99 protein-coding genes, 5 tRNA genes and 1 riboswitch (1 of these 105 cut by a window edge) are annotated in these 113,862 nt (G+C 65.9%); of the genes, 48 read left to right on the plus strand and 56 right to left on the minus strand.

Translation table 11 applies throughout. The features are described 5' to 3' along the window. Positions 1-117 precede the first annotated feature (117 nt). From BMW87_RS01410 to BMW87_RS01420, 3 genes are read right to left on the minus strand one after another with little or no spacing between them, the layout of a single operon-like run. On the minus strand, positions 118-1,725 hold the full coding sequence (locus tag BMW87_RS01410; RefSeq protein WP_093073639.1) for a sensor histidine kinase: 1,608 nt from the start codon (positions 1,723-1,725) through the stop codon (positions 118-120). Beyond that, entirely contained in the window at positions 1,676-2,392 is a 717-nt protein-coding gene (locus BMW87_RS01415; RefSeq protein ID WP_093073641.1) for a response regulator, read from the minus strand. The genes BMW87_RS01410 and BMW87_RS01415 overlap by 50 nt, the downstream gene beginning before the upstream one ends. A gap of 32 nt (positions 2,393-2,424) precedes the next feature. Further along, positions 2,425-3,210 carry a sulfurtransferase gene (locus BMW87_RS01420; RefSeq protein ID WP_093073643.1) on the minus strand — a complete coding sequence of 262 codons (786 nt, stop codon included), beginning with the start codon at positions 3,208-3,210 and terminating at the stop codon, positions 2,425-2,427. A 61-nt stretch (positions 3,211-3,271) separates the two neighbouring features. On the opposite strand from BMW87_RS01420, the gene dnaE reads away from it, so the two are divergent. Both dnaE and BMW87_RS01430 read left to right on the plus strand, forming a co-directional pair. Then, the gene (dnaE, locus tag BMW87_RS01425; RefSeq protein WP_093055922.1) at positions 3,272-6,790 is read left to right on the plus strand and encodes a DNA polymerase III subunit alpha; all 3,519 of its coding nucleotides are present in this window, start codon (positions 3,272-3,274) and stop codon (positions 6,788-6,790) included. 113 nt (positions 6,791-6,903) lie between these two features. Further along, positions 6,904-7,257: a YgiW/YdeI family stress tolerance OB fold protein gene (locus tag BMW87_RS01430; RefSeq protein WP_093055924.1), complete on the plus strand. Its 354-nt coding sequence runs from the start codon at positions 6,904-6,906 to the stop codon at positions 7,255-7,257. Between the two features lie 15 nt (positions 7,258-7,272). Here BMW87_RS01430 and BMW87_RS01435 read toward each other — a convergent pair whose 3' ends face one another. The 11 genes from BMW87_RS01435 to ribD all read right to left on the minus strand — a co-directional run bounded on the left by BMW87_RS01435 (position 7,273) and on the right by ribD (position 16,854). Next, positions 7,273-9,003, minus strand: coding sequence for a peptidoglycan D,D-transpeptidase FtsI family protein (locus BMW87_RS01435; RefSeq protein WP_093055926.1), 1,731 nt, complete (start codon positions 9,001-9,003; stop codon positions 7,273-7,275). A 118-nt stretch (positions 9,004-9,121) separates the two neighbouring features. Continuing rightward, positions 9,122-10,039, minus strand: a complete 918-nt coding sequence (tolA, locus tag BMW87_RS01440; RefSeq protein WP_093073645.1) for a cell envelope integrity protein TolA — start codon at positions 10,037-10,039, stop codon at positions 9,122-9,124. A gap of 3 nt (positions 10,040-10,042) precedes the next feature. Continuing rightward, positions 10,043-10,480, minus strand: coding sequence for an ExbD/TolR family protein (locus tag BMW87_RS01445; protein ID WP_093055930.1), 438 nt, complete (start codon positions 10,478-10,480; stop codon positions 10,043-10,045). A gap of 15 nt (positions 10,481-10,495) precedes the next feature. Continuing rightward, a complete protein-coding gene (gene tolQ, locus BMW87_RS01450) occupies positions 10,496-11,218 on the minus strand; it encodes a protein TolQ (RefSeq protein WP_093055932.1) in 723 nt (240 codons plus the stop codon). Beyond that, positions 11,215-11,673, minus strand: coding sequence for a tol-pal system-associated acyl-CoA thioesterase (gene ybgC / locus BMW87_RS01455; protein ID WP_093055934.1), 459 nt, complete (start codon positions 11,671-11,673; stop codon positions 11,215-11,217). Before ybgC ends, tolQ begins: the two co-directional genes overlap by 4 nt. Continuing rightward, positions 11,670-12,866: a pyridoxal phosphate-dependent aminotransferase gene (locus BMW87_RS01460; RefSeq protein ID WP_093073647.1), complete on the minus strand. Its 1,197-nt coding sequence runs from the start codon at positions 12,864-12,866 to the stop codon at positions 11,670-11,672. The genes ybgC and BMW87_RS01460 overlap by 4 nt, the downstream gene beginning before the upstream one ends. Beyond that, a complete protein-coding gene (gene nusB / locus BMW87_RS01465; RefSeq protein ID WP_007837974.1) occupies positions 12,863-13,408 on the minus strand; it encodes a transcription antitermination factor NusB in 546 nt (181 codons plus the stop codon). The genes BMW87_RS01460 and nusB overlap by 4 nt, the downstream gene beginning before the upstream one ends. Next, positions 13,405-13,866 (minus strand): 6,7-dimethyl-8-ribityllumazine synthase, encoded by a 462-nt coding sequence (ribH, locus tag BMW87_RS01470; protein ID WP_093055938.1) that lies wholly within the window; start codon positions 13,864-13,866, stop codon positions 13,405-13,407. Before ribH ends, nusB begins: the two co-directional genes overlap by 4 nt. A 6-nt stretch (positions 13,867-13,872) precedes the next feature. Beyond that, positions 13,873-15,027, minus strand: coding sequence for a bifunctional 3,4-dihydroxy-2-butanone-4-phosphate synthase/GTP cyclohydrolase II (ribBA, locus tag BMW87_RS01475; protein WP_093073649.1), 1,155 nt, complete (start codon positions 15,025-15,027; stop codon positions 13,873-13,875). Further along, the gene (locus BMW87_RS01480; RefSeq protein WP_093073651.1) at positions 15,024-15,689 is read right to left on the minus strand and encodes a riboflavin synthase; all 666 of its coding nucleotides are present in this window, start codon (positions 15,687-15,689) and stop codon (positions 15,024-15,026) included. The genes ribBA and BMW87_RS01480 overlap by 4 nt, the downstream gene beginning before the upstream one ends. Before the next feature lie 43 nt (positions 15,690-15,732). Further along, positions 15,733-16,854: a bifunctional diaminohydroxyphosphoribosylaminopyrimidine deaminase/5-amino-6-(5-phosphoribosylamino)uracil reductase RibD gene (gene ribD / locus BMW87_RS01485; RefSeq protein ID WP_093073653.1), complete on the minus strand. Its 1,122-nt coding sequence runs from the start codon at positions 16,852-16,854 to the stop codon at positions 15,733-15,735. Between the two features lie 207 nt (positions 16,855-17,061). Between ribD and BMW87_RS01490 the strand changes: the two genes are divergently transcribed. Genes BMW87_RS01490 through BMW87_RS01515 form a run of 6 tightly spaced genes read left to right on the plus strand, consistent with a single transcriptional unit; the run spans position 17,062 to position 23,287 of the window. After that, complete coding sequence (locus tag BMW87_RS01490) at positions 17,062-17,562, plus strand: GspH/FimT family pseudopilin (protein WP_093073655.1); 501 nt, start codon at positions 17,062-17,064, stop codon at positions 17,560-17,562. Further along, a complete protein-coding gene (pilV, locus tag BMW87_RS01495; RefSeq protein WP_177192732.1) occupies positions 17,562-18,104 on the plus strand; it encodes a type IV pilus modification protein PilV in 543 nt (180 codons plus the stop codon). Before BMW87_RS01490 ends, pilV begins: the two co-directional genes overlap by 1 nt. Continuing rightward, a complete protein-coding gene (locus BMW87_RS01500) occupies positions 18,101-18,910 on the plus strand; it encodes a PilW family protein (protein WP_093073659.1) in 810 nt (269 codons plus the stop codon). The genes pilV and BMW87_RS01500 overlap by 4 nt, the downstream gene beginning before the upstream one ends. Then, complete coding sequence (locus tag BMW87_RS01505) at positions 18,907-19,614, plus strand: pilus assembly PilX family protein (RefSeq protein ID WP_093073661.1); 708 nt, start codon at positions 18,907-18,909, stop codon at positions 19,612-19,614. The genes BMW87_RS01500 and BMW87_RS01505 overlap by 4 nt, the downstream gene beginning before the upstream one ends. 18 nt (positions 19,615-19,632) lie before the next feature. Continuing rightward, positions 19,633-22,812, plus strand: coding sequence for a PilC/PilY family type IV pilus protein (locus tag BMW87_RS01510; protein ID WP_093073663.1), 3,180 nt, complete (start codon positions 19,633-19,635; stop codon positions 22,810-22,812). A 13-nt stretch (positions 22,813-22,825) separates the two neighbouring features. Beyond that, positions 22,826-23,287, plus strand: a complete 462-nt coding sequence (locus BMW87_RS01515; RefSeq protein WP_093073665.1) for a type IV pilin protein — start codon at positions 22,826-22,828, stop codon at positions 23,285-23,287. A 35-nt stretch (positions 23,288-23,322) separates the two neighbouring features. Here BMW87_RS01515 and nrdR read toward each other — a convergent pair whose 3' ends face one another. The 3 genes from nrdR to BMW87_RS01530 form a co-directional block, all read right to left on the minus strand. Then, positions 23,323-23,766, minus strand: a complete 444-nt coding sequence (gene nrdR / locus BMW87_RS01520; protein WP_007836918.1) for a transcriptional regulator NrdR — start codon at positions 23,764-23,766, stop codon at positions 23,323-23,325. Between the two features lie 24 nt (positions 23,767-23,790). Next, positions 23,791-25,035, minus strand: coding sequence for a serine hydroxymethyltransferase (gene glyA, locus BMW87_RS01525; protein WP_093073667.1), 1,245 nt, complete (start codon positions 25,033-25,035; stop codon positions 23,791-23,793). Positions 25,036-25,076: 41 nt separating this feature from the next. Continuing rightward, positions 25,077-25,202: riboswitch (ZMP/ZTP riboswitch) on the minus strand. Positions 25,203-25,232: 30 nt separating this feature from the next. Further along, positions 25,233-26,072: a lytic transglycosylase domain-containing protein gene (locus BMW87_RS01530; protein ID WP_093055958.1), complete on the minus strand. Its 840-nt coding sequence runs from the start codon at positions 26,070-26,072 to the stop codon at positions 25,233-25,235. 736 nt (positions 26,073-26,808) lie between these two features. Here BMW87_RS01530 and BMW87_RS01535 point away from each other — a divergent pair. Both BMW87_RS01535 and BMW87_RS01540 read left to right on the plus strand, forming a co-directional pair. Continuing rightward, positions 26,809-30,624 (plus strand): DUF748 domain-containing protein, encoded by a 3,816-nt coding sequence (locus BMW87_RS01535; protein ID WP_093073669.1) that lies wholly within the window; start codon positions 26,809-26,811, stop codon positions 30,622-30,624. Between the two features lie 214 nt (positions 30,625-30,838). Further along, positions 30,839-33,709 (plus strand): DUF349 domain-containing protein, encoded by a 2,871-nt coding sequence (locus BMW87_RS01540; RefSeq protein WP_093055964.1) that lies wholly within the window; start codon positions 30,839-30,841, stop codon positions 33,707-33,709. 113 nt (positions 33,710-33,822) lie between these two features. Here the strand turns inward: BMW87_RS01540 and BMW87_RS01545 are convergent, their stop codons facing one another. From BMW87_RS01545 to BMW87_RS01565, 5 genes are all read right to left on the minus strand, one after another. Then, positions 33,823-34,614 (minus strand): M90 family metallopeptidase, encoded by a 792-nt coding sequence (locus BMW87_RS01545; RefSeq protein ID WP_093056401.1) that lies wholly within the window; start codon positions 34,612-34,614, stop codon positions 33,823-33,825. Between the two features lie 17 nt (positions 34,615-34,631). Beyond that, entirely contained in the window at positions 34,632-35,408 is a 777-nt protein-coding gene (locus BMW87_RS01550) for a UDP-2,3-diacylglucosamine diphosphatase (protein WP_093073671.1), read from the minus strand. A 19-nt stretch (positions 35,409-35,427) separates the two neighbouring features. Continuing rightward, complete coding sequence (locus BMW87_RS01555; RefSeq protein WP_093056403.1) at positions 35,428-35,940, minus strand: peptidylprolyl isomerase; 513 nt, start codon at positions 35,938-35,940, stop codon at positions 35,428-35,430. Positions 35,941-35,972: 32 nt separating this feature from the next. Beyond that, a complete protein-coding gene (locus BMW87_RS01560; RefSeq protein WP_093073673.1) occupies positions 35,973-36,581 on the minus strand; it encodes a peptidylprolyl isomerase in 609 nt (202 codons plus the stop codon). A gap of 61 nt (positions 36,582-36,642) precedes the next feature. Further along, positions 36,643-37,233: a tetratricopeptide repeat protein gene (locus BMW87_RS01565; RefSeq protein ID WP_093056405.1), complete on the minus strand. Its 591-nt coding sequence runs from the start codon at positions 37,231-37,233 to the stop codon at positions 36,643-36,645. Positions 37,234-37,437: 204 nt separating this feature from the next. Here BMW87_RS01565 and cysS point away from each other — a divergent pair, with 204 nt between their 5' ends. From cysS to BMW87_RS01595, 6 genes are all read left to right on the plus strand, one after another. Next, positions 37,438-38,814 (plus strand): cysteine--tRNA ligase, encoded by a 1,377-nt coding sequence (gene cysS, locus BMW87_RS01570; protein ID WP_093073675.1) that lies wholly within the window; start codon positions 37,438-37,440, stop codon positions 38,812-38,814. Between the two features lie 17 nt (positions 38,815-38,831). Beyond that, complete coding sequence (locus BMW87_RS01575; RefSeq protein ID WP_093056579.1) at positions 38,832-39,482, plus strand: DNA-3-methyladenine glycosylase family protein; 651 nt, start codon at positions 38,832-38,834, stop codon at positions 39,480-39,482. Between the two features lie 16 nt (positions 39,483-39,498). Next, positions 39,499-40,479: an acetyl-CoA carboxylase carboxyltransferase subunit alpha gene (locus BMW87_RS01580; RefSeq protein WP_093056407.1), complete on the plus strand. Its 981-nt coding sequence runs from the start codon at positions 39,499-39,501 to the stop codon at positions 40,477-40,479. A 15-nt stretch (positions 40,480-40,494) separates the two neighbouring features. Then, positions 40,495-41,472, plus strand: coding sequence for a tRNA lysidine(34) synthetase TilS (gene tilS, locus BMW87_RS01585; protein WP_093073677.1), 978 nt, complete (start codon positions 40,495-40,497; stop codon positions 41,470-41,472). Between the two features lie 55 nt (positions 41,473-41,527). Then, the gene (locus BMW87_RS01590) at positions 41,528-42,796 is read left to right on the plus strand and encodes an aspartate kinase (protein WP_093056409.1); all 1,269 of its coding nucleotides are present in this window, start codon (positions 41,528-41,530) and stop codon (positions 42,794-42,796) included. Positions 42,797-42,823: 27 nt separating this feature from the next. After that, a tRNA-Ser gene (locus tag BMW87_RS01595) sits at positions 42,824-42,916 on the plus strand. Between the two features lie 76 nt (positions 42,917-42,992). On the opposite strand, the gene BMW87_RS01600 is transcribed toward BMW87_RS01595, so the two are convergent. The 10 genes from BMW87_RS01600 to BMW87_RS01645 all read right to left on the minus strand — a co-directional run bounded on the left by BMW87_RS01600 (position 42,993) and on the right by BMW87_RS01645 (position 52,529). After that, the gene (locus BMW87_RS01600) at positions 42,993-44,324 is read right to left on the minus strand and encodes an MFS transporter (protein ID WP_093073679.1); all 1,332 of its coding nucleotides are present in this window, start codon (positions 44,322-44,324) and stop codon (positions 42,993-42,995) included. Beyond that, entirely contained in the window at positions 44,321-45,460 is a 1,140-nt protein-coding gene (gene argE / locus BMW87_RS01605) for an acetylornithine deacetylase (RefSeq protein WP_093073681.1), read from the minus strand. The genes BMW87_RS01600 and argE overlap by 4 nt, the downstream gene beginning before the upstream one ends. Continuing rightward, complete coding sequence (locus BMW87_RS01610; protein WP_093073683.1) at positions 45,457-46,560, minus strand: Leu/Phe/Val dehydrogenase; 1,104 nt, start codon at positions 46,558-46,560, stop codon at positions 45,457-45,459. The genes argE and BMW87_RS01610 overlap by 4 nt, the downstream gene beginning before the upstream one ends. A gap of 280 nt (positions 46,561-46,840) precedes the next feature. Further along, positions 46,841-47,518 (minus strand): Rieske 2Fe-2S domain-containing protein, encoded by a 678-nt coding sequence (locus BMW87_RS01615; RefSeq protein ID WP_093073685.1) that lies wholly within the window; start codon positions 47,516-47,518, stop codon positions 46,841-46,843. Between the two features lie 12 nt (positions 47,519-47,530). Further along, entirely contained in the window at positions 47,531-48,256 is a 726-nt protein-coding gene (locus tag BMW87_RS01620; RefSeq protein ID WP_093073687.1) for an alanyl-tRNA editing protein, read from the minus strand. Positions 48,257-48,279: 23 nt separating this feature from the next. Next, a complete protein-coding gene (locus tag BMW87_RS01625; protein WP_093073689.1) occupies positions 48,280-49,194 on the minus strand; it encodes a DMT family transporter in 915 nt (304 codons plus the stop codon). A gap of 88 nt (positions 49,195-49,282) precedes the next feature. Next, the gene (locus BMW87_RS01630) at positions 49,283-49,576 is read right to left on the minus strand and encodes a DUF1330 domain-containing protein (protein WP_093073691.1); all 294 of its coding nucleotides are present in this window, start codon (positions 49,574-49,576) and stop codon (positions 49,283-49,285) included. A 25-nt stretch (positions 49,577-49,601) separates the two neighbouring features. Continuing rightward, positions 49,602-50,420, minus strand: a complete 819-nt coding sequence (locus BMW87_RS01635) for a hypothetical protein (RefSeq protein WP_093056417.1) — start codon at positions 50,418-50,420, stop codon at positions 49,602-49,604. Between the two features lie 47 nt (positions 50,421-50,467). Next, positions 50,468-51,460, minus strand: a complete 993-nt coding sequence (locus tag BMW87_RS01640) for a class I SAM-dependent methyltransferase (protein WP_093073693.1) — start codon at positions 51,458-51,460, stop codon at positions 50,468-50,470. A gap of 229 nt (positions 51,461-51,689) precedes the next feature. After that, positions 51,690-52,529: an AraC family transcriptional regulator gene (locus tag BMW87_RS01645; RefSeq protein ID WP_093073695.1), complete on the minus strand. Its 840-nt coding sequence runs from the start codon at positions 52,527-52,529 to the stop codon at positions 51,690-51,692. Between the two features lie 279 nt (positions 52,530-52,808). On the opposite strand from BMW87_RS01645, the gene BMW87_RS01650 reads away from it, so the two are divergent. Continuing rightward, the gene (locus tag BMW87_RS01650; protein ID WP_177192733.1) at positions 52,809-54,521 is read left to right on the plus strand and encodes an acyl-CoA dehydrogenase family protein; all 1,713 of its coding nucleotides are present in this window, start codon (positions 52,809-52,811) and stop codon (positions 54,519-54,521) included. 9 nt (positions 54,522-54,530) lie between these two features. On the opposite strand, the gene BMW87_RS01655 is transcribed toward BMW87_RS01650, so the two are convergent. Beyond that, the gene (locus tag BMW87_RS01655; protein ID WP_177192709.1) at positions 54,531-56,474 is read right to left on the minus strand and encodes a sensor histidine kinase; all 1,944 of its coding nucleotides are present in this window, start codon (positions 56,472-56,474) and stop codon (positions 54,531-54,533) included. A 220-nt stretch (positions 56,475-56,694) separates the two neighbouring features. On the opposite strand from BMW87_RS01655, the gene BMW87_RS01660 reads away from it, so the two are divergent. Next, positions 56,695-57,363: a hypothetical protein gene (locus BMW87_RS01660; protein ID WP_093073697.1), complete on the plus strand. Its 669-nt coding sequence runs from the start codon at positions 56,695-56,697 to the stop codon at positions 57,361-57,363. A 42-nt stretch (positions 57,364-57,405) separates the two neighbouring features. On the opposite strand, the gene BMW87_RS01665 is transcribed toward BMW87_RS01660, so the two are convergent. The 4 genes from BMW87_RS01665 to BMW87_RS01680 form a co-directional block, all read right to left on the minus strand. Beyond that, positions 57,406-58,212, minus strand: coding sequence for a PPK2 family polyphosphate kinase (locus tag BMW87_RS01665; protein WP_093073699.1), 807 nt, complete (start codon positions 58,210-58,212; stop codon positions 57,406-57,408). Between the two features lie 64 nt (positions 58,213-58,276). Beyond that, positions 58,277-58,714, minus strand: a complete 438-nt coding sequence (locus BMW87_RS01670; RefSeq protein WP_093056422.1) for an RNA-binding S4 domain-containing protein — start codon at positions 58,712-58,714, stop codon at positions 58,277-58,279. 19 nt (positions 58,715-58,733) lie between these two features. Beyond that, positions 58,734-60,179 (minus strand): sensor histidine kinase, encoded by a 1,446-nt coding sequence (locus tag BMW87_RS01675; protein WP_093073701.1) that lies wholly within the window; start codon positions 60,177-60,179, stop codon positions 58,734-58,736. Next, positions 60,176-60,859, minus strand: coding sequence for a response regulator transcription factor (locus tag BMW87_RS01680; RefSeq protein WP_093056424.1), 684 nt, complete (start codon positions 60,857-60,859; stop codon positions 60,176-60,178). Before BMW87_RS01680 ends, BMW87_RS01675 begins: the two co-directional genes overlap by 4 nt. A gap of 136 nt (positions 60,860-60,995) precedes the next feature. On the opposite strand from BMW87_RS01680, the gene BMW87_RS01685 reads away from it, so the two are divergent. The 3 genes from BMW87_RS01685 to BMW87_RS01695 all read left to right on the plus strand — a co-directional run bounded on the left by BMW87_RS01685 (position 60,996) and on the right by BMW87_RS01695 (position 64,156). Then, positions 60,996-61,955: a tripartite tricarboxylate transporter substrate binding protein gene (locus tag BMW87_RS01685; protein WP_093073703.1), complete on the plus strand. Its 960-nt coding sequence runs from the start codon at positions 60,996-60,998 to the stop codon at positions 61,953-61,955. 139 nt (positions 61,956-62,094) lie between these two features. Then, positions 62,095-62,631 (plus strand): tripartite tricarboxylate transporter TctB family protein, encoded by a 537-nt coding sequence (locus BMW87_RS01690; protein ID WP_093073705.1) that lies wholly within the window; start codon positions 62,095-62,097, stop codon positions 62,629-62,631. A 1-nt stretch (position 62,632) separates the two neighbouring features. After that, positions 62,633-64,156 carry a tripartite tricarboxylate transporter permease gene (locus tag BMW87_RS01695; RefSeq protein ID WP_093056426.1) on the plus strand — a complete coding sequence of 508 codons (1,524 nt, stop codon included), beginning with the start codon at positions 62,633-62,635 and terminating at the stop codon, positions 64,154-64,156. 67 nt (positions 64,157-64,223) lie between these two features. Here BMW87_RS01695 and BMW87_RS01700 read toward each other — a convergent pair whose 3' ends face one another. The 4 genes from BMW87_RS01700 to BMW87_RS01715 are packed head-to-tail and all read right to left on the minus strand — an operon-like array spanning position 64,224 to position 70,761. After that, on the minus strand, positions 64,224-67,340 hold the full coding sequence (locus BMW87_RS01700) for an efflux RND transporter permease subunit (RefSeq protein WP_093073707.1): 3,117 nt from the start codon (positions 67,338-67,340) through the stop codon (positions 64,224-64,226). Positions 67,341-67,361: 21 nt separating this feature from the next. Next, complete coding sequence (locus tag BMW87_RS01705; protein ID WP_093073709.1) at positions 67,362-68,564, minus strand: efflux RND transporter periplasmic adaptor subunit; 1,203 nt, start codon at positions 68,562-68,564, stop codon at positions 67,362-67,364. Further along, complete coding sequence (locus tag BMW87_RS01710) at positions 68,561-70,057, minus strand: efflux transporter outer membrane subunit (RefSeq protein WP_093073711.1); 1,497 nt, start codon at positions 70,055-70,057, stop codon at positions 68,561-68,563. Before BMW87_RS01710 ends, BMW87_RS01705 begins: the two co-directional genes overlap by 4 nt. Further along, positions 70,057-70,761: a TetR/AcrR family transcriptional regulator gene (locus tag BMW87_RS01715; RefSeq protein ID WP_093073713.1), complete on the minus strand. Its 705-nt coding sequence runs from the start codon at positions 70,759-70,761 to the stop codon at positions 70,057-70,059. Before BMW87_RS01715 ends, BMW87_RS01710 begins: the two co-directional genes overlap by 1 nt. A 138-nt stretch (positions 70,762-70,899) precedes the next feature. Between BMW87_RS01715 and BMW87_RS01720 the strand changes: the two genes are divergently transcribed. The 12 genes from BMW87_RS01720 (at position 70,900) to BMW87_RS01775 (ending at position 82,533) form a co-directional block, all read left to right on the plus strand. After that, positions 70,900-72,426, plus strand: coding sequence for a sigma-54 interaction domain-containing protein (locus tag BMW87_RS01720; protein WP_093075131.1), 1,527 nt, complete (start codon positions 70,900-70,902; stop codon positions 72,424-72,426). A gap of 118 nt (positions 72,427-72,544) precedes the next feature. Continuing rightward, positions 72,545-73,489: a dioxygenase family protein gene (locus BMW87_RS01725; RefSeq protein WP_093073715.1), complete on the plus strand. Its 945-nt coding sequence runs from the start codon at positions 72,545-72,547 to the stop codon at positions 73,487-73,489. 116 nt (positions 73,490-73,605) lie between these two features. After that, on the plus strand, positions 73,606-73,809 hold the full coding sequence (locus tag BMW87_RS01730; protein WP_256216622.1) for a hypothetical protein: 204 nt from the start codon (positions 73,606-73,608) through the stop codon (positions 73,807-73,809). A gap of 156 nt (positions 73,810-73,965) precedes the next feature. Next, positions 73,966-75,153: a substrate-binding domain-containing protein gene (locus BMW87_RS01735; RefSeq protein WP_093056432.1), complete on the plus strand. Its 1,188-nt coding sequence runs from the start codon at positions 73,966-73,968 to the stop codon at positions 75,151-75,153. Between the two features lie 179 nt (positions 75,154-75,332). Beyond that, complete coding sequence (locus tag BMW87_RS01740; protein ID WP_093073719.1) at positions 75,333-76,784, plus strand: extracellular catalytic domain type 2 short-chain-length polyhydroxyalkanoate depolymerase; 1,452 nt, start codon at positions 75,333-75,335, stop codon at positions 76,782-76,784. A 48-nt stretch (positions 76,785-76,832) separates the two neighbouring features. Further along, complete coding sequence (locus BMW87_RS01745) at positions 76,833-77,597, plus strand: ABC transporter ATP-binding protein (protein WP_093056434.1); 765 nt, start codon at positions 76,833-76,835, stop codon at positions 77,595-77,597. After that, the gene (locus BMW87_RS01750; RefSeq protein WP_093073721.1) at positions 77,594-78,322 is read left to right on the plus strand and encodes an ABC transporter ATP-binding protein; all 729 of its coding nucleotides are present in this window, start codon (positions 77,594-77,596) and stop codon (positions 78,320-78,322) included. Before BMW87_RS01745 ends, BMW87_RS01750 begins: the two co-directional genes overlap by 4 nt. Continuing rightward, entirely contained in the window at positions 78,319-79,302 is a 984-nt protein-coding gene (locus BMW87_RS01755) for a branched-chain amino acid ABC transporter permease (RefSeq protein ID WP_093073723.1), read from the plus strand. Before BMW87_RS01750 ends, BMW87_RS01755 begins: the two co-directional genes overlap by 4 nt. Positions 79,303-79,315: 13 nt before the next feature. After that, entirely contained in the window at positions 79,316-80,383 is a 1,068-nt protein-coding gene (locus tag BMW87_RS01760; protein ID WP_093073725.1) for a branched-chain amino acid ABC transporter permease, read from the plus strand. Continuing rightward, positions 80,380-81,264, plus strand: a complete 885-nt coding sequence (locus BMW87_RS01765) for an alpha/beta fold hydrolase (RefSeq protein ID WP_093073727.1) — start codon at positions 80,380-80,382, stop codon at positions 81,262-81,264. The genes BMW87_RS01760 and BMW87_RS01765 overlap by 4 nt, the downstream gene beginning before the upstream one ends. 57 nt (positions 81,265-81,321) lie before the next feature. Continuing rightward, entirely contained in the window at positions 81,322-81,828 is a 507-nt protein-coding gene (locus tag BMW87_RS01770) for a DUF1993 domain-containing protein (RefSeq protein ID WP_093075133.1), read from the plus strand. Between the two features lie 141 nt (positions 81,829-81,969). Then, complete coding sequence (locus tag BMW87_RS01775; RefSeq protein ID WP_093075136.1) at positions 81,970-82,533, plus strand: thioredoxin family protein; 564 nt, start codon at positions 81,970-81,972, stop codon at positions 82,531-82,533. 15 nt (positions 82,534-82,548) lie between these two features. Here BMW87_RS01775 and BMW87_RS01780 read toward each other — a convergent pair whose 3' ends face one another. Genes BMW87_RS01780 through hemH form a run of 3 tightly spaced genes read right to left on the minus strand, consistent with a single transcriptional unit; the run spans position 82,549 to position 85,462 of the window. After that, positions 82,549-83,649 carry a hypothetical protein gene (locus tag BMW87_RS01780; protein ID WP_093073729.1) on the minus strand — a complete coding sequence of 367 codons (1,101 nt, stop codon included), beginning with the start codon at positions 83,647-83,649 and terminating at the stop codon, positions 82,549-82,551. Continuing rightward, complete coding sequence (locus BMW87_RS01785; protein WP_093073731.1) at positions 83,646-84,419, minus strand: class I SAM-dependent methyltransferase; 774 nt, start codon at positions 84,417-84,419, stop codon at positions 83,646-83,648. The genes BMW87_RS01780 and BMW87_RS01785 overlap by 4 nt, the downstream gene beginning before the upstream one ends. After that, entirely contained in the window at positions 84,416-85,462 is a 1,047-nt protein-coding gene (gene hemH / locus BMW87_RS01790) for a ferrochelatase (protein ID WP_093073733.1), read from the minus strand. The genes BMW87_RS01785 and hemH overlap by 4 nt, the downstream gene beginning before the upstream one ends. A gap of 15 nt (positions 85,463-85,477) precedes the next feature. Here hemH and BMW87_RS01795 point away from each other — a divergent pair, with 15 nt between their 5' ends. Continuing rightward, positions 85,478-86,209 carry an HAD family hydrolase gene (locus BMW87_RS01795; protein ID WP_093073735.1) on the plus strand — a complete coding sequence of 244 codons (732 nt, stop codon included), beginning with the start codon at positions 85,478-85,480 and terminating at the stop codon, positions 86,207-86,209. 4 nt (positions 86,210-86,213) lie between these two features. Here the strand turns inward: BMW87_RS01795 and BMW87_RS01800 are convergent, their stop codons facing one another. Continuing rightward, positions 86,214-86,519 (minus strand): NIPSNAP family protein, encoded by a 306-nt coding sequence (locus tag BMW87_RS01800; protein WP_093073737.1) that lies wholly within the window; start codon positions 86,517-86,519, stop codon positions 86,214-86,216. Positions 86,520-86,647: 128 nt separating this feature from the next. Between BMW87_RS01800 and BMW87_RS01805 the strand changes: the two genes are divergently transcribed. Then, positions 86,648-87,289, plus strand: a complete 642-nt coding sequence (locus BMW87_RS01805; protein WP_093073739.1) for a LysE family translocator — start codon at positions 86,648-86,650, stop codon at positions 87,287-87,289. Positions 87,290-87,304: 15 nt separating this feature from the next. On the opposite strand, the gene BMW87_RS01810 is transcribed toward BMW87_RS01805, so the two are convergent. The 4 genes from BMW87_RS01810 to hpnC are packed head-to-tail and all read right to left on the minus strand — an operon-like array spanning position 87,305 to position 90,625. Beyond that, positions 87,305-87,613, minus strand: a complete 309-nt coding sequence (locus BMW87_RS01810; RefSeq protein WP_093073741.1) for a hypothetical protein — start codon at positions 87,611-87,613, stop codon at positions 87,305-87,307. After that, positions 87,610-88,872: a hydroxysqualene dehydroxylase HpnE gene (gene hpnE, locus BMW87_RS01815; RefSeq protein ID WP_093073743.1), complete on the minus strand. Its 1,263-nt coding sequence runs from the start codon at positions 88,870-88,872 to the stop codon at positions 87,610-87,612. The genes BMW87_RS01810 and hpnE overlap by 4 nt, the downstream gene beginning before the upstream one ends. 2 nt (positions 88,873-88,874) lie before the next feature. Continuing rightward, complete coding sequence (gene hpnD / locus BMW87_RS01820) at positions 88,875-89,714, minus strand: presqualene diphosphate synthase HpnD (RefSeq protein ID WP_093073745.1); 840 nt, start codon at positions 89,712-89,714, stop codon at positions 88,875-88,877. Next, positions 89,711-90,625 (minus strand): squalene synthase HpnC, encoded by a 915-nt coding sequence (gene hpnC / locus BMW87_RS01825; RefSeq protein ID WP_093075139.1) that lies wholly within the window; start codon positions 90,623-90,625, stop codon positions 89,711-89,713. The genes hpnD and hpnC overlap by 4 nt, the downstream gene beginning before the upstream one ends. Before the next feature lie 150 nt (positions 90,626-90,775). On the opposite strand from hpnC, the gene BMW87_RS01830 reads away from it, so the two are divergent. The 4 genes from BMW87_RS01830 (at position 90,776) to BMW87_RS01845 (ending at position 97,256) form a co-directional block, all read left to right on the plus strand. Further along, a complete protein-coding gene (locus BMW87_RS01830; protein ID WP_093073747.1) occupies positions 90,776-92,620 on the plus strand; it encodes a potassium transporter Kup in 1,845 nt (614 codons plus the stop codon). A gap of 93 nt (positions 92,621-92,713) precedes the next feature. Then, entirely contained in the window at positions 92,714-93,913 is a 1,200-nt protein-coding gene (locus BMW87_RS01835; RefSeq protein WP_093073749.1) for an efflux RND transporter periplasmic adaptor subunit, read from the plus strand. Then, positions 93,910-97,068, plus strand: a complete 3,159-nt coding sequence (locus tag BMW87_RS01840; protein WP_093073751.1) for an efflux RND transporter permease subunit — start codon at positions 93,910-93,912, stop codon at positions 97,066-97,068. Before BMW87_RS01835 ends, BMW87_RS01840 begins: the two co-directional genes overlap by 4 nt. A gap of 101 nt (positions 97,069-97,169) precedes the next feature. Beyond that, a tRNA-Leu gene (locus BMW87_RS01845) sits at positions 97,170-97,256 on the plus strand. Between the two features lie 78 nt (positions 97,257-97,334). On the opposite strand, the gene BMW87_RS01850 is transcribed toward BMW87_RS01845, so the two are convergent. Further along, complete coding sequence (locus tag BMW87_RS01850) at positions 97,335-98,351, minus strand: tetratricopeptide repeat protein (protein ID WP_093073753.1); 1,017 nt, start codon at positions 98,349-98,351, stop codon at positions 97,335-97,337. Positions 98,352-98,596: 245 nt separating this feature from the next. Here BMW87_RS01850 and tig point away from each other — a divergent pair, with 245 nt between their 5' ends. The 9 genes from tig (at position 98,597) to BMW87_RS01895 (ending at position 106,937) form a co-directional block, all read left to right on the plus strand. Continuing rightward, complete coding sequence (tig, locus tag BMW87_RS01855) at positions 98,597-99,913, plus strand: trigger factor (RefSeq protein WP_093056453.1); 1,317 nt, start codon at positions 98,597-98,599, stop codon at positions 99,911-99,913. Positions 99,914-100,029: 116 nt separating this feature from the next. Next, the gene (gene clpP, locus BMW87_RS01860) at positions 100,030-100,638 is read left to right on the plus strand and encodes an ATP-dependent Clp endopeptidase proteolytic subunit ClpP (protein WP_093056454.1); all 609 of its coding nucleotides are present in this window, start codon (positions 100,030-100,032) and stop codon (positions 100,636-100,638) included. A gap of 110 nt (positions 100,639-100,748) precedes the next feature. Further along, on the plus strand, positions 100,749-102,014 hold the full coding sequence (gene clpX / locus BMW87_RS01865) for an ATP-dependent Clp protease ATP-binding subunit ClpX (RefSeq protein ID WP_007829783.1): 1,266 nt from the start codon (positions 100,749-100,751) through the stop codon (positions 102,012-102,014). A gap of 23 nt (positions 102,015-102,037) precedes the next feature. After that, complete coding sequence (gene lon / locus BMW87_RS01870; RefSeq protein WP_093056455.1) at positions 102,038-104,479, plus strand: endopeptidase La; 2,442 nt, start codon at positions 102,038-102,040, stop codon at positions 104,477-104,479. Positions 104,480-104,540: 61 nt separating this feature from the next. Beyond that, a tRNA-Gly gene (locus tag BMW87_RS01875) sits at positions 104,541-104,616 on the plus strand. Positions 104,617-104,679: 63 nt separating this feature from the next. Beyond that, positions 104,680-104,753, plus strand: a tRNA-Cys gene (locus tag BMW87_RS01880). A 100-nt stretch (positions 104,754-104,853) separates the two neighbouring features. Next, positions 104,854-104,945 (plus strand) — tRNA-Leu (locus BMW87_RS01885). 20 nt (positions 104,946-104,965) lie between these two features. Continuing rightward, positions 104,966-105,607: a DUF6806 family protein gene (locus tag BMW87_RS01890; protein WP_093056456.1), complete on the plus strand. Its 642-nt coding sequence runs from the start codon at positions 104,966-104,968 to the stop codon at positions 105,605-105,607. 28 nt (positions 105,608-105,635) lie between these two features. After that, a complete protein-coding gene (locus tag BMW87_RS01895) occupies positions 105,636-106,937 on the plus strand; it encodes an MFS transporter (RefSeq protein WP_093073755.1) in 1,302 nt (433 codons plus the stop codon). Between the two features lie 7 nt (positions 106,938-106,944). Here the strand turns inward: BMW87_RS01895 and BMW87_RS01900 are convergent, their stop codons facing one another. From BMW87_RS01900 to proW, 6 genes are all read right to left on the minus strand, one after another. Continuing rightward, positions 106,945-109,140: an Ig-like domain-containing domain gene (locus BMW87_RS01900; RefSeq protein WP_093073757.1), complete on the minus strand. Its 2,196-nt coding sequence runs from the start codon at positions 109,138-109,140 to the stop codon at positions 106,945-106,947. An 89-nt stretch (positions 109,141-109,229) separates the two neighbouring features. After that, entirely contained in the window at positions 109,230-110,009 is a 780-nt protein-coding gene (locus BMW87_RS01905) for a PA3715 family protein (protein ID WP_093073758.1), read from the minus strand. A 13-nt stretch (positions 110,010-110,022) separates the two neighbouring features. Next, on the minus strand, positions 110,023-110,814 hold the full coding sequence (gene murI, locus BMW87_RS01910) for a glutamate racemase (protein ID WP_093073760.1): 792 nt from the start codon (positions 110,812-110,814) through the stop codon (positions 110,023-110,025). After that, the gene (locus BMW87_RS01915; protein ID WP_093056461.1) at positions 110,811-112,364 is read right to left on the minus strand and encodes a fumarate hydratase; all 1,554 of its coding nucleotides are present in this window, start codon (positions 112,362-112,364) and stop codon (positions 110,811-110,813) included. Before BMW87_RS01915 ends, murI begins: the two co-directional genes overlap by 4 nt. 57 nt (positions 112,365-112,421) lie before the next feature. Then, the gene (gene proX, locus BMW87_RS01920; protein ID WP_093073762.1) at positions 112,422-113,438 is read right to left on the minus strand and encodes a glycine betaine/L-proline ABC transporter substrate-binding protein ProX; all 1,017 of its coding nucleotides are present in this window, start codon (positions 113,436-113,438) and stop codon (positions 112,422-112,424) included. A gap of 22 nt (positions 113,439-113,460) precedes the next feature. Beyond that, positions 113,461-113,862, minus strand: partial view of a glycine betaine/L-proline ABC transporter permease ProW gene (gene proW, locus BMW87_RS01925; RefSeq protein WP_093073764.1) — the 3' end only. 744 nt of this gene lie beyond the right edge of the window; only the last 402 of its 1,146 coding nucleotides appear in the window; the start codon falls outside the window, past its right edge; it ends in the stop codon at positions 113,461-113,463.

Below are 113,862 nucleotides of genomic sequence, written 5' to 3' on the forward strand. Positions count from 1 at the left end.
GTCTAGGAATCGAGGCTTTCAATCGCCTTTCGGAGCAGGCGCAAACGGCCCGGCGACCCGCAAAATACGTGTAATCACGTACCGGTGTATCGGGTGAAACCCTTGCAAAAAAGGGCCTCAGAAGGCGCGCAGCGGCAGCCTGAGGATCGCGCGCAGTCCGCCGCCGTTGGGGCTCTCGGGCATGTCGGCGTTGCCCAGTTCGATCTCGCCGCCGTTGCGCCGCGCATAGCTGCGCGCAATGGTGAGGCCGAGGCCCGCGCCCTGTGTTGCAACGGCAGCCACGGATGGGTCGCGATGGAAGCGCTCGAACACGCTGTCGCGCCTTTCGGGTGCGATGCCCGGTCCGCTGTCGCACACCTCGGCCAGCGCATATGAGGCCTCGCGCCGCACGGTCACGGTGATGTTGCCGCCGCGCGGCGTGTACTTGATGGCGTTGTGCACAAGGTTGGCAAGCACCTCGTGCAGCTCGGCGGCGTTGGCTGCCACGGGCAGCACGGGTGAGTCGTCTTCATCGCCGGCTTCGTCGGTGCCGTCCGTGTCTTCTCCGTCGTCGCCCGCGGTGGCGATGCGTTCGGCGGCGCCGTCGCCGCGCGCATCGACCCAGCCCAGGTCCTGGTCGTTCTCGCGCGCCAGCGGCAGGTATTGCAGCACCACCTCGCGCGCGATGGCGTTGAGGTCGACCACCGTGGGCTCGGCAGGGGCGACTTCGTCTTCGGTGGTGGCATGGGCCAGCGCCAGCAGTTGTTCGCTGAGGCGGCGCGTTCGCGCGAGCTGCCCGACGATGGCATGCAGCGACTCGCGCATGCGCGCCGGATCGGTCTCGCGCACCGCGTAGCCGGCCTGTATCGACAGGATGCTCAGCGGCGTGCGCAGCTGATGCGAGGCATCGGCCAGGAACTGCGATTGCTCGGCCACCATGCGCCGATGGCCCGCGATGTGGTGGTTCACCGCGTCCACCAGCGGCGCGACCTCCTGCGGCACGCCGCTGGCGTCGAGCGGCGTCAGGTCGTCGCGCGATCGCTCGCGCAGCGAGCTGCGCAGGCGCTCCAGCGGGCGCAGCGTCCACGCCACGCCGAGCCACACCAGCAGCGCCATCACCAGCACCATGCGCGTGTCGCGCAGCAGCTCCTGGCGCAGCGACTCGGCCTGGGCCTCGGTGCGCGGGCCGGTGCCCTCGGCCGCCTGGATCAGCACGCTGTAGGCCGCGCCGGGGTGGACGTTGTCGTACACCGTCTGCCGCAGCGCGGCCACGCGCACCGGGTGCTGCTCGTGCACCGCGTCGTAGAACACCGGCGTGCCGTCGGGCGGTTGCTGTGCCGGGCGGGGCAGGCCGGGCACGCCCATGAGCGTGGTCTCGGGCGAATTCACGTCGAGTGTTTCGCCCTTGGGAATGCGCTGCACGCCGACGTGCAGGTACTTGTAGCGCAGGTGCGTGGACTCGAACATCGCCTGAATCGAGAACGGCTCCTGCACGCGCACGCTGCCGTCGCTCGCCACCACGATGCCGTTGGCCAGCGCCTGCACGGGTTCGAGCAGGCTCTGGTCGTAGGCGACCACGAGCGAATCGGTCAGGGCCTTGTAGTCGTTCCAGCTGTCGAGCGCCAGCAGCGCGACGATGCCAGGCAGCAGCAGCGCGAGCAGCCGCGCGCGGATGCCGAAGCGCTGGGGCTGCGGCTCAGTCGTCTTCGCCGGGGAGTTCGGGTTGGGCTGGGGCTGAGGATCCATCGGCAATGCTCTCCAGCATGTAGCCCAGGCCGCGCACGGTGACGATGCGCACGTCGCTGTCCGCGAGCTTGCGCCGCAGCCGGTGCAGCACCACCTCGATGGCGTCGGGGCCGGCCGTGCTGTCGTTGGTGAACACCTTGGCGAAAAGCTGCGACTTGCCGACCGGCGCGCCGCTGCGCATCAGCAAGGCGGTGAGCGCGGCCTGCTCGCGCGGCGTGAGCGACAGCAGCGTGCCGCGCAGCGTGAAGGCGTGGCTCTGGCTGTCGTACGAGAGCGAGGCGCACTGCAGGCGCGGGTGCTGCTTGCCGCGGCTGCGGCGCACCAGGGCCGACAGGCGGGCTTCGAGTTCGACCAGTTCGAAAGGCTTGGTGAGGAAATCGTCGGCGCCGAGGTTCAGGCCGCGTACGCGGTCTTGCAGGGCGCCTTGCGCCGTGAGGATCAGCACCGGCGTGCGGTCGTCGGCATTGCGCATGTCGGCCAGCACGCTCAGGCCGTGCTTGTCGGGCAGGCGCAGGTCGAGCACGATGGCGTCGTATTCGGTGCCGGCCATGAAGGCTTCGGCGGTGCGCGCGTCGGGCGCGTGGTCGGCAACGAAGCCGCTTTGCGTGAGCGCGCGGATCAGCCACGAGGCCATGTCCAGTTCGTCTTCCACCAGGAGGATGCGCATGGGAGGCCTGTCGTGCGTGGGGCTTGTTGCCGTTACTGCTTGATAGCGAGGTCGGGGTCTTCCGAGGCGCGGGCGCTAGCGCGTGCCGAGCGCGCGCTCAGGTCGGGTGCCAGGGCCTCGCGGCCATCGAACACGAAGCAGTCGCCCTTGTAGTGCGCGCCGCCGACCTGCTCGAAATACTTGAGGATGCCGCCTTCGAGCTGGAGCACGTGCTCCACGCCTTCTTCGCGCATCAGGATCGCGGCCTTCTCGCAGCGGATGCCGCCGGTGCAGAAGCTCACGACCGTCTTGCCCTTGAACTCGTCGCGGTGCGCTTTCAGGGCGGGTGGGAATTCGGTGAACTTGCCGATGCGCCAGTCGATGGCGCCTTCGAAACTGCCGTGATCGACCTCGAAGGCATTGCGTGTGTCGAGCAGGGCGATTTCGCGGCCCTCGTCGTCGTGGCCCTGGTCGAGCCAGCGCTTGAGCGTGGGGGCGTCCACGCCGGGTGCCCGGCCCGCGGCGGGCTGGATGGCCGGATGGTCCATGCGGATGATCTCGCGCTTGAGCTTCACCAGCATGCGGCGAAAGGGCTGAGCGGCGGACCAGCTTTCCTTGGCCTCGAGGTCGGCAAAGCGGGCGTCGGCACGCAAATGGGCAAGAAAGGCCCGCACCCCGTCGGCGCTACCGGCCAGGAACAGGTTGATGCCCTCGGGCGCCAGCAGGATGGTGCCCATGAGGCCCAGGGCCTGCGTGCGGGCGCGCAGGTCTTCGCGCAGCACGGGGCTGTCGTCTATGGCCACGAACTTGTAGGCCGCGATATTCAGAATCTCTTGCACGGGGCGCGATTGTAGGGATTGCCAACCCACATCGTGGAGTGGCAGTTTCTACAATGGCCGGATGTTTGTTCACCTGCGCCTGCACACCGAATTTTCCGTCGTCGACGGCACCAACCGGATCGACGAAGTCATCAAGGCCGCCGCTGCCGACAAGCAGCCCGCGCTGGCCATCACCGACCTGAACAACCTGTTCGGGGCGGTCAAGTTCTACAAGCAGGGCCGCGGCAAGGGCGTCAAGCCCATCATCGGTGCGGAAGTCTTCGTGGAAGGGCTGGGCAAGGAGCCCGGCGTGCTCACCCGCATCGTGCTGCTGGTGCAGAACATTGAAGGCTATCTGCACCTATCCGAACTGCTGGCGCGGGCGTGGACGCAGAACGTGGGCCGGGGCCAGTCGCAGGCGGCCTGCAAGCTGGAATGGCTCGAAGAGCTCGCGGGCGGGCTGATTGCGCTCTCGGGCGCGCAGGCCGGGCCGCTGGGGCAGCCGCTGCTGCAGGGGCAGGGCGAGCGCGCGGCCGAGCTGGCATTGCGGCTGGCGGGGATTTTTCCGCACCGCTTCTACATCGAGCTGCAGCGCGCAGGCCGGCCCGAGGATGAGCCGCACGTCATCGCCGCTGTGCAGCTGGCGGCCCGGCTGCACCTGCCGGTGGTCGCCACGCATCCCGTGCAGTTCGCCGCCCGCGAAGACTACGAAGCGCACGAGGCGCGCGTGTGCATTTCCGAAGGCGAAATTCTCGGCAACCCGCGCCGGGTGCGCCGGTTCACCGAAGAGCAGTATTTCAAGTCGACCGCCGAAATGCAGGCGCTGTTCGCCGACGTGCCGAGCGCGCTGGCCAACACGGTCGAGATCGCCAAGCGTTGCAACCTGACGCTGGTGCTGGGCAAGCCGCAGCTGCCCGACTTTCCGACGCCCTTCGTCAGCGAAGGCGTGCGCATGCCGATCGATGACTTCTTCCGCCAGGAGTCGTTCGAAGGCCTGGAGGTGCGCCTGAAGCACCTCTACCCCGACGAGGCCAAGCGCGAGGCCGAGCGCCCGCGCTACGTGGAGCGGCTGGAGTTCGAGATCAACACGATCCTGAACATGGGGTTCCCCGGCTACTTCCTGATCGTGGGTGACTTCATCCAGTGGGCCAAAGCCAACGGCTGCCCGGTGGGCCCGGGCCGGGGCTCGGGCGCGGGCTCGCTGGTGGCCTATGCGCTGAAGATCACCGACCTGGACCCGCTCGAATACAAGCTGCTGTTCGAACGTTTCCTGAACCCCGAGCGTGTCTCGATGCCCGACTTCGACATCGACTTCTGCCAGGGCAACCGCGACCGCGTGATCGACTACGTGAAGGACAAGTACGGCCGCAACGCCGTGAGCCAGATCGCCACCTTCGGAACCATGGCCGCGCGCGCGGCCATCCGCGACGTGGGCCGCGTGCTGGACATGAGCTACATGTTCTGCGACGGCATCAGCAAGCTGATTCCGAACAAGCCCGGCATGTCGGTCACGCTGCAGTACCCGCCCGAGAAGAAGATCGAGGGCGACAAGAACAACTACGCCATCGAGATGGAGCCGCAGCTGGCGGAGCGCATCGAGAAGGAAGAAGAAGTTCGCATGCTGGTCGAGCTCGCGCAGAAGCTCGAGGGCATGACCCGAAACATCGGCATGCACGCCGGTGGTGTGCTCATCGCGCCGGGCAAGCTCACCGACTTCTGCCCGCTCTACCAGCAGCCCGGCAGCGAATCGGCCGTGAGCCAGTACGACAAGGACGACGTCGAAGCCATCGGCCTCGTGAAGTTCGACTTCTTGGGCCTCGCCACGCTCACCATCCTGGAGATTGCGCGCGAGTTCATCATGAAGCGCCACAAGGGCCAGGAGAACTTCGCGTTCGAGAACATCCCGCTGAACGACGCGGCCACCTACCGGCTGTTCTCCGACGGCAAGACGGAAGCCGTGTTCCAGTTTGAATCTCGCGGCATGCAGGGCATGCTGAAAGATGCGCGCCCGACGCGCCTGGAAGACCTGATTGCGCTGAACGCGCTGTATCGCCCGGGCCCGATGGACCTGATTCCCAGCTTCGTGGCGCGCAAGCACGGCCGCGAGACGGTGGAGTACCCACACCCGGCCGTGGCCGAGATGCTCTCCGAGACCTACGGGATCATGGTCTACCAGGAGCAGGTGATGCAGACCGCGCAGATCCTGGGCGGCTACTCGCTCGGCGGCGCCGACCTGCTGCGCCGTGCAATGGGCAAGAAGAAGCTCGAGGAGATGGCCGAGCACCGCGAGAAATTCCGCGCGGGCGCCCTTGCAACGCACGGCATCGTCCAGGACAAGGCCGACGAAATCTTCGACTTGATGGAGAAGTTCGCGGGCTACGGCTTCAACAAGTCGCACGCTGCCGCCTACTCGCTGCTGGCGTACCACACGGGCTGGCTCAAGGTCCACTACACGGCCGAGTTCTTCTGCGCCAATATGACCGTGGAAATGGACGACACGGACAAGCTCAAGCTGCTGTTCGAAGACGCCCAGAAAAACTTCGGCATCACCTTCGAGCCGCCGGACGTGAACCGCGGCAACTACCGTTTCGAGCCGGTCACCAACAAGATCATTCGCTACGGCCTGGGGGCAGTGAAGGGCACGGGCCAGCTCGCGGTCGAGGCCGTGGTGCGGGCGCGCGAAGAGGGCGGGCCGTTCAAGAGCCTGTTCGACTTCTGCGTACGCATCGACCGCCAGCGCATCAACAAGCGCACGGTCGAAGCGCTGATCAAGGCCGGCGCCTTTGACGCCATTCAGCAGAACCGCGCGTCGCTGATCGCCTCGCTCGACCGCGCCTTCGAATTTGCGAATGCCACCGCGGCCAATGCATCGCAGGTCGACATCTTCGGCGACGCCGAGCACGGCTCGGCCACCGCCGAGCCCGACCTCGTCGACGCCACGCCCTGGGGCGTGAAGGAGCGGCTGACGCTCGAGAAAACAGCCGTCGGCTTCTACCTCTCGGGCCACCTGTTCGACGAGGTTTCGCACGAGGTGCGGCGCTTCTGCAAGCGCGAGATCGGCGACCTGCTCGACAGCCGCGACCAGCAGGTCATTGCCGGCATCGTGAGCGACTTCCGCGTGATCAACGGCCAGCGCGGCCGGCTGGCGATCTTCAAGCTCGACGACAAGTCGGACTCGATCGACGCCACCGCCGACGAGGCGACCATCAACGCCAACCGCAACACGCTGAAAGACGACGAACTGGTCATCGTCAGCGGCCGGCTACAGCCCGCGCGCGGCGGCTTCGAGGCGCGCTTCCAGGTGCAGCAGGTGTGGGACCTTGCCACGGCGCGCTGCCGCTTCGGCAAGTTCCTGCGCGTGGCGGTGAACGGCAAGGCGCCCGACATCGCACGCCTGCTGAAAGACTTTCCGCCGCGCACCGAGCAGACCGAGGTCGGCGACCTGATCCAGGGCTTGCCGGTGCGTCTGTCGATGGCGCGCGGCGGCGCGCAGGTCGAGCTGCAACTGGGCGAGCGCGCCAAGTTCTTCCCGACCGATGCTGCGCTGGCCAGCTGGACCGCGCAGGCGGAAGCGGGCAAGGCGCTGATCGTCTACGACTGATCTGATCGCGCGCTGCAAGAGCGCGACAAGTGCTTGGGTGGCGTGGGCCCTTTGACGGGCCCGCTACGATCCTTTCTGCTTTTTCCAATCAGCAGTTCAAGGAGGAACTCGCCATGAAGAAATCATCCCTCGTCCTCGCATTGGCCCTGGCGTTGCCCTTTGCCGCATCCGCCCAGTACGCCGGCCCCAGCACCGTGCCGACGATGAGCGTCAAGCAACTGCTCGACACCGGAAAGGATGATCAGCACGCCACGCTGCGCGGCTTCATCGTGTCGCATGACGGCGGCGAGCACTACACCTTTGCCGACGACACCGGCCGCATGAAAGTGGAGATCGACGCCAAGCATTTCCCGGCCGGCGTGAAGATCGACGACAAGGTGCGCGTCGAGATATCCGGGGAGTTCGACAAGGACCTGGTCGGCAACAAGGCCGAGCTCGACGTGAAGCGGCTCAGCGTAGTGCGCTGAACCGGGTTCGCGGGCTCAGTGCGCCATTGGCGCCACGGCGAGGTCGGGCACCACATTCATGATGCGCAGCGTCTGCTGCACAACCTGGCTGAACACAGGTGCCGCCACCAGCCCGCCGAAGTACTTGCCCGCGCTGGGTTCGTCGACCATCACCGCGACGATGATGCGCGGCTTGTCGATGGGCGACATGCCGGTGTACCAGGCGCGGTACTTGTTGCTGGCGTAGCCCTTGCCGACCTGCTTGTGCGCGGTGCCGGTCTTGCCACCCACCGAATAGCCCACGGTCTGTGCCAGCGGCGCGGTGCCGCCGGGCGCGGCAGCCATGTGCATCATCTGGCGCACCTCGCTTGCGACCAGCGGCGAAAACACCTGCACGCCGGCCGGCTCCTCGCCCATGTTCTTCAGCAGGCTCACCGGGATCACCTCGCCGTTGTGCGCGAAGGCGGTGTACGCATGCGCGATCTGGAACAGCGAGGCCGAGAGGCCGTAGCCGTACGACATGGTGGCCTGCTCGATGGGGCGCCACGACTTCCACGGCCGCAGCCGGCCTGTTACCGCGCCGGGGAAGGGCGTCTGCGGCTTCTGCCCGAGGCCCACGGCCGTGAGCGAGTTCCACATCTCCTGCGCCGTCATGCGCTGCGAGATCTTGGTGGCGCCCACGTTGCTCGACTTCTGGATCACGCCCTCGACCGTCAGCACGCCGAAATTCTCGTCGTCGTGGATGGTCGCGCCCGACACGGTGATGCGCCCGGGGTTGGTGTCGATGATGGTCTTGGGGGTGACTCGGCCCAGCTGCAGCGCGGTGGCGATGGTGATCGGCTTCATCGTCGATCCCGGCTCGAACACGTCGGTCATCGCGCGGTTGCGCAGCTGCTCGCCGGTGAGGTTGCGGCGGTCGTTGGGGTCGTAGCTCGGGTAGTTGGCCATGGCCAGCAGCTCGCCCGTCTGCGCATCGACCACCACCACGCTGCCGGCACGCGCCTTGTTGGCGACGACGGCGTCGCGGATCTTCTCGTAGGCCACGAACTGCACGCGATCGTCGATGCTCAGCTGGATATCGTGGCCCTCGGTCGGCGGCACCTGGTCCTCGGTGTCCTCGACGATGTGGCCCAGCCGGTCCTTGAGGACGTGGCGCGAGCCGGACTTGCCAGCCAGCTCCTGGTTGAAGGCCAGCTCCACGCCTTCCTGCCCGATGTCTTCCACGTTGGTGAAGCCGGCCAGGTGCGCCGCCGCCTCGCCCTCGGGATACTGGCGACGGTAGTCGCGGCGCAGGTAGATGCCCTTGATGTTGAGCGCCGCAACCTCCTTGGCAACCGGCTGGTCGACCTGGCGCTTGAGCCATACGAAGGTCTTGTCCTCGTCCTCCAGCTTCTTGTCGAAGTCCTTCTGCGGCATGCCGAGCAGCTTGGCGGCCTGCTTGAGCTTGGCCTGTACCTCGGGGTCGTCGCGCTCGATGTCCTCGGGAATGGCCCAGATGCTGGGCGCCGGAATGTCGGAGGCCAGGATCAGCCCGTTGCGGTCGAGGATGCGGCCCCGGTTGGCCGGCAGCTCCAGTGTGCGCTGGTAGCGCACCTCGCCCTGATGTTGAAAGAAGTCGTTGTTGAAGATCTGGACATAGGCGGCCCGACCTGCCAGCAGCACGAAGCCGAAGGCGATGCTGGCCACGATGAATTTGCTGCGCCACACGGGGGTGGGGCTGGCGAGCAGCGGACTGCTGCCGTAGCGGATGCGGCCGTTGGGATTCATCTTGTGCGGGCGTGGCGCCCGGCTGTTGTTGTCCGCGTGTAGACAGCGCGGCATCGAACGAGTTCCGGGCGGTTGTTCATTGCCGCCCGGAATCGATGCACGAATCGACGTTGTGCCGTCAGCGTTTGGGCCGCAGCGACACGATCAGCGAGGGGAAGATGCGCCCGTCGGTGTCGCGCGGCAGCTTCTCGGTCTTGCGCAGGCCGCGTTCGGCGGCCTCGTCCCAGCCCTGCAGGCCGCTCGACTTGCTGAGCTTGACGCCGACGATGGTGCCGTCGGGCGCCAGGTTGACTTCGAACTCCGCGGCCGGGTTGCCGTTCACCATGTCGGCATCGGGGAAGGTGATGTTCGGGCGCACGGCCGCGGCGATGCGGCCGGCGTAGCCGCTCGAGGGGCCCGACGAACGCTGGGCTGTGCCCTTCGAATCGTCGGCACCGCTGGCGCCCGCAAGACCCTGCATGCGCTTGAGCGCGGCGGCACGATCGGCGGCTGCCTGCTTCGCAGCGGCGTCGGCCTTCTTGGCTTCAGCCTGCTTGGCCTCGGCTTCCTGCTGCTTTTTCTGGTCGGCGAGCTTCTGCTGCTGCTCTTTCTTGCGCTGGGCCTCGTCTTCGGCGCGCTGCTTGGCTTCGAGCTCTTTCTTCTTCTGCTGCTGTTGCTGCTCGAGTTCGCGCTCTTTCTGTTCCTTCTGCTCCTTGAGCTTCTTCTCGCGCTCCAGGGCAATGTCGGGCGCCTTCGGCGCGGGTGCGGGCTCGGGCGCCTTCGCCACCGGTGGGGGCGGCGGTGCGGGTGCGGGCGGCGGCGGCGCGGGGGCAGGTGTGGGGGCTTGCGGTGCTTGAAGACGGGGTGCCGCCTGCTGCACCGTGGACGACCACAGCTCCGCGTCGACCGCGCCTTCGTCGGGGTCGCTGCGCCAGCGCACGCCCCATGTCAGCGCGGCAATCAGCAGCGCATGCGCAATGAGGGCCAGCACGACGGCACGCGGCGTGCCGCGCTGCGGCGGCGGCGCGAACTCGGGGCGATCCAGTGCGAGCGACATGCCTTATTTGCCGCCCGTGGTCGTGACCGACAGGCCCACGCGCTCGATGCCGCTGCGCTTGAGCTGGTTCATCGCCTTCACGACGGTTTCGTACTTCACCGACTTGTCGGCGCTGATGACCACCGGGCGCTGGTCGTCGCCGCCCTGGGCCTGCTTGGCCGCGGAGCCGATCTGGGTCATGGGGATCGAGGTGCCGCCCGAGCCGGTGGACGGGTCTTTCTTGATCTGCACTTCGTCTTCGCTCTTGATGACGATCTCGATGGGCTTGTCGGGCTGCTTGTTGGCGCGGTCGACCGAAGGCAGGTTGATCACGCTCGGCGTGATGAGCGGTGCCGTGACCATGAAGATGATCAGCAGCACCAGCATCACGTCGATGAACGGGACCATGTTGATCTCGTTGATCGTCCGGCGGCCGCGGCCCCGGGATGAAACGGCGGGCATGCGCTGCGCCTCCGTTCAGCGGTTGGCCGGAGCCACCGACGATGCGGCGCCGCCAGCCGTCGGATTGGCCGACAGGTTGCGCTGCAGGATGTTGGAGAACTCCTCGATGTAGGTTTCGAGGGCAATGGCGATCTTGTCGATCTCGCGGGCGAAGCGGTTGTAGCCGACAACGGCAGGAATGGCAGCGAACAGGCCGATGGCCGTGGCCACCAGCGCCTCGGCGATGCCAGGCGCTACAGTGGCCAGCGTCACCTGCGCCAGCGCAGCCAGGCCGGTGAAGGCGTGCATGATGCCCCAGACCGTGCCGAACAGGCCGACGTAAGGCGAGACCGAGCCCACGGTGGCCAGGAACGAGAGGTTCTGCTCGGCCGCGTCCAGCTCGCGCTGGAAGCTGGCGCGCATCGCGCGGCGGGCGCCGTCGAGCAGCGTGGGAGCATCGGTCACGTGGCGTTCGCGCAGCTTTTGATATTCGCGCATGCCCGAAGCGAAGATGCGCTCCATGGGGCCGGCGAACTTGGCGTTCTGCGCGGCCGAGGCGAACAGTTCATTGAGGCTGGTGCCCGACCAGAACTCGCGTTCGAAGTCGTCGTTGAGGGCACGCATGCGCCGCAGCGCGAAGTACTTGCGGATGATCGCGGCCCAGCTGGCGATCGAGACGATCACCAGCAGCAGCACGACCAGTTGAACCACGAAGCTCGCATGGAGCAGGAGATTGATGATGGAGAGGTCTTGGTTCATGGCTTGAAAGGTTGTGTCATGGAGCCGCTGTAGCGCTCGAGGGTTCCCGTCACTTGCTTCGGAATGCGTGCGGGACGCAATGTGGCGGCGTCCACCCAGCCGATGCGGATCGTGCCTTCGCACAGCAAGACGGGTGCCGAGGCTCCCGTTCGCTCTTGCTCTGTTTTTGATAGCACTCGCTGACCGATTATCAACGACGCAGTGCCCAATTGTTGAAGATCGGCTGTAACGAGCAGTTCGTCGTCCAGCCGCGAGGGCCGATGGTATTTGAGCTGCGTTTCGCTCACCACGAACTGGCCGCCCGTTTCCTCGCGCAGCTTGCGCTGTTCGACGCCCAGGGAGCGCAGCCATTCGGTGCGACCGCGCTCCATGAACTTCAGGTAGTTGGCGTAGAACACGATGCCGCCGGCGTCGGTGTCTTCCCAGTAGACGCGGATCGGAAACGCGTAGCTCATTGCGCCTGGTTCTCTGCCATGGCCCGCAGGCGTTCGATGGATTCCTGCAGGTGCGCCATCGAACTGGCAGTGGAGAAGCGCACGAACTTGGCCGTCTCGGCTGTGCCGAAATCGCGACCGGGCGTGACGGCGACGTGGGCGCGCTTCATGGTCTCGAAGGCGAAGTCCCAGCTGCCCGAGATGCCGAGCTTTTCGGCGAAGCTCGTGCAGTCGGCCCAGGCGTAGAAGGCGCCGTCGGGCACCACGGGCACGTTCAGGCCCAACGCGTTGAGCTGCGGAATGAACCAGTCGCGGCGCGCCTTGAATTCGGCGCGGCGGCGTTCGTACTCGGCAATGCTCTCGTCCTCGAAGCAGGCCAGCGCCGCGTACTGCGACACCGTGCTCGCGCAGATGAAGAGGTTTTGCGCGAGGCGCTCGACCACCGGCACCAGCACTTCGGGCACCACCAGCCAGCCAAGGCGCCAGCCGGTCATGTTGAAGTACTTGCTGAAGCTGTTGATGCTGATGACGTTGTCGTCGATGGCCAGCGCCGTCTGTCCGAAGGCATCGTCGTACGAGAGGCCGAGGTAGATCTCGTCGATCAGCGTGATGCCGCCGCGCTGCGACACCACCTCGTGGATGCGGCGCAGCTCGTCGGGCGCGATCGAAGTGCCGGTCGGATTCGACGGCGAGGCGAGCAGCACGCCGCGCGTCTTGTCGGTCCAGGCGGCCTCGACCTTGGCGGCCGTGAGCTGGAAGCGCTCTTCGGCGGTGGTCGGCACCAGCACGGCCTTGCCGTCCGCCGCGCTCACGAAGTGGCGGTTGCACGGGTAGCTCGGGTCGGGCATCAGGATCTCGTCGCCGGATTCGATCAGCGCGAGGCAGGCAAGCTGCAGGGCGGCCGAGGCTCCGGCAGTGACGACGATGCGGCGGGCCGGCACGTCGACGTTGAAGCGCTGGCGGTACCAGGCACTGATGCGTTCGCGCAGGTGGTCGAGGCCGGTGGCCTGCGTGTACTGCGTGGCGCCGGCGCGCACGGCGCGGGCTGCGGCTTCCTGCACCAGAGGCGGAGCGGTGAAGTCGGGCTCGCCGATGTTCAGGAAGATCATCGGCCGGTCGGTGTGGGCCACCTGGCGCGCCAATGCACTGGCGGCCTTCGCCACTTCCATCACATAGAAGGGCTCGATGCGCTGCGCGCGCGTCGAAATCCTCATGCCTTTGCTTTCCCCGAAGCGCGGTCTGCTTCCACTTCAAGTGGACGCAACTGCGGCGCCAGGCCGTTGAGCACGGCGTTCACGTACTTGTGTCCGTCGGTGCCGCCGAACTCCTTGGCGAGTTCGATGCACTCGTTGAGCACCACGCGCCACGGCACGTCGGGGCAGTTCTGGAACTCGTACACGCCGATCCACATCACGGCGTGCTCGATGGGCGAGATCTCTTCGAACTTGCGATCGAGCAGGGGGCGGATCAGTGCGTCGAGCTGCTCGGCGCCTTCGATCGAACCGTGCAGCAGCGCGTCGTAGTGCAGCGCATCGGCCTTGTGGAAGCCTGCGAGGTCGCGCGTGAAATGGTCGATGTCGGTCGGGTCGTTGCGGCCCACCAGGTGCTGGTAGAGCGCCTGCAGCGCGAACTCGCGCGCGCGGCTGCGGTTCGACTTGGCCGAAGCCTTGCGCGCGCCCGTGCTGGTGAGGCCGACGCGCGACTGGCGCGGCTTGGCGCCAGCGGGCTTGAGGGGCTTGGAGGTGTCTTCGGTCATGAAAGGGTGGCCAGCAGTTGCGCCATCTCGACCGCCACGCGGGCCGCGTCGCGGCCCTTGTCGGTCTGGCGGGCGATGGCCTGCTCGAGGTTTTCGGTGGTGAGGATCGCGTTGGCGATGGGCAGGCGGTAGTCGAGCGCAATGCGGCTCACGCTCGCGCCCGATTCGTTGGCCACGAGTTCGAAGTGATAGGTTTCGCCGCGGATGATGCAGCCCAGCGCCACCAGCGCGTGGTAGCCGCCGCGTTCGGCGAGCGCCTGCAGCGCCACGGGCACTTCGAGCGCACCGGGAACCTGCAGGTGATGGATGTCGCTGGCAGCCACGCCCAGCGCCTCGAGCTCCGAGAGGCAGGCCGAAGCCAGCGCATCGGTGATGTCGGCGTTGAAGCGCGCCTGCACGATGCCGATGCGCAGGCCTTTGCCGTTGAGCGTTGTCTCGCCCTTGTTTGAACCTTGCATGGTCGTTCAGTCTTTCGTGAGGTAGCCGGCGATTTCGAGCCCGTAGCCCGCCGCCATGCTTGGCATGCGACGCGGCGTGCCCAGCAGATTCATCTTGTGCACGCCGCATTCGCGCAGGATCTGCGCGCCGATGCCGTAGCTGCGCAGGTCCATGCGGCCGCGCTCGGGCGCTTGCGCGGGTCGCGCGGTGCCGTCGAACTGCGCGAGCAGCTCACCGGCGGTTTCGCCGCAGTTCAGCAGCACGGCCACGCCCTTGCCCTCGTTCGCGATGTGCGAAAGGCTGGCGTCGAGGCTCCACGAGTGCAAGGAGCGGTTGATTTCGAGCGCGTCGAGCACCGACAGCGGCTCGTGCACGCGCACCGACACCGTGTCTTCGGGGGCCCACTTGCCGCGTACCAGCGCAAGGTGCACGCCGTGGCTGGGCTTGTCGCGGAAAGCGTGGGCGGTGAAGGCGCCCCAGTTGGTCTGGATCTCGCGGCAGCCGACTTTTTCGACCAGCGACTCGACGCGGCTGCGGTGCTCGATGAGCGCGGCGATGGTGCCGATCTTGAGGCCGTGCTCGGCCGCGAAGATCTGCAGGTCGGGCAAGCGGGCCATGGTGCCGTCTTCGTTCATCACCTCGCAGATCACCGAGGCGGGCGAGCAGCCGGCCATAGCGGCGAGGTCGCAGCCGGCTTCGGTATGGCCGGCGCGCATCAGCACGCCGCCGTCCACTGCCTGCAGCGGGAAGATGTGGCCGGGCTGCACCAGGTCGGCAGCTACGGCGTTGGGTGCCACGGCGGCCTGCACGGTGCGGGCGCGGTCAGCGGCGGAGATGCCGGTGGTCACGCCTTCGGCCGCTTCGATGGAAACGGTGAACGCGGTCGAATGCTTGGCGCCGTTGCGCTGCACCATCGGCGGCAGCTGCAGCCGCTCGCACATCTCGCGCGACAGCGTCAGGCAGATCAGGCCGCGGGCATGGCGCGCCATGAAGTTGATGGCCTCGGGCGTGATGTGGTCGGCCGCGACGACGATGTCGCCTTCGTTCTCTCGGTCTTCCTCGTCGACCAGGATCACCATGCGGCCGGCGGCAAGCTCGGCCACGATTTCCTCGACCGACGAGATCGGGGCTGGGGCGCGCGCGGCGCGGGGAGCGCCGATCGGCGTGACGGAGGCGTTCATTCGGCTGTGTCCTTGGAATACGTGGAAGAGGGGGGCACCAGCACGCCCGCCTGAAGCATGCGCTCCACGTAGCGCGCCACGGTATCGATTTCGAGGTTGACCTTCGAGCCGGCCTTCAGGCCGCCGAGGGAAGTGTTTTCGACGGTGTGCGGGATCAGGTTGATGCTGATCTCGGCGCCGCCTTCGATGTCGTTCACCTTGTTGACGGTGAGGCTCACGCCGTTGACGGTGATCGAGCCCTTGTAGGCGAGGAAGCGGGCCAGCGCGGGCGGTGCCACCACCCGCAGTTCCCAGCTTTCGCCGATGGGCTCGAAGAAGCTCACGGTGCCGATGCCGTCCACATGGCCCGACACGATGTGGCCGCCGAGACGGTCGCTGGCGCGCAGGGCCTTTTCGAGGTTGATGCGGCTGCCCTCGTCGGTCAGGCCCGCGGTCTTGTCGAGGGACTCGGCGGAAATGTCGATGGTGAACTGCTGTCGCTCGGGAGCGAGCGTGGTGACGGTCATGCAGGCGCCGTTGAGCGCGATGCTGTCGCCAAGGCCCACGTCATCGAGATACCCGTCGGGCACCGCAATGCTGAGTCTTTTGCCAAAGGAGGAGGAGGTGCCGAGGTCGTGGATGGCGGCGATGCGCCCCACGCCGGTGATGATTCCGGTGAACATCTCGGCATTTTCGCAGAGAACGAGAGGGGCTTCGGGCTAAACGTCAGAAGGTGTCCCTTCCGGCGACTCGGGCCACGATGCGCAGGTCGGGCCCGATCTGCTCGAAGCCGCGGAATTCGAGGGGAAGAGCGCCCGTCAATTCGGTCAATGCGCCGCCGACGTGGATGCCCGAGGCGATATCCAGCCCGTCGCCGATCAGCTTGGGCGCCAGGTAAATCAACAGCTCGTCGACCAGCCCTTCGCGCAGCAGCGAGCCATTGAGCTTGTGCCCGGCCTCGACATGCAATTCGTTGACTTCGCGGCGGGCGAGATCCTTCAGCATCGCAGCGAGGTCGACCTTGCCCTGCGCATTCGGCAAGTAGGTGACGGTTGCACCGCGCGCCTCCAGCGCGGCGGCCTTCTGTTCGTCCTGCCTGGCGGCGTAGATCCAGACCGCGCGGCCGGGCATGAAGAGCGTCGCAGCCGGGGGCGTCTGCAGCTGGCTGTCGATCACCACGACGCGCGGCTGGCGCGTGGTCTGCACCAGCCGCACGTCGAGGCGCGGGTCGTCTTCCAGCACCGTGCCCACGCCGGTCAGCACTGCGCTGGCGCGAGCCCGCCAGGCATGGCCATCGGCGCGTGCCGGCTCGGAGGTGATCCACTGGCTCACGCCGTTGCGCAGGCCGGTCTTGCCGTCGAGCGAGGCCGCCGCCTTGAGCCGCACCCACGGCGTCTTGCGGACCATCCGGCTGAAGAAGCCGAGGTTGAGCTCCCGAGCCTCATCGGCTCCAGGCCCGACCTCGACCGCCACGCCCGCGGCACGCAGCCGCTCGAAGCCCTGGCCCGAAACCAGCGGGTTGGGATCGGCCATCGCCGCCACGACCCGGCCGATGCCGGCCGCGACCAGGGCATCGCAGCACGGGCCTGTACGGCCGTGATGCGAACAGGGCTCCAGCGTGACCCAGGCCGTCGCGCCGGCGACCGAATTGCCGCGCGCCGCCGCATCGCGCAGCGCCATCACCTCCGCATGCGGACCGCCGACCTGCTGGGTGTGGCCCCTCCCGATCACCGTGCCGTCGGGCGCCACCAGCACGCAGCCGACGCGGGGGTTCGGATCGGTCTCCGGGCCGGCCTGGCGCGCGAGATCCAGGGCCTGAATCATGAAATTCGGATTTTCTTTTATCATTCTTTTGTTAAATCAATTGCCTTGCAAATGTCAATTTTGAAATCCATTGAAAACAATTCGCCGCCAATCCATTTGTTTTGACCGTCTGTCGCGCAATTGGCGTTATTGGCCGGCCAACGGGAAATCGGAAAAATAGAATTCGCACCCATCGAAATCAGGGAGGAGCGCCCGTCCGGCACACAGGTGCAAGGCGGCGGGCGGCACGACATGGACAACAACGGATTCTGCGCGTCCGAACGAGGCTTCACGCTCATCGAGATGATGGTCGTGATCGTACTGATGGCCGTGATGCTGGGAATGGCGCTGCCGAGTTTCAACGGCCTCGTCGAACGGTATCGGGTCGAAGCCATGGCCAAGGCGCTGATGGCGAGCATCGCCGATGCCCGCGCCGAGGCGGCTCGCCGAGGGGTGAAGGTGACCATGCAGCAGCGCACGGGGTGCCAGGGCCGGGACTGGAGCTGCGGCTGGGAGACGCTGGTCGGAAGCGGCGACGCCGCCGAAATCCTCAAGCGCCAGGACCCCGACGGCCGTGTCTCCATCGAGAAGGGCGCGGCTGGCGCCATGTCGTTCGACCCCATGGGCTACTCGACCGGCGCGGGCCGTTTTCGCCTTCGTCCGGCCGACAGCGCCGATTCATCCAACATCGTTGCGGTATGCCTCGCGCTCGGCGGGCGCGTACGGCTGGGGAAGGGAGACGGCTCGTGCTGATGCAGCGTCTTTGCGTTCGCCGGCGGCATCGGGTGCAGTCGGGCTTCTCGATGATCGAAGCGCTGGTCGCGCTGCTCGTGCTCTCGCTGGGCCTGCTGGCGCTGGCCGGTTTCCAGGTTCGCGTGCTGGTCGACAGCGTCGGCGCAAGCAACCAGAACTTCGCAATGCAGCTGGCCGGCGACATGGCCGATCGCATCCGTGCCAATCCCGCAGCAGCGGCGGCGAAGCCCAGCCGGTACGTGTCAGACTGGTCGGCTGCAGCAGCCGACCGGCCCAGCCCTTCTTGCGAGGGGGGCAGGGCGGCCTGCAACGCCGCCGAACTCGCGGCGCACGATCTGTGGAGCTGGAAGCGCGCGATAGCTGCCGCCTTGCCCGGCGGGGTGGCCGACGTGAGGGCCAGCGCGACGGCGGGCGGCATGCTGTTCATGCACGTTGCCTGGGACGAGCCGGCGGTGCTCAACCCCATCGCACCCGACCCGAACTGGCAGTGCCCCACGGGAAAGGCCTGCCTCGAAGTCGCCGTCGCGGTGCCGCAGCCATGAAGCGCCGAACGCCATCCGGCTTCACGCTGGTCGAGTTCCTCGTCGCGCTGGTCGTCGGCATGCTGATCGTGCTGGCCGCGATCGCGGCCATGCTCGGCACGCGCAGCGCCGCCATGACCGGCGACGACGTCAACACGCTCAACCAGTCCTCGGCGCTGGCCTTCAGGATGCTGGGCCAGCAGATACGGCAGGCCGGCTACATCCCCATCGATCCCACTGAGCCGCTCTACTACTTCAACGTCAGTGCCGACCGGGGCACCAACCTGAACGACGAGCGGGCTTTCTTCGCGATCAAGGGCGTGGAGTCTGCGGGAGGCTCCGCCAATGACAAGCTGAAGCTGGGCTATGCACCGAACCCCGACTATTTCAAGGACTGCCTGGGTCAGGAGCCAGGGCGGTCTTCGGGCGGCGAATACGACAGGGCCGCCCCCGAAGCGCAGGGCAACGCGCGGCTCATCACCAGCGAGTTCTCCGTGTCGGACGGCGTGCTCAGGTGCCGGGGCAGCGGCAATACGACCCCGCAGCCGGTCATCGACGGTGTGGAGCGTTTCGACGTCATGTATGGGGTCAGCGCCACATCCGGAAGCCGGCAGGTGGTGCGCTACGTGACGGCCGACGACGTCGATGAGGGCTTCCGCGACGTCCGCACGGTTCGCATCTGCATGCAACTCGCAGGCACCTCCAGGAGCAACCCTGCAGGCAGCCATGTCGACTGCGACGGGGTCTCGAAGACGAGCGGCGACGGCAGGCTGCGGCGCGTCTACACGGCAGTGTTCTCGCTGCGAAACGACCTGGGGGCGTTGTGAGCACGGCGAAGGCGACAGGTCCCGCCCGCAGGCTGGCCGGCGAACTGCCGGCGCAGCATGGCTTCACGCTGTTCATCGTGATGATCATGCTGCTGCTTTCGGCCCTGCTGCTGATCGGTGGCGCGCGCACCGCGGTGCTTCTCGAGTCGATGGCGGGCAACCAGCGCGAATACCAGCGCGCCTTCGAGGCTGCCGAGGCAGCGCTGCTGGATGCGGAGCGCGACATCCGGCAACTGGTCTTCGATTCCGCGAGCAAGACCTACGTGGCGTGTTCGGCACTTGCCGCGGCGCGCTGCCGCAAGGCAGAAGACGGCCGCGTCTTTCCCGACCGGGATACGGGCTGGGTCACCGCCTACATGAACGACGGCCCCAACAGCTGCGAGCGGGGCATCTGCTATTTCTCCGAACCCGATTCGGTCGCCGCCGCCGCCGGCAGCGAGGCCTACCGCTTCTGGCGCGGCGATGCCTACAAGGCCGAGTACGCCAGGTACGGCGAGTTCACCGGAGCGCCCAGTGCCGGCAGTCCGGCGCTGCGCGGCGCCAGGTACTGGATCGAGGTGATCGATCGAAGGAACAGCAAATACCCGCTGTATCGCATCACGGCGACTGCCACGGGAGCGCGCAGCGGCACCGGCAAAGGGGATGCGACGAAGGTCGAGCTGCAGGTGTCCTTCGATCCGGACCCGGTCTCCGGGGTGAACTGAATATAGGGAGAGAAAGAGATGAGGATCAGGAAGCTGCCGGGACGCGCCGTCGTGTCCGGCCTGGTGCTGGCACAGACCGTCGTGCACGCCGCGCAGTATCCGCTGGCGCAGGTGCCGCGAAATGCCGCGGTCGCGGAGCCGGCGCCGAACGTGATCGTTTCCGTCGACAACTCCGGAAGCATGTACGGCAGCGGTATGGCTGCCCTGCAGGCTGCTCTCAGGGAGAACTTCTCCGAGGCTAACATTCCCGATCACCGCATCCGCCTCGCTTGGCAGGCGCTGAACGACGATCGCAGTGATCGCAACTGCGCTGCATTCAGAAGCGCCGCGCTTCCTTGCAGGATCGGCGGACGTGTCAACGCGAACCTGATGCGTTCGCTGGACCGGACTCACCGCGCCAATTTCATGGCCTGGGTCAATGCCGTTCAGGCGACGGGGGGCACGCCTCTTCACGAAATGATGACCCGTGCCGGCGAGTACATGCAGATCACCGGCCAGCACAGCCCCTTCTCGGATGATCCGGGTGTGGCCGGAGCCCCGCAGTCGGGTTGCCGCAGGTCGTTCCACATCTTCATGACAGATGGCGACTACTGGCCTCCCTCGGGGTTGGAGAGCTTCATGCCCATCGTCGCCAACGAAGACGGCACGCACCGGCGGCTCCCGGACGGCACCCTCTACGCGCCGCACGCACCCTATGCCGACAACTTCGGGAGGATGAAGCGCCCGACGCTCGCTGACTTGACCTTCGAGTACTGGGCCCGCGATCTGCAACCAGGCGTGCCGAACAACCTGAAGAAGATCATTGCCGAACCGGGCGATGTGACAGTGGGGCGTGCCAAGGTTCCCGAGTACTGGAATCCCAAGAATGATCCGGCCACCTGGCAGCACCTGACGACCCACTTCATCGGGTTCGGTGCTGCGGGTGACTGGTGGTCGCGACCGAAAATCTCGACGACTGCATTGCACCCCACCTACAGCGGAGACTATGCCGGCGTGGTCGACGGCTCGATCCAATGGCTGGATCCGTTCAGTGGCAATGCACGCATGGACCTCTGGCATGCCGCCCTGAACAGCCGTGGCACGTTCACGCCGGCTTCCAATGCCAAAGCCCTGAGCAGCGCCTTCAAATCCATCCTTGGACAGGTCCTGGTCAACACCGGCACCCCGCTGACCTCCATTTCCGCCAGCGCTTCCCGAGTCTCGACAGGCACCTCCGTCTATCAGGCCGGCTACGACACGGCCGACTGGTCCGGCAGACTCAGCGCCACGAAGTTCGGCACCGACGGCAGGCTTGCTGCCAAAGCCGACTGGTCGGCGCGCGACCTGCTCGATACCCGCATGGCAAGCACTGGCGCACACGACCGGGACCGCGTTGTACTCAGCTTCTCCGGCACCACGGCTGCGTCGGCGGGCCGCGCAGCGACCACCGGCGCGGGCGTGCCGTTCAGGTGGGCCCACTTGGGCGACGCGCAGAGGGCCGCGCTCAAGGCCAGCACCGACACCGACGCCGAGAGCACCGCCCTCGGCCGGGCCGTGCTCGACTTCCTGCGCGGCGACCGCAGCAACGAGGGCGCCGGCCGCCAGTTCCGCAAGCGCGGCCATGTGCTCGGCGACATCGTGGGCTCCAGCGTCTGGTACGCGGGACAGCCGAAGAGTGGCTTCACTGGCAACGCCTATGCGGCGTTCGCGGCCATCCCCCGCGCGCCGATGGTCTATGTCGGCGCCAACGACGGCATGTTGCATGCTTTCAACGCGAGCACCGGCAAGGAGGCGTTCGCCTACGTGCCCGAAGGCCTCTACGGCACGGCGGCGGCGCCGAATCTCAAGCGGCTCAGCGAAGGCGGCTACACCCACCGGTACTACGTCGACGGCAGTGCCTTCGTCGCCGACATCTACATGGGGCCGACATCCTCGGCCAAGACGACCGACGAGCAGAAGGCGGCGAACTGGAAGTCTTTGCTCGTGGGCACGCTGGGCGCGGGTGGCAAAGGCTACTTCGTGCTCGACGCCACCAGGCCCGAGAGCGTCGACGAGGGCAAGGCCGCCAGCGTCGCGCTGATCGACACGACCGCGCTTGCGGACGACGACCTGGGCCATCAGTTCCAGCAGCCTGCGCTCGATTCCTTCTCGGGGCGGGCGCTGCAGGTCGCCCAGTTGAGCAACGACCGAAAGGCCCTGATCCTGGGCAACGGCTACAACAGCAAGAGCGAGAAGGCGGTGCTGTGGATCCAGTATCTCGATGGCGACAAGGCGGTGCTCAAGATTCCGGCGCCGGTCACGCAGGAGAAGGACACGGGCAACGGCCTGTCCGCGCCACGTCCGGTGGACCTCAATGGCGATGGCAAGGTCGACCTTGTCTACGCCGGAGACCTGCTCGGCAATCTCTGGAAGTTCGACCTCGGCGGCACCGACAGCCGTCAGTGGAAAGCCACGATGGGGCCTCTCAGCTCGAATCGTCCGGCCGCAACCGGGGCCGCGACCCCGTCCGGCCTCGACAACAAGCCGCTGTTCGCGGCCGGCGCCAGCCAGCCGATCACGACGGCGCCGGTGGTTGTGGGGCATCCGCGCGGTGGCTACATGGTGGTGTTCGGCACCGGTCGGCTGTTCGCCTCCGGCGACGAGCGCTCGACCGCCGACCAGTACCTGTACGGCATCTGGGACCCGGTCAACGGAAGCTCGAGCACCGCGACGAGGAACGACCTCGTGGTGCAGACCATCGGCGCCACACCGGTCGAGGAGGGCGATGCCGAGTTGCGCACCGTCTCCCACAACGCCGTGAGCTACACCGGCTCGGAGGCCAAGCGCGGCTGGCACCTGAAGCTGCCTGCGTCGGGAGAGCGTGTCGTCTATCCGGGTGATGTGCTGACCAGCGGCATCGGGCTGTTCTCGAGCACCATTCCCGGCTCAGTCAGCAATTCGGTCACCTGCACCGCCGGAACGGGCGACGACGGCTGGTCGCTGGTAATCGACTTCTTCAGCGGCTCGGCGCCCGAGGGCATTGCGTATTCCACTTCCGGCGCGGTGGGGGCCTATGCCGGCTTCCGGAATCGCTCCGGCAAGGACGACATGGTTCTTCAGCCGAAGAACAAGGAAAAGGGCAAAGACGTGATCTGCAATGCCGCCGGAGAGTGCAAGACGTTGACACGGCCCGACGTCGTGCGCCGCTTCGGCTGGCGCAGCCTGATGTCGACCGACTGAAGGGAGGAGAACCATGAAAAAGCAATCCAGGACACAGACTGGTAGACGGGGCCGCTCGCGCGGCTTCACGCTGATCGAACTCATGATCGTGACGACGGTGATCGGCATCCTCGCCGCCATCGCCTACCCGAACTACACGCGCTACGTGCTGCGGGCCAAGCGCGCCGATGCCAAACAACAGTTGTTGCAGGCGGCGCAGTGGACCGAGCGCTACATGACCGCCAACGGACGCTATCCGCCGACGACCGTCGCGCTGCCGGCCGGACTGGGGCAGTCGCCGTCGTCCGGCACGGCGAACTATTCCATCAGCTATGTCGCAAGAAACGAGACCAGCTACACCTTGCAAGCCGTTCCAGCGGGGGCTTCGCGCAATGACGAGTGCGGAACCCTCACGGTCAACCAGCTGGGCGTCAAGCTGGCGGGCAGCAGCACCGACGCTTCGAGTGCGCTGGTGCAGCTTTGCTGGAACCGTTGAGGTGCCTGTGAGAGTACGGCCGTTGCCGACGCGGCTCAGATGTCGCGCAGCAACTGCCTGAACTCGTCCACGTCCTCGAAGCTGCGGTACACCGAGGCAAAGCGCACGTAGGCGACCTTGTCGAGCTTCTTGAGTTCGCGCATGACGAGTTCGCCGACCTTGGTCGAGTCGATTTCGCGCAGGCCGCTGGCCAGCAGCTTCTGCTCGATGCGCAGCAGGGCGTTGTCGATCTGCTCGATGCTCACCGGGCGCTTGCGCAGCGCCAGCATCATGGAGGCGCGAACCTTGGTCGAGTCGAAGTCGGCGCGGCTGCCGTCCTTCTTCACGACCACGGGAAAGTTGACGTCGGGCCGCTCGTAGGTGGTGAAGCGCTTGTCGCAGGCGCTGCACTGGCGGCGCCTGCGGACAAAGTCGGCGTCTTCCGAAACGCGGGTCTCGACGACCTGCGTTTCAAGATGACCGCAAAAAGGGCATTTCATGCGGTCAGGTCTTCTTGCTCGGAATCAGCGGTAGACAGGGAAGCGGCTCGTCAGCGCGTGAACCTTGGCGCGCACGGCGTCGATGTTCGCCGCGTCGCGCGGGTTCTCGAGCACGTCGGCGATCAGGTTTGCGGTGATTCGGGCCTCTTCGTCCTTGAAGCCGCGGGTGGTCATGGCGGGGGTGCCGATGCGCACGCCGCTGGTGACCATCGGCTTTTCCGGGTCGTTGGGGATCGCGTTCTTGTTGATCGTCATGTGGGCGCTGCCCAGCACGGCTTCGGCTTCCTTGCCGGTGATGCCCTTGGCGCGCAGGTCGACCAGCATCACGTGGCTTTCGGTGCGTCCGCTCACGATGCGCAGGCCGCGCTGGGTGAGGGTGTCGGCCACGATCTGGGCGTTCTTGACCACCTGTTGCTGGTAAGCCTTGAACTCGGGCGCCATGGCTTCCTTGAACGCGACGGCCTTGGCGGCGATCACGTGCATCAGCGGGCCGCCTTGCAGGCCGGGGAAGATGGCGCTGTTGATTGCTTTCTCGTGCTGCGACTTCATCAGGATGATGCCGCCGCGCGGGCCGCGCAGGCTCTTGTGGGTGGTGGAGGTGACCACGTCGGCATGCGGCACCGGGTTGGGGTACACGCCCGCGGCCACGAGGCCTGCGTAGTGGGCGATGTCGACCATGAAGATCGCGCCGACGTCCTTGGCCACCTTGGCGAAGCGCTCGAAATCGATGCGCAGCGAATACGCCGAGGCGCCCGCGATGATGAGCTTGGGCATGTGCTCGTGCGCCTTGCGTTCCATCGCGTCGTAGTCGATGGCTTCGTTGGCGTCCAGGCCGTAGCTCACGACGTTGAACCACTTGCCGCTCATATTGAGAGGCATGCCGTGGGTCAGGTGGCCGCCTTCGGCCAGGCTCATGCCCATGATGGTGTCGCCGGGCTTCAGGAAGGCGAGCATCACGGCTTCGTTGGCCGAGGCGCCGCAATGCGGCTGCACGTTGGCGGCGTCGGCGCCGAAGATCTGCTTGACGCGGTCGATGGCCAGCTGCTCGGCCACGTCGACGTGCTCGCAGCCGCCGTAGTAGCGCTTGCCCGGATAGCCTTCGGCGTACTTATTAGTGAGCTGCGAGCCCTGGGCAGCCATGACGGCCGGCGAGGCGTAGTTCTCGCTGGCGATCAGCTCGATGTGATGTTCCTGGCGCGCGTTTTCGGCTTGAATCGCGGCCCAGATTTCGGGATCGGTCTGTTCGACCAGGATGTTGCGTTGGTACATGGCAGTCCTTTGAAGACGAGGTCCTTGTTCTTCAACCAAACAAGGGCTGCCCAGGCGAACGGCTGAACGCCTGTTGTGGTCAGGCGGTACGCTTCCCAGTGGTATTCCACGTCAGCGCGTGGCACCGTGTTCGGGTGCTGCGCCTATCGCCAGTCGCGTACCCGCCGAGTGTAGCTCACACCCGGCCCGAAACCTCTTCAGGAAACGGAGGAGAGCAGGGCCACCTTGGCCGGCTCAGTGCGTTCTTCGGCAGGCTTGGGCGGTGTTGCCACAGGGATCGGCTGCGGACGCACGGTTGGCGGCGTGACCGTCGACGGCGCGCGGCCGTTGGCCACCTGCAGCAGGCGTTCGTGCTCGGCCATCACCTTGGCGGCGTAGCCGCCGTCGTCCTCGAGGTTGGCCGCGCCCACGTAGTAGCGCAGGCCGCCTTCGAGGGAGCCGGCGCGCGAGATGCATTCCTGCAGCACCTTGACGCCGACGCGCATGTTGGTCACCGGGTCGAAGGCGGTGAGCGTGCCGCCCGCGCTTTCGTACTTGTCGCCGTGCACGCGGGTCATGACCTGCATGAGGCCTTGCGCGCCGACCTGGCTCTGGGCGAACGGGTTGAAGCTGGATTCGACGGCCATGATCGCGAGGATCAGGGTCGGGTCGATCTTCGTGCGCTTGCCGATGCCATAGGCCTCGGCCACGAGCACGCTCAGCGGCTCGGCGGCCACGCGGTACTTCTTGCTCAGCCAGTAAGCCACGGCGGCCTGCTGCTTGGGCAGGTCGGCGGGGCTCGCGGCCGTGGTGCGCTCGATGGCGGTGGGCTCGAGATCGGTGACTTCAGGCGCAGGCTTGCGCGACTGCAGCCAGCCCATCAGTTGTTCCTCGCCGGTCTTGCGCAGGTCGGGCCGCGCCACGAGGGCGAGGGCCGCGAACACAATGGCCAGGCCGACCAGTGCAAACCCGTTGTGGGTGATTTCAAAAAAGCCGTCTGCCACATCGGACACGAAGGTCCTTAGCCCGCGGGCCGTGACATCAAACGCCTTGTTCATCGCTCTTCCTTTCTGTGCGGCACCCGAGTCGCAACGCCACGGAAGGCGATGGATGAAGGCAGCGGCGCTTGGATTGGTACGAATCAGGCTCCGCGCATGGAGTGAAGGGGGTTAGGGGCGCGGCGACCTGATCAAGCCGGGGGAGTTCGGCAGCGGATTCAGGGTGGCTCTGCCGCGTCGGGCGATCAGAGCAGGGCGGATTCTAGCGTGGCTAAATACCCGGTCAAGCATAAGGACTTGCTTCGTTATGCTAATAGTTGTTTAAAAAAGTTGCCGTTTCGAGGCGTTTCGGCTTAGGGGAAATCCCTTTGTAAAACGCGTTTGCAATCCGAGGGTGCGACGCCTAATCTGGACGGGCCTGAGCTTTTCAGGTGTTTTTCCGAGGTCCGGCAGCCCGAGGTGCAAGTCAAGGGTTCAGCGTCCGAGGATCCACGGTGGCAATCTCTTGCTGCCAGCACGGCAGGAACCATTGACTTCCGGTCGCGCGAATCGATGGCATGGGTTTTGTGCCCGCCATCAAGCCCGGTGACTAGACACTCCGTCGAATCACCGGGCTTTCTTTTGGCTTGCCCCCAGGCCGCGCGCACTTCGTGTCGCTTCTCCTACCCCCTGCCGGGGGCAACACTTGAGGCCCGGCAAAGCCGGTTCCTCGGTGTTTCTGGCATTTCTTCCGGAGGTGGGCTTGCGTCCTTTTTGCGTACCTCGCGTTGCCGCTTGTTTGCGGCACACTCTGGCGATGGACGTAGCTTCGATCAAACAAAACAAATGGGTGCGACGTGGGATCGTCGCGGTGCTGGTTCTGTTGGCCTTCTGGGTCATTGCCTGGCTGGCGGTGCCGCCGATTGCCAAGAGCCAGCTTCAGAAGATCGCAAGCGAGAAGCTGGGGCGGCAGGTAACAGTCGGCAAGATCGATTTCAAGCCCTGGACGCTCGAACTCACGCTGAACGACCTGCGCATTGCCACCGCGGATGGCAGCAAGTCGCAGGTGGCCATCAACCGCATCTACGCCGACGCCGAACTGCAGTCGATCTTCCGGCTCGCACCAGTGATCGACGCGGTCACGGTCGACGGGCCTGCAATCCTGCTCACGCACCAGGCCGACGGCAAATACGACATCGACGACATCCTTGCCAAGCTCTCGGCTGGCCCGCCGCCCGACCCGAACGCCAAGCCGGCGCGCTTTGCCATCTACAACATCGCAATCAATGGCGGCTCGGTCGACTTCGACGACCAGACCGTCAAGCGCAAGCACGAGCTGCGCGACTTCGTGCTCAAGGTGCCCTTCCTGAGCAACCTCGATTCCAAGCGCGACATCAACACCGAGCCCAAGCTCGCCTTCGCGCTCAACGGCAGCAAATTCGACTCGGCGGCTTTCACCACACCCTTCTCCGACAACCGCAAGACCGACGCCCACGTGCAGTTCAAGGGGCTGGACCTCGTGCCGTACCTTGGCTACATCCCGGGCGGCCTGCCGGTGAAACTCCAGGCAGGCAGCCTCGATGCCGACCTGAAGATCGGCTTCGAGCAAGCCGCGACCACCGGGCTGAAGATCACCGGCACGGTCGAGGCGCATGCCACCAAGGTGGCCGATGCGCGTGGCCGCGACCTGCTGGCCTTCGATTCGCTCAAGCTGGCATTGGCCGACGTGCGCCCGTTGGAGTCGGTGTTTCATCTGAGCGAAGTCGCGCTGGTCAAGCCGCAACTGGCGGTGGCGCGCGACGCGGCCGGAAAGCTCAATCTGCTGGCCACCGACCCGGCCACCGGCGCGACCGAGAAGGTCGCGTCACCGCCCGCCGCGGCAGCGAGCGCACCGGCCGGCAAGCCGGCACCAAAGCCCGTTCTGAAGGTGCAGGTCGACAAGGTGGCCCTGAACGGCGGGCGCATCGGCTGGCGCGACGAAACCGTCAATCCCGCTGCCGCCGTCGACGTGACCGACCTCGGCATCGACGTCACCGGCGTCACCTGGCCGATGGAAAAGCCGGCAGAGTTCAATGGCAGCACGGCCATTGCCGGCGCCTCGCTCAAGTTCAAGGGCAGCGCTACAGACAAGGTGGCCGACGTGCAGACCGAGGTCGACGCGCTGCCGCTGTCGCTGGCCGCGCCTTACCTGGCGCAGAGCCTGGAGCCCACGCTGGATGGCAAGCTCAGCGGGCAGATCGACATCGCCTGGGCCCAGCCCGATCTCAAGTTCAAGGCGCGCCGCCTGGCCGCTGACGGGCTTGCGCTGACGCAGGCCAAGACCGCACTGGCCAGCGTCGGCCGCTTCGAACTGGTCGACGCCGAGGTCGATATGACGAAGCACACATTGAATGTGGCCTCGTTCACCGCGACCAACCCCAAGGTGCGCGTGGAGCGCGACAGCGAGAAACGCTGGATGTTCGAGCGCTGGCTCAAGACGCCGGCCGGCGGCGGCACCAAGGAAGCCGAAGCGAAGGTCGCTGCCCCCAAGCCTGCGGCTGCCGAAACGCCGCAGCCCGGCGCCAACACCAAGCCCTGGGCGCTGACCATCGGCACGCTGGCGGTCGACAACGGCGCGCTCTCCTATGCGGACAAGGCCGGCGCGAACCCGGTGACCGTGGAAGTCACTGCCTTCAAGCTCCACGCCCAGAAGATCGCGCCCGACACCAATACGACCTCGCCGCTCGAAGTTTCCGGCCGCATCGGTTCAGGGCGCTCCGACCCGGGGCGCTTCGACTACAAGGGCAATGTCGTGCTCAAGCCGCTCGCGGCCGAGGGCCGGCTGGAGGTGGTGTCGTTCCCCGCCCATACCTTCAAGGCCTACTACGCGGATGCGCTCAACGTCGACATCCGCCGCGCCTTCGCGAGCTATCGCGGCACGGTGCGCTATGCGACGTTGCCGGCGGGCATGAGCATCAAGCTGTCGGGCGACACCGCACTCGACGACTTCCGCGCCAACAGTGTCTCGCTCACCCAGTCGCCCGGCTTCGACCGCAACACCAACCAGCTGCTGAGCTGGAAGACGCTGAGCCTGCGCGGCCTGCAGGTCAGCATGGCGCCCAACGCGCCGCCGAACGTGGACGTGCGCGAGACCACGCTGACCGACTTCTTCGCCCGCGTGATCATCGACCCCACCGGCCGGCTCAACCTGCTGAACCTGACCAAGAAGGGCGAGGCACAAGCCAACGCCGCCACTGCGGCAGCGGGCGAAGCCTCCACCCGCAAGGGCCCGGGCGGCACGACCACCACGACACGAGCCGTGCCGGCGAGGCCTTCGGGCGGCGCACCGGTGTCGGCCGAAAACATGGTCGGGGGAGCGCCCGAGCCGGCCAAGCCGGTGGCAGCCGCCGCGCCAGTCGCCACCGCGCAGGCGGACAGCGGCCCCGCGCCCGTCATCAACTTCGGCCCGATGAGCCTGGTCAACGGCAAGATCGACTTCACTGACCTGTTCGTCAAGCCCAACTACTCGGCCGACCTCAGCGAGCTGACCGGCAAGCTCAGCTCGTTCTCGTCGAACCCGCCGAAGGGTGAGAGCGGCCGGCCCGCGCTGGCCGACCTCGAATTGCGCGGCAAGGCGCAGCAGACAGCCGCGCTGGAAATCACCGGCAAGCTCAACCCGCTGGCCAAACCGCTCGAACTCGACATCACCGCCAAGATGCGCGATCTCGACCTGGCCCCGCTGTCGCCGTACTCGGTGCGCTACGCTGGCCACGGCATCGAGCGCGGCAAGATGAGCATGGACGTCAACTACAAGGTCGCGCCCGATGGCCAGCTGACGGCCACCAACAAGCTGGTGCTCAACCAGCTGCAGTTCGGCGACGAGGTGGCGGGCGCGCCTGCCAGCCTCCCGGTGAAGCTGGCCGTGGCCCTGCTGGCCGACCGCAACGGCGTGATCGACGTCGACCTGCCGCTCAGCGGCTCGCTCAACGATCCACAGTTCAGCGTCGGCCCGCTGATCTGGAAGGCCGTGGTCAACCTGATCGTCAAGGCCGTGACGGCACCGTTCAGCCTGCTTACCGGTGGTTTGGGCGGCGGCAGCGGTGAATCGAGTGCCATCACCTTCGAGCCCGGCAGTTCCGAGCTGAGCGCCGCCGCGAAAGAAGGCCTGGACAAGGTCGCGAAGGCGCTGACCGACCGGACCACGCTGCAGATGACGGTGATCGGCACTTCCAGCCTCGAGAAGGAGCGCGACGCCTACCAGCGCCAGCGCGTGCGCCAGCTCGCCTACGCCGAGAAGCGCCGCGTTGCGGTGCGCGGCGGCCAGACCGGCACCGACGTGCCACCCGTCACCGACGCCGAATACCCCGAACTGCTGACCGCCGTGTACAAGCGCGCGGACATCACCAAGCCGCGCAACCTCGTCGGCCTGGCCAAAGACCTGCCCGTGCCGGACATGGAAAAACTGCTGTTCGCCAGCGTGCCGGTCGACGAGGAGTCGATGCGCCAGCTGGCGGTCGAGCGCGGCGCGGCCGTGCGCGACTACCTGCTCGCGAAGAAGCTGCCGAGCGAGCGCCTCTTCCTGGGAGCCGTGCGCACAAGTGCCAGCGGCAGCGACTGGAAGCCGGGCGCCGAGCTCAGCCTGACCATGAAGTGAGGCGCGACGACCCGATCAGGATCCGGTCCGCGGACTTGGTTTTTTTCTCCAGCTTGCTATATATGTAGTCCGTTAACCTCCACGCCCACAACCCCGCGTACGCCACCGTTTCTGGACGGAATTCAATGGCCAGCCGCAAGTGGGTGAAAATGTCGATGTGCGCCGGCCTTTGCCGGCGCCTTCGCTTTCTCTACCAAGACAACGATTTCGCGCAGTGACCTCTACTTCTTCCAAGCCACACGACCTTCAGGCCCTCGACACGCTCACCGGCGGCGCCTTCACCGCGCCGACTTCCGGCGAGCGCGCCGCGCGCATCCGCGACTGGCTCGCGGGCACTCCCACTGCCGAGCAGATGCAGGAGGTCTTCAAGGAGCTGAGCGGTCGTGACAAGGGCGCCGCGCGCCTGCTGCGCGAAAAGCTCGACGAACTCAAGCGCGCCAAGGGGCAGGAAGCCATTGCCGCCGAATGGGCACAAAAGGCCGAAGCCCTGCTGGGCCAGTCCAAGCTCAACATCGCCGATGCGCTGGCCTGGCAGCGCGACGCCGCCAAGGCCGGCGCGCCGCTGTCGCGCGAGCCGCTGGCCGGCCTGAAGCTCAAGCTGGCCGAACGCGTCAAGGGCATCGAAGACCTGCAGCACCGCGCCCAGGTGCACCGTGAAGCCGCCGTGCTGCTGGCGCAGCGCTTCGAAGTGCTGTCCACCAAGGGCTGGCAGGACGCCCAGGCCGCCGAAGAATCGCTGCGCGCCGACGTGACCCACTGGCAGCAGCAGGCGGCCGAAATCACGACCGACGCCAACTGGACCAGCCTCGACGCCAAGTTCGCGCCGCAGCTCGAATCGTCCAAGTCGCAACTGCTGGTGGTGTCCGATGCGTTCCACAGCGCATTGGCCCAGGCCCTTGCTGCTGCCGCCGATGCTGCTGCGCCGTTGCCGCCAGTGCCCGTGTGGGCCGACGAACTGCGCGCCGCGCGCGGTGAGGTCGTGGCACCTAAGCCCGCCGCGCCTGCTCGCCCCGCCGCACCCAAGGTCGATCCGGCCGTGCGCGCCGCCGCGCAAGACGCCGTGCAGGCTGCGCTCGCCAAGCTCGAACAGGAAACCGCCGAAGGCCATGGCAAGGCCAGCGCCGGCGCGGCTGCCGCGCTGCGCGCCGTGCTCAAGGAGCACGGCAAGCTGGTCGAAGCGCCGCTCGAAGCCCGCGTGCATGCCGCGCTGGTGGCAGCCGGCGAACTCGAAGGCTGGCAGCGCTGGAGCGCCGACAAGGTGCGCGAAGACCTCGTCGCCAAGGCCGAAGGCCTGCTCAAGCGCCCCGAAGGCCAGGCCCTTGGTGGTCGCAAGATGCAGGAAACGCTGCGCGCCCTGCGCGACCAGTGGAAGCAGGCCGACCAGGGCGGCGTGCCGAACCACGCGCTCTGGAAGCGCTTCGACGAAGCCTGCAACGAAGCCCACAAGGTGGTCGAGGCCTGGCTCGAAAAGGTTCGCGCCGATGCGGCCGAGCATCGCGCGCTCCGCGTCGCGCTGATCGAGGAAGTCAAGGCCTGGGCCGCCGAGCATGCCGGCGCCACCGACCTGAAGGCGCACAACCGCGCGCTGCACCAGTTTGCCGACCGCTGGCGCGATGCCGGCCACGTGGGCGAAAAGGTGTTCGCAGAGCTGCAGCCGCTGTGGAACGAAGCCTTCGGCGCGGCCCGCGCTCCGTTCGAGACGGCGCAGAAGGCCAGCGTCGAACGCCGCCAGGCCATGATCGCCGAGGCGGCTGAACTCGGCGCCCAGCCGATGCTGCGCATCGACGCCGTGAAGGCGCTGCAGCAGCGCTGGCAGGCCGAGGCGCAGAGCGTGCCGCTCGACCGCCGCCACGAACAGAAGCTGTGGGACGCGTTCCGCGCGCCCATCGACGAAGCTTTCAACCGCAAGACGGCAGAGCGCGAAAAGGCGTCGGCCGCGATGAGCGAGCACGACCGCTATGTGCTCGAGGCGTCCAAGGCGCTCGACGCAGCCAATGCCGGCGGTGACGTGCAGAAGATCCGTGCCGCCATTGCCCGCCTGGAAGGCGCGCTGCGCGGCGAGGCACCGCCGCCCGCGCCGAAGGCCGAGCAAGCCGCTGTCGCGACCGACGGCCCATCGGTCGGCGCGACCGAGGTCGTGGCCCCGGGGCAGGCGGCTGCCGAATTCGGCGAAAGCGCCGAGCAGGCACCGAGCCCGAGCGATGCGGAAGCCTCGCCCGGCACGACCGCCGATGCAGCGCCCGCCGCTTCGGCCGATCTCGTGGCTCCCGCCGACGGCGCCGATGCTTCGGCACGCACCGATGGCGAGGCGCATGACGCCGGCGAAGCCGCCGCTGCGGAAGCGCCAGCCGCGGCGCCGAAGCCCGCACCGAAGCCAGTCGTGGCCATGCGTGGCGACGACCGCCCGAGCAGCAAGAAAGCCGAAGCAGCGCCTGCAGCCCGCGGTGCCGGTGGCCGTTTCGGTGACCGTCGCGATGGCGGACGTCCTGGTGCCGGTGGCCCGGGTCGCCCTGGTGATCGCGGCGACCGTGGGGCGCCCCGTGGCGACGCGCGTGGCGATCGCGGTGCACCAGCCGGCCGCTTCGGCGATCGTCCGCCGCGCTTCGAAGATCGCGGTCCGCGCCTCGGCGACGCAGCCTTCCGTGCGCAGCGCGAAGCGCTCGAACGCGCCGACATGGCGCTGCGCAAGCTCGCAGCACAAGCGCATGGCGAAGCCCTGACGCAGGTGCTGGGCGCATGGGAACAGCGCGACGCCAGCCGCTTGCCGAGCATCCAGGAACTGGGCCGCGCGGTCACGCCCGCGGTGCGCACTGGATGGTCGCAGGCCATCGGCTCTGCGCCGACGGCCGCCGCGAACGATGCCGCCGAAGCGCTGCTGCGTCTCGAAATGGCCGCCGAAGTGCCGACGCCTGCCGAGCAACTCGACGCGCGCCGTGCACTGCAACTCAAGCTGCTGACGAAGCGTGGCGATCCGGCCCCGGCCCAGACCTGGGGCCAGGATGCCGGCAAGGTGCTGGCCGCGGCGCACGATGCTTCCAGTGCGCGCCGTCTGCAGAATGCGCTGAAGGCATTGCTGCGCAAGTAAGGGGCAACCTCCAAGGCCTCCGGCCAGATATCGATGGCCATGAAAAAGGCGCCCCGCGGGGCGCCTTTTTCTTTGGGGCAGCTGCTGCAAATCGACTGCCCCCTGTTCAGGTGTCAGGGCCTTCTGGGCAGAAAGAATTCATCGAAGAGCGCGAGCACGCCGGGGAAGTCGCGAGCGAAGTTGGGACGGCTCACGAAGTAGGCCTCACAGGCTACCGCGAAGAATTCGCTGATCGACGTGGCGCCATAGGCGTCGAGCCACGGCGGCTCGGTGCCGAAGCGCTCAGCCTTGATGGTCTGCTCGCGGAAGTCGTCGTAGGCGGACTGCAGCACGGCGAGCCAGGCTTTGCGGGCCGCGCGCGCGTTGCGCTGGCCCGCAAAGCCGGGCGGCAGCGGCGGGCAGCCGTTGGCGTCGCCGCTGCGCATGTCGATCTTGTGGGCGAACTCGTGGATCACGACGTTGTAGCCGCGCTCGCTGGTGACGCTGCTCGCCAGCACGTCGTCCCAGCTCAGCATGACGGGGCCACGCTCCATCGCTTCGCCAGCCACGACTTCGCCGTACTCGTGCACCACCTGGGCCTCGTCGACCACCTTGCGTCGCGCTACCACCTCGGAGCGGTGCACGACGATGCCGACGAAATCGTCGTACCAGTTCAGTCCGCCCTTGAGGTGCAGCACCGGCAGCACAGCCTGGGCCGCGATGGCCAGGGCCACTTCATTGGTGATGGTGAAGCCCTTGGCGCCGTGGAATTCCTTGTCGCGCAGGAACTCGGCCGTCAGCGTGCGAAGGCGTTGCCGGTCGGCGTCCGGCAGTGCGCCCAGGAAGGCGTAGCGCCTGAGCGCGGCCTGCCAGGCGGCTTCAGGAATCGGGGGCAGGGCGCGCAGGCGGCGCAGCCACTTGAACATTGCTGGCGGCGGCGCGGCTAGCGCAGATCGACGCGCTGCGCGCCGGCGGTGGAGAGGCACAGCAGCTGCGCGCGCGGCGGATGGGCAGCAGCATCCCAGTCGCTCAGCACGACGCGGCGCAGGCCGTTGCCCATGTCGTGATCGGCGGGGCGATGCGTGTGGCCGTGCACCAGCGTGCTGGCGTTTGCCTGTTGCAGCCACTCGCGTGCGGCGGCCGTGTCGACATCGGCCCAGACGGTCGACGGATTGCGCTTGCGGTCTTCGCTCTGCACGCGCATGGAGCGCGCGAGCGCGCGGCGCTCTTCCAGCGGCCTTGCGAGGAACGCGGCCTGCCACTCGGGCGTGCGAACCTGCGCGCGGAACTTGAGGTACTCGGTGTCTTCCAGGCAGAGGATGTCGCCGTGGCTCAGCAGCCAGCGCTGGCCGTGCAGCACGAGCACTGTCGGGTCGTCGAGCAGCGTGAGACCGCATTGCGCCGCGAACGCCGGGCCGACGAGGAAGTCACGGTTGCCGTGCATGAAGAACACCGGCAGCCGCTGAGCGGTGCGGCGCAGCAAGTCGGCACACTGCGCCTCGAAGCCGGGGAGGGTGGCCGAATCGTCGCCGACCCACACTTCGAACAGATCGCCGAGGATGATCAGTGCGTCGGCAGGCGTGGTCTGCAGATAGCCCTGCCAGGCCTCGAAGGTGGCGGGCTCGCCGGCCTGCAGGTGCAGGTCGGAAATCAGGTCGACGGTGCGCCACGCGGGCGGCGCCACCAGCTCGGTAAAAGCCGGGTTCGCCACAGTCGTCATGCCGCGTCGCGCCTGTTCGTCATTCAGCGGTGACAACGGCCTTTTCGATCACCACGTCTTCGAGCGGCACGTCGTCATGGAAACCCTTGCGGCCCGTCTTCACGGCCTTGATCTTGTCGACCACGTCGGTGCCGTTGATGACCTTGCCGAACACGGCATAGCCCCAGCCCTGGGCCGAAGGTGCGGTGTGGTTCAGGAAGCCGTTGTCGGACACGTTGATGAAGAACTGCGCGGTGGCCGAGTGGGGCGCGCTGGTGCGGGCCATTGCCACGGTGTAGTTGTCGTTCTTCAGGCCGTTGTTGGCTTCGTTCTGGATCTCGGCGTCGGTGGGCTTTTGTTTCATGCCGGGCTCGAAACCGCCGCCTTGCACCATGAAGCCGGGGATCACGCGGTGGAACACCGTGTTGTCGTAGTGCCCCTTCTTCACGTACGAGACGAAGTTCTCGACCGACTTCGGCGCCTTGGCGGCGTCGAGTTCGAGCGTGATCACGCCGTAGTTCTTGATATGCAGTTCGACTTGGGGGTTGCTCATGAGGGCTCCTGCTTGAGAAAGGGGGAAAGGGATTACTTCGCCAGCAGCGTGGCGGACTTGATGGTGACGGCTTCGAGCGGCACGTTCTGCATGCCGCCCTTGTTGCCGGTGGCCACCGCGCGGATCTTGTCGACCACGTCGGTGCCGGCAACGACCTTGCCGAACACGGTGTAGCCGTAGCCGTCGGGGTTGGGCGCGTTGAGCGAGTCGTTGTTCTTCACGTTGATGAAGAACTGCGAGGTCGCGGAATTCGGATTGCCGGTGCGGGCCATGGCGATCGTGTACTTGTCGTTCTTCAGGCCGTTGCTCGCTTCCAGCGGAATGGGCGCGCGCGTGGGCTTTTGCTGCAGGTCGGCCGTGAAGCCGCCGCCCTGGATCATGAAGCCGTCGATCACGCGGTGGAACACCGTGCCGTCGTAGTGCTTGTCCTTGACGTACTGCAGGAAGTTCTCGACCGACTTGGGCGCCTTGGCTGCATCGAGCTCGACCACGATGTCGCCGGCCGAGGTGGCGAGCTTGACGCGCGGTGCCGCGGCCGTTTGTGCATAGCCCGTGGCGGCGAACGTGAGTGCGGCGGCCAGGACGAGGGCGCTACGGCGGCTGAAACGGGACAGGGTGTGGATCGTCAAACGGGGCTCCATGTGCGGATGAAGGGACGGGGCTGCGCGGCTGGCACCCTGCGGGCGCCCATGCCGGCGGCGATTACTTGCTGGTGCGGCCGACCGGCTTGCGGATGACCACCGGCGGCGCGGGCAGGGCGGCCGCTTCGGCTTCGGCCTTCGAGCTGAAGATCTGGCGGATCAGCGCGAGCTTGGGCGCGACGCTGGCGTTGGTGCTGGCGAACTGCTGCGCGCGCACGTATTCCTGCGCCGCGAGGCGGGCGTACACGTCGCCGAGGTTCTCGTGTGCCGTGGCGTAGTTCGGATTGAGCTTGAGGGCTTGCTCGAGGGCGTTGCGCGCCTGGTCGAACTTGCTTTGCGAAGCGTACAGCGCGGCCAGGTTGTTGTAGGGCTCGGAGAGCTCGGGGAAATCTTGCGTGAGCTGCGTGAAGGCGGTGATGGCCTCGGCCTGCTTGTTCTGCTCGGTGAGGATCACGCCGCGCAGGAAGCGCATCTGTGGGTCGCGCGGCTTGCCGGCGATGTAGGTGTCGGCCTTGGCGAGCGCTTCGTTCGACTTGCCCTGGCGCAGCAGCGCGTTCACGTCGTCGTATTCGTTGGCGTGCACGGCGGAGCCCCACAGGCTGAACAGCAGTGCGAAGGCAATGGAGAGTCTGGAGAATGCGGCGTGCTTCATGAAGCCTCGGCGGAAATGGGGGGAGATGCAGGCTTGCGGGCTTGGGGAACACCCGAACGCTGCGCGGTGGCAGCCGTTTATACTTGGTTTCATTGTAGCCGAGGGGCCATGTCCAACCCCTCGCGACCACAGTCCCCGTCACCCCTGAAAAACACCGTCGTTCGCCCGTGCCGTACGTGCGCGAAGCGACGCTTTCCGAATCTCATGAGTCTGCGCATCTACAACACGCTGTCGCGTGAATTGGAGGAATTCTCCCCATTGCAACCGGGACAGGTGTGCATGTACGTTTGCGGCATGACGGTCTACGATTTCTGCCACATCGGCCATGCCCGCATGATGATGGCGTTCGATGTGGTGCAGCGCTGGCTGCGCGCCAGCGACTACGCCGTGACCTACGTGCGCAACATCACCGACATCGACGACAAGATCATTGCCCGCTCCGTGCAGCGCGGCATCACCATCCGCCAGCTGACCGACGAGGTGATCGCGGCCATGCACGAGGACATCGGCGCGCTCGGCATCGAGCCACCCACCATCGAGCCGCGCGCCACCGAATACGTGCCGCAGATGCTCGGCATCATCGAGAAGCTGGAGCAAAAAGGTCTGGCCTACCGCTCGGACAACGGCGACGTCAACTACGCGGTGCGCAAGTTCCCGGGCTACGGCAAGCTGTCGGGCAAGTCGCTCGACGAGCTGCATGCGGGCGAGCGCGTTGCCGTGCTCGACGGCAAGCAGGATCCACTCGACTTCGTGCTCTGGAAGGCCGCCAAGCCGACCGAGCCCGCCGACGCCAAGTGGGAAAGTGCCTACGGCACAGGCCGGCCGGGGTGGCACATCGAGTGCTCGGCCATGAGCTGCGCCACCCTGGGCGAGACCTTCGACATCCACGGCGGCGGGGCGGACCTCCAGTTCCCGCACCACGAGAACGAAATCGCCCAGAGCGAAGGCGCCAACGGCAAGCCGCTGTCGCGCTTCTGGGTGCACAACGGCTTCGTGCGCGTGGACAACGAGAAGATGTCCAAGAGCCTGGGCAACTTCTTCACCATCCGCGAAGTGCTGCAGAAGTACGACGCCGAGAGCCTGCGCTTCTTCCTGGTGCGCACGCATTACCGCAGCGCGCTCAACTACAGCGATGCGCACCTCGACGACGCGCGCAATTCGCTCAAGCGCCTGTACACCGCGCTCGACCTTGTTGCCCCGGCCGACGTGGCCGTCGACTGGGCCGATCCCCATGCGGCGCGCTTCAAGGCCGCCATGGACGAGGACTTCGGCACGCCCGAAGCCATCGCCGTGCTGTTCGAGCTGGCTGGCGAGGTCAACCGCACAAAGTCCGCCGAGATCGCCGGCTTGCTGAAGGCGCTGGCCGGCTCGCTGGGTCTGCTGCAGGGCGACCCGCGGGCCTTCCTGCAGGCCGGCAGCACGCTGGACGACGCGGCCATCCAGGCCCGTATCGCGGAGCGCGCCGCCGCCAAGGCCGCGAAGAACTTCGCCGAAGCCGATCGCATTCGCCAGGAACTCCTCGAGCAGGGCATCGTGCTCAAGGATTCGCCCACGGGCACGACCTGGGCGGCTGCGCAGTGAACGGAACGACGAACCCCATGCCCGCCAGCAAGAAGACCAGCGTTCAGATCTACACGCCGGACTATTGGGAAGAGGCATGCAAGCACCTCTCGCGGAAAGACCGCGTCATGAAGCGGCTGATTCCGAAGTTCGGCGACGCGTGTCTCGAATCGCGCGGTGATGCGTTCACCACGCTCGCTCGCAGCGTCGTGGGCCAGCAGATCTCGGTGAAGGCCGCGCAGTCGGTCTGGGACAAGTTTGCCGCGCTGCCGCGCAAGCTGACGCCGGCCAACGTGCTCAAGCTCAAGGTCGACGACATGCGCGGGGCGGGGCTGTCGGCGCGCAAGATCGAGTACCTGGTCGACCTAGCCCTGCATTTCGATTCGGGCATGGTCCACGTCGATGCGTGGAAGGACATGTCGGACGAGCTCATCATCGAAGAACTCGTGGCCATTCGCGGCATCGGCCGCTGGACGGCCGAGATGTTCCTCATCTTTCACCTGATGCGCCCGAACGTGCTGCCTGTAGACGACCTGGGGCTGCTCAACGGCATCAGCGTCAATTATTTTTCGGGCGATCCGGTCAGCCGAAGCGATGCCCGCGACGTCGCCGTGGCCTGGGCACCATATTGCAGCGTGGCGACTTGGTATATTTGGCGATCGCTGGACCCGGTTCCAGTCGCGTACTGAACAACAGGAGAAGACGTTGGCGAAACGAACCTTCCTCGACTTCGAGCAGCCCATTGCTGAACTCGAAACAAAGATCGAAGAATTGCGCTATGTGCAGACCGAATCCGCGGTCGACATCTCTGAAGAAATCGATCAGCTCGGCAAGAAAAGCCAGCAGCTCACCAAGGACATCTACAGCGACCTGACGCCCTGGCAGATCACCAAGATCGCACGGCATCCGGAGCGCCCCTACACGCTCGACTACGTCAACGAAATCTTCACCGATTTCGTCGAACTGCACGGCGACCGGCATTTCTCGGACGACCTGTCGATCGTGGGCGGCCTCGCGCGCTTCAACGGCGTGCCCTGCATGGTGCTCGGCCACCAGAAGGGCCGCGACACGAAGGAGCGTACCGCGCGCAACTTCGGCATGAGCAAGCCCGAGGGCTACCGCAAGGCCTTGCGCCTGATGAAGACGGCCGAGAAATTCAAGCTGCCGGTGTTCACCTTCGTGGACACCCCCGGCGCGTACCCCGGCATCGACGCCGAAGAGCGCGGCCAGTCGGAAGCCATCGGCCGCAACATCTTCGAGATGGCGCAGCTCGAAGTGCCGATCATCGTCACCATCATCGGCGAAGGTGGCTCCGGCGGCGCGCTGGCCATCTCGGTCGGCGACCAGCTGCTGATGCTGCAGTACTCGATCTATTCCGTGATCAGCCCCGAAGGCTGCGCTTCCATCCTGTGGAAGACCAGCGAAAAGGCGCAGGAAGCGGCCGATGCGCTGGGCATTACCGCGCACCGCCTGAAGGCGCTGGGTTTGGTCGACAAGATCGTGAACGAGCCCGTAGGCGGCGCGCATCGCGACCATCGCCAGATGGCTGCGTTTCTCAAGCGCGCGCTCAATGATGCCTTCCGCCAGGTCAGCGACCTGAAGCCGAAGGAGTTGCTGGAGCGCCGCTACGAGCGCCTGCAGAGCTACGGCCGCTTCAACGACACCAAGGCCGACACCGGCAGATAACGCGCAGGCGCTGTCATGAACTCCGCTTTCGAACGCGCCATTGCCGCGTTCGAGCCGGCGCATTGGCCGCTGGCGGTGGGGTTCAGCGGCGGTGCCGATTCAACCGCCTTGCTGGCCACCTGCGCGGCGCGCTGGCCGGGGCAGGTGCTTGCCTTTCATGTGCATCACGGGCTGCAGGCTGCGGCCGACGGCTTCGAGCAGCATTGCCGTGTGGTGTGCGAGCGCATGGCCGTGCCGCTGGTCGTTCATCGCGTCGATGCCCGGCATGGGCCCGGCGACAGCCCTGAAGACGCGGCCCGCCGTGCTCGCTATGGGGCGTTTGCCGAGATGGCGCGCGCTAATGGGGCGAGGGCGGCTATCAAATCCATAGCGCTGGGGCACCATGCCGACGACCAGGTCGAAACCCTGCTGCTGGCGCTGTCTCGCGGCGCGGGGCTGCCGGGGCTGGCGGCCATGCCAGTGCATGCGCAACGCCACGGGCTCGACATCTACCGGCCGCTGCTCGCGGTTGCCGGCGCCGATATCCGTGAATGGCTGGCCGGCCGCGATCTGCCGTGGATCGAAGACCCGACCAACGACGACGCGCGCTACACCCGCAACAAAATCCGCTCCGTGCTGCTGCCCGCGCTGGAGCAAGCATTTCCGCAGTTCCGCGCCACCTTTGCGCGAAGCGCCGGCCACGCCGCGCAGGCGCAGCAGTTGTTGAGCGAGCTGGCGGCGCAAGACCTGGACGCCGTGGGCGACCCGCCGCGCATTGCGACGCTGCAGACGCTGTCGCGTGCCCGCCAGGCCAACGTGCTGCGCCACTGGCTGATGCAATCGCATGGCTGCGCCCCCAGCGCTGCGCAGCTCGACCAGCTGCTGGACCAGGTCCGTGCCTGCACCACGCGGGGCCACCGCATCCACCTCAAGGTGGCCGCCGGTTTTGTCCAGCGGCAGGGCGATTTCCTGCATTGGTACAATGCCCCGCCCTCGCCAAAGACTTTGCTCTGACAGCTTGCAGGGCGCCGCCTTTCAAGCGGCCCTTTCCTTTTCTCTGATTTCACCCATGGCATTGATCGTTCACAAATACGGCGGTACGTCGATGGGCTCGACCGAGCGCATCAAGAATGTCGCCAAGCGCGTCGCCAAGTGGGCGCGCGCAGGCCACCAGATGATCGTGGTTCCGAGTGCCATGAGCGGCGAGACCAACCGCCTGCTCGGCCTGGCCAAGGAACTGGCGCCCAGCAAACCCGGCGTGGCCCACAACCGCGAGCTCGACATGCTGGCCTCGACCGGCGAGCAGGCGTCGTCGGCGCTGCTGGCTATTGCGCTGCAGGCCGAGGGCGTCGAGTCCGTGAGCTATGCGGGCTGGCAGGTGTCGGTTCGCACCGACAACTCGTACACCAAGGCCCGCATCGAAAGCATCGACGACGAGCGCGTGATGGCCGACCTGAACGCCGGCAAGGTGGTGGTCATTACCGGCTTCCAGGGCGTGGACGACGACGGCAACATCACCACGCTGGGCCGTGGCGGCAGTGACACCTCGGCCGTGGCCATCGCCGCGGCCATGAAGGCGCACGAATGCCTGATCTACACCGACGTCGACGGCGTCTACACGACCGACCCGCGCGTCGAGCCCGATGCGCGTCGCCTGACGACCGTGAGCTTCGAAGAGATGCTCGAAATGGCGAGCCTGGGCTCCAAGGTGCTGCAAATCCGCTCGGTGGAATTCGCCGGCAAGTACAAGGTGCCGCTGCGTGTGCTTTCGAGCTTCACGCCGTGGGACATCGACATCAATGAAGAGGCCAAGTCCGGCACGCTGATCACTTTCGAGGAAGACGAAAACATGGAACAAGCCGTCGTATCCGGCATCGCATTCAACCGCGACGAAGCCAAGATCTCGGTGCTCGGCGTGCCCGACAAGCCCGGCATCGCGTATCACATCCTCGGTGCTGTGGCAGACGCCAACATCGAAGTCGACGTGATCATCCAGAACCTCAGCAAGGACGGCAAGACCGATTTCAGCTTCACCGTGCATCGCAACGAGTACGCGAAGACGATCGACCTGCTGCAGTCGAAGGTCATGCCCTCGCTGGGCGCGACCGAAATCGTCGGCGACACGAAGATCTGCAAGGTCAGCATCGTCGGCATCGGCATGCGCAGCCACGTGGGCGTGGCGAGCAAGATGTTCCGCGTGCTGAGCGAAGAGGGCATCAACATCCAGATGATCTCGACCAGCGAAATCAAGACCTCGGTCGTGATCGACGAAAAATATATGGAACTGGCCGTGCGAGCGTTGCATAAAGCGTTCGATCTCGACCAACCGAGCGCTTAAGTGATGGCATAATCTCGGCTTCTTTCAGGAACTGTGACCGAGTGGCCGAAGGTGCTCCCCTGCTAAGGGAGTATGGGGTGTAGAGCCTCATCGAGGGTTCGAATCCCTCCGGTTCCGCCAAGACAAAAGCCCCTGTAGTTGTGAGACTACAGGGGCTTTTTTCTGTCCGAGCCCATGGCAGAAAAGAACTTTGGCACTAAGCCTTGCTGCGCAGAGCCGAACCTCCGACCAGGAGCGCCACCAGGCTGGCGGCCGCGGCGAACATCACGTACCACGCAGGGGCGAGCGGGCTCCCGGTCCGGGCGATCAGCGCCGTGGCAATGAACGGCGCGAAGCCGCCGAAGATCGTGACAGCAAAGTTGTACGCAATCGAAAGCCCCGTGGACCTCACCTGCGGTGGATAGAGCTCGGCCATGGCGGCGGGAGCGGGGCCGGTGAACCCGGCGATCAGCACGGCAAAGACGATCAGCATAGCCGTCAAGGTCGCGGCACTCGGAAAGGCCGTGAGCAGCCAGAGCGCCGGATAGGCCAGCACGAGGATCGCGGCAGCAAACCCGACCAGCAGCGGCCGGCGTCCGATCCGGTCCGACAGCCCGCCGAAAACCGGCGCCAGCACAACCAGCACCAGGAGCCCGGCGCCATTTGCCCACAGCGATGCGCTCTGCGGCAGCTTCAGCGTGCGCACGGCGTACGTCGGCATGTAGACCAGAAAGAAATACGTGCACACCGTCCACACGATGGTGACGCCGAACCCGGCGACGATTTCCTTGCGGTAGGAGCCCATCACCTGCCTCAGCGGAGACGCCTGTTGGTTGGCTGCCTTGGCCCGCTCGAAGGTTGCGGGTTCTCGCGTCTTGGCGCGGATGTACCAGCCCACCGGGCCGATGACCAGGCCGAACAGAAACGGAATCCGCCAGCCCCACGCTTCCAGTTGCTGGGGGCTCAGAACCCCCGTCAGCGTCGCGCCAAAGAGCGAACCGAGCAGGAGTGCACCGGCCTGGCTCGCCTGCTGCCAGCTTGCGAAGTAGCCCTTGCGATCTTTCGGCGCGTGCTCGACGAGAAACGCCGTCGCCCCTCCGACCTCGCCGCCGGCGGAGAAGCCCTGGATCAGCCTCGCCAGCACGATCCACGCGGGCGCCCAGAGGCCCGCATCGGCGTACGTCGGCGCCAGGCCGATCATTGCCGTTCCAAGCGCCATCAGCAGGATCGTTGTCGACAACGCGGCTTTGCGCCCATGTGTGTCGCCGAGCGCGCCAAGAATCACAGCACCGATCGGCCGCATCACGAAGCCCACGCCGAAGGTCGCCACGGTCAGCAACAGCGAAGAGGTTTCGTCGCCCGTGGGGAAGAACAGTTTGGAAATAGTGATCGCGAAGAAACCGTAGACGGCAAAGTCGAACCACTCGAGCGTGTTGCCGATGACCGCCGCGGGAATCATCCGGCGCGTTGCATCGTGGGGCTCGTTGGAGGTGAGGGTGCCGAAGGCGCTGGTGGCATCAGCCACCGTGGCTGCGTCGAGGTTTTTCATGCTGTCTTGAGAGAGGGGGCGGGTGAGACATCGGCTTCGGCGAGCGCCCATGCGCCGGCCGATTGCATGAAGCGATCGGCCGCCTGCAGCTGGGCTGCGGAGATCCATTCGTCCGGCTGATGGGCCTGCGCGATGGAGCCGGGGCCGCATACCACCGTTGAAATGCCGACCTGCTGGAAGAAGCCCGCTTCGGTGCCGAACGGCAGGTCTGCCTCCGGCCAGAGTGCGCCGAGTTCGCGCGCGACCGAGACCGCAGCGTCGTTGTCGTGTGCCGACAGCGCCGGCACGCCCGCTACCTGCACCGCCTCGACCGTGACGCCAAGGGGAAGGTCCATCAGCGCATCCCGGACCGTATCGCGCACGAGTTCCGCCGCCGCTTCATCTTGCGGACGAAACTCCCACAAGACCTCGCAGCACCCCGGCACGATGTTGATGGCGGTGCCCCCGTCGATCCGGCCGATGTTGATGGTGGCCTCGCCACCCCGGCTGGCAAAGCTGCGTCGCAGCCCGGCCAGGCAGGTGACCAGGTAGGCGGCGGGCTCGATCGCGCTGGCGCCGAGCGACGGGTCGCTCGAATGCGCGGGAAGCCCGCTGAAGAGCGCCCTGTGCCCGAAGAAACCCCGGTGCCTGACGCCGATCCGCATCTCGGTCGGCTCGCCGATGATGGCCAGCGCGGGGGCTTCCACTTGCGTCTTCAAGCGGTTCACGAGCTCCGGAACGCCGAGGCACCCGATCTCTTCGTCATAGGAGAAAGCAAGGTGGATCGGACGGCCCAAGGGGCGCCGCTGCCAGGCAGGCACGGCCGACAGGCAGGCGGCGATGAAGCCCTTCATGTCCGCCGCGCCGCGGCCGTGGAAGCGGCCGTCGCGTTCGACCAGCGTGAAGGGATTGGCGCTCCAGTTCTGGTCGGTCACGGGCACCACGTCGCTGTGCCCGGAGAGCACCATGCCGCCCGCCATGTCGGGGCCGATGCTGGCGAGCAGGTTCGCCTTCCGCTTGTCCTCGCTGTGCACCAGGTGCACTTTCACCCGGTGTCCCGCGAGGTAGTCGGCGATCCAGTGGATCAGGTCGAGGTTCGAGCGATGCGAGGTCGTATCGAATGCCACCAGGGTTCTGAGGATCTCGATGGTGGTCATGCGACACGCTCGGCCAGGGCATTGCTGGCGTTGTTGTTGCCGTTGCTCGAGCTTCTGCCGGAGTTGCCGCCGCCGAGCCGCTCCTGCACGAGTTGCATGGCCGCGGATTGGGTCGGTGTGCCGGTGCGCCCGGCGAGTTCGAAGATCCTCTGCAGGGTGGCGCCGATGGCTTTCACCTGCGAATCCACTTTTGTGGAATTGAAACCCTCGTGCTCCGACGCCACGCGGATCAGGCCGCCCGCGTTGATCACGAAGTCCGGCGCGTACAGGATTTCCTTGTCGCGCAACTGCCTGCCATGTTCGTCGCCGGCCAGCTGGTTGTTGGCGCCGCCGGCGATCACCCGGAACTTCATCTGCGGCAGGGTTCGATCGTTCACGACGGCGCCCATCGCGCAAGGAGAGAACACGTCGGCCTGAACGGCATAGATCTCGTCGGGCTCGACCGCCTGCGCATCGAACTCGGCGCAGGCCTTGCGCGCGAGCGCCGCATCGACGTCGGATACCGTGAGGCGTGCCCCCGCGCCGGCGAGCAACCGGCACAGGTTCCAGCCGACGTTGCCCAGGCCTTGCACCGCCACCGTCAGCCCACGCAGGTCGCGGTCCAGCCGATGCGCGACGCTGGCCACGATGCCGTGATAGACGCCCAGTGCCGTGGTCGGCGAAGGATCTCCGGTGCCTCCCAGTTCTTCCGGCAACCCGACCACGTGCCGGGTGTTTTGTCGCACCCAGGCGAAGTCGGCGACAGTGGTGCCCACGTCCTCGGCGGTGATGTAGCGGCCGCCCAGGCGGTTGACCGCCACGCCCAACGCCCGCAGCAGTTCGGGCGTCTTGCTCTTGCGCGGGTCGCCGAGGATCACCGACTTTCCACCGCCCAGGCCGAGTCCCGCGGCCGCGGCCTTGAAAGTCATTCCACGCGACAGGCGAAGCACGTCGCGCAGGGCGGAAGCTTCGTCAGCGTAGGGATACATGCGGCATCCGCCCAGGGCCGGCCCGAGCCGGGTGCTGTGAATGGCGATGATGGCCCGAAGCCCGACCCGATCGTCGGATACGAAGACCACCTGTTCATGGTCCGCAAAAGACTCGGTAGAGAAGACGGTCATTTACTTATCTGTTTTTTGAGTTTCGATGTGAACGAATGCGGACGCGGCCTGCTCCAGGGCCGCTGCCGCATCAATGCCCGGGAGTGCAGGCTAGAAACAGCAGCAAGCGGTGTAGATATAGCGATAGCTCTACTGGAGGAACGTCGAGCACCGCATCGGTGAGCGACAGAACTTCAGGGCTTGCTTGGCGGAATGATTGCGTCATGTGATGGCCTCGCTGTTGGGCACAGCATGACATCGGGAGACGCGGTGATATTGGTGAAAATTTGGCGCCGCAAGATCAGGCGCGGGACGGCTGCAATGCGGGCGCTGTCGTGATCAATCCCATCTCGCTGAACAGCCTTTGGTACTCGTTCAGCGCGAGATCCTGCAGCGACCGGTGATGCTCGGAGTCGATTGTTATTTCACCGCCGGAAAATTCGAATTTGGCCGAGCTCATCCAATCTTCATATTGAAGTTTGATTGGCGATGCCGGACGCTCCGGATCGGAGGCTTCGATCGTCGAATGAATATCCGGTATTCCCGGCTCGCCTTGGGGGATCAGGCAAGTCCAGACAAGGCCATGGCGTTCAACAGCAGGAAACATCGTGATCCTGAAGCATTCCACCGTCTTGAGTGCAAGCTTCTCCGGAGCCTTGCGGCATTGCCCATCGGACCCGTAGCGGAGGCCGTGGTAAGCGCAGACCAGTTCGTCGTCTTCGATGCGCCCCGTGCTCAATGGCAGTCCGCGGTGCGGGCACATGTCCCGGCCGATGCGAATGCCATCCGGCATGCGATAGATGGCCAACCGCAGATTCAGCAAGATCACCTGCCTCGGCTTTGCCGGCACCTCGTCGACACGTGAGACTGGAAACCATTGCCTGGCCAGAACCGGCCAGTCTTGCTCGGAGAACGTGCAGTTCGGAGGCAAAAAGCCCTCGGGCAGAGGGCGCGAGGGGGGCGGTTCAACGGGCGGCATGGCTCGCTCGTCTTATTTGACCAGGCCGATCCGGATCCTCCGGTTGTGCTGCCCCTTGTTCTCGATCTTCAGGATGCGCAACGGTGCCGATTGCGAAGTCTTCGAAAGATGCGTTCCACCGCAGGCTTGCCGGTCGAGTCCCACGATTTCGATGATGCGCGTGGTGCCGTCGTCCTGGCTCGGCGGTGCTACGGACCGGCTGCGTAGCACCCCAGGTTCGCGCGAGAGTCCGGCGGCGTCGAGGTACACCGCATTCACCTGCAGCCCGTCGGAGATGAGGGTGTTGAGCTCTGGCTCGAGCTTGCGCAACTCGTTGTTGTCGGCCGCGGGCAAGTCGAAGTCGATGCGGGCCGTGCCGTCGGCCGCCATTTGCACGCCCGTTACCAGCGAGCCCTCGAAGCGCTGATAGACGAGCGCATTGAGGATGTGCAGGCCCGTGTGCAATTGGCTCATCATGAAGCGGAAATCCTGATCCACTTTGGCGACGACCTTGTCGCCGGGAATGGAGGCGGTTTCAGCTTCGTCGAAGATGTGCCACGCATTGCGACCCTCCGTTTCGACCCGGCCGATCTTGATTTCGCCACCATTCCATTGCAGCGTGCCGCGATCCGCCAATTGCCCGCCACCGCCCGGATAGAAGAAAGACCGGTCGAGAAGAACCGCATTCGGGCGGCGCGCTATGACATTGGCTTCGAATTGAAAGCAATCGGGTTCGATATGGCAGAGATAAGGAGACATGAATTCCTCGGTTGGCGAAACACTTATGAAAATCGTCGTGCGGTAACGATGCCGATCAGAATGATCACGGCCCCCGCAAACTCGGTGGCGCTCAGATATTCGTGGAACAGATAGGCGCCGAGCACGGTTGCAATGACAGGCTGTATCAGCAGGGTGATTGAAGAAAGCGCGGCCGGGAGCTTGGCCAGCGCATAGGCAATGAGGCCCTGGCCTCCGACATGTGACACGACAGCCAAGGCCAGCAGCATCAGCATTCCGTTGATCGTGTGCGGAACAAGCGACTCGCCGCGCAGGATCGTGATGGGCAGGAGAATGATCAACGTACCGACGCTGCTCCACGCCATGACAGTCATCGTTCGATAGTTCGAGCGCACGAGGCTGACTGCCAGAAGATACGAGCCATAAAAAACTGCGGTCAAAAGGCCTAACAGATTTCCTGCCATGTAGGTCGAACCAAAATCCAGCCGATGCCCGATCAGGATAAATGCGCCGGCCAGCGCAAACAGCATTCCGAACAGGAAGCCGGGCTTGAATTTCTTCCCCAGAAACAGGTTGGACCCAAGCACCACGAAGATCGGGGCAAGGTTGGCCAGAAGATTGGAATTGGCCAGCGTGGTCAGCGTCATCGACCAGTGATAAAGCGCCAGATTTCCGGAAAAGATGAATCCGACAAGAATTAGCTTGATCGGAATGGCCGGCATTTTTTCAGCGGGCGAGCCGGTCGTGCGCACGGGCTCGGCTCTTGCCGCAAGCATGTCGAGCAGAAAGAAAATCGGAATTGCCAGCGCAACCCGATAGACCGCGCTCGCGGTCGGAGGCAATTCGCTGTGGCGAAGAAAAACGCCGCCCAGCGCCAACGCCGCCGCGCCAAGCAGAAGCGCAACGAAAGAAAAGAAGTTTTTGCTTTTTGAAGCAACAGGTAGGGCAATAGTTGTCATATTTCGTTCCGGCACGACCGGGTCTCCATCGGTCGTGCCAGCCAGTTTGTTTTTTAAAGCATCAAAAGGGCATGGCGAAGAGCTATCGCTATTCAAATCCCTCGATCACCATGAGCTGCATATCGGCTGCAGCACCCTTTCGCAATTCCTTTGCAAAAGTGTATTCCGGCGATTCGTAGAATTTTCTCGCCGCATCGGCAGATTTGAATTCGACAAGAACCACGCGCCGATCATCCAGAGCGCCTTCCAAATGCATGCGCTCGCCTCCCCGCGTCAGAAACCTGCCTCCGAACTTTTCTATGATCCCGGGCGTGAGTTGCTTGTATTGGTTGTATTGATCCGGGTCCACAATGGACATCCGGCCAATCAGATAGGCGACCATATGACAACCAGGCTTGGGGCCGCCGTTATACGTAAGCCACTTTTCTCTGCTCTGCGGCGACACCGGATTGCAGCAATGCCGCATCCAGAACGTCCCAGAGACCGGTCAGCGAATCGAGAAAATCGTCCGCGCCTTCGATGACCAAGTGGGCGTATTCGGTTTTCAAGGCGAGTTCGACCGCGGTGCGGGCGTTTTGCTCGTGGTGCTGCTCGGCGCCGACTTCGCCCCAGTGCTCCAGCAGGTAGTGCATTTCAGGCACTTCGAGGTCGGCGTTGTAGATGCCGCTGTCCACCAGGCAATACTTTTCGCCCGGAATCAATTGCTGGTTGGAGATCATTTCCAGCGCCAGCGTGGTGCCGAGATTCCGGTAGGTGTTTTCGATGTCCGTCATCTTGCGGTGATCGAAGACACCGATGGCCTTGCGGACTTGCGCGGTCAACCCGGTGTCCATGTCGTAGCCGGGCAGGGAGCCGAGCAACTGGTTGGAAAAGTCCTTGAGCTTCGCTTCGACCTTCTCCTGGTTGTAGAGGTCTGCAAACACGGGCTTTTCGGCCGACTGGTTGACGATGTATCCCGCCATCGTCGCCAGTTCAGGACCGTGGCCAGATTCGCTCTCGACGATTTCTTCCAGCAGCTCGCTCTGCCTGTGCAGCCCGTGCTCCTTGAGCGCATCCGGAAAGCTCCATCCGGGACGCGTGGACGCGCAGAAGCTCTGGATCTGGTGGAAAAGGGCTCCCACAACAGGAGGCTCCGGTTCGATCTTTACCCAATTCTTGAAAATCGGGTGGGAATAGCAACGATGACTTTTAACTCTCTCAACCAGATCGGAAATGGTAACGCTCATTTCGTGCTCCTAATTACAGTTGGTTAAAAAATGCCGTGAAAATTCAATTATTTACTGGCCATCAACATTCGCCCTCCAGGGTGATCAAGTATTTCGACCCGCACATTGGAAAAGCCCGTGCGGAACAATTTTTCAGTCCATTCATCTTCACTGAGAAGCTTTCTGGACATGAAATGATTGTGCAGATGATTGAATGCCGCGGCGAACGGCTTTTCCCAGCCGGATTGAGCAACAGGAATCGCATCGACGATGATCAGCGTGCCCTTGATTGCATTGGCGCAGCAGGCACGCAGCAACGAGTCGAGCGTTTCTTCTTCGGCGGGAAGAAGATCGTGCATGACAAATCCTGCGTGGATGATGTCCGCGTCCCTGATGAGAGAGGCATCTTCCGTGAGGATCTGGATGGGGGCAGTCACGAACTGGAGCCTGTCGCTCATTCCCGCTTCACTGGCTGCGCGAACGGCCTGTTCGGTGGCCGACGCGCTCAGATCAATTCCAACGCCTTTTGAGCCCGGAATTTTCCTGAGCATGCGGATCAGGAACCCTCCGGAGCCTGATCCAAGATCTACGATTTTCTTTGGTGCCATCGCGACGATGGCGTTTTCCGGCTGCGGATAGAAGGATTTTTCTCCCATCCATTTCGATGTGCGGGCGACCAGACCTCCGCTGCGCGGGTATTTGAGTTGAGCTTCTTCGTTGTTTTCCGAAAATTCTTTCGCGTTGTTGATCAAGGGGGCGCAAGCGCGGAGCGCCCAGGAAAGATATCCGACTTCATTGATCAATTCGTCGAAATTGCTGCCGGCCTTGTAGGTGGCGGGTGCTTTTTCATCCAACACCTCGATGATTCCGGCCTTGCTCAGGGAGTCGAGGTAGGCGGAAATCACCGATTCCTTGATTCCGCAGGATCGGGACGCCGTTGCAGCGTCCACGACCGGCGATTTCTGGAGAAATTCAATGATTCCGTACTCTGCACCTATTTCCAGCAGGATTGCGGAGCCTGCGAGGGAGGAACCAGTAATGCCGCGATCAACATTTTGCATGGGTCACCTGTGGGTTAAACACTATTGAAAACGAACTGATTACTTTGCGCTGGTCGAAACCATTTAGTTGCACGATAGTCAGCGCGGAGAAACCCGTATTGGTAAAAATTGCGGCCGGAAGCAATCGCGCCAAAAAGACGAATCCGAATTCCGCGCGAGCCGAGCGGAAACAAGAAGCGGAGGAAAGAAGGCCCTCAGCGCATGGCTCGAGGGCGGGGGGAGCGGCTTCTCAGCAGGTCCGGGCGCGGACGTACTGGAGAGGCGTCATGCCGAAGGTGCGCTTGAAGTGCCTGGTGAGCGCGCTCTGGTCGTAAAAGCCGCTCGCAACAGCGGCTTCGATCAGCGGCCGGCCGGCAGTGAGGTGACTGATGGCGGCCCTGAGCCGCAGCTGCGTGAGGTACGTGTGGGGCGTCAATCCGATCGTGCGGTTGAATGCGCCGATCAGCTGAAAGGGCGTCAGGTCGGCGGCCGCCGCCATCTGCTCGAGGGTCAATCGCTCTGCAAAAGAGTCGCGCAGCAGTTCCAGCACTGGCGCGAGCACGTTGGCATCTGCCGGCACCGGGAGCACGCGTTGTCCCGGCTGTGCGTGGCTCTGGAAGAGCGTTCCGAAGCTATGTACGAACAACTCCTGCTGCCGTAGAGGGTCCCATTGATCGCTGTTTCCGTCGTAGGCGCGATGAAGCTCCAGAAAGCTGCCGATGAGCTCCTGGTCGCAATAGATGTTCGATCCGAAGTACCGGGTCTGATCGATGCCCAGTGTCGTCATCAGATGCCTGATGCCCGGCTCGGCCAGATAGAGGGCGCGGTACCGCCATCGGGCACTGCCGCCCATGCGGCCCGAATGGGGTTCGGCCGGGTTGAAGACGAGGAGCGCCTGCTGATTGGCAATGCCCGTGCGGCCGCGGCTCTTGAATTCGGCGCCTCCAACCTCGGTGACCGCGATCACGAAGGAATGGTGCACGTGGGGCGCGTATTCATGCGTCGTGAAGTCCGCATGCAGCATGTCCATGCCCGGCATGCCGGGCACATGCCAGTAGCGCGATGTATTCAGAGGGTCCAGCTTGGCCAACGAAGCCTCCGTTTGGATCAGCGGTTGTAACGCTTTCAGCGTCCAACCGGTTGCATGGCACCTGAATGGTGAGCAAGGCTGTCTATTCCAGTGACTACGGCGCGATCTGGGGAGCGGGCGGGGCGGCGCCAGGTCGCTGTACCTTGAGCACGCAAAGACTGTGCCATTTTGCGGTCCTGGTGCGTCGGGTGCCCGGCCCGGGAAAGAACGGATTCAGGTTCACGAATCGCGAAGAATGATTCACTATGCCTGCAGCGCGGCGAACTTCTGGAGACCTTCATGAACATGCCCCTCGAAAGTACGGCTCTGGCGTTTCAGTTTCCCCTGGCCGATGGCGTCGAGACGCACAGGGTATTCAACCAGGCCAGTGCTTGCACCGGCCACAACGCATTCACAGGCGATGTGGCTCTACGAGAGCTCGTGGAGCGTCATGCGGCCTGGAGCATTCCTGACGCAACGGCGGTCGGCGCATTGGCGGGCAATGAAGAGGTGCAGGACCTTGCACGATTGGCCAACGAACACAGTCCGCAACTGCGCACGCATGATCGGTTCGGCAATCGCCTGGACTGGGTCGAGTTCTATCCTGCATGGCATCAACTCATGGCCCTGGGTTTCGCGCATGGCGTACCGAGCCTTGCGTGGACAACCAATGAGCCCTCGGGCCACCTTGCGCGTGCGGTGCTGAGCTACCTGTGGAACCAGGTCGAGAACGGCACCGGATGCCCCACTGGCATGGCATACGCTGCCTGTGCTGGTTTTGCGGGGCGGCCGGAGTTTGCACTCTGGAGGGAGAAGACACTTTCCGGTCGCTACGACCCGCGCCGCCTGCCGCTCCCGCAGAAAACGGGCGCCGTGATCGGCTACGCCATGACCGAGAAGCAGGGCGGCTCCGACCTGCGCCAGACGCAGACCACGGCCACCTTCGTCGGAACCGAGAACGGTGCTCGCATCTACAACGTGACGGGCCACAAGTGGTTCTTTTCGGTTCCGACTTCCGACGGCTTCTACACGCTGGCTCAAACCAATTCGGGCGTGAGCTGCCTTTTCGTTCCGCGCTTCCTGCCGGACGGCAGTGCCAACCGCGTTGCCGTGCAGCGCCTGAAGGACAAGTGCGGAAACCGCTCCAACGCATCGAGCGAGGTCGAGTTCAACAAGACCTGGGCGATGCTGGTCGGCGAAGAGGGGCGAGGCATCCGCGAGATCCTCTCGCATGCACACCTGACCCGCCTCGACTTCGCAGTGGGTTCTGCGGGCCTGATGCGCCAGGCGCTCACGCTGGCGATCAACCACGCATCGACACGCGACGGCTTCGGTCGCCGGATGGCCGACCTGCCCATGCAGACGAATGTGCTGGCGGATCTGGCGCTGGAAAGCGAAGCGGCCATGTTGTCGGCGATGCGTGTCGCACGCGCAACCGACAGCATGGAATCGAACGAACGCGAGCGGCTTCTTGCCCGCGTGGCAACGCCCGTGGTCAAGTACTGGAACTGCCAGCGTGCGACGTACTTCGTCTACGAGGCATTGCAGGTTCACGGCGGCAACGGCTTCATCATGGAGAACCCCATCGCGCGGCTGTACCGCGAGGCGCCGCTCAATTCGATCTGGGAAGGCACGACGAACATGATGTGCATGGACGTGGTGCGCGCGCTCGTCCGCGAGAAGGGCTCGCTCGAAGTCTTTCTCGATGAAGTCTCCCAGCCGGGAGTTGCCAACGCGGCGTATGCGAAGTTCATCGCCGGTCTGCGCGACGATCTTTCTGCGGGTGCAGTCGATGAGGGCAATTCGCGCGCCATCGTGACGCGCATGGCCCTTGCGCTTCAGGCGAGCGAGATGCTCAGGCACAGCGATGGCGCGGTGGCACAGCGCTTCGTCGAGTCGCGCCTGGGCGGCCAGCACGCCGGAGTGATGGGGACTCTGGCCACTGGGGCGGATCTGCGCGGAATCGTCTCTCGCGCTGATGTGTCTGAGGCGGCGCAGTCGGTATCCATCTGAAGGCTGGCCTCAAGCCGCCTGCTTCTCCCGCTGCAACGGCAGCCACAACACGAACCGCGTTCCCGTCGGTTTGGATTCCCACTGCACCACGCCTTTGATCGCCTGCGCTCGCCGCCGCTGGTTCTGCAGGCCTCGGCCCCCCGCGGACTGATTGCCCATCACCTTCTGGACGTCGAAGCCCTGGCCGTTGTCCTCGATCGTCACCTGCACGCCCGCGCCCTCCAACGAGGTGCCCACGCGTATCTCCGTCGCGCGCGTGTGCCGCAGGATGTTCGAGATGCTTTCCTGCACGATGCGCAGGATGTGCAGCGCACTCGACGGGTCGAGCCAGTCGAGGGCCGGCAGCTCCTGCACTTCCCACCGCAGCGAGACACCGGTGCCTTCGAGCCGCGGTTCCAGCCGGTAGCGCAGCGTGGCCAGCAGCAGCAGCAGGTCGGCTTCGATCGGCTCCAGCGAGTCGAGCGTGAGCTTCAGGTCGTCCAGGCAGCTCTTGAGAATCTGCGAGACCTTGTCGTCGCTCATGCCGCCGCCTTCGACCGAGCGGATGGCGCTGATCAGCGAAGAGCCGAGGCCGTCGTGCATGTCCTGCATCAGGCGCTGGCGTTCGTCGCTGATGGTCTGCAGGCGCTCGACCTCGCGCAGCCGCCGGTGGCTGAGCTCGAGTTCGGCCTCGCGCTTCTGCAGGCGCTGCGCAAGGCTCGCATTGAGCTGCTCGACTTCGCCGATGGCGTGCATGTAGCGGCGGTACATCAGCGCGCCGAAAACGCTGAAGGTGACGGCGTTGGTGTACGCCCCCAGGTACCAGCCTTCGGGGCTGATGAAGTTGTTCTGCAGCAGCCAGTCGGTCATGCCCAGCAGCACGCAGATGCCGATGCCGACCGCGACCAGCCGGCCTTCGGTGGAGCGGCGCCATGCGCTGACGCTACCCACCAGGCAGACCAGCGTGCCCATCAGCGCCGCGACAGCGTAGATCAGGGGCGTTACCTGCGGCGTGTTCTGCACGATGTTCAAGCCGGGCAGAGTGACGAGGCCGATGGTGGTGGTCGCCACGACCACGCCGACGGTCAGCCACTTGAGCTGCAGGCCGTGCAACTGGCGCAGGAAGAAGTGCACCACCATCACCAGCCAGAAGAGCGAGTTGACGGTCAGCCACGCGAACCAGTCATTGGCGACGGGCAGGCTCACGTAGAAGTGCAGTCCCCGCATGAAGGAAGTGGCCGCGAGGTTGAAGAACAGCAGGTAGCCCGTCTCGTCGCGGCGCCTGAACCACACGAACAGCGCGAACACGCCCACGGCCATGAATGCTGCGCCGAGCATCGCGGGCAGCTCCTGCTGCAGCCACTGGCGCATGCCGTGGCGCCCCCTGAGTGCGTCGATGGGGCCGATCCACAGCGACGACAGCGCCACTTGGGCGTTGCGGGTGTGCTCCAGTCGCAGGAGGATCTCGCTGGGCGGCTTGCTGTCGGCACTGTTGTCCAGCTGGACCCACAGCGGAGTGCGGGTGCTGTTCCACAACGGGCCCGACTGCTGCGCGCGATGGACCAGTTGTCCGTCGGCATAGACCGCGATGGTGCCGTCGGTCTTGATCCGGATGCCGTACAACGCCAGCGGCCCGGCATCGGGCGGCAGGCCGCGCGTGGACAGCCTGATCCAGGTCGTGCGCGTCGTCCTGGTGGAGGAGGCCTCCGCCTGGCGCAGCAGCGCGATGGGAAGGGCCAGGGGCAGTTCGACCCGCTTCCAGGTGTCCGGCAGGGCGCCGCTGTCCTGCTTCAACGGCGGAGTGCTGAAGCCCGAGGCTTCGTCGACCTGCCAGTCGGCGCGCGTCAGGTGCAGCAGCGAGTCGGATTGCTGCAAGCCGGCCGTCCCGCCCAGGAAGGCACCGATGGCGCCCAGCAGTGCCATCGACAGGACGAGCACCACGTTGGCGAAGAAGGGTGCGGGACGGTAGTTCAAGGGGTGTTCGGATGTGCCGCGCCCAAAGCTGATGCGGCAGCGCTTATGTAACCTATTTTCTCATTCTGTAACCATGCGCGCGATGTTGCTCGCACGGGGCTTCTCGGTATGGCCCCACTGATCCAGGTCAGCCGTAGTGCATTCACGACAAATGCGGTTCAAGAGTAACTATATGTATGGTTAAATCCCCGCAACTATCGCGAAGAAGACGAGGGATTGCATGAAGCTGCTGCTGAGCATTGCGTTCGCTGCCGTGGCCCTGGCCGGTTGCGCCAGCGCACCGACTACACCCACCGAGCCCGGAACGGGCAGGGGCACTTCCTATGTGCCCATGGTCGCCATGGAGGGCGTGGACAAGGTGCGCTACGACAACGACGTGGCCGAATGCCGCACGGCGTCGAACCGCATCACGGCGCGCAGCGAAACCGGCGACGCCATGTGGGGCGCGCTGGGCGTCGGCCTGATCACGGTGTACGGGCAGGGCATCGTCGCCGCGGCGTCGTACACCGGCATCACCGCCGCCGTCATCGACTGGAACGGCCGTCCCGACTCGGAGCTGATTGCCGAGCACCAGCAGATCGCCATCGTGCATTGCATGGCCAAGCGCGGCTATCGCAACCTCGACCCCAACGTGCGCGACTCGTTCTATGGCAACACCTTCGACCCCGGCGTCGTCATGAAGCCGCGCCGCACCGGCGTCGATACCTACAACGTCGAAACGCTCGCCAAGGCCGGCCGCTGCAACCTTCAGCCGCGCGCCGAACTCACGGCCAAGGGCCCCGGCTACGAAACCTACAACGTGCCTTGCGACAACGGCGGAACCTGGGCGGTGCGCTGCGAGTTCGGCAAGTGCCGCGTGCTGGCGCAGGCGCTGATCCGCCGCTCCTGAGCTTCGATGGGCCCGCGAGGGCCCTGCCTGCTCAGCCGTCGCTCACTTGACGATCATTCCCTTGAGCGCCGGGTCCGGCGGCGGAGCCTTGAGCTTCATCTGACGCATCGTCTTCACCAGCAGCTGCGCGATCATCACGTTGCGGTGCCGCTTGCTGTTGGCTGGCACCACGTACCACGGCGCATGGTCGGTCGAGGTGGCGCCCAGCGCGTTCTGGTAGGCCTGCTGGTAGGCGCTCCACTTGGTGCGCACCTCCAGGTCGTCCATGCTGAACTTCCATTGCTTGCCGGGCGTGTCGATGCGGGCCTGCAGGCGTTCACGCTGCTCGTCCTTGTCGATGTGCAGCATGCACTTGACCACTACCGTGCCGGTCTCGGTGAGCAGCCGCTCGAAGTCGTTGATCTGTGCGTAGCGGCGTTTTGCCTCGGCCTTGTCGATCCAGCCCTCGACCACGGGCACCAGCACGTCTTCGTAGTGGCTGCGGTTCCACACCATGATCTCGCCGGTGCGCGGCACGACGGCGTGGCAGCGCCAGAGGTAGTCGCGCGCGCGTTCGTCCACGGTCGGCGCCTTGAAGGCCGATACGCGCACACCCAGCGGCGAGGTGCGCGAGAACACCCAGCGCACGGTGCCGTCCTTGCCGCTGGTGTCCATGCCCTGCAGCACCAGCAGCAGCTTGCGCCGTCCCTCCGCGTGCAGCAGGTCCTGCAGCTCGTCGAGCTCGACGGCCAGCGCATCGACTTCGGCGCGCTGGGAGGCTTCGTCGCCCTCGCAGAAGGGCGTGTCGCCGGGGTCGATGTGCGAGAGCTTGAACTTGCCGCCGACGCGGTATTTCTTGAAGCTGGCCATGAAGCAGGACTCCGTGAAGAACAACGAAGCCGACAGCGTAAGCGATCGACCCGATGGATGGTCGTCAGCGGTCGTCGTCTTCAGGGGGCAGCGAGGCGCTCCAGCGGTTGTCCCAATCGGCATGCTGGCGTACCGCGCCGTCGAGATCGCGCCGGTCGCGCTTGGTGGGGCGGCCCTGCTCGATGGCCAGCGCCGGTTCGCTGCCCATGCGGCGCAGCTCCCGGAACGCGGCCTGCGCCGCCACGCTTTCGGCTGTTTCCTCGTAGAGCTGCTGCGCGACCGGTGCCGGTCCGCGCTGGCCGCTGAGGCCGAGCACCTTCACGGTTCGCGTCAGCGGGCCCATGCGCATGGCCACGGTGTCGCCCGCCTTGACCTCGCGCGAGGCCTTGGCGACGTCGCCGTTCACCTGCACGCGGTTCTTGCCGATTTCCTCCGCGGCCAGCGAGCGCGTCTTGAAGAAGCGGGCGGCCCAGAGCCATTTGTCGATGCGCAGACGGTCCATGGAGTGTCGGAAGTGGATTTCAGGAATTGTGCCGCGAGAGCGGCGCCGACGACAGCGGCAGGCGCACGACGGCGTCGAGCCCGATCACCCGTTCGGTGCCATCCTCCCCGGCCGGCGCACTGCGGTTGTCGAGGCTGATGCGCCCGCCGAGCGCCAGCACGATCTCGCGGCAGATCGCCAGCCCCAGCCCCGAGCCGCTCGACGTGCTGCCGGCGGAGAAGGGCGCAAACAGGCGCTGCCGCAGCTCGGGCGAGATGCCGGGGCCGCTGTCGCGCACCGTGAGCACCGCGTCCCCGCCTTCGGAGCGCACCGAGACCGACAGCGCGGCGCCCGCGGGGCTCTGCTTGATCGCGTTGTGCAGCAGGTTGCGCGTGAGCTCCTGAAGCATCCAGTGATGGGCCTGCACCGGCACGGGCTCGTCGATGGCGAGTTCGAAGTCGAGCGCCTTGTCGGCCACCAGCGGCGACAGGTCGAGCGCGATCTGCCGGGCCACCTCGCCGAAGTCGAGCGTTACCGACTCCGGCTGCTGGCGCAGTTGCTCCACCTTGGCGAGCGACAGCATCTGGTTGGCCAGCGTGGTCGCGCGCTCCACCGTGTGGCTGATCTCGCCCAGCGCCTGCTCGGGCGCCACGTCGCCGCGCTGCGCCGACTGCACCTGTGCCTTCAGCACAGCCAGCGGCGTGCGCAGCTGGTGGGCGCTGTCGCGCACAAAGCGCTTCTGGTGGTCGAGCAGCTGCTGCAGCCGGCCCATGACCTGCGTGGTGGCGTCGATCAGCGGCCGCAGCTCGCGCGGCGCGTCGGGCGCGTCGATGGGCGAGAGGTCGTCGGCCTGGCGCTTCTCGATGGCTTCGCCAAGCTCGCGCACCGACCGCGTGGCGCGCTGCACCACGAACACGGTGACCAGCGCGATCACGCCCATCAGCAGCAACTGGCGCCACAGCGTGTCGATCAGCAGCTTGCGCACCAGCGTTTCGCGCAACTCCAGCGTCTCGGCCACCTGCACCACGGCCATGCCGCGGCCGGTTGCGCTTGCTACAGGCTGCAGCAGCACCGCGACGCGCACCGGCTGGTTGCGGAACTGCGCGTCGTAGAAGTCGACCAGCGCCGCGTACGCGCTGCGGTCCGGAATGCGGCCGCGCCAGAACGGCAGCTCGGCAAAGCCCGAGATCATTTCACCGTCGAGCGCCGAGACCCGGTAGAACAGCCGGCTGCGGTTGTCGGCCTCGAAGGCCTCGAGCGCGGAATAGGGCACGATGGCCCGCAGCTGCGCCAGGTCGTCGTAGCCCTCCACGTCGAGCTGTTCGCCGATGGTCTTGGCCGATGCGAGCAGCGTGCGGTCGTAGGCCGTGGTGGCGGCCGCGAGGCTCTGGCGGTACAGGCTCACGCTGTTGATCACGATGAACACCGCAATCGGCGCGAGGATGCCGAGCAGCAGCCGCGCACGAAGCGAGGAGACGCGGGTCATGCCTCGGGGCGCAATAAATAGCCGAGGCCGCGCATGGTCATCAGCACCGCGCCGGTGCCCGCGAGCTTCTTGCGCAGGCGGTACACCACCACCTCGATAGCCTCGTACTGCACCTCGGTCTCGCCCGGAAACACCAGCTCGAACAGGCGCTCCTTGGTCACGGCGTGGCCCGGCTTCATCATCAGCGCCTTCAGCAGCGCCAGCTCGCGCGGCGTGAGTTCGAGCAGTTCGGCGCGGTTGTAGATGGCGCCGTTGTCGGGCTCGAAGCGCAGCCCGCCTATCTCCTGCGGGTTGAGCCCCGCGTCCGGTCCGGCAACGCCGTGGCTGCGCCGGCGCAGCGCGCGAATGCGGGCTTCGAGTTCGTCGAGGTCGAAGGGCTTGGGCAGGTAGTCGTCGGCACCGGCGTTCAGGCCGACGATGCGGTCGCCGACCGTACCGCGCGCCGTCAGCAGCAGCACCGGCGTGCGCAGGCCCTCGGCGCGTGCCTGGGCCAGCACCTGCAGGCCGTCGAGGTTGGGCAGGCTCAGGTCGAGGGCGACCACGTCGGGCTCGATGGCGCGCCACTGGGCGACGGCTTCGGCCCCGTCGCCGCAGACGCGCACGTCGATCCGGCGGCGCCCGAGGGTTCGCTGCAGGGTGATTTGCATCGAGGGGTCGTCTTCGACCAGCAGCAGCTTCATACGGTGGCGGCGGGCGTGTTTACTTTGGTGTTTTCCCCAGTCTGGCGGACAGCCAACTGACAGCAGGGCGGCGCATGATAGCGCTCAGCTAAAAGTCAGCTTCCTTTCAAGTTCCTTCCAATTCCAGGAGACACGCATGCGTCGCGACACCTTTCTGAAGTCTTTGGCCGCACTGGCCGCCGCCGGAGCGCTGCCGCTCTCGGCACGTGCTGCAGCCAACGTCAAGATGATGATCCCCGCCAACCCGGGCGGCGGCTGGGACACCACCGGCCGTGCGCTGGGCAAGGCGCTGAGCGACGCCAAGGTGGCCGACACCGTCACCTACGACAACAAGGGCGGCGCTGCCGGCGCACTGGGCCTGGCCCAGTTCGTGAACGGCTCCAAGGGCGACGCAAACGCCCTGATGGTCATGGGCTCGGTCATGCTGGGCGGCATCATCACCGGCAAGCCGCCGGTCAAGCTCGAGCAGGCCACGCCCATTGCGCGCCTGACCACCGAATACAACGTGTTCGTGCTGCCGGCCAATTCGCCGCTCAAGACCATGAAGGACGTGGTCGACCAGCTCAAGAAAGACCCGGGCAGCGTGAAGTGGGGCGGCGGTTCGCGCGGGTCCACCGAGCACATCGCCGCGGCCATGATTGCGCAGAAGGTGGGCGCCGATCCTTCCAAGATCAACTATGTGGCATTCCGCGGAGGCGGTGAAGCCACCGCCGCCATCCTGGGCGGCAACGTTACCGTCGGCGGCAGCGGCTACAGCGAATTCGCCGAATACATCGCCGCCGGCAAGATGAAGGCCATTGCCGTCACCTCCGCGCAGCGCCTGCCGGGCATCAACGTGCCCACGCTGAAGGAGCAGGGCATCGACGTCGAAATCGGCAACTGGCGCGGCGTGTACGGCGCCCCCGGCATCTCGGCCGAGCAGCGCAAGGCGCTGACCGACATGGTGCTGGCCGCCATGAAGAGCGCGTCGTGGGCCGAATCGCTCAAGAAGAACGACTGGACGCCGGCCGTGCTGTCGGGCGAAGCTTTTGCCAAGTTCGTCGACGACGACTTCGCCAGCCTGCGCGCCATCATGACGAAATCCGGCATGGTCTGAAATCGGCTCGCCCCCAGGCTGCGCGCACTTCGTGTCGCGCGCGCCAACCCCCTACCGGGGGCAACACCTGCGGCCCGGCAAAGCCGGTTCCGCGGTGTTTCTGGAAGGGGCACCCGTACTCCCACTCCAGGACAAAAAAATGACAACTCCAGAATCCTCGGCCCCTGCGCAACCCGCGGCCACTTGGCCGCAAACCCTGGTCGGCGTCGGCGTGCTGCTGACCGGCCTGGCGCTGGCCTTCGGCGCCATCGGCATTTCTTCCGAAGCCGGCTACGGCGGCGTCGGCCCCAACTTCCTGCCCTGGCTGGTGTCCGTGGTGCTCGTGCTGTGCGGCGGGTGGATCCTGTGGGAGGCACGCACCGGCGGCTTCCGCGAGCTCGATGCGCCCTCGGGCGCGGAGCATGCCTACTGGCCCGGCTTTGTCTGGGTGTCGGCGGGGCTGCTGCTCAACGCGGCGCTCATCACCACGCTCGGCTTCATCGTGAGCTGCACGCTGTGCTACCTGCTGGCCGTGCAGGGCCTGCGCCGCGCTAGCGGACTGGGCGGCGTCAACTCACCGCGCACCTGGCTCATCGACATCGTCACCGGGGCGCTGATCGCGGCCCCGGTGTTCTGGATGTTCACGCAATTCCTGGCCATCAACCTGCCTGGCCTCACTTCCACCGGGTGGTTCTGACATGGAAATCTTCAACGCACTCATGGCGGGTTTCGCCACGGCGATCACCCCGATCAATCTGCTCTGGTGCCTCGTCGGCTGCGCCCTGGGCACGGCCGTGGGCGTGCTGCCCGGCATCGGCCCGGCCGTGGCGGTGGCCATGCTGCTGCCCATCACCGGCAAGGTCGACATCACGGCCTCGATGATCTTCTTCTCGGGCATCTACTACGGCGCCATGTACGGCGGCTCGACCACCTCCATCCTGCTGAACACGCCCGGCGAAACCGCGAGCATGGTGACGGCGATGGAGGGCAACAAGATGGCCAAGAGCGGAAGGGCGGGCGCGGCGCTCGCAACGGCCGCCATCGGCTCTTTCGTGGCCGGCACCATTGCCACCGTCATCGTCACGCTGTTCGCGCCCTTTGTGGCCGAGTTTGCGGTCAAGCTCGGCCCGCCCGAGTACTTCCTGCTCATGCTGCTGGCCTTCACCACCGTGAGCGCGGTGCTCGGCAAGAGCACGCTGCGCGGCATGACGGCGCTGTTCGTCGGCCTGGCGGCCGGCTGCGTCGGGCTCGACCAGATTTCGGGCCAGGGCCGCTACACCGGCGGCGTGCCCGAGCTGCTCGATGGCATCGAGATCGTGCTGGTGGCCGTGGGCCTGTTCGCCGTGGCCGAAGTGCTGTACGCCGTGCTGTATGAAGGCAAGGTGGTCGAGGGCCAGAACAAGCTCAGCCGCGTGCACATGACCAAGCGCGACTGGAGGCGATCCATTCCCGCCTGGCTGCGCGGCACCGCCATCGGCACGCCCTTCGGCTGCATTCCGGCCGGCGGCACCGAGATTCCGACTTTCCTGAGCTATGCGATGGAAAAGAAGCTCGCCAAGGACAAGGACGCCAAGGCCGAGTTCGGCACCACCGGCGCCATCGAAGGCGTGGCCGGCCCCGAGGCCGCCAACAACGCCACGGTGACGGCCGCGTTGATTCCGCTGCTCACGCTCGGCATTCCGACCTCGAACACCACCGCGATCCTGCTGGGCGCGTTCCAGAACTACGGCATCCAGCCGGGCCCGCAACTCTTCACCACCTCGGCCGCGCTGGTGTGGGCGCTGATCGCCTCGCTCTACATCGGCAACGTGATGCTGCTGGTGCTGAACCTGCCGATGGTCGGCCTCTGGGTCAAGCTGCTGAAGATTCCGAAGCCCCAGCTCTACGCCGGCATCCTGATCTTCGCGACGGTGGGTGCCTACGGCATGCGCCAGAGCGGGTTCGACCTGTTCCTGCTGTACGCCATCGGCCTGCTGGGCGTGGTGATGCGCCGCTTCGACTTTCCGACCGCACCCGTGGTGGTCGGCATGATCCTCGGCCCGCTCGCCGAAGCGCAACTGCGCAATGCCATGTCGATCGGCGAGGGCAGCGCGGTGGTGTTCTTCCAGCGCCCGATGTCGATCGCGCTGGTCGTCATCGTGGTGGCCGTGCTGGTGCTTCCGCGCCTGGCCAAGCGCATGAGCGAACGCAAGCTGAAGCGGCTGGCACAGCTGGACGCCTGATCTTCCTTGGGGCACGAAAAAAAAGCTGCGGCAATGCCGCAGCTTTTTTTATTTCCGCCGGGGCGCCTTACCGCCCCGCCGCAGGCGTCTCGATCAGGTCGTCGTCGATATGCGGATCCACCGGCTGCCCGCGCAGCTTGCGCACGGTGCGACGAATCCAGTGCTCGATATCGTCGATGTAGGTGAACACGGCAGGCACAACCAGCAGGCTCAGCACCGTCGAGGTGATCAGCCCCCCGATCACCGCCATCGCCATCGGAGAGCGGAAGCTCGAATCTGCCGCGCCGAAGCCGACCGCGATCGGCAGCATGCCCGCGCCCATGGCGAGCGTGGTCATGATGATGGGCCGCGCGCGCTTGTGGCAGGCGTCGCGCAGCGCGTCCCAGCGGCTCATGCCGTGGTCGCGGCGCGCGACGATGGCGTACTCCACCAGAAGAATCGAGTTCTTGGTGGCAATGCCCATCAGCATGATGAGCCCGATCAGCGAGGGCATCGACAGCGCCTTCTGCCCGATCAGCAGCCCCACGAATGCACCGCCCAGGGCCAGCGGCAGCGCGCACAAGATGGTGACCGGGTGCAGGAAGTCCTTGAACAGCAGCACCAGCACGATGTAGATGCACAGCACGCCCGTCAGCATCGCGAGGCCGAAGCTGGCGAACAGCTCGGTCATGACTTCCGCGTCGCCTATCTCGGCGATGCGCACGCCCGGTGGCAGGTTCACGATCGACGGCAGCTTCGTCACCGCGTCCTTGGCGTCGCCCAGGCCCACGCCCGACAGCTCGATCTCGAAGTTCACGTTGCGCGAGCGGTCGTAGCGGTCGATGACGGCCGGGCCGCCTTCCATCGTGAGCGAAGCCACCTGGTTCAGCATGACCGGCCCGCGCGTGCCTGGCACTGCCAAGCGTCCGAGCAGGTCGATGTCTTTTCGCGCGGAGTCTTCCAGTTTCACCACGATCGGCACCTGCCGCTGCGCGAGGTTGAGCTTGGCCAGCGACTGGTCGTAGTCGCCCAGAGTGGCCACGCGCAACGTTTCGGCAATGGCGGAGCTGGTCACGCCCAGGTCGGCGGCGCGTGCGAAGTCGGGGCGCACGGCAATTTCGGGGCGGATCAGGCTCGCGGTGGAGGTGATGTTGCCCAGGCCAGGAATGGTGCGCAGGTCCTTCTCGACCGCGCTGGCTGCGCTGGCCAGCGCCACCGGGTCTTCGCCGGTCAGCGCCAGGATGTACTTCTCGCCCGAGCCGCCGAGGCCCACGGTGCTGCGCACGCCGGGCAGCGTTTCGAGCGCGGCGCGAATCTGGTTCTCGATCACCTGCTTGCGCGGCCGGTCGCCGCGCTCATCGAGCTTGATGGTGAGCGTGGCCTTGCGCGTCTCGGGCGTGCCGAAGTTCGCGAACGGGTCGCCGCCCGCACTGCCGCCGGCCACCGTGGTGTAGACGCTCTTCACGTGGTTGATCTGCATCACGCGGTTGCGGGTTTCCTCGGCGGCCGCGGTGGTTTGCGCCAGCGTGGAGCCGGGTGCGAGCGACAGGTAGATCTGCGTCTGCGAGTTGTCGTCCGGCGGAATGAAGCCGGTCTTGAGCAGCGGGATCATCGCTAGCGAGCCGAAGAAGAAGAGGGTGGCCAGCACCATCGTCTTGAAGCGGTTGTGCGTGCTCCACTCCACCGCGCGCATGTACCAGCGCAGCCAGCCGGGTTCCTTCTCGGCGCCGACGACGGGCTTCAGGATGTAGGCCGCCATCATGGGCGTGAGCACCCGCGCAACCACCAGCGAGGCGAACACCGCGAGCGAGGCCGTCCAGCCGAACTGCTTGAAAAACTTGCCAGCCACGCCGCTCATGAAGGCCGTGGGCAGGAACACCGCGATCAGCGTGAAGGTGGTGGCGATCACGGCCAGGCCGATTTCATCCGCCGCCTCCATGGCCGCCTGGTAGGGCGACTTGCCCATGCGCAGGTGGCGCACGATGTTCTCGACCTCCACGATGGCGTCGTCCACCAATATGCCGACCACCAGCGACAGCGCGAGCAGCGAGATCACGTTGACCGAGAAGCCCAGCAGGTGCATGCCGATGAACGCCGGAATCACCGACATCGGCAGCGCAATCGCCGAGACGAAGGTCGCGCGCCAGTCGCGCAGGAACAGCCACACCACGATCACCGCGAGGATGGCGCCCTCGTACAGCAGGTGCAGCGAGCCGTTGTATTCCTCTTCCACCGGGTCGACGAAGTTGAAGGCCTCGGTCAGCTCGATGTCGGGGCGTTGCGCGCGCATGTCGGCCAGCGCCTTCTGCACCGCGTGGCCCACTTCCACTTCGCTGGCGCCGCGGCTGCGCGCCACTTCGAAGCCCACCACCGGCTTGCCGTTGAGCAGCGCGGCCGCGCGCGGCTCGGCGATGGTGTCGCTCACGCGCGCCACCTGGTCGAGGCGGATGCGCCGGCCGTCGGTCAACACGATCTGCATGTCGGCGAGCTGGTCGGCCGACTTCACGGTGGCCATGGTGCGCACCGGCTGTTCGCTGCCGCCAAGGTCGAAACGGCCGCCCGCGCTTTCGGTCTGCACCTGGCGCAGCTGGCGCGAGATGTCGGCCGCCGAGGCGCCCAGCGCCTGCAGCTTGCTCGGGTCGAGGTCGATGTGCACTTGGCGCGTGACGCCGCCCACGCGGTTCACCGCGCCCACGCCGGGCAGCGCGAGCAGCTTCTTGGTGACGTCGTTGTCGACGAACCAGCTCAGTGCCTCGCTGTCCATGGCCGACGAGGCAATGGTGAAGGCCAGCACCGGCTGGGCCGCGAAGTCGAGCTTGGTGACGACCGGGTCGCGCACGTCGGCCGGCAGGTCGGCGCGCACGCGCTGCACCGCGGAGCGCACGTCGTCCACGGCTTCCTGCACCGGCTTCTCGAGGCGGAATTCGACGATCAGCGTGGCGGCGCCGTCCTGCACCTTGGTGGTGATGTGCTTCAGGCCCTGCACGGTGGCAATGGAGTTCTCGAGCTTGCGCGCGACGTCGGTCTCCAGCTGCGAAGGCGCCGCGCCGGGCAGCGACGCCGAGACCGTCACGGTCGGCAGGTCGATGTCCGGAAAGTTCTGCACCTTCATCGCGTTGAACGACAGCAACCCACCGAAGGTGAGCAGCACGAACAGCATCACCGCCGGAATCGGGTTGCGTATGGACCAGGCGGAAACGTTCATGGGCGTGTTCCTTTGAATTGCTTACTTGGCCGCGGCAGCGGAGGCCGCAGACCTGGCCGGCTGCGCCGCGGATGCGGATGCGGGCGCATCCACCACACGCACCAGGTCGCCGTCGTTGAGGAAGCCCGCGCCTTGCACGATCACCTGGGCGCCGTCGGGAAGCGCGCTGGTGATCTCGATGCGGTCGTTCAGGCGCCGGCCGATCTGTACCTTCAGCTGGGTCACCTTGTTGTCGGGCTTCAGCAGAAAGACGTTGTTGAAGCCGTCGCGCGGCACGATGGAGGCCTGTGGCACCGTCGGCGCCGTGCTGCGACCCAACTCGAAGTCGCCGCGCGCGAACATGCCGGCCTTGATGCCGGTGTTCTGCTGCACGTTGGGCAGGTCGACGTACACCAGCGCTGCGCGCGTCTGCGGATCGACCGTGGGCGCGATGCTGCGAACCTTGCCGCGCACCTGTGCGCCGCTGGCACTCACCACGAAGGCGGTGGTGCCGACCGCGACGCGGCTGAGTTCGGCCGAGGTCACTTCGGCGCGCCATTCGAGCCTGCCCTGGCGGATCAGCCGGAACAGCTCGGTGCCAGCCGACACCACGCTGCCCACCGTGGCGGTGCGTGCCGAGATCACGCCGTCGTCGGGTGCCAGCACCTGCGTATTGCGACCGCGCACCTGCTGCGCGGCCAGCACGGCCTCTGCCGCCTCGACGCGTGCCTTGGCGGTCTGCTCGGTGGTCTGGTACTGGTTGATCTGCTGCTGGCTCAGTGCGCCGGTGGCCTGCAGCGTGCGGGCGCGTGCGGCATTGCCTGCGGCGTCGGCAGCAGTGGCGCGGGCTTCGGCCAGGGAGGCGCGCGATTGCGCGATGTCGGCCTGCACCGTCTCGGGCGAGAACACCGCGAGCACCTGGCCCTTCTTGACCAGGTCGCCCACGTTCACGCGCACCTCGGCCAGCTTCAGGCCATTGGACTCGGAGCCGACCACGGCCTCCTGCCAGGCGGCCACGTTGCCGTTGGCCGCGAGCGTGAGCATCAGCTCGGTGGCTTCGGGCTTGGCGACGGTGACGGTCAGCGCGGGCTTGGGCGAGTGGGCGCCGTCCTTGGTCTTGGCTGCTGCGGCAGGATCGGCCGACTTGTCCGACGGCTTGCCGCGCGTCATGAAGAAGATCGCCGCGATGACGACGACCAGCGCAATCAGCGCGATGACGAGGGTGGAACGCTTCATTGATTTCATGGCGACGTCGCGACCTTGGTGGCCGGGGTGGAGGTCAGTGAGGACGATTCGGAAGATGGGGCCGAGGCCGACTGGCGGTTCCAGCCGCCGCCCATCGAGCGGTACAGCGCAACCCATGCCTCGGTGCGCTCGCGCTGCAGCGTGACGCGCGCGGTCTGCGCGGTGAACAGCGTGCGGCGCGAGTCTTCCAGCTCGAACAGGCTCGCGAGGCCGCTGCTGTAGCGGGCCTGCGTGGCGTCGAAGGAGGCCTGGTAGTTCTTTACCGCGGCGTCGGCATCGGTGGTGCGGGCGTCGGTGGCGTCGAGGTTGACCAGCGCTTCCTCGACTTCGCGCACCGCCTGCCGCACGTTGGAGCGGTAGAGCGACACGGCTTCGGCGTAGCGCGCCTTGGCGGCATCGATGTTCGCCTTGCGCGAGCCGCCGTCGAGCAGCGGCACGGTCAGCGAGATCGGGCCCACCGTCCAGGTTTCGAGCGACTGGCGCAGGCCATCGACGCGGTACTGCGTGCGCCCGATGGAGCCCGACACTGTGAGCTTGGGGTAGCGCTCGGCCTCGGCCGAGCCCACGTCGGCGCTGGCCGAGGCCACGCCGAGTTCGGCCGAGTACACATCGGGCCGCTGCGAGATCGCCTCGGCCGGCACGCTGGCGATGCTGCCCACGACCGGCAGCGCGCGCTGCGCGGGCGAGGCGGCGAGCTTCTGTTCGAGCGTGGTTTCGTCGATGCCGCTGAGCGCCACCAGCGCCTTGCGCTGCACCGCGCACTGGGCACGCTGCTGCGTGAGCCGGCCCGAGGCGTCGGAGGCGCTGGCGCGTGCCAGCGCGGCATCGGCCTGCGCGGTGAAGCCAGCCTTCGCGGAGAGGTCGTTGAGCCGCGCGGTTTCGGAGCGCGAACGCGCGTCCGCTTCGGACACGCGCAGTTGCTGCTGGCAGGCGCGCTCTGAAAAATAGGCGTTGGCCGTTTCGGCTGCCACCGCCACGCGGGCGTCGTGCCACTTGGCGTTGGCGCTGTTCTGCTTGGCTTCGGCGGAGTCGCGGTCGGCGCGCAGGCGGCCGAACAGATCGACTTCCCACTTCGACTGCAGACCGGCCTGAAGCGTGGTGATTGGCGTGCTGGCCGAGAGGCTGCTGCTCGAACTGCTGCTGGAAGAAAAGCCCGAGGTGCCGCGGCTGGCCGATGCCGTGCCGTCGAGGCTCGGCAGCAGCGCGGCGCCGGCCTGCACGCGCGTGGAGCGCGCTTCGGCCACGCGCGCCGCGGCGCTGGCGACGTTGGGGCTCGCAGCCTCGGCGGCGGCGATCAGCTCGACCAGCAGCGGATCGTCGAGCTGGCGCCACCAGTCGGCCAGCGACGCGAGCGAGCCGCCATGGGGCAGGGGAGCGTGCCATTGCGCGGGGACGGGCGCTTCCACCTGCGTCGGCGGACGCGTCAGCGAGCAACCTGCCAGGCCGATGCCCAGGCAGAGAGTGACGATCAATTTCAGTCGGAGTCTTCTCATCATTTCTTCAGCTTTCTCTCGGCGCGACGGCGGACCGCTTCGGCCTCCACCAGCGCCAGCGCGTAGCCCGTGAGGCGGTCGGCCCAGGTGTCGATGGCGCGCGGCGTGCGCAGCAGCGAAGGGCGGATGGCCTCGATGAAATCCTGGCTCACGTAGAGCTGCATCGACAGCCCGGTGATCGCGAAGGTCAGGCGGTGGATATCGTCGTCGGCCCGCTCCACCTTCAGGTGGCGGCACAACAGGTCGGCAATGGCGCGGTGCGGACCCTTGATGTCGCGCTCCAGCTCCTCGGCCCAGCGGCTGGTGGGCTCCAGCATCTCGCGCATGTGCAGCTGGATGCATTGCCGCACGATCTCGCCCTGCTTGAGCGGGTCGATCATGGACACCATGCACAGGCGCAGCGTGGTTTCGAGTGACTGGCCGGGCGCGTTGCAGGCGACGATCAGGTCGCTGGAGTCGCCGCCCATCGGCTCGCAGAAGGTGGCCGTGTACAGCCCTTCCTTGTCACCGAAGTAGTAGCTGATGGCCGAGATGTTGACTTCGGCCTCGCGGGCAATCTCACGCGTGGAGGTCTTGGAAAACCCCTTTTGCGCGAACAGCCGCAGCGCGGTGTGGAGCAGCCGGTGGCGTGCCTCGGCACCATCGCTGCGCGGTGCGCGGCGCGGGGCCTGGGTAATCGGGTCTCTCGCGTTCATGCCCGGCATTACACCACGCATGAAATCAAACGATTGATTTACTTAAGGCTTGCTGAAGGGTTTTGTCCGCGGGCCGGATCCTGAGCAATTCCTGAAGGCATTTGATGCCCGATTTGTTGCGGTTTGATGCGCGCTACGATTCGCGCCATGCCCGCCGCTCCCACCGCACCGCCCACATTGCCCCTCGATGCCGAAGGGATCCTCGCGCTGGCCGCGCGCTCGATGTTTCATTTGTTTTCAAGCATCAGCCAGGGCATGTTCCTGGTGGACAGCAGCGGGCGCATCGTGTGGGTGAATGAAGGCTACCGGCGCTTCCTGCCGGCGCTGGGCTTTTCTTCCATCGACCAGTTCATGGGGCACATGGTGGAAGACGTGATTCCCAACACGCAGATGCGGCGCGTGCTCGAGACCGGCGAGCCGATATTGATCGACCTGCTCACCAACAAGGCCGGCACCTTCGTGGTCAGCCGCATTCCGCTGCGCGAAGAGCGCGAGGGTGGCGAAGGGGGAATGGGTGAGGTGATCGGTGCCATCGGCATCGTGCTGTTCGACCAGCCCGAGACCACGCTGCAGCCGCTCATCAGCAAGTTCGCGCTGCTGCAGCGCGACCTCGACGATGCGCGGCGCGAGCTTGCGAGCCAGCGCAACAACCCGCTGTACCAGCACGCGCCCGACGGCCAGCGCCGTTCCAAGTACACCTTTGCGAGCTTCATCGGCAGCAGCCCGGCGGCGGTGGAAGTGAAGCGGCACGCGCGCCGTGCGGCGCAGTCGGCCAGTCCGGTGCTGCTGCTGGGCGAAACCGGCACTGGCAAGGAATTGCTGGCGCATGCGATTCATGCCTCGTCCGCGCGCGCGAAGGGGCAGTTTGTCAGCGTCAACATCGCGGCCGTGCCCGACACGCTGCTCGAAGCCGAGTTCTTCGGCTTCGCGCCCGGCGCCTTCACCGGCGCTGACCGCAAAGGCCGCGAAGGCAAGTTCAAGCTGGCCGACGGCGGCAGCCTTTTCCTCGACGAGATCGGCGACATGCCGCTCGGCCTGCAGGCCAAGCTGCTGCGCGCGCTGCAGGAAGGCGAGATCGAGCCGCTGGGCTCCAACAAGCTCGTGCCCTTCGATGCGCGCGTGATCGCCGCCACCTCGCGCGACCTGCCCGAGCTGGTGCGGCGCGGGCAGTTCCGCGAAGACCTCTACTACCGCCTCAATGTGCTGCCGCTGCGCGTGCCGCCATTGCGCGAGCGGCGCGCGGATATTCCCGCGCTGGTCGAAGCGCTGGGCGAAGACATGGCGCTGCGCAGCGGCGAGGCACCGCCCGAACTCACGCCCGACGCGCTCGCTCTGCTCGCGGGCCAGCACTGGCGCGGCAACATCCGGGAGCTGCGCAACGTGCTGGAGCAGGTGACCATGCGCAGTGACTCGCAGCGCATCGACGCCGTGCAGCTCGAACGCATCCTGCGCGAAGCGGGGCTCGACCAGATTGCGCCGCCTGACGCCATGCAGCTGTCGGGCGACGAAGAGGGAGCGCTGCTGCGGCCGCTGGCCCAACAGATTGCGGAGCTGGAGCACAAGGCCATTGCCGCCGCGCTCGCGAGCACGGGCGGCAACAAGCTCGCCACCTCGCGGCTGCTCGGCATTTCGCGCGCGACGCTGTACGAGCGCATGACGAATCCGCTCCGCTGAAGAGGAAGCGCCCGGGCCCGCGGGCCGGCCGCGTTCAGCAACAAAGCTGCAACACGGTGAAATTTGTGCGCAAAGCGGCTTGCGGAAGCTGCGGGTTTTAACCTGCAAGAAACCCCGCATGAAAACCTTCGGCGCCCACCCCGAATCGCAACACCACGGCCACAGCCTGGCAGAAGACCTTCCGCGCATGGAGGCGCAACTCCTGGAGCGTCGCCGAGCTTTGCTTTGGCTTTCTTCCTCGGCGCTGCTGGCCAGTTGCGGCGGAGGTGGCGGCAGCGATTCGAGCGGCGCCAGTGCGCTGACCGCTGCCGCCGTAAGCGCTGCGGCGACGTCGGGTACCACGGCAGCCAGCACGAGTACGACCTCCAGCACGTCGACCAGCACCACTACGAGCACCAGCAGCAGTGCCTGCCCCGCGTTGCCCGCTGAGACCTCCGGCCCCTATCCCGCGGACGGCACCAACACCGCCTCCGGCTCGACCTCCGACGTGCTCACCGCCAGTGGCATCGTGCGAAGCGACATCCGCAGCAGCTTCATCAGTTCGAGCACCGTGGCGCAGGGCGTGGCCCTGACGATCACGCTGACGCTGCAGAACACCAACGCCAGCTGCGCCGGGCTGGCGGGCTATGCGATCTACCTGTGGCACTGCGACCGCAGCGGCAACTATTCGTTGTACACGGCCTCGGCCGAAAGCTACCTGCGCGGCGTGCAGGTCACCGACAGCGCGGGGCAGGTGAGCTTCACGACCATCTTCCCGGCCTGCTACTCGGGCCGTTGGCCGCACATGCATTTCGAGGTGTTCACCAGCCTGTCGGCCGCTACCACCGGCAAGAACTCCGTGCTCACCTCGCAGCTGGCCATGCCCAGCGACGTCTGCAACGCGATCTACCCGAACGTCACCGGCTACAGCGCGAGCGTGGCCAACCTGGCGGCGGTGTCGCTGTCCACCGACAACGTCTTCGGCGACAACACGGCCGCGCAGATTGCGGCGATGACGCCCACGATGTCGGGCAGCGCCAGCGCTGGCTACACCGCGCGTGCCGACATCGGCCTCGCGGTGTAGGCGATCCGGGTGGTCCGAGAATGGGGGCATCGCATCACCCCCATTTCGTATCACCCATGAGCGTGCAAGCACTCAGATCGTCTTTCGGATCCAACTGTCACTGGTGCGGCCTGCCGATGAATTTCGAAGAGCCGCGCGACAAGCCCGATTCGGCGACCATCGAGCATCTTTTCGACGCGACCCTGGGCGGCGTTCGAAAGCCGAAGTACCGGCGGCTCGCGCATGCCATCTGCAACCACACGCGCAACGAATTCAGGCTGCAGGCGCAGCGCCAGTTCGAGCAGTGGATCGCGCAGCGCCAAACCTCTGGCAAACCCTGACTGTAAAAAATACACTTGTCTGAAATTCAGGCAATACAAGTGTTTTGAATTCAGGCGAAAGGCACATCTTCCGAGTGAAGAAGCCTTTGTTATCAACGAGTTGGCGCGTGGCACGAACTGTGCAATATTCAGTCACCAATATCAGGAGACATGAATATGAATCGTCGCCACCTCGTCGCGCTGGCTGCACTCGCCACGTGTGCCGCTGCCGCCCCCGCATGGGCCCAATCCAACGAAATCCGCATTGCCCACATCTACAGCAAGACGGGTGCGCTGGAGGCCTACGGCAAGCAGACCCAGACCGGTTTCATGATGGGCCTGGACTACGCCACCGGCGGCACGATGACGGTCAACGGCAAGAAGATCGTGGTCATCGAGAAGGACGACCAGGGCAAGCCCGACCTCGGCAAGTCGCTGCTGGCGGCGGCCTATTCCGACGACAAGGCCGCGCTGGCCGTGGGCCCGACTGCGTCGGGCGTGGCGCTGGCGATGCTGCCCGTGGCCGAGGAATACAAGAAGATCCTGCTGGTCGAGCCCGCGGTGGCCGACTCGATCACCGGCGACAAGTGGAACAAGTACATCTTCCGCACCGGCCGCAATTCGAGCCAGGACGCGATCTCCAACGCTGTGGCCGTCGACAAGGCCGGCGTTACCGTCGCCACGCTGGCGCAGGACAACGCCTTCGGCCGCGACGGCGTGAAGGCCTTCGGCGCCGCGCTCAAGAAAGCCAAGCTGGTCCATGAGGAGTACCTGCCGCCCACCACCACCGACTTCACGGCCGGCGCGCAGCGCCTGATCGACAAGCTGAAGGACCAGCCGGGCCGCAAGATCATCTGGATCGTGTGGGCCGGCGCGGGCAACCCGTTCAAGATCGTCGATCTCGACCTGAAGCGCTACGGCATCGAGATCGCCACCGGCGGCAACATCCTGCCGGCCATGGCGGCCTACAAGTCGCTGCCGGGCATGGAAGGCGCGGCGTACTACTACTTCGGCATTCCGAAGAACCCGGTGAACGAGGCCATGGTGTCGGCGCACTACAAGCAGTTCAAGACGCCGCCGGACTTCTTCACGGCCGGCGGCTTCTCGGCCGCGATGGCGGTGGTGACGGCGCTGAAGAAGACCAACGGCGACACCAACACCAACAAGCTCATCAGCACCATGGAAGGCATGAGCTTCGACACGCCCAAGGGCAAGATGACCTTCCGCAAGGAAGACCACCAGGCGATGCAGTCGATGTACCACTTCAAGATCAAGGTCGACCCGGCGTTCGCCTGGGGCGTGCCGGAGCTGGTGCACGAGATCAAGCCTGAGGAAATGGACATCCCGATCAAGAACAAGCGCTGAACACGACAGCGCCGATCACCCCCTGACCCGCGCGGCGCTCAAGGAAGCGCTGCTCCCCTTTCGCCCCGGATGGCCGCCGGGCGAAGCGCCAGCCTGCGTCCGCGCAGCCTGTCGCGACCTACGGCCGATTCGTCAGTCTGCAAGCAAGCGTTCGATACCCACAACACAAGGAGACAGCGATGCCAGCGATGAAATGGAACTGGAAGGGACTTGCCGCGGCTGCGGCAATGGCGGTGGCGGCGCATGCCGCGACGGCGGCGGTGCCGCTGCCGGCGCTCGGCGCCAACCCGGCGGAGGTGAGCGTGTCGGGCCTGTCGGCCGGCGGCTTCATGGCAGTGCAACTGCACGTGGCGTACTCGGCCACATTCAAGCGCGGCGCCGGCGTGGTGGCGGGCGGGCCGTATTACTGCGCTGAGGGCTCGGTGGTCAACGCCACCGGGCGCTGCATGACGCACAGCACCAGCATCCCGGTGTCGACGCTCGTGAGCACCACCAACAGCTGGGCGGCCAGCGGGGCGGTCGACCCGGTGTCGAACATGAGCGGCTCCAAGGTCTACCTGTTCTCGGGTACGTCCGACAACACCGTCAAGCAGGCGGTAATGGACGACCTGAAGACCTACTACCAGAGCTTCGTGCCCGCGGCCAACACGGTCTACAAGAACAACATCGGTGCGGGCCACGCGATGGTCACCGACGACTACGGCAGCGCCTGCAGCACCACTGCGGCGCCCTACATCAACAACTGCGGCTTCGACCTGGCGGGCGAGATCCTCACGCAGCTCTACGGGCCGCTGAACCCGCGCAACAACGGCACGCTGGGCGGCACCTTCACCGAGTTCAACCAGTCGGAGTTCGTCACCGGCCACGGCATGGCCACCACCGGCTGGATCTACGTGCCGCAGGCCTGTACCACCGCGTCGTGTCGTGTGCACCTGGTGCTGCACGGCTGCAAGCAGAACTACACCGACGTGAGCGACCAGTACGTGCGCAAGACCGGCTACAACCGTTGGGCCGACACCAACAACATCGTGCTGATCTACCCGCAGACCAGCACGGCAGCCACCAACAGCTGCTGGGACTGGTGGGGCTACGACAGTGCCAACTACGCGAAGAAGTCGGGCCCGCAGATGGCGGCGATGAAGGCCATGATCGACCGCGTCACCGGTTCGGCGGGCGGTGGCGGCCTGCCCGCGCCCACCGGCGTGGGCACATCGGGCGCGACCAGCAGCAGCATGGTGATCGGCTGGGCCGGCGTGACGGGTGCCAGCGGCTACAACGTGTACCGCGGCGGCAGCAAGGTCAACGCCGCGCCCGTCGCCGCCACCAGCTACACCGACACTGGCCTGGCCGCGTCCACCACCTACAGCTGGACCGTGGCCGCGCTGGACGCCAGCAACGTGGAGGGCGCCATGTCGACCGCAGCCACGGGCGCGACCACCGCGGGCTCTGGCGGCGGCGGAACGTGCTACACCGCGAGCAACTATTCGCACACCGTCGCCGGGCGTGCCTATGCACTGTGGGGCCTGACCTATGCCTACGGCTCGGGACAGTCGATGGGCCTGTGGAACATCTACGTCACGACCACGCTGAAGCAGACGGGCCCCGACTACTACGTGATCGGCACCTGTTGAGGCAGGCCGCTCTTCATTTCTCTTTTCGATTCGCAATGACCAACAACGATGCTTGAGACCCGAGATCTGACCATCCGCTTCGGTGGGCACGTGGCCGTCAACAGTGTGAGCTGCGCTTTTGCGCCGGGCACGCTGACGGCCATCGTCGGCCCCAACGGCGCGGGCAAGACCACTTACTTCAACCTGATCTCGGGCCAGCTCAAGGCGAGCGCGGGCACGGTGTCGCTCGACGGGAAGTTGCTGTCGGGCCTGTCCCCGTCCGCGCGCACGCACGCGGGGCTGGGGCGGGCCTTCCAGCTCACCAACCTGTTCCCGAACCTCACGGTGCTGGAGAACGTGCGCCTCGCAGTGCAGGCCACGCGCGAGGGCGCGCACCGGCGCGGGCTCAACCTGTGGAGCATCTGGAGCGACCACAAGGCGCTGACTGAGCGCGCCGACCAGATCCTGGCCGACGTGGCGCTGAAATCGCGCGAGCACGCGACGGTGGCGAGCCTGCCGCACGGCGACCAGCGCAAGCTGGAAGTGGCGTTGCTGATGGCGCTGGAGCCCAAGGTCTTCATGTTCGACGAACCCACGGCTGGTATGAACGCGGCCGAGGCGCCCGTCATCCTCGACCTGATCCGCAAGCTCAAGCAGGACAAGAGCAAGACCATCCTGCTGGTCGAGCACAAGATGGACGTGGTGCGTGAACTTGCGGACCGCATCATCGTGCTGCACAACGGCACGCTGGTGGCCGACGGCGAACCAGCGGAGGTGATTGCCTCGCCGGTGGTGCAAGAGGCCTACCTGGGCGTCGCGAAGGAGGCCGCATGAGCACACAGAATCTTTTGACGCTCGAAGGCGTGCACACGCACATCGGGGCGTATCACATCCTGCATGGCGTAGACCTCGCCGTGCCCAAGGGCCAGCTCACGATGCTGCTGGGCCGCAACGGCGCGGGCAAGACGACCACGCTGCGAACCATCATGGGCCTGTGGCATGCGTCGCAGGGCAGGGTGCGCTTCGGCGACAAGGAAATCACCGCGCAGCACACGCCGCAGATCGCCGGCCTGGGCATTGCCTACGTGCCCGAGAACATGGGCATCTTCTCCGACCTCACGGTGAAGGAGAACATGCTGCTCGCCGCGCGCAGCGCGAAGAACGCAGCGCAGATCGACGACACGCGCCTGAAGTGGATCTTCAAGCTCTTCCCCGCGGTCGAGAAGTTCTGGAACCACCCGGCGGGCAAGCTCTCGGGTGGGCAGAAACAGATGCTGGCCGTGTCGCGCGCCATCGTGGAACCGCGCGAGCTGCTCATCATCGACGAGCCCAGCAAGGGCCTTGCGCCCGTGATGATCAACAACATGATCGACGCCTTCGCCGAGCTCAAGCGCAGCGGCGTGACCATCCTGCTGGTGGAGCAGAACATCAACTTCGCCCAACGCCTGGGCGACAACGTTGCGGTGATGGACAACGGCCGCGTGGTGCACAGCGGCTCCATGGCGGCGTTCTCGGCGGACGCGCAATTGCAGCAATCGCTGCTCGGACTGGCTTTATGAAGAAACTCGACTTCGACTGGAGGCCGCTGCTGCTGGCCCCGATTCTTGCGCTCGTCGCGCTGCCGCTCACCGGTTCGTTCTCGACCTGGCTCACGCTCACGGTCGCGGGGCTGGCGATGGGCATGATCATCTTCATCATCGCCTCGGGCCTCACGCTCGTATTCGGGCTGATGGACGTGCTGAACTTCGGCCACGGCGTGTTCATCGCGCTTGGCGCCTTCGTGGCGAGCAGCGTGCTCGGGCTGATGGGCGACTGGACCGGTTCGGGCGAGCTGTGGCGCAACCTCGTGGCGGTGTTCCCGGCCATGCTGGTCGCGATGGCAGTCGCCGGGGCGGTGGGCCTGGCCTTCGAGCGCTTCATCGTGCGGCCCGTGTACGGCCAACACCTGAAGCAGATCCTCATCACGATGGGCGGCATGATCATTGGCGAAGAGCTCATCAAGGTGATCTGGGGGCCGGCGCAGATTCCGCTGCCTTTGCCTGAGGCGCTGCGCGGCTCGCTGCTGATCGGCGATGCGGCCATCAGCAAGTACCGGCTGCTCGCGGTGGCTGTGGGCATGGTCGTGTTCGGTGTGCTGGCATGGACGCTGGGCCGCACCAAGATCGGCCTGCTCATTCGCGCCGGCGTGCAAGACCGCGAGATGGTCGAGTCGCTCGGCTATCGCATCGGCCGGCTGTTTGTCGGTGTGTTCGTGGTGGGCAGCGCACTGGCTGGCCTGGGAGGCGTGATGTGGGGGCTGTTCCAGCAGAACCTCGTGCCGCAGATGGGCGCGCAGGTCAACGTGCTGATCTTCATCGTCATCATCATCGGCGGGCTGGGCTCGACGGGCGGGGCGCTCATTGGCGCGCTGCTGGTGGGGCTGATGACCAACTACATCGGCTTCCTGCTGCCCACGCTCACGCAGTTCGCGAGCATCTTCCTGATGGTGGCTGTGCTGCTGTGGCGACCGCAAGGTGTGTACCCCGTGGCGAATCGTTGAGGAAGAAGACGACATGTTCCTGAAACGACTTCTCTCCAACGACATGCCGAAGAGCCGCTTGCTGGCCTTGCTGCTGCTGGCGCTGTTCATCGCACTGGCGTTCGCGCCGTTCATCTTCCCGGGCGTGAAGGCGCTGAGCGTCGCGGCCAAGATCCTGGTGTTCGTGGTGCTGGTGGCCAGCTTCGACCTGCTGCTGGGCTACACCGGCATCGTGAGCTTTGCGCACACCATGTTCTTCGGCATCGGGGCCTACGGCATCGCGATTTCGGCAACGCGGCTCGGGCCCAGCTGGGGCGCGGTGCTGGTGGGGCTGGGTGCATCGCTGGCGATTTCGCTGGTGCTCTCGTTCGCCATCGGCTTGTTCTCGCTGCGGGTGCGCGCGATTTTCTTCGCGATGATCACGCTGGCCGTGGCCTCGGCCTTTCAGACGCTGGCCTCGCAGCTGTCGGATTTCACCGGCGGCGAAGACGGCCTGACCTTCAAGCTGCCCGAGCTGATCTCGCCGAGTTTCGAGTTCTCGGAAGAGCCTTTCCTCGGCGTTTCGCTCGATGGCCGGCTGCTGTGCTACTACCTGCTGTTCGTGGCCGCGGTGGTGCTGGTGCTGGCGCTGCTGCGCATCGTGAACTCGCCCTTCGGCCGCGTGCTGCAGGCCATTCGCGAGAACGAGTTTCGCGCTGAAGCCATCGGCTATCGCGTGGTGGTGTACCGCACCACGGCCGCCGTGCTGTCGGCGCTGTTCGCCACGCTGGCCGGCGCGATGCTTGCGATCTGGCTGCGCTACAACGGGCCGGATACCTCGCTGAGCTTCGAGATCATGATCGACGTGCTGCTGATCGTGGTGATCGGCGGCATGGGCACCATCTACGGTGCGGCCATCGGCGCGGTGCTGTTCGTGGTGGCGCAGAGCTATCTGCAAGACCTGCTGCGCCTGGGCAGCGAGGCCGCGAGCGGGCTGCCGTGGCTGGCCGCGCTGCTGTCGCCCGATCGCTGGTTGTTGTGGCTGGGCGTGCTGTTCGTGCTGTCGGTCTACTACTTTCCGACCGGCATCGTGGGCAAGCTGCGGGCGAGGGCGGCGCGATGAGCGACAACAACATTCCGCTCTCCCGCTACACCCAGCTCGCGGGCCGCGAAGTCCATTGGCTCGAATGGGGCGCGCCCGAGGCGCCGGTGGTCATTGCCTGGCATGGCCTGGCGCGTACCTGCCGCGACATGGACGAGCTGGCGCAGCACTTCGCGTCACGCGGCTTCCGCGTGATCTGCCCCGACACCATCGGCCGCGGCCTGAGCCAGTGGAGCCCGCTGCCCGACGAGGAATACAAGCTCGCGTTCTACGCGCGCATCGCCAATGCGCTGTGCGACGAGCTGCGCCTGGGGCGCGTGCATTGGGTTGGTACTTCGATGGGCGGCGCCATCGGCACAGTCTGCGCGTCGGGCCTGTTCGAGCCGCGCATGAAGGCGCGCATCGCGAGCCTGGTGCTGAACGACAACGCGCCCGAACTGGCCCAACCCGCCATCGAGCGCATCCGCGCCTATGCGGGCCAGCCGCCCGCATTCGACACGGTGGCCGAACTGGAGGCTTTCTTCCGCACCGTCTACAAGCCCTACGGTTGGCTCAGCGACGCGCAGTGGCGCCGCCTGACCGAGAGCTCCACGCGCCGCCTGCCCGACGGCCGCGTCACGCCGCACTACGACCCGGCCATGGTTCGCCAGTTCAGCGCGCACGACAACGACTACCTGATCTGGCCGCACTACGACGCTATCGAAGCCCCGGTGCTGTGCCTGCGCGGCGCCGAGTCCGACCTGGTGCTGCCCGGCGTGATCGAGGAGATGGAGCGCCGGGGCCCCGGCGCGGCCGGCAGGCTGCAGGTCATCGAAGTGCCTGCCTGCGGTCACGCGCCCGCGCTGAACGTGCCCGGACAACTGGAGCCGATCGAAGGGTTTATTCGGGCGGTCGGTCGTTGAAGGAGCGGCGGCGTGACAATCGCCGCCGATTCCAACCACAACAAGGCCTCGAACACCATGACGCTCTCTCTGTACGACCTGTCAGTGCCCGTCTTTACCCGCGGACTCGGCCAACTCACCCACCTGCTCGACAAGAGCCTTGCGCATGCCAAGGCCAACGGCATCGACCCGGCCACGCTGGTCGAGGCGCGCCTGGCGCCCGACATGCTCACGCTGGCCGGCCAGATCCAGCGCGCGAGCGATGCTTGCAAGCTGGGCACGGCCCGCATCGCGGGCATCACCGCGCCGAGCTTTCCCGACGAAGAAAAGACCTGGGACGACCTGCTGGCGCGCATCGTGAAGACGCAGGACTTCCTGAAGAGCGTCGAGCGCGCGCAGATCGACGGCCAGGAAGAGCGCCCCGTGACCATCAAGGCGCGCGAAGGCGAAGCACATTTCACCGCGCAGCGCTACCTGCTGCAGTTCGCGCTGCCCAACTTCTTCTTCCACGTGACCACCGCCTACGACGTGCTGCGCCACAAGGGCATGCCCATCGGCAAGATGGACTATCTGGGCAAGTTCTGAGGCATTGAAGGCCGGCGGCCTTCACACCGCCGGGACAAACTTCAAATTGCCGTGACACATGCGCACGCACGGCGTGCGCCGCAAACAATCGCGCCAGACCGCTGTCGGTCTGACACACGAACGAGGTTTGCGATCATGAAGATGTTGTCCAGAAGGGCGTTCTCGGGGCTTGCGGCAGGGGCTTCCGCGCTCGTAGCGGTCGCGGGCGGCGGATGGCCGGTGCGCAGTGCGCTGGCTGCGTCCCCGGGCCTGCGGGACTACGGCAAGGCCCCCGAGTTCGCAGGCATCGACAAGTGGCTCAACTCGCAGCCGCTCACGATGCAGGGGCTGGCCGGCAAGGTGGTGCTGGTCGACTTCTGGACCTACTCCTGCATCAACTGCATTCGCACGCTGCCGCACGTGGTGCGCTGGTACGAGACGTACAAGGACCGGGGCTTCACCGTGGTGGGCGTGCATTCGCCCGAGTTCGCCTATGAGAAGTCGACGCGCAATGTGCAGGACGCGATCGAGCGTTTCAACATCCGCTATCCGGTGGCGCAGGACAACGGATTCGCCACATGGCGGGCCTACAACAACCAGTACTGGCCCGCGTTCTACCTAGCCGACAGCAAGGGGCAGGTGATGCGCCAGCATTTCGGCGAAGGGGAATACGCCGAGATGGAGGCCGCGATCGAGGTGCTGCTGGCGCGCAGGCCGGCAGCCTGAGCCAAGGCTACGGGGCTAATTCGGCGATTCGACGATGCGTCGTACTGCCGCCTTGCCCGCGGGCGTGAGCACCGGGCCGAGGTCGGCGTAGGGCACTTCGATCTCGATCGCGCAGCCGTTGCCGAAGTCGGGCTGCGCGAAGCGCATGCCCTTGGCTTCCAGAGTCAGGTCGTAATAGGCGTCTTGCCTGTAGTTGAACTCGCAGTTCTCTTCGGCCTTCGACGGATCGATGCCGGCGTGGCGGAACAGGAAGCGGCGCAGTTTCGGCGTCATGGAGCCGCCGCTGGTGGCGATGGGGCCCGGCCCGGGAGCGTTCGGCGACGGCTGGCGAGAGGCGAACCATGTCCACAGGTCGACCTGCTTGCCCGTCTGCAGGTCCCAGGTGCGATAGAACCACGAGATGCCGGCACGGCCCGTGCCGGCCGTCCAGGTGTAGTTGCGGATGCTCAGCCACTGCGAGGTCCAGTAGGACGGATCGGCGGTGTTCTCGTCTTCCGCCGGCACGCCGACCCGTCCGAGGAACTCGCGGCGCTTGTCGAAGTACTCCTTGATCGTGTCTTTGCTGGTGTCGAAGTCGCGGCGCAGCTCGCGGTTGATGGCCGCCAGCGTAGGCTCGGGGCCGGAGAGTTCGATGGTTTCCTGCCCGGCGAAGCGCAGGCGGCGAAAGCTGCGGCCGGCCGCGAATTCCTCTTTCTTCCCGGTCTCGATCTTCGGCGGTGCTTCGAGCAGGCCTGCATAGCCGTCGCTCGCGCAGGCCTTGTCGCCGCCCGTGGCATCGGACAGGTTCAACTGGATGGGCAGCGTCACTGGCGTGCCCTTCACGTTCTTCCAGGTGCCGGTGAGCGTCGTGCCTTTGCCCGGGCCGAGCGCCCACAGGCCGGTCTCGCCGCCTTCGTGCCAGAAGCTGTCCTTCTCGGAGCGGCCCAGCGCGATGGCCTTTCTGTATTGCTTGTAGAAGTAGCTGCCGCTCGGATATTCGGCGTTGAAGCAGGCCACGATGGCCTTGGTGCCGAGCGTGCCTTCCCACACGCCCTTGGGCACTTCGACGGTTCCAGTCGCGCTGGCCAGGAAGGGCGCCAGCAGAAAAAGGCCACCGAGGATGCGAAAGGGTTTCATGGCTTGCGTGCGGAGATCGAATACATGAGCGGAATGCGCGGCATGCCCTCGGGCGGCGCCATGCGGCGCCCACCGATGTCGCGCATGCCTTCGAAGGGCTTCCAGCCGTTGGCGTACGGGTACTCGTCGAGCCGCTCGATGACGAGACCGGCCAGCGACAGCGCGGTCATCACCTGGCCCACGCCCCATGTGAACTCGAAGCTCGGATGCGGGTTGCTGAAGTTATCCACGCCGCGCTCGTAGCCCTCGCGCACGAGGCCGTCGCCGGACTCGGCCACGTAGTCGCCCACGCCTTCCTCGGGCACGGGAGCTTCGTTGAAGTAGTCGTAGTGGAACTTCCAGGCGGGGTCGAACACGAGTGCGAAAGGATGGAACTCGATGAAGACGAAGCGGCCACCGGGCTTGAGCAGCTGCGCCACGCCGCGCGCCTGTGCATCGCGAAAGTAGTCGTAGACATCCGAGCGCACGAAGCGCGCCGCGATGCCCGATTGCTGCGACAGCCGCGTCGCGAAGTCGATGGCCTCGTCGGAGATGTCCACGCCCGTCACTTCGGCACCCAGGCGCGCGATGCTCAGGCTGTCCTGCCCGGCATTGCACTGCAGGTGCAGCACCGACAGGCCCGTCACGTCGCCGAGCAGGCCGGCTTCCTCGGGAAAGAGGGTGGAGCCGCCCTTGCGGAAGAAGGCGGCCTGGTCGCCCTTGTGGCTGTTGTGCGCGACAGTGGCTGCGTTCCACGAGAGCCGGTTGGCTTCGTGCAGGTCCTGCTTCATGGAGTGGTGCTTGTTCTTTGCGTAGGCCAGCCCGCCAGATTGCGTTCGGCGATGCCCGCGAGCGCGGTGATCCATGCCGGGCTGTCGTTGAGGCAGGGGATGTAGCTGAAGGCTTCACCGCCTGAGTGCAGGAAGGCTTCGCGGCCTTCCATGGAGATTTCTTCGAGCGTCTCGAGGCAGTCGGCCGGGAAGCCCGGGCAGACCACGTCCACGCGCTTCACGCCGGAGGCGCCGAGTTCGCGCAGCGTGGGCTCGGTGTAGGGCTCCAGCCACTTGGCCTTGCCGAAGCGCGACTGGAAGGTCACGCGGTACTGGGTGCTCGAAAGGCCCAGCCGTGCCGCGAGCAGGCGTGCGGTTTCGAGGCACTGCGCCTGGTACGGGTCGCCCAGCGCGATGTTGCGCGCGGGAATGCCGTGGAAGCTCATCAGCAGCACCTCGCCGCGGCCGTCGGTCTTCCAGTGCTTCTCGATGCTCTGCGCCAGCGCCTCGATGTAGGCGGGGTCGTCGTGGTAGTCGTTGACGAAGCGGAATTCGGGTACTCGGCGCTGCCTGCTGCTCCAGGCGTTCACCGCGTCGATCACGCTCGCGGTGGTGGTGCCCGAGTACTGCGGGTAGGCCTGCAGCACCAGCACGCGCGTGGTGCCTTCGGCCTGCAGCGCGTCGAGCCGGGAGGCGATGGATGGGCTGGCATAGCGCATCGCGTCGCGCACCGTCACGCGGTGGCCGCGCTCGCCGAGCCAGCCGGCCAGCAGCGTGGCCTGCTTCTGTGTCCACACCTTGAGCGGCGAGCCTTCGGGCATCCAGATGCTCGCGTACTTGGCTGCGGACTTGGCTGGCCGCGTGCGCAGGATGATGCCGTGCAGGATCAGCGCCCAGAGCACCTTCGGGATCTCGACCACGCGCGGGTCGCCCAGGAAGTCGGCGAGATAGGGGCGAACGGCGGCGGCGGTGGGGGCATCGGGCGAGCCCAGGTTGCACCAGAGCACAGCGGTGCGCGGGGTACGGGGGGTACTTGGAGAGGCGGTCTCGTGGCTTGGAGGCATGCGATATTCTCGGGCATGACTTCCGCTTCCACGGCCCCCGCAAGCGCCGCGCCCCTCGATCTCAAGCGCATCTCGGCGATCTCTCTCGACCTCGACGACACCCTGTGGCCGATCTGGCCGACCATCGAACGCGCCGAAGCTGTGCTGCATGAATGGCTGTTGCGCGAAGCGCCGAAGACGGCCTCGCTGTTGATGACTCCAGGCATCCTGCGCGAGCTGCGCGAAGCCACCGCCAAGGAGCGTTCAGACCTCGCGCACGACCTGAGCGCACTGCGCCGAGAGTCGATCCGCACCGCGCTCACGCGAGCGGGAGAAGACCCGGCGCTGGCCGAGCCGGCCTTCGATGCCTTCTTCGCCGAGCGCCAGCGCGTGACGCTGTACGACGACGCGCTGCCGGCGCTGAAGTGGCTCAGCGAACGCTATCCGCTGGTGGCGGTCTCCAACGGCAACGCCGACATCCACAAGACCGGCGTGGGCCGCTGGTTCCGCACCGCCTTCAACGCACGCGCCTTCGGCAGCGGCAAGCCGCACGCGCCCATCTTCCGCGCGGCCGCCGCGTCGGTCGGCCTGCTGCCCAAGGACGTGCTGCACGTGGGCGACGACGCCGAGCTCGACGTGGTCGGCGCGCTCAACGCCGGCATGCAGGCGGCCTGGCTGGTGCGCGACGAGCGGCCGTGGGTGCATGGCGCACGGCCACAGCTGATCGTGCCGAACCTGCACGCGCTGTGCATGGCGCTGGGCGCCTGAGGCGCTATTTGAAGACGGGGCGGAAGAAGCTGCGCTCGTAGCTGAGGATGCAGCGGGTCTCTTCCGCGTACTTGAAAGCCGCCTGGCATTCGGCGTCCTGCATCGAATCGGCGCGGTATTTTTCGTACGCAGCCAGACTCGGGAAGCTGAACATCGCCAGTGCCACGTCGTTGGCCCCTTCCGACGGCAGGAAATAGCCGTGATGCTGGCCGCCGAACTTCTCGACCAGCGGAATCCAGAGCTTGCCGTAGTGCTCGAATTCCTTGAGCTTGTAGGGATCGACGATGTAGCGCAGGTAGCAGGTGACCATGGATGCTTGTTCCGTGAGGTGGGCTGATGAGGGGTATTGGCGCGGCGTCTGCAGCGATTCGCCGGGCTGACTATAGTTTCCCGTCTGTCTCAACGTCTTGCGGCCTCACGCCGGGCAGGAACCCCAAAGTGCATTTCTCCAACTGGCTCATCTTCTGCGGCGTCACGCTGCTCGTCGCTTTCACACCTGGACCGGCGGTGCTGCTCGCGGTCTCGAATTCGATGAGCGTGGGCCCGCGACGCGCAATGATCAGTTCGCTTGGCAATGCAATGGGCCTGTTCATGGTGTCGGCCGCTGCGATGGCCGGGCTGGGCGTGGTGCTCTCGACCTCGGCTCATGCCTTCATGGTGCTGAAGCTGGCCGGCGCGGCCTACCTGATCTACCTGGGCATCAAGCAATGGCGCAGCCAGGGCAGCGTGTTCGCCGACCTGCAGGGCTCGTCGGCAGGGGCCTCGCCGCGTTCGAGCTGGCGCTTGTTCGGTCACGGCCTGACGGTGGCGCTGACCAATCCCAAGGGAATTCTTTTCTTCTCGGCGCTGTTCCCCCAGTTCCTTACGCAGGACGCGCCGCTTGCCATGCAGTTCGCGGTGCTGACGACCACCTTTGCGGCCGCCTCGGTGCTGTCGCATGCGTTCTACGTGCTGCTGGCGCGTCTGCTGCGCAAGCAGCTGTCGGACCCGCGCCGCACGCGGCTGTTCAACAAGCTGTCGGGTGGGGCGTTCGTGTTGCTGGGGGTGAGCCTGCTGCGCTTGCCCAACAAGACGGCCTGATTCTTTTCTTCTTGCTCAGTCGAGCGCGAACTGCTCGCGCAGTGCCGCGCAGAAATCGGCTGTGCCACTGAGCGAGAGGGTGTGCGTGACGAAGCGCGCGTCTTCTTCCTGCATCTGCTGCAGGTCGTAGTCCCACATCGCGCCTTCTTCGAGCGCGCCGCGCGCATCGGGGAAGGTGGCTTCGGCCCAGGCGAGCACCTGCGCGATTTCGGCCTGCACCTCGGGCATCTTGTCGGGCGTGGTGGATGCCATCGCATCGAAGGTGCCGTGGCCTTCGGTGTCTTCGCTGTAGTCGAAATCGAGATAGCGCAGTTCGGTCGTCATGGGGCTGCCAATGCTTTTGCGGCCGCCAGCCCACTGAGCACCGCGCCTTCGAGCGTGGCGGGGTAGGGGCCTTCGATGTAGTCGCCGCAGGCCTGCAGGCCGGGGGCGATGGCCGAAGCGGGTCTCGAAAGTGCGGGCGTGCAGGCGAAGGTGGCGCGCCTCTCGACCACTGTCTGCACGAGCTGCAGGTTTGTCTGGCCCAACTGTGCGGCCGCCTGAGCGACTACCTGTTCTTCCAGCACCTCGCGCGGTGTTTCATTGGCGCTCACGACCATCGCGAGCACGCCTTGCAGACCGGTGAGCTGGCCGCGGTCGAACGCGAATTGCGCTGGTGCCGTGGCCGGGTTGCTGCGCAGCGCGAGCATCGGTTCTGCAAGTGGTGAGGCGCCGCGCACGTAGATGGTGGCGATGGCTTCGAAGCGCAGGGCTTCAGTGGTGTCGCACCAGGCATCCGCTTGCAGGCCGGACGCACGGACGAGCCGGGCGGCGTCCCACGGCGCGCAGGCCAGCACGACCTGGTCGAAGACTTCATCGTCGACGCGCCATTGCGCGCCGCCGGGGGCGATGGCGCGCACGCGGGCACCGATGCGCGTCACGGCACCGTGCTGCGCCAGCCATCGGATCGCCGCGTCGGGAAGCAGTGCGCCCAGGTCAGCACGCGGCAGCAGAAGGTCGGCGCCGCCGCTGCCGCTGAAGAGGGCGTCTTTGAGCACGCGCAGAAACACTTCACCGCTCGACTGCGCCACGGGCGTGTTGAGGGCCGAGACGCACAGCGGCTCGATCAGCTCCTGCATCACGCGCGGCGTGAGGCTGGTGCACAGGTCGGCGACGGTGGTGCTTGCGGCGCAACGAAAGCCCGCAAGCCGCCAACCGATCGCTGTGCGCAGCAGCGAAGACTTGTCGCGCCACGTCCAGCCGCGAGCCGCGAAGATGCCGGCCAGCAGGTCAAGCGGTGCGGGCAGGCGTGGTAGCTTGAGCCCGCCACCATCGGCGAAGCGCAGCGAGAGCGGCAGGCGCAGCAGCACGCTGTCGACATCCACGCCGACATCGCGCATCAGCTTCAGCGTGGCGGTGTAGGCGCCGATCAGGATGTGCTGCCCGTTGTCGAGCGCCAGCCCGTGCATGTCGTCGACGCGCCGCGCGCGGCCGCCGGGCATGTGCGCGGCTTCGAACAGCGTGACGGCATGGCCGAGCCGCGTGGCCTCGACCGCGCAGGCGAGGCCGGCCCAACCGGCACCGATGACAGCTGTCTTCTTCAAGACTAGATGCGCCCGAGCGCCTGGACCTTCCACGCCAGCCAGAACTTGCGTACCGGCGTCAGGCTCACCCGCTGGTTCAGCACCTGGAAGTTGTCGCGCTCGATCTCGCGCAGCAGCGTGCGATAGATGCTGGCCATCATCAGGCCCGGCTTCTGCGCGCGGCGGTCGGCGAGCGGGAGCAGGGCGAGCGCTTCGTCATACGCCACGTGGGCGCGCGCGGCCTGGAACTTCATCAGCGTGACGAAGCGCTCGGAGTGCACGCGGTTCAGGATCTCGTGCGCCTTCACGTCGAACTTCTGCAGTTCGTTCACCGGCAGGTAGATGCGCCCGCGCAGGGCGTCTTCGCCGACGTCGCGCAGGATGTTGGTGAGCTGCAGCGCCAGGCCCAGCTTGTGGGCGTAGGTGGTGGTTTTCGGATCGGTCTGGCCGAAGATGCGGGCCGCGACTTCGCCGACCACGCCGGCCACCAGGTGGCAGTAGCGCGCTAGGCCGGGAAAGTCGAGGTAGCGGGTCTGGTCCAGGTCCATCTGGCAGCCGTCGATCACTTCGTGGAGCTGGCGCGCCTCGATGCCGTAGGCCGCGGTGTGCGGCATCAGCGCCTGCATGACCGGATGGCGCGGCGTGCCCGCGAACGATTGGGCTACCTCGGTGCGCCACCAGGCGAGCTTGGTGGCGGCCACGCCGGGGTCGGTGACCTCGTCGACCACGTCGTCGACCTCGCGGCAGAAGGCATAGAAGGCCGTGATCGCGGCGCGGCGCGGCTTGGGAAGGAACAGGAAGGCGTAATAGAAACTGCTGCCCGAGGCGGCGGCCTTGTCTTGCACGTATTGCTCGGGATTCATCGGGGAGGCGCTGCTTTCATGGGCCGCCATTGTCTCCGCATCCGCATGGCCTTCCAGAGCAGCACGGGCGCGTCGGTCTTGCCGATGCTGGGGCGCTGCGAGAAGGTGTCGAAGCCCAGGTCCTCGATCTTGTCGAGGATGCGCAGGCCGCCCTGCACGACGAGGCGCAGCTCCCAGCCGGCGCGGCCGGGCAGGCGGTGCACGAGAGGAGCACCTTCGTGCATGAGTTCGCGGGCCCAGTGCGACACCACTGCTATCAGATTGATAGCTTCCTGCGGCGGCGGGGCGTTCGAGAGCGGCGCAAAGACCTTGAAGTTTTCGCGCGTCATCTTGCGGCGGGCACAGTCGGTCAGCGGAAAGTAGAAGCGGTCGCGCGGCAGGTCGACGCTCGGGTCCTGCCAGAAGTTGATGAGCTGCAGCGCGCTGCAGATGGCGTCGCTCTGCGCCAGTGCCTCGGAGTCGTGCACGCCGTAGAGATGCAGCAACAGGCGGCCGACGGGGTTGGCGGAGCGGCGGCAGTAGTCGAGCAGCTCGGCGCGGTCGGTGTAGGTGCCGCGGTCGCGGGTCTTCTCGATGTCCTGCATGAAGGCGCTCAGCAGGTCGGCGAGCAGGTCTTCGGGCAGGCTGTATTGGGCAATGCTGTGGGCCAGCGGGCCGAATACGTGCGGCCAGCGCGACGACGGGAGCACTTCGCCCCGGGCGGCGGCGGCGAGTTCTTCACGGTAGGCGTGCAGCTCGGCCAGGCGCTCGCCGGGCGAGGCGGTGCCTTCGTCGGCAATGTCGTCGGCCGTGCGCGCGAAGTGATAGATCGCAGCGATCGGCGGTCGCAGGTGCGGCGGGCACAGCCACGAGGCGACGGGGAAGTTTTCGTAGTGCGCAGGCGGCGCAGCGAGGTGGGGAGTGGCGGACACACCACGATTGTCAGCGACGATGCAAAGCCCCGGCACTATGCTCGCAGCGTCGCCACTTTGAACTTCTGCTTCATGAAAGCATCCGCTTCGGCTTCCGGGCCCCAGGTTTCAGCGTACGGCGAGGCGGCGCATCCGAAGGGGCCCACGCTCATGATCGCGGCGCTGGGCGTTGTGTTCGGCGACATCGGCACCTCGCCCCTCTACGCCTTCAAGGAAACGATGAACCCCGAGCACGGCGTGCCGTTCTCGCCCGACTCGGTGCTGGGCCTGCTCTCGCTGATCTTCTGGGGGCTGATGTTCGTGGTCACGCTGAAGTACGTGGTGTTCGTGCTGCGCGCCGACCACGACGGCGAGGGCGGCATCCTGGCGCTGCAGGCGCTGGCGCGCAGCGCGGTTGCGGGGCCCAAGACCAAGCCGTGGGTGTGGAGCGTCATCGGCATGCTGGGCCTGGTGGGTGCGGCCATGTTCTACGGCGACAGCCTGATCACGCCGGCCATCTCGGTGCTGTCGGCGGTCGAGGGGCTGGAGGTGCAGGCGCCGGTGCTGCAGCGCGCGGTGATCCCGATCACGGTGGTGATCCTGGTTGCGCTCTTCATGGTGCAGAAGAAGGGCACGGGCGTGGTCGGCAAGATCTTCGGGCCGGTCATGCTGCTTTGGTTCGTCGTGCTGGCGGCAGCCGGGTTGTGGCAGGTGCTGCAGCAGCCCCAGGTGCTGGCGGCGCTGGACCCACGTCGCGCCCTCGGCTTTCTCGTCGAGCATCGGGCGCAGTCGCTGGCGGTGCTGGGCGCGGTGTTCCTGGCGTTCACGGGCGGCGAGGCGCTGTATGCCGACATGGGGCACTTCGGCGCCAAGCCGATTCGCCTGGCGTGGATGTTCATCGCACTGCCGGGGCTGGTGCTGAACTACTTCGGGCAGGGTGCGCTGGTGCTGGCGAACCCGGCGGCCATCGACAACCCGTTCTTCCGGCTCTTTCCCGCGTGGGGCGTGCTGCCGATGGTGGTGCTGGCCGCGATGGCGACGGTGATCGCCTCGCAGGCGGTGATCTCGGGCGCCTTCTCGCTCACGGCGCATGCAATGCGCATGGGCTACCTGCCGCGCATGCGGGTGATACAGACTTCGGGCACGGCCATCGGGCAGATCTACGTGCCGGCCGTCAACTGGCTGCTGATGGTGGGCGTGCTGCTGCTGGTGCTGGGCTTCCGCAGCTCTGGTGCGCTGTCGGCTGCGTACGGCATCGCGGTGTCGATCACGATGGTGACGACCACGCTGCTGGCCGGCATCGTGGCCTGGGGTCTGTGGCGCTGGAACAAGGTGGCGGTGGTGGTCGGCGTGGCCGCCTTCGCGGTGGTCGACCTGACCTTCGTGATCGCCAACAGCCTGAAGGTGGCCGAGGGCGGCTGGCTCACGCTGGCGGTGGCGGCCGTGGTGATGGTGGTCTTTACCACCTGGGCCAAGGGGCGCCGGCTGGGACTGGAGGCCGCAGCGGCCGAGAGCCTGCCGCTGCGGCCGTTCGTCGAATCGCTGGCGTTGCACATGCCGCACCGTGTGAGCGGCACGGCCGTGTTCCTGAACCCCGACGCCACTGCGGTGCCGCATGCGCTGCTGCACAACCTCAAGCACAACCAGGTGCTGCACGAGCAGGTGATCGTGCTGCGCGTGCTGCCCTGCGACACCCCGCGCGTCGATGCACGCATCCGCATCGAGGCCGAGCAACTGATGGAAGGCATCTGGATGGTCACGGCGCGCCACGGCTTCATGGAGCGGCCCGACGTGCCCGAGTTCATCCGCATCCTGGCGTACCAGAAGACGTTGGCGATCGATTCGATGAAGACGTCCTACTTCGTCTCGCGCGCCTCGGTCGGCGAGGAAAACCTGCCGGGCATGAACCCGGTCCGGCGTGTGTTGTTCGGCTGGCTGCAGCGCAATGCGGGGCGGGCTTCAGATTACTTCGAGCTGCCTGACAACCGGCTTGTGGAGATGGGTCAACGCACCTAGTGACCGGCGGGTCATTGACAGTAGTTCACGTTTACCCTAAATTACTAACCAGTGGGTCAGTAATGATCCGGTTCGTCCTTTCCAGGGTGTTTCATGACCGCCTCCGCCGTCCTCTCGTCCCGTGTCCGCAGTGCCGCATGGTTGCTGCTTCCCGCCATTTTTCTGGCCGGCTGTTCGCCGAAACCTGCGGCCGAGGACCCCGTTCGCGCGGTCAAGTTCGTGACCGTTGGCGCGAGCGAATTCGATGCCCAGCCCGAGTTTTCTGCCGAGGTGCGCGCGCGTGTCGAATCGCGCCTGGGCTTCCGCGTGGCGGGCAAGATCACCAAGCGCCAGGCCGAGCTCGGCCAGCACGTGCAGGCCGGCCAGGTGCTGGCCCAGCTCGATCCGCAGGACTACCGCCTCGCCGCTGAAGCCGCACGTGCCCAGCAGGCCGCCGCGCTGACCAATCGCGACCTCGCGGCCGCCGATCTGAAGCGCTACGCCGAACTGCGGGCGCAGAACTTCATCAGCGGCGCCGAACTGGAGCGCCGCGAGACCACCTGGAAGGCCGCGCAGGCCCAGCTCGAGCAGGCTCAGGCGCAACTCGCCTCGCAGGGCAACCAGGCCAACTACACGACGCTGGTGGCCGACGTGGCCGGCATCATCACCGCCATCGAGGCAGAACCGGGCCAGGTGGTGCAGGCCGGCACGCCGGTCGTTCGCATTGCGCAGGACGGCGCGCGCGACGTGGTGTTCGCGGTGCCTGAAGACCGCGCCACGCTGATCAAGGCCGGCTCGCCCGTCACGGTACGTGGCTGGTCGGGCGGCAACGAACTGGAGGGCCAGGTGCGCGAAGTGGCAGCCAGCGCCGACGCGGTGACGCGCACCTACTCGGTCAAGGTTGCCATCGACGCAGCCACCTCGCCGCCGCTCGGCGCCACGGTCTATGCGCGTCCGCAGGCGCTCGCGCACGGCACCACCACGGTGATGAAGCTGCCGACCAGCGCGTTGCGCCAGGAAGGCAAGGGCTCGGCTGTATGGGTGCTCGACAAGTCGACCATGACGGTGCGTTCGCAGACCGTGCAGGTGGCCACGGCCGACGGCAATGAGGCCGTGATCGCCGGCGGCATTGCGCCCGGCATGATGGTCGTGGCCGCTGGCGTGCACGTGCTGTCGCCGGGGCAGAAGGTCACCATCTACCAGTCCAAGGAGGCGGCTGCTGCTGCCGCCAATGCCGGTGCGAAGGAATCGGCGCAGCCCGTCGCGGCTGTCGCTGCGACGAACAAGGAGATCGCAGCGGGTGCCGGCAAATGAGCGGCGGCGCAGCGACTCCCACTGAAAAGCCCGCCGGCTTCAACCTCTCCAAATGGGCGCTGGACCACGCGCCCCTCACGCGCTACCTGATGGTGGTGCTGATGGTGCTGGGCGCCTTCGCGTACTTCCAGCTCGGCCAGGACGAAGATCCGCCCTTCACCTTCCGTGCGATGGTCGTGCGCACCTACTGGCCCGGCGCCACCGCGCAGCAGGTGGCCGAGCAGGTCACCGACAAGCTCGAGCGCACGCTGCAGGAAGCGCCGTACGCCGACAAGATCCGCAGCTATTCGAAGCCGGGTGAGTCGCAGATCATCTTCAACATCAAGGACTCGTCGAAGTCCACCGAGGTTGCCAACGTCTGGTACACGGTGCGCAAGAAGATCGGCGATATGCGCGCCACCTTGCCCGCCGGCGTGCAGGGCCCGTTCTTCAATGACGACTTCGGCGACGTCTACGGCGTGATCTACGCGCTGGAGAGCGAAGGCTTCAGCTACGCCGAGCTCAAGACGCTGGCCGACGACGTGCGCCAGCAGCTGCTGCGCGTGAAGGACGTGGCCAAGGTCGACCAGTTCGGCGTGCAGGACGAGAAGGTCTACATCGAGATCTCGCAGAAGCGCCTGGCGCAGCTGGGGCTCGACTTCAACGCGGTGCTGGCGCAGCTCGGTTCGCAGAACGCGATCGAGAGCGCGGGCACGATCCAGTCGCCGCAGGACGTGGTGCAGGTGCGCGTCGCGGGCCAGTTCACCAGCGTCGACCAACTGCGCGAGATGCCCATTCGCGGCAGCTCGGGCAACCAGATCAAGCTCGGCGACATTGCGGACATCCACCGCGGCTACATCGATCCGCCGTCGGTCAAGATGCACCACCAGGGCAAGGAAGTGATCGGCTTGGGCGTGTCGATGGCCAAGGGCGGCGACATCATCGCGCTGGGCAAGGCGCTGAAGGCCACCACCGCCACCATCGACCAGCGCCTGCCGGCCGGCGTCAAGCTGGCGCAGGTGCAAGACCAGCCGGTGTCGGTGGCGAGCTCGGTCAACGAATTCGTCGGCGTGCTGATCGAGGCCGTGGCCATCGTGCTGGCCGTGAGCATCATCTCGCTCGGCCTGCACAAGGGCGGGCGCTTCGGCTGGTACATCGACATGCGCCCGGGGCTGGTGGTGGCAATCACCATTCCGCTGGTGCTGGCCGTGACCTTCCTGGCGATGAACTACTTCGGCATCGGGCTGCACAAGATATCGCTGGGGTCGCTCATCATCGCGCTCGGGCTACTGGTGGACGACGCCATCATCGCGGTCGAGATGATGGTGCGGAAGATGGAAGAGGGCTACGACAAGGTCCGCGCCGCCACCTTCGCCTACGACGTGACGGCCAAGCCGATGCTCACGGGCACGCTTATCACTGCGGCGGGTTTCCTGCCGATCGGCATCGCCAAGTCAGTGACGGGCGAGTACACCTTCGCGATCTTCGCGGTGACGGTGATCGCGCTGGTGCTGTCGTGGATCGTCTCGGTGTACTTCGTGCCGTACCTCGGCACGCTGCTGCTGAAGGTGAAGCCGCACGACCCCGATGCACCGCCGCACGAGCTGTTCGACACACCGTTCTACAACGTCTTCCGCCGCACGGTGAACTGGTGCGTGCAGCACCGCTGGATGACCATCGGCGCCACGATTCTGATCTTTGCACTCGGCATTGTCGGCATGGGCAAGGTGCAGCAGCAGTTCTTCCCCGATTCGAGCCGGCCCGAGATCCTGGTCGACCTCTGGTTTCCTGAAGGCACCTCCTTCGCCGCCAACGAAGAAGTGGCCAAGCGCGTCGAGCAGCGCGTGATGCAGGAGGCCGGCGTGAAGACGGTCAGCACCTGGATCGGCTCCGGCGTGCCGCGCTTCTACCTGCCGCTGGACCAGGTGTTCCCGCAGACAAACGTGTCGCAGCTGATCGTGCTCGCCAAGGACCTGAAGGTGCGCGAGACGCTGCGCATCAAGCTGCCGCTGGTGCTGGCACAGGAGTTTCCCGAGGTGCGCGGCCGCGTCAAGCTGCTGCCCAACGGGCCGCCGGTGCCGTACCCGGTGCAGTTCCGCGTGATCGGCCCTGACCCGGCGCTGCTGCGCGGCCATGCCGACGAAGTGAAGGCCGTGCTGCGCGACAACGCCAACATGCGCGGCGTGAACGACAACTGGAACGAGTCGGTGAAGGTGATCCGCCTCGAGATCGACCAGGCCAAGGCGCGCGCGCTCGGCGTGACGAGCCAGGCCATCGCGCAGGCCTCCAAGACCATGTTCAGCGGCACCACCGTGGGCCAGTACCGCGAGAACGACCTGCTGATCGACATCGTGCTGCGCCAGGCGCCCGACGAGCGCCAGGCTATCTCGGACATCGGCAACGCCTACATCCCGACGACCTCGGGCCGTTCGATTCCGCTCACGCAGATTGCCAAGCCGGTATTCACCTGGGAGCCGGGCGTGATGTGGCGCGAGAACCGCGACTACGCCATCACCGTGCAGGGCGACGTGGTCGAAGGCCTGCAGGGCGCGACCGTGACGGCGCAGCTGCTGCCGAAGCTGCGCGAGCTCGAAGCCGGCTGGGTGGCGGCCGGACAGGGCGGCTACCGCATCGAGGTGGCGGGCGCGGTGGAGGAAAGCAGCAAGGGCTCGGCCTCGATCGTGGCCGGCGTGCCGATCATGCTGTTCCTGGTGTTCACGCTGCTGATGCTGCAGTTGCACAGTTTCAGCCGTTCGTTGCTGGTGTTCATCACCGGGCCTATGGGCATTGCCGGTGTGGCTGGCGCGCTGCTGGTGCTGAACCGGCCCTTCGGCTTCGTGGCGCTGCTGGGCGTGATCGCGCTGATGGGCATGATCCAGCGCAATGCGGTGATCCTGATCGACCAGATCGAACTCGACCGCGCGGCGGGCGTGCCGGCGTGGGACGCGATCGTGGAGTCGGCGGTGCGGCGGCTGCGGCCGATCGTGCTGACGGCCGCGGCGGCGGTGCTGGCGATGATCCCGCTGTCGCGCAGCGTGTTCTGGGGGCCGATGGCTGTGGCCATCATGGGCGGCCTGATCGTCGCGACGGTGCTGACGCTGCTGGCCTTGCCGGCAATGTATGCAGCGGCATTTCGTGTGAAGCGGGAGCCGAAAGAGGCGCCGATTAGCGTTTAAAATCGAAAGTTGACCGATTTCAAGCGGATGGTCTTTGGCCCATGGGCTTCCATGGTGCAAAGGGACCGTCCGCTTTTGCATTCACCTGAAAGATTGGCACTGCGCGGGTGGCGAAATTGGTAGACGCACCAGGTTTAGGTCCTGACGTTCGCAAGAACGTGCCGGTTCGAGTCCGGCCCCGCGCACCAGCCCTGCTATGTAGCCCGTCTATCGAGCAGTGAAAAAGCCCCGTTTCGCAAGGAACGGGGCTTTTTCTTTTCTGCCTTCTACCAATCGCTGCTGCTACTGCTGTCGCTGCTTCCGCTGTCACTGCTGCTGTCGGAACTGGAACTGCTGCTGCTCGAATCGTCCCACGAGCTTGTGTCCTTGATGCCGAAGTCGTTGTCCACGAAGCTGCGGTCGGGTTGCTGCTCGGGCTCCGGGTCGGACGAGGGCCAGAGGCTGCGGCCCATGCTGGCGTTGCCGTGACTGTCGCGGTGGTTGTTGAAGATGTTGACGGTGCTGCCCCTGTGGTCGTCGGAGCGGTCGTTCAGCAGGTGGCGCAGCACTTCGCCCGCGACCACCGCGCCGACACCTGCCACGGCCCCGGCCGCCAGCGCTCCACCGATGCCCGGGCCCTGGCCGGCTGCTGCGGGAGCCGAGGCGGGGTACTCCCGGTCTTCGTCGGCCCTGCTATAGCCCATCGACGAATCGCTGGTGGGCCTGGAGAACCGTGGCGCGCCAGCGGCGGCAGGCGCATCAAAGGTGGTGGCGCGCCTGCGCCGCTGGAAGACGAGGTAGGCGACGATGAAAAGGGCCACGATGCCGATCGGTGTCCAGGGGATTGGTCCGGACGACGACGCCGTATCTGCCTTCTCGGGTGAAGCGGCTGGCGCGGCGACCGGGCTGGGCACGGGCGGCGGTGGCTCGGCCTTGATCTCGGCCGGCTTCTCGAGCTTGCGTTCGAGCTTGGCGACCGAGTCGGCCTTCGCGAACTTGAGGCCCGGTGACAGCTCCTTGGCCTGGGACAGTTCGTCCCTGGCGTCGTCGAGCTTGCCGTTCATCGCGAGGAGTTCGGCGTGAACGTAGTGGGCCTTCGCGCTGTTGGGATGGTTCTTCAGCACCTTCGCGATCATCGCGTCGGCTTCCGCCATCCTGCCGCCGTTCGCCGCTTCGTAGATCTGCTGGATGGTCGGCTCTTTCGTCGCCGGCGCGCCCGCTGTCTTGGCCAGCGCGGGCGAAGGCATGCCGAATGCGAGGATCAGGGTGAAGGCGAGGGCGGCGAACAGTCGCTGTAGGGGCATGGGCATTCCTGTGGGCAATGGCGAATCGCAGCCACTGTAAAGGCGATGGAGGCGAAATCTCCGCGTGCAGACCCCCGGCCCGGCCAAAAGGGGTGTCTCCAGCCGATTAGAATCGCGGGTTGCCCAGTTTTGCGCGCGGCACGCGTGTGCCTCCGCTTAAATCCCGCTAGCGCGTGTAAGTCCTTGATCTGTATTGATAAAAAGATGCAGGCCCCGCGCACCAGCCCCCTCACAAGGAAGACATCATGACCGTGAACGTTGAAACTCTCGAGAAGCTCGAACGCAAGATCACGCTGACCCTGCCGGTCGGCACCATTCAGTCCGAAGTCGATTCGCGCCTCAAGAAGCTCGCGCGCACCGTCAAGATGGACGGCTTCCGTCCCGGCAAGGTGCCGATGAACGTCGTGGCCCAGCGCTATGGCTACTCGGTGCACTACGAAGTCATGAACGACAAGGTCGGCGAGGCCTTCTCGCAAGCCGCCAACGAAGCCAAGCTGCGCGTTGCCGGCCAGCCCCGCATCACTGAAAAAGAAGACGCACCCGAAGGCGAACTGGCCTTCGACGCAGTCTTCGAAGTGTTCCCCGAAGTCAAGATCAACGACCTGTCCGGCGCCGAAGTCGAGAAGCTCTCGGCCGAAGTGGGCGACGACGCGATCGACAAGACGCTCGACATCCTGCGCAAGCAACGCCGCACCTTCGCCCAGCGCGCGCAAGACGCCGTGGCGCAGGACGACGACCGCGTGACTGTCGACTTCGAAGGCAAGATCGACGGTGAGCCCTTCCAGGGCGGCAAGGCCGAAGACTTCCAGTTCGTCGTCGGCGAAGGCCAGATGCTCAAGGAATTCGAAGACGCCGTGCGCGGCATGAAGGCTGGCGACAGCCGCACCTTCCCGCTGTCGTTCCCGGCCGACTACCACGGCAAGGACGTGGCCGGCAAGCAAGCCGACTTCATGGTCACCCTGAAGAAGATCGAAGCCTCGCACCTGCCCGAAGTCAACGAGCAGCTGGCCAAGTCGCTCGGCATCGCCGAAGCCACGGTCGAAGGCCTGCGCGCCGACATCAAGCGCAACCTCGAGCGCGAAGTGAAGTTCCGCCTGCTGGCCCGCAACAAGAACGCCGTGATGGACGCCCTGGTGGCCAATGCCGAGCTCGACCTGCCGAACGCCAGCGTGCAGTCGGAAGTCAACCGCATGGTCGAAGGCGCCCGCGCCGAGCTCAAGCAGCGCGGCATCAAGGACGCCGACAAGGCCCCGATCCCCGACGAAGTGTTCCGCCCGCAAGCCGAGCGCCGCGTGCGCCTGGGCCTCGTGGTGGCCGAGCTGGTGCGTGCCAACAACCTGCAGGCCAAGCCCGAGCAGATCAAGGCCCACATCGACGAACTGGCCGCCAGCTACGAAAAGCCGGCCGACGTGGTGCGCTGGTACTTCAGCGACAACAACCGCCTGGCCGAAGTCGAAGCCGTTGTCATCGAGAACAACGTGACCGATTTCGTCCTGGGCAAGGCCAAGGTCAACGAAAAGTCGGTGTCGTTCGACGAACTGATGGCGCAACAGCAAGGCTGATTTCCGCCGCCGCCCGCTACGCCAATGGGGCTTGTGCTTTGCGGCACGAGCCCCATTTCACTCTGGCGTACAGTGCAAACAGCAGTGAACGATCCCATCTTCCGGAGAGAAAATTCATGATCGCAAACGAAATTCAAGGCCTCGGCATGGTTCCGATGGTCATCGAGCAGTCGGGCCGCGGCGAGCGGTCTTATGACATCTATTCGCGTCTCCTCAAGGAACGCATCATTTTCCTGGTGGGCGAGGTCAACGACCAGACGGCCAATCTCGTGGTGGCCCAGCTGCTGTTCCTCGAGAGCGAAAACCCGGACAAGGACATCTCGTTCTACATCAACTCCCCGGGCGGCAGCGTGAGCGCCGGCATGGCGATCTACGACACCATGCAGTTCATCAAGCCCGACGTGTCGACCATGTGCCTCGGTTTTGCGGCCAGCATGGGCGCCTTCCTGCTGGCGGCCGGCGAGAAGGGAAAGCGTTTCTCGCTGCCCAACTCGAAGATCATGATCCACCAAGTGCTGGGCGGCGCACGCGGCCAGGCGACCGACATCGAGATCCATGCGCGCGACATCCTACGCACCAAGGACCAGATGAATCGCATCCTGGCCGAGCGCACCGGCCAGCCGCTGGAAAAGGTCAAAGCCGACACCGAGCGCGACTATTTCCTCACGGCTGACGAGGCCAAGGAATACGGTCTGGTGGACCAGGTCGTCGCCAAGCGCGGTTAAAGCTGCGGGGCGCCGGTGGCGCCAAATGGCAAAAAACGGCGTTTTCCACACGGGAAACGCCGTTTTTGTTTAGTTATCATTGTGCACACCCTGTCACGAGGCAAAAGTCCATGGCCGATAAAAAAGGCTCTTCCAGCGAAAAAACGCTTTATTGCTCGTTCTGCGGCAAGAGCCAGCACGAGGTCAAGAAGCTGATCGCGGGCCCTTCGGTCTTCATCTGCGACGAGTGCATCGACCTTTGCAACGAGATCATCCGCGACGAGCTCCCGGCGGGCGAAGAAGCGCGTGAAGCACGCAGCGATCTGCCGACTCCGCTGGAGATCAAGACCAACCTCGACAACTACGTGATCGGCCAGGAGCCGGCCAAGCGCATGCTGTCGGTGGCGGTCTACAACCACTACAAGCGCCTGCGCCACAAGGAAAAGGCCAAGGGCGACGATGTCGAGCTCAGCAAGAGCAACATCCTGCTGATCGGCCCCACGGGCTCGGGCAAGACGCTGCTGGCTCAAACGCTCGCGCGCATGCTCGACGTGCCTTTCGTGATGGCCGACGCCACCACGCTGACCGAAGCCGGCTACGTGGGCGAGGACGTCGAGAACATCATCCAGAAGCTGCTGCAGAGCTGCAACTACGAGGTCGAACGCGCCCAGCGCGGCATCGTCTACATCGACGAAATCGACAAGATCTCGCGCAAGTCCGACAACCCCTCGATCACCCGTGACGTGTCGGGCGAGGGCGTGCAGCAGGCCTTGCTGAAGCTCATCGAAGGCACGATGGCCAGCGTGCCGCCGCAAGGCGGGCGCAAGCACCCGAATCAAGACTTCCTGCAGATCGACACGACGAACATCCTGTTCATCTGCGGCGGTGCGTTCGCGGGCCTCGAGAAGGTCATCGAAAACCGCACCGAGGCCTCGGGCATTGGCTTCGGCGCCGCGGTCAAGAGCAAGGCCCAACGTAGCATCACCGAGGTGTTCCGCGAAGTCGAACCCGAAGACCTGATCAAGTTCGGCCTGATCCCCGAACTCGTGGGCCGCATGCCCGTGGTCGCATCGCTCGCGGAACTCAGCGAGGATGCGCTGGTCCAGATCCTGACCGAGCCCAAGAATGCCGTGGTGAAGCAGTTCACCAAGCTGCTGCAGATGGAAGGCGTGGACCTCGAGATTCGCCCTGCGGCGCTCAAGGCGATCGCTCGCAAGGCCCTGGCCCGCAAGACCGGTGCACGCGGTTTGCGCTCGATCCTTGAACAGTCGCTGATCGACACCATGTTCGAATTGCCGAACGCGACCAATGTCGACAAGGTGGTGGTCGAGGAATCGACCATCGACGAAAACAAGCCCCCGCTGCTCGTGTACCGCGAAGCGGCGAAAAAGGCCTAAAGCCAAAGACGCGAAGGATCTGCATGTCTGGCCATACCCCTCTGCCTCCCGAAGCCCTCGACCTGCCGCTGCTGCCGCTGCGCGACGTCGTGGTGTTTCCCCACATGGTGATCCCGCTCTTCGTGGGTCGCCCCAAGAGCATCAAGGCGCTCGAGCTGGCCATGGAGGCGGAGCGCCGCATCATGCTGGTGGCCCAGAAGGCCGCTGCCAAGGATGAGCCCTCGGTCGAGGACATGTTCGAGGTCGGCTGCGTCTCGACCATCCTGCAGATGCTCAAGTTGCCCGACGGCACGGTGAAGGTGCTGGTCGAAGGCCAGCAGCGCGCACGCGTGAACCGCATCGACGACGGCGAGACGCACTTCTCGGCCAACGTGACGCCCGTCGAGGCGCCCGAAGGCGGCGAGAAGGGTACCGAGGTCGAGGCGCTGCGCCGCGCGGTGATGCAGCAGTTCGACCAGTACGTCAAGCTGAACAAGAAGATTCCGCCCGAAATCCTGACCTCGATCTCGAGCATCGACGATCCGGGCCGCCTTGCGGACACCATCGCAGCGCACCTGCCGCTCAAACTCGACAACAAGCAGGCCGTGCTCGACCTCGACGACGTCAAGGCGCGCCTGGAGAACCTGTTTGGACAGCTCGAGCGCGAAGTCGACATCCTCAACGTCGACAAGAAGATCCGTGGCCGCGTGAAGCGCCAGATGGAAAAGAACCAGCGTGACTTCTACCTCAACGAGCAGGTCAAGGCCATCCAGAAGGAGCTTGGCGAAGGCGAAGAGGGCGCGGACATCGAGGAGATCGAGAAGAAGATCAAGCTCGCGAAGATGTCCAAGGAAGGCCTGAAGAAGGCCGAAGGCGAACTCAAGAAGCTCAAGCTGATGTCGCCCATGTCGGCCGAAGCCACGGTGGTGCGCAACTACATCGACGTGCTCATCGGCCTGCCGTGGAGCAAGAAGACCAAGATCAAGCACGATCTGGCCAATGCCGAGGCCGTGCTCAATGCCGACCACTACGGCCTCGAGAAGGTCAAGGACCGCATCCTCGAATATCTCGCGGTGCAGCAACGCGTCGACAAGGTCAAGGCGCCGATCCTGTGCCTCGTGGGACCTCCGGGCGTGGGCAAGACTTCGCTCGGGCAGTCGATCGCCAAGGCGACCGGCCGCAAGTACACCCGCATGGCGCTGGGCGGCATGCGCGACGAAGCCGAGATCCGCGGCCACCGTCGCACCTACATCGGCGCGCTGCCGGGCAAGGTGCTGCAGGGCCTGAGCAAGATCGGCACGCGCAATCCGCTGTTCCTGCTCGACGAAATCGACAAGCTGGGCACGGACTTCCGTGGCGACCCGTCGAGCGCGCTGCTCGAAGTGCTCGACCCCGAGCAGAACCACACCTTCGGCGACCACTACGTGGAAGTCGACTTCGACCTGAGCGACGTGATGTTCGTCGCCACCTCGAATTCGATGAACATTCCGCCGGCGCTGCTGGACCGCATGGAAGTCATCCGCCTCTCGGGCTACACCGAGGACGAGAAGACGCACATCGCGATCAAGTACCTGCTGCCGAAGCAGTTGAAGAACAACGGCGTCAAGGAAGAAGAACTCCTCGTCACCGAAGAGGCCGTGCGCGACATCGTGCGCTACTACACGCGTGAAGCGGGTGTGCGTTCGCTCGAGCGCGAACTGTCCAAGATCTGCCGCAAGGTGGTGAAGGGCCTGCTGCTCAAGCAGTTCACGCCCAAGGTCACGGTCGACGGCACGAATCTCAACGAGTTCCTTGGCGTGCGCAAGTACAGCTTCGGCCTCGCAGAGAAGCAGAATCAGGTCGGCCAGGTGGTTGGCCTCGCATGGACCGAAGTCGGCGGTGACCTGCTGACGATCGAAGCCGTGACCATGCCCGGCAAGGGCGTGATCAGCCGCACCGGTTCGCTGGGCGACGTGATGAAGGAATCGGTCGAGGCCGCGCGCACGGTGGTGCGCAGCCGCTCGCGCCGCCTGGGCATCAAGGACGAGGCGTTCGAGAAGCGCGACATCCACATCCACGTGCCCGATGGCGCTACGCCGAAGGACGGCCCGAGCGCGGGCGCGGCGATGACGACGGCCTTCGTGTCGGCGCTCACGGGCATTCCCGTGCGCAGCGACGTCGCGATGACCGGCGAGATCACGCTGCGCGGCGAGGTGACGGCCATCGGCGGCCTGAAGGAAAAGCTGCTGGCCGCGCTGCGCGGCGGCATCAAGACCGTGCTGATTCCGGAAGAGAACGCCAAGGACCTGCAGGAGATTCCCGAGAACGTGAAGAACGGCCTCGAGATCGTGCCTGTGAAGTGGATCGACAAGGTGCTCGAGATCGCTCTCGAGAAAATGCCCGAACCGCTGTCCGACGAAGAAGTGGCTGCATCCGCGGCTGCAGTGGCAGAACTGGCCAAGCAGCGCGCAGGGGCGCCAGCTTCGGAAGGCTCGGTCAAGCACTGACCGGTTGATCGCAAAACTTGTGGAGCCTCGAAAAACTGGTATATAATTCGAGGCTCGAAACGCGGGAATAGCTCAGTTGGTAGAGCGCAACCTTGCCAAGGTTGAGGTCGAGAGTTCGAGACTCTTTTCCCGCTCCAGTTTTGAAAAAGGGAAGCAACAGCTTCCCTTTTTTTCGCTAGTTCGATTTCGTATTTCTGCGTGGCGCGATAGCAAAGCGGTTATGCAACGGATTGCAAATCCGTCTAGCCCGGTTCGACTCCGGGTCGCGCCTCCACTCTCTCGGTTCAACCAGATTCGACCCCGACTACCAAGCCCCGCCAACCCACGTTGCCGGGGCTTGTTTTGTTTGGGTTATCGTCGATGTTCAACCTGACGCCCGGATGGTGAAATTGGTAGACACATCGGACTTAAAATCCGCCGCTTCCTTAATCGGGGCATACGGGTTCGACCCCCGTTCCGGGTACCAAACTTACAAGGGAGCATTCGATGCCTCGCTACAACGCTCCATTTGAGATCCATGTGCACGGCGACGTGCCGCTGCGTTCGGACGTCACCTTCGACCAGATCCAGGAAGCGCTCAAGCCGCTCTGGAAGTACGCCGGCGCCAAGTCGCTGGCCGACGGTGCCACGAGCACCTACGAAGAAGAACCCGGCATCCGCTTCGAGCAGAAGGACCACACGCTGCAGATGTGCTGGACCGTGCCCGGCGACGAAGATTTCCGCCAGGCGCTCGACGAGATGTGCATGGGCCTGAACGAGCTCTCCGAACGCGGTGCGGCCATCGAGGTCACCTTCTACGACACCGACTTCGACGAGGAAGAGGGCGACCCCGAAGAAGAATCGCGCGACGACTTCCTGATGCTGTTCGTCGGCCCGAACCCGGCCGCGATCATGCAGGTGCAACGCGACCTGCTGGTGGAAGACGTCGTCAACCTCATGGAACGCCACTTCGACGGCGCCGAGCTGGGTGGCGTGGTCTCCGAGATCGACCGCCTCTTCAGCGATCGTTTCGACGCGCTGGTGAACTCGCTCGAAATCGGCAAGCGCCCGCGCGGCACCGGTGGACCGGGCAGCGGCGGCAGCGGCGGTGGCCATGGCGGCGGTCGCCGTCCGCGTCACCTGCACTAAGCAACCCCACGCCCCGGTCCAAGGCCGCATGGCCCTGTTTCCCGCCTCCGCGCTGCGCCCGGGCGTTCGCAAGCGCGAGGTGTTCGGCTGGGCGATGTACGACTTCGCCAATTCGGGCTACACCACGGTCGTCATAACAGCCGTGTTCGCTGCCTACTTCGTGGGTGGCATTGCCAAGGGCGCGCCGTGGGCCGCCTTCGCGTGGACAGCGGCGCTCAGTACCTCCTACGCAATCGTGATGCTCACGATGCCCGCCATCGGTGCCTGGGCCGACTTGCGCGCGGCCAAGAAGCGGGTGCTCGTTTTTGCGACCATCGGCTGCGTCTTCGCGACAGCGGCGCTTGCCATCACGCCGGGTTTTTCGGGCACGTCCGGCGTCGCGCTGGCGATGGCGCTGGTGATCGTCTCCAACGCTTTCTATTCCTGCGGCGAGTCCCTCACGGGTGCTTTCCTGCCCGAACTCGCCACGGCCGAGGGCATGGGCAAGGTCAGCGGATGGGGCTGGGCCTTCGGCTACGTCGGCGGCATGCTGGCGTTGGGCATCTGCCTGGCCTATGTGCTGTGGTCGCAATCGAAGGGCTTGCCGGCAGCGCATTTCGTGCCGGTGACTATGCTGATCACGGCAGTCATCTACGGTGGGGCCGCCTGCGTCACTTTCGTGTTGCTGCCCGAGCGCGCAAAGCCCCAGGCGGCCCGCGCGGAGCAGGGCGGTGCATGGCAGCAACTCCGCGCCACATATCGGCAGGCCCGGGCCTATCGCGACTTCATGTGGCTGCTGGCCTGCACGGTCTGCTACCAGGGCGGCGTGGCGGTGGCCATCACGCTTGCGGCGATCTACGCGGAGCAGGTGATCGGCTTCGTCGCGAGCGAAACCATGGTGCTGATCTTCGTGCTCAACATCGCGGCTGCGCTTGGCGCTTTCAGTTTCGGCTACATCCAGGACCGCATCGGCCACAAGGTCTCGCTGGCCTGCACGCTGGTCGCGTGGATCGCGGTCTGCGTGATCGCCGCGCTGGTGACGACCAAGGGCGGCTTCTGGTGGGCGGCCGCCATCGCAGGGCTCTCGATGGGATCGAGTCAATCGGCCGGTCGCGCCATGACGGGCTATCTGGCGCCGCCGCAGCAACTCGCAGAGTTCTTCGGGCTCTGGACTTTCGCGACACGGCTGGCGAGCATCGTCGGCCCCCTGAGCTTCGGCGCCATCACATGGATGACCGGCGGCAACCAGCGCATCGCGATCTTGTCGACCGCGGTGCTGTTTGTGGCGGGGCTGTTGCTGCTGCTGCCGATCGACATGCAGCGCGGCCGGCAAGCCGCGCTGCGTGCCTAGCCAACAATCAAGGCAGCTTGTCGCCGAACAGGCTGTCGTTGGTCAGCGGATAGCCGACTTCCGGTGCGTAGCGCTTGATCCAGTTCGCCGGGTCCTTCACGCGGGCAGCAAAGGCTGCCAGGTCCGAGCGGTCGAGCGAGCCGTTGTAGATCGCGTTGGTCTGGTTGGCGGGCAGCACCGTGAAGCTGATGCCTGTGCCGGCCGTCGTGACCGCGTCGGGGATGGTGCCCGCAGCACCGCCCAGCGTGATGGTCGCGAGGTGGTTGCCGACAGCGGTGATCTGTCCCGCCTGGCCGTTGCCCAGTCCGGCGATGGTGCCGCCCGCGATGGCGTAGATGGTTTCCGATTTGCCGATGCCGCCCGGCGATCCGAGCGTGAAGCCCTTGTCCGCAATCGGATTGCCGGTGACGTCGGTCTGGATGGTCACGATGGTGCCGGCCGGCAGGTTCTGGTCCGCAGTCCAGAAGAATGCTGTTTCGTTGGTGATGCCGGCGAATTCGGTCGTGCCCGCCTTGCGGTCGCGGTCGGTGAACAGCACTTGCGTGCCACCGTTCACGGCCTTCAGCAGTACGAAGGCATAAGCGTCGGGCGCTTCGGCATTGGCTGCCATGAAGAGCAGGTCGCCGGCCACCAGCGGTGTGGCGCCGGCAGTGGTCGTGAAGCTCAGCTTCGTCGCATCGGAAATACCCGCGAAGGCGTTGCCAGCCGCGTCGGTGATGGCATTGGCATCCACCGTGATGTAGTAGCCGGTGCTCAGCTCGAGCGGGGCCGTCGGCACCAGCTTCAGCACGTTGAAGGCCACCTGCAGGCGCGCGGCGGGGCTGTTGGTGTGGAAGGTCTCGATCACGCTGCCGTCGGCCTTGTGCAGCACGATGCTGCCCGAGCCCAGGCGCACGGCCTCGTTGAACGACAGCGTGATCGACGTGTCGAGGTTGACGCCCACGCGACCGGCCGCCGGCATTGACTTCTGCAGCTTCGGCGCGGCGGTGTCGACCCACGGCTTGCCGAGGCGCACGACGAAGCCGTCGAATTTCTGGTCGACGGCGGGCAGGTCTTTCGAGGCCGTCTTGCCGTCCCACTTGGTGTCGCCGTTGTCGAGCAGCAGTTGCACCTGCGTGCCGGCCGTCACGGGGCCAGGCACCTCGACGGTGGATTCGAAGCTGCCGCCGGTTTCCTTGCGCAGCGCATCGAGGTCGTTCGACAGTTCCACCGGCGCGCTGTTCGGGTTGCCGTTCCATGCGAACAGGGCGAAGTTGCGGTCCACCTCGGGCGCGGCGGCGCCAGCCGGGCCAGCGACGATCAGGTACTTGCCGTCGGTGCCCTTGTCGATGGAGCGGATGCCGCGGCCGCCCAGCTCCAGCTCGATGGGGGCGCCGAAGGTGGCTTGCGTGGTGGTGCCCGCCATCAGCGCGGCGTAGTTCTGCAGCGGCACGATCAATGCCTTGGCGCGTACTTGAGTGCCCGTCTGCGGAGCGCGAAAGCCGAGCCACAGGGCGGTGTCGCCCGGTGCGCTGGTCATGCCCTCGATGGAGAAGCCGTCGACGCGCTCGGGCACGATGCCGGCCGCGGCGGACACGGCAAAACCGAAGCGGTTGGCGCCGAGCCCATGGAGGTTGCCCGTGTCCCAGGCGATCAGCTGCGCTTCGAGCAGCGAGAACTGGCCGACATAGTCGAAGGCGGTGGCGGCGCCCGTGCCGCTGACCTTGACTGCGAAGAGGTGCGAGCGGTCGGCGGCTGCGTCGGCGCCGTCCTTCTTGTTGCTGTTGGAGCCGGTGAAGTACAGCGTGTCTCCGATGCGCGTGCCGGCCTCCAGGTCGAGCTCCTTGGCCAGCTTCGGGCCTTCGAGCTCGTAGCTCCATTCCTTCACCGCGGCACCGCCGCCGCGCGGGTAGACGCGCAGCACGTTGGCCTCATCGTCCGCCACGATCATGACGTTGTCGGGCAGCGCGATGGCGGTCGATGCGTCGGACGATCCCTTGGTGGTGCCCGCATTGGGCGTGAACCGTGCCTTCGACACGAGCTGGTCGGGCTCCGGCTGCGCGGCGGGCGGCTGGGCCGGTGGCGGCGCAGTGCTGGTGGGCGGAATGAATCCGCTGAAACCGCCTGAATTGTTACCACCGCCGCAGGCGCCCAGCAGCAACGCGAGTGCGCTGGCGAGCAACAGGGGCTTGAAGGGGATGCGGGTCTGGGAGGGTGAAGTCATTGTGCGCGGTAGTTCTTTTGGCTAAACCGCGCATCCTGTTACCTTAGTGTGACGGCTCGGTGAAAAACCGGCCGTGGGTCAGGCGCCCGTCAGGGCGTCTGTTGTTGCAGCGACTTCGGCGCCTTGAAGCGCTCGCCGTCATAGCGCAGCGTGACCGTGTCGAACTTCGCGGGCAGTGCCTTTTCCACGCAGCCCTGGTCTTCCTGCTCCTGCGCACGGCTCTGCAGCAGCGTGCGCGACAGCTGCAGATCGGCAAAGCCGTTGCTGCTGCCCTTGCCGACCGACAGCATGGTGCGCAGCTTCTCGAAGTGGCCGGTGCAAGTGGAGTCCCACCCGCCGTGGTCGTGATCGAGCTCGATCTCCTGCAGCACCTGGCGCAACTGCTTGCCATGGTGCACGTAGAGCCGCACGGTTTCGCTGGCCAGAGGGCTGCCGGGCGCGTTGCTGCCCCGGTAGCGCACGCGCAGGCCGAAGGCGCGGGCCTCGGGCGACAGCACGTAGCGCGAGGTGTCGATGCGGATGTCCTGGATCGACGTGGTGGCGTCTTCGTCGAGTGCCTCGGGCTGCACGAGCCGGCCGATGACGGTGTCGCGATCGGTGTTGCCGTTGTCGGGGCGCTGGATCAGCAGGATTTCCAGGTCGAAGACCTTGGCGCCCCGGTCGGTGGTTTCGCGCGGCATCGGCAGCACGACGATGCTGCGTCCGGGAAAGGCCGGCCAGACCTTGCAGGCCGCGAGCCGCTCGTCGAGCGGGCGATTGGGATGCAGCTTGGCGTGCATGCGTTCGGCAAGGCCACTCTCGCAGGCCGCGTGGCTCAGGCCGGCGGCCGAGAGGCACAGGAGGAGGGCGGCGTGGCGCAGGAGACGCATGACTCGGACCAGGTCAGGTCGTGGCCGCAGCAGAAGGGAGTCCGAGCCATCGCGCGGCCGCGGCTTCGAGCACGGCGACGTCGCCGCTGCTCTGCAGAAGCAGGCCGCCACTGCCGCTGTCCGCGAGCTGGCCCGCCGCTGTCAACAGGCGCCGCGTTTGCTGCGCGACCGGCACGCCCGTGTCGATGAACCGCAGCGTGGCCGGCGCATGCCGGCGCAACTCGTCCTTCACGAGCGGGTAGTGGGTGCAGCCAAGCACCACCGTGTCGACTTCGCCAGGCGCATCGCCGAAGGGGCCGGCTTCGGCCATGTAGCGTTCGCACAGTGCCGCGATGCCTGCCGAGTCGAAGCCTTCGATGGCCTTCACGAGCCCGTCGCAGGGCACGGGACGGACATCAGCCGACCCGGCGAACGAGGCGCGCAGCGTGGCGTACTTGGCGCTGGCCAGTGTGCCGCGCGTGGCCATCACCGAGATGCGCCCCGTGCGGCTCGCAGCCACGGCGGGCTTGAGGCCAGGTTCCAGCCCGACGATCGGCAGGTCGGGATTCTCGGCGCGCATCAGATGGATGGCGGCCGTGGTCGCCGTGTTGCAGGCCACCACGAGCGCCTTGATGCCGTGCTCGCGCCGCAGGTGTTCGACCACGGTGCGCGAGCGCTCGATCACATAGGCGTCTCCGCGCTCGCCGTACGGCGCATAGGCCGTGTCGGCGAAGTACACGAAGCGTTCGTGCGGCAGTTCGGCCCGCAGCGCGGCCAGCACGCTGAGCCCGCCGACTCCGCTGTCGAAGACGCCTACAGCGCTCAAGCTTCTTCCATCATGATGGTCTTGAACTCGCCGCTGGCAATGCGCTTCTGCCACTCGGCCGGGCCGGTGATGTGCGCGCTGGTGCCGCCGGCATCGACCGCCACCGTCACGGGCATGTCGACCACGTCGAATTCATAGATCGCTTCCATGCCCAGGTCCTCGAAGCCCACGACCTTGGCGGTCTTGATGGCCTTGCTCACGAGGTAGGCGGCGCCGCCCACGGCCATGAGGTAGGCACTCTTGTGCTTCTTGATGGCCTCGATGGCAACCGGGCCGCGCTCGGCCTTGCCGATCATCGCGATCAGGCCGGTCTGCGCCAGCATCATTTCGGTGAAGCCGTCCATGCGCGTGGCGGTGGTCGGACCGGCGGGGCCCACGGCTTCGTCGCCGACCGGATCGACCGGGCCGACGTAATAGATGACGCGGTTGGTGAAGTCCACCGGCAGCTTCTCGCCCTTGGCCAGCATGTCCTGGATGCGCTTGTGCGCGGCGTCGCGGCCGGTGAGCATCTTGCCGTTGAGCAGCAGCGTGTCGCCCGGCTTCCAGCTTGCCACTTCGGCGGGCGTGAGCTTGTCGAGGTCGACGCGCTTGCTCTTCTTCTCGTCAGGCGCCCAGTTCACGTCGGGCCACAGGTCGAGCGACGGCGGGTCGAGGTAGACAGGGCCGCTGCCGTCCATCGTGAAGTGCGCGTGGCGGGTGGCCGCGCAGTTGGGGATCATCGCAACGGGCTTGCTCGCCGCATGCGTCGGGTACATCTGGATCTTGACGTCGAGCACGGTGGCCAGGCCGCCCAGGCCCTGCGCGCCGATGCCCAGCGCATTGACCTTCTCGTACAGCTCGATGCGCAGCGCCTCGACCTTGCTCAGCTCGGCGCCCGACTTCTTCTTAGCCTGCAGCTCGTGCATGTCGAGGTCGTCCATCAGGCTTTCCTTGGCCATCAGCGCAGCCTTCTCGGCCGTGCCGCCGATGCCGATGCCCAGCATGCCCGGCGGGCACCAGCCGGCGCCCATGGTGGGCACGGTCTTGAGCACCCAGTCGACCACGCTGTCGCCGGGGTTCAGCATGACCAGCTTGCTCTTGTTCTCGCTGCCGCCGCCCTTGGCCGCGACCGTCACTTCAACGGTGTTGCCGGGAACGATCTCGGTGAAGATCACCGCGGGCGTGTTGTCCTTGGTGTTCTTGCGGTCGAACTGCGGGTCGGCCACGACCGAGGCGCGCAGTGTGTTGTCGGGGTGGTTGTAGCCGCGGCGCACGCCTTCGTTGATGGCGTCGTCGAGGCTGCCGGTGAAGCCGCCCCAGCGCACGTCCATGCCCACCTTGAGGAACACGTTGACGATGCCGGTGTCCTGGCAGATCGGGCGCTGGCCCGTGGCGCTCATCTTGCTGTTGGTCAGGATCTGCGCGATGGCGTCCTTGGCCGCGGGGCTCTGCTCGCGCTCGTAGGCGCGGGCCAGATGGGCGATGTAGTCGGCGGGGTGGTAGTAGCTGATGTACTGCAGCGCGGCGCTGATCGATTCGATCAGGTCGGCCTGCTGGATCGTGGTCGTCATGGTGGGGGGAGTTTTTTTGGAGTGTGAAACGCCCCCCGATTATCTCAGCCGATGCGCCTACTGCGCTGCGGCTCGGGCTTGCTCTATCCAGCCGTCGAACAGAGGACGGTGCACCCGGATCCACCCGTCGGTGTGCCGCTCCACGTCCTGCTGCGTGTTGGCGCCCTGGCTCATGCGCAGGTTCTGGGCATTGATGTCGCCGATCGGCAGCTTCATCACCTCGAAGAGCTTGGCCGCGGCCGGGTTCTTCTCGGCGAAGGCCCGGTTGGCGACGATCTGCTCCTGGTTGGCCTGGAAGCCGTAGTTCTTGCCGTTGGGCAGCTGCGTGTCGACGTTGCCGCCCTGCGAGGAACCTTGCGAGGACGAGAAGGGCACCTGCAGCCACACAACGTCAGCGCCCGGGCGCAGCACGGCGCTCACCCAGTACGGCGTCCACGTGTAGTACAGCACCGGCTTGTCCTGCTTGAAGCGGGCGATGGTGTCGGCCATCAGCGCGGCGTAGCTGCCCTGCTTGTGCGTGACGGTGTCGCGCAGCTGATAGGCCGTCAGGTGGTTCTCGATGGCCAGCTCGCAGCCCCAGCCGGGGTTGCAGCCAGTCAGGTCGGCCTTGCCGTCGCCGTCTGCGTCGAACAGCTTCGCGATGGCAGGGTCCTTCAGCTGTGCGATGTTCGTGATGCCGTACTGCTCTGCCGTCTTGCGGTCGATCAGGTAGCCCTGCACGGCGCCGTCCGAGTACACGCCCTTGCGCCACAGCTTGGCGTCGCCGCCGCTGTTCTTGTAGAAGTCGGCGTGCAGCAGGCTCCAGTGGTTGGCCATGAAAGTGGCGTCGCCGTTGGCAATGGCCAGATGCTCGGTGGCGGGCTCCAGGTCTTTCATGGGCTCGACGGTGTATCCGAGCTTTTCGAGCGCGCGCATCACCAGCAGCGTCTGGAAGGCTTCTTCCGCGAGCGAGCTTTTCAGCGGCTGCACGGTAACGCCCTTGCCGGGCAGGTCGTTGGCAGCATGGGCGGCCATGCCCGAGGCCACGAAGGCGAGGGCCAGCAGGCCGCGTGCGATGAAACTGGTTTTCTTCATGCGTTGTGTTCCTCCGTGCGGCTTATTGCGCTTGCGTGGACAGGGCGGGAACCGGCTGGTTGCCCGGTTGCGAAGGCGAACCCACGAGGCGCTGCAGCACTCGCAGCGCGAAGCCCACCGGCCCGGTGTGCCACCAGCGGCGGCCAGCGCTGCGGCGCGACTTGCCCATGGCTTGCGTCAGCCGGTCCAGCGAGATCGCCAACAGCACGATGCCCAGCCCGCCAACGGTCGCCAGGCCCATGTCGAGCCGGCCGATGCCGCGCAGCACCATCTGGCCCAGGCCGCCCACGGCGATCATCGATGCGATGACGACCATCGACAGCGACAGCATCAGCGCCTGGTTGATGCCAGCCATGATCGACGGCATGGCCAGCGGCAGTTGCACCTTCACCAGCATCTGCCAGGGCGAAGCGCCGTAGGCGCG

This window comes from Variovorax sp. OV084 (genome assembly GCF_900111625.1).
Classification (GTDB): Bacteria; Pseudomonadota; Gammaproteobacteria; order Burkholderiales; family Burkholderiaceae_C; genus Variovorax.

Excerpts from the sequence above, each read along its gene's own strand:
- BMW87_RS01410 (WP_093073639.1), bottom strand. The coding sequence starts at position 1,725 with ATGGATCCTCAGCCCCAGCCCAACCCGAACTCCCCGGCGAAGACGACT.
- BMW87_RS01415 (WP_093073641.1), bottom strand. The coding sequence starts at position 2,392 with ATGCGCATCCTCCTGGTGGAAGACGAACTGGACATGGCCTCGTGGCTG.
- dnaE (WP_093055922.1), top strand. The coding sequence starts at position 3,272 with ATGTTTGTTCACCTGCGCCTGCACACCGAATTTTCCGTCGTCGACGGC.
- BMW87_RS01430 (WP_093055924.1), top strand. The coding sequence starts at position 6,904 with ATGAAGAAATCATCCCTCGTCCTCGCATTGGCCCTGGCGTTGCCCTTT.
- BMW87_RS01435 (WP_093055926.1), bottom strand. The coding sequence starts at position 9,003 with ATGAATCCCAACGGCCGCATCCGCTACGGCAGCAGTCCGCTGCTCGCC.
- tolA (WP_093073645.1), bottom strand. The coding sequence starts at position 10,039 with ATGTCGCTCGCACTGGATCGCCCCGAGTTCGCGCCGCCGCCGCAGCGC.
- BMW87_RS01445 (WP_093055930.1), bottom strand. The coding sequence starts at position 10,480 with ATGCCCGCCGTTTCATCCCGGGGCCGCGGCCGCCGGACGATCAACGAG.
- tolQ (WP_093055932.1), bottom strand. The coding sequence starts at position 11,218 with ATGAACCAAGACCTCTCCATCATCAATCTCCTGCTCCATGCGAGCTTC.
- ybgC (WP_093055934.1), bottom strand. The coding sequence starts at position 11,673 with ATGAGCTACGCGTTTCCGATCCGCGTCTACTGGGAAGACACCGACGCC.
- BMW87_RS01460 (WP_093073647.1), bottom strand. The coding sequence starts at position 12,866 with ATGAGGATTTCGACGCGCGCGCAGCGCATCGAGCCCTTCTATGTGATG.
- nusB (WP_007837974.1), bottom strand. The coding sequence starts at position 13,408 with ATGACCGAAGACACCTCCAAGCCCCTCAAGCCCGCTGGCGCCAAGCCG.
- ribH (WP_093055938.1), bottom strand. The coding sequence starts at position 13,866 with ATGCAAGGTTCAAACAAGGGCGAGACAACGCTCAACGGCAAAGGCCTG.
- ribBA (WP_093073649.1), bottom strand. The coding sequence starts at position 15,027 with ATGAACGCCTCCGTCACGCCGATCGGCGCTCCCCGCGCCGCGCGCGCC.
- BMW87_RS01480 (WP_093073651.1), bottom strand. The coding sequence starts at position 15,689 with ATGTTCACCGGAATCATCACCGGCGTGGGGCGCATCGCCGCCATCCAC.
- ribD (WP_093073653.1), bottom strand. The coding sequence starts at position 16,854 with ATGATAAAAGAAAATCCGAATTTCATGATTCAGGCCCTGGATCTCGCG.
- BMW87_RS01490 (WP_093073655.1), top strand. The coding sequence starts at position 17,062 with ATGGACAACAACGGATTCTGCGCGTCCGAACGAGGCTTCACGCTCATC.
- pilV (WP_177192732.1), top strand. The coding sequence starts at position 17,562 with ATGCAGCGTCTTTGCGTTCGCCGGCGGCATCGGGTGCAGTCGGGCTTC.
- BMW87_RS01500 (WP_093073659.1), top strand. The coding sequence starts at position 18,101 with ATGAAGCGCCGAACGCCATCCGGCTTCACGCTGGTCGAGTTCCTCGTC.
- BMW87_RS01510 (WP_093073663.1), top strand. The coding sequence starts at position 19,633 with ATGAGGATCAGGAAGCTGCCGGGACGCGCCGTCGTGTCCGGCCTGGTG.
- BMW87_RS01515 (WP_093073665.1), top strand. The coding sequence starts at position 22,826 with ATGAAAAAGCAATCCAGGACACAGACTGGTAGACGGGGCCGCTCGCGC.
- nrdR (WP_007836918.1), bottom strand. The coding sequence starts at position 23,766 with ATGAAATGCCCTTTTTGCGGTCATCTTGAAACGCAGGTCGTCGAGACC.
- glyA (WP_093073667.1), bottom strand. The coding sequence starts at position 25,035 with ATGTACCAACGCAACATCCTGGTCGAACAGACCGATCCCGAAATCTGG.
- BMW87_RS01530 (WP_093055958.1), bottom strand. The coding sequence starts at position 26,072 with ATGAACAAGGCGTTTGATGTCACGGCCCGCGGGCTAAGGACCTTCGTG.
- BMW87_RS01535 (WP_093073669.1), top strand. The coding sequence starts at position 26,809 with ATGGACGTAGCTTCGATCAAACAAAACAAATGGGTGCGACGTGGGATC.
- BMW87_RS01545 (WP_093056401.1), bottom strand. The coding sequence starts at position 34,614 with ATGTTCAAGTGGCTGCGCCGCCTGCGCGCCCTGCCCCCGATTCCTGAA.
- BMW87_RS01550 (WP_093073671.1), bottom strand. The coding sequence starts at position 35,408 with ATGACGACTGTGGCGAACCCGGCTTTTACCGAGCTGGTGGCGCCGCCC.
- BMW87_RS01555 (WP_093056403.1), bottom strand. The coding sequence starts at position 35,940 with ATGAGCAACCCCCAAGTCGAACTGCATATCAAGAACTACGGCGTGATC.
- BMW87_RS01560 (WP_093073673.1), bottom strand. The coding sequence starts at position 36,581 with ATGGAGCCCCGTTTGACGATCCACACCCTGTCCCGTTTCAGCCGCCGT.
- BMW87_RS01565 (WP_093056405.1), bottom strand. The coding sequence starts at position 37,233 with ATGAAGCACGCCGCATTCTCCAGACTCTCCATTGCCTTCGCACTGCTG.
- cysS (WP_093073675.1), top strand. The coding sequence starts at position 37,438 with ATGAGTCTGCGCATCTACAACACGCTGTCGCGTGAATTGGAGGAATTC.
- BMW87_RS01575 (WP_093056579.1), top strand. The coding sequence starts at position 38,832 with ATGCCCGCCAGCAAGAAGACCAGCGTTCAGATCTACACGCCGGACTAT.
- tilS (WP_093073677.1), top strand. The coding sequence starts at position 40,495 with ATGAACTCCGCTTTCGAACGCGCCATTGCCGCGTTCGAGCCGGCGCAT.
- BMW87_RS01590 (WP_093056409.1), top strand. The coding sequence starts at position 41,528 with ATGGCATTGATCGTTCACAAATACGGCGGTACGTCGATGGGCTCGACC.
- BMW87_RS01600 (WP_093073679.1), bottom strand. The coding sequence starts at position 44,324 with ATGAAAAACCTCGACGCAGCCACGGTGGCTGATGCCACCAGCGCCTTC.
- argE (WP_093073681.1), bottom strand. The coding sequence starts at position 45,460 with ATGACCACCATCGAGATCCTCAGAACCCTGGTGGCATTCGATACGACC.
- BMW87_RS01610 (WP_093073683.1), bottom strand. The coding sequence starts at position 46,560 with ATGACCGTCTTCTCTACCGAGTCTTTTGCGGACCATGAACAGGTGGTC.
- BMW87_RS01615 (WP_093073685.1), bottom strand. The coding sequence starts at position 47,518 with ATGCCGCCCGTTGAACCGCCCCCCTCGCGCCCTCTGCCCGAGGGCTTT.
- BMW87_RS01620 (WP_093073687.1), bottom strand. The coding sequence starts at position 48,256 with ATGTCTCCTTATCTCTGCCATATCGAACCCGATTGCTTTCAATTCGAA.
- BMW87_RS01625 (WP_093073689.1), bottom strand. The coding sequence starts at position 49,194 with ATGACAACTATTGCCCTACCTGTTGCTTCAAAAAGCAAAAACTTCTTT.
- BMW87_RS01630 (WP_093073691.1), bottom strand. The coding sequence starts at position 49,576 with ATGGTCGCCTATCTGATTGGCCGGATGTCCATTGTGGACCCGGATCAA.
- BMW87_RS01635 (WP_093056417.1), bottom strand. The coding sequence starts at position 50,420 with ATGAGCGTTACCATTTCCGATCTGGTTGAGAGAGTTAAAAGTCATCGT.
- BMW87_RS01640 (WP_093073693.1), bottom strand. The coding sequence starts at position 51,460 with ATGCAAAATGTTGATCGCGGCATTACTGGTTCCTCCCTCGCAGGCTCC.
- BMW87_RS01650 (WP_177192733.1), top strand. The coding sequence starts at position 52,809 with ATGAACATGCCCCTCGAAAGTACGGCTCTGGCGTTTCAGTTTCCCCTG.
- BMW87_RS01660 (WP_093073697.1), top strand. The coding sequence starts at position 56,695 with ATGAAGCTGCTGCTGAGCATTGCGTTCGCTGCCGTGGCCCTGGCCGGT.
- BMW87_RS01665 (WP_093073699.1), bottom strand. The coding sequence starts at position 58,212 with ATGGCCAGCTTCAAGAAATACCGCGTCGGCGGCAAGTTCAAGCTCTCG.
- BMW87_RS01670 (WP_093056422.1), bottom strand. The coding sequence starts at position 58,714 with ATGGACCGTCTGCGCATCGACAAATGGCTCTGGGCCGCCCGCTTCTTC.
- BMW87_RS01675 (WP_093073701.1), bottom strand. The coding sequence starts at position 60,179 with ATGACCCGCGTCTCCTCGCTTCGTGCGCGGCTGCTGCTCGGCATCCTC.
- BMW87_RS01680 (WP_093056424.1), bottom strand. The coding sequence starts at position 60,859 with ATGAAGCTGCTGCTGGTCGAAGACGACCCCTCGATGCAAATCACCCTG.
- BMW87_RS01685 (WP_093073703.1), top strand. The coding sequence starts at position 60,996 with ATGCGTCGCGACACCTTTCTGAAGTCTTTGGCCGCACTGGCCGCCGCC.
- BMW87_RS01690 (WP_093073705.1), top strand. The coding sequence starts at position 62,095 with ATGACAACTCCAGAATCCTCGGCCCCTGCGCAACCCGCGGCCACTTGG.
- BMW87_RS01695 (WP_093056426.1), top strand. The coding sequence starts at position 62,633 with ATGGAAATCTTCAACGCACTCATGGCGGGTTTCGCCACGGCGATCACC.
- BMW87_RS01700 (WP_093073707.1), bottom strand. The coding sequence starts at position 67,340 with ATGAACGTTTCCGCCTGGTCCATACGCAACCCGATTCCGGCGGTGATG.
- BMW87_RS01705 (WP_093073709.1), bottom strand. The coding sequence starts at position 68,564 with ATGAAATCAATGAAGCGTTCCACCCTCGTCATCGCGCTGATTGCGCTG.
- BMW87_RS01710 (WP_093073711.1), bottom strand. The coding sequence starts at position 70,057 with ATGAGAAGACTCCGACTGAAATTGATCGTCACTCTCTGCCTGGGCATC.
- BMW87_RS01715 (WP_093073713.1), bottom strand. The coding sequence starts at position 70,761 with ATGCCGGGCATGAACGCGAGAGACCCGATTACCCAGGCCCCGCGCCGC.
- BMW87_RS01720 (WP_093075131.1), top strand. The coding sequence starts at position 70,900 with ATGCCCGCCGCTCCCACCGCACCGCCCACATTGCCCCTCGATGCCGAA.
- BMW87_RS01725 (WP_093073715.1), top strand. The coding sequence starts at position 72,545 with ATGAAAACCTTCGGCGCCCACCCCGAATCGCAACACCACGGCCACAGC.
- BMW87_RS01730 (WP_256216622.1), top strand. The coding sequence starts at position 73,606 with ATGAATTTCGAAGAGCCGCGCGACAAGCCCGATTCGGCGACCATCGAG.
- BMW87_RS01735 (WP_093056432.1), top strand. The coding sequence starts at position 73,966 with ATGAATCGTCGCCACCTCGTCGCGCTGGCTGCACTCGCCACGTGTGCC.
- BMW87_RS01740 (WP_093073719.1), top strand. The coding sequence starts at position 75,333 with ATGCCAGCGATGAAATGGAACTGGAAGGGACTTGCCGCGGCTGCGGCA.
- BMW87_RS01745 (WP_093056434.1), top strand. The coding sequence starts at position 76,833 with ATGCTTGAGACCCGAGATCTGACCATCCGCTTCGGTGGGCACGTGGCC.
- BMW87_RS01750 (WP_093073721.1), top strand. The coding sequence starts at position 77,594 with ATGAGCACACAGAATCTTTTGACGCTCGAAGGCGTGCACACGCACATC.
- BMW87_RS01755 (WP_093073723.1), top strand. The coding sequence starts at position 78,319 with ATGAAGAAACTCGACTTCGACTGGAGGCCGCTGCTGCTGGCCCCGATT.
- BMW87_RS01760 (WP_093073725.1), top strand. The coding sequence starts at position 79,316 with ATGTTCCTGAAACGACTTCTCTCCAACGACATGCCGAAGAGCCGCTTG.
- BMW87_RS01765 (WP_093073727.1), top strand. The coding sequence starts at position 80,380 with ATGAGCGACAACAACATTCCGCTCTCCCGCTACACCCAGCTCGCGGGC.
- BMW87_RS01770 (WP_093075133.1), top strand. The coding sequence starts at position 81,322 with ATGACGCTCTCTCTGTACGACCTGTCAGTGCCCGTCTTTACCCGCGGA.
- BMW87_RS01775 (WP_093075136.1), top strand. The coding sequence starts at position 81,970 with ATGTTGTCCAGAAGGGCGTTCTCGGGGCTTGCGGCAGGGGCTTCCGCG.
- BMW87_RS01780 (WP_093073729.1), bottom strand. The coding sequence starts at position 83,649 with ATGAAACCCTTTCGCATCCTCGGTGGCCTTTTTCTGCTGGCGCCCTTC.
- BMW87_RS01785 (WP_093073731.1), bottom strand. The coding sequence starts at position 84,419 with ATGAAGCAGGACCTGCACGAAGCCAACCGGCTCTCGTGGAACGCAGCC.
- hemH (WP_093073733.1), bottom strand. The coding sequence starts at position 85,462 with ATGCCTCCAAGCCACGAGACCGCCTCTCCAAGTACCCCCCGTACCCCG.
- BMW87_RS01795 (WP_093073735.1), top strand. The coding sequence starts at position 85,478 with ATGACTTCCGCTTCCACGGCCCCCGCAAGCGCCGCGCCCCTCGATCTC.
- BMW87_RS01800 (WP_093073737.1), bottom strand. The coding sequence starts at position 86,519 with ATGGTCACCTGCTACCTGCGCTACATCGTCGATCCCTACAAGCTCAAG.
- BMW87_RS01810 (WP_093073741.1), bottom strand. The coding sequence starts at position 87,613 with ATGACGACCGAACTGCGCTATCTCGATTTCGACTACAGCGAAGACACC.
- hpnD (WP_093073745.1), bottom strand. The coding sequence starts at position 89,714 with ATGAATCCCGAGCAATACGTGCAAGACAAGGCCGCCGCCTCGGGCAGC.
- BMW87_RS01830 (WP_093073747.1), top strand. The coding sequence starts at position 90,776 with ATGATCGCGGCGCTGGGCGTTGTGTTCGGCGACATCGGCACCTCGCCC.
- BMW87_RS01835 (WP_093073749.1), top strand. The coding sequence starts at position 92,714 with ATGACCGCCTCCGCCGTCCTCTCGTCCCGTGTCCGCAGTGCCGCATGG.
- BMW87_RS01840 (WP_093073751.1), top strand. The coding sequence starts at position 93,910 with ATGAGCGGCGGCGCAGCGACTCCCACTGAAAAGCCCGCCGGCTTCAAC.
- BMW87_RS01850 (WP_093073753.1), bottom strand. The coding sequence starts at position 98,351 with ATGCCCCTACAGCGACTGTTCGCCGCCCTCGCCTTCACCCTGATCCTC.
- tig (WP_093056453.1), top strand. The coding sequence starts at position 98,597 with ATGACCGTGAACGTTGAAACTCTCGAGAAGCTCGAACGCAAGATCACG.
- clpP (WP_093056454.1), top strand. The coding sequence starts at position 100,030 with ATGATCGCAAACGAAATTCAAGGCCTCGGCATGGTTCCGATGGTCATC.
- clpX (WP_007829783.1), top strand. The coding sequence starts at position 100,749 with ATGGCCGATAAAAAAGGCTCTTCCAGCGAAAAAACGCTTTATTGCTCG.
- lon (WP_093056455.1), top strand. The coding sequence starts at position 102,038 with ATGTCTGGCCATACCCCTCTGCCTCCCGAAGCCCTCGACCTGCCGCTG.
- BMW87_RS01890 (WP_093056456.1), top strand. The coding sequence starts at position 104,966 with ATGCCTCGCTACAACGCTCCATTTGAGATCCATGTGCACGGCGACGTG.
- BMW87_RS01895 (WP_093073755.1), top strand. The coding sequence starts at position 105,636 with ATGGCCCTGTTTCCCGCCTCCGCGCTGCGCCCGGGCGTTCGCAAGCGC.
- BMW87_RS01900 (WP_093073757.1), bottom strand. The coding sequence starts at position 109,140 with ATGACTTCACCCTCCCAGACCCGCATCCCCTTCAAGCCCCTGTTGCTC.
- BMW87_RS01905 (WP_093073758.1), bottom strand. The coding sequence starts at position 110,009 with ATGCGTCTCCTGCGCCACGCCGCCCTCCTCCTGTGCCTCTCGGCCGCC.
- BMW87_RS01915 (WP_093056461.1), bottom strand. The coding sequence starts at position 112,364 with ATGACGACCACGATCCAGCAGGCCGACCTGATCGAATCGATCAGCGCC.
- proX (WP_093073762.1), bottom strand. The coding sequence starts at position 113,438 with ATGAAGAAAACCAGTTTCATCGCACGCGGCCTGCTGGCCCTCGCCTTC.